The sequence below is a fragment of the Bradyrhizobium sp. CCGB12 genome, assembly GCF_024199845.1.
Taxonomy (GTDB): Bacteria; Pseudomonadota; Alphaproteobacteria; order Rhizobiales; family Xanthobacteraceae; genus Bradyrhizobium.
In genome coordinates this window covers 1,086,479-1,196,294 of record NZ_JANADO010000001.1, presented here as the reverse complement: position 1 = coordinate 1,196,294, position 109,816 = coordinate 1,086,479, and the positions used below count along the sequence as shown (strand labels likewise).

Genomic DNA, 109,816 nt, shown 5'->3' with positions numbered 1-109,816 from the left:
TCGATCGGCGGCGCGATCTGCGGCGAGGATTTTGCGCGAGGCGGCCGAACGCTCGAGACACTCGGGCTCGGCAATCTCGGGAAGGCCGAACTGCAGACGCTGCTTCGCAATGGATTCTGATCGATGACAAATCGCGTCAATATCGTGTGTCTCGGGGCTGGCCGCATGGGGCGCGGCATCGCCGTCGCGTTCGCTTACGCCGGGCACAGCGTCACGATGATCGACATCAAGACGCGTTCGGCTGAGGACTTCAGCAAGCTGGAAGCGGACGCGCTCGGCGAGGTCAGAAAGACCTTCGCCAGCCTGTCCAAGCTTGGTCTACTGACCGAAGCGGACGTTGCCCCGCTCATTGCGCGCGTCTCGGTGGCGGCAGCCGGCAAAAGCGCTGCAGCGCTCGCCGAGGCCGGTGTCGTCTTCGAGGGCGTTCCTGAGGTGGTCGAGCTCAAGCGCGAGGTGCTGGGGTCAGCGTCAAGGCAAGTCGGCCCGGACACGATCATTGCATCGACGACGTCGACGATCCTCGTCGATGATCTCTCAGGCGCAATCGTGAATCCTCGCCGCTTCCTCAACGTGCATTGGCTCAACCCGGCCTATCTGATCCCGCTCGTCGAAATATCGCCCGGCAAGGCCACTGACCCCACCATTGTCGACGAGGTCAAGACGCTGCTCGAGGGCATCGGCAAGGTGCCTGTGGTCTGCGCGGCGACGCCAGGCTTCATCGTCCCGCGCATCCAGGCGCTGGCGATGAACGAGGCCGCTCGCATGGTTGAGGAGGGTGTCGCCAGCGCGGAAGAGATCGACAAAGCGATCCGCTATGGTTTCGGCTTTCGCTACGCCGTGCTCGGCCTGCTGGAATTCATCGATTGGGGTGGCGGCGACATCCTGTACTACGCGAGCCGCTACCTCGAGGGCGCCCTCGGCAGCGATCGCTATCGGGCACCAGAGGTGATCTCGCGCAACATGAATGAGGGACGGATCGGCCTGCGGACGGGCGCTGGCTTCCTCGACTATTCCGGCCTCGATGTCGATGCCTATCGTGTCGAGCGCCTCAAGGCCATGGTCGACTTGCTCCGCCACTTTGGCCTGGCGCGCCCGCCTGTGCTCGATCGCGGTTAGCCGAAGACGTCCTGAAGTACACCTTCTCGAATGACGGCAACGCCGTCGAGTTCGATGGTGGTTCCCATCATTGGCAGGTCGAAATGACCGGCCGTGTAGCGGCCCGCGAACTCATTCGCACCGGTCGAGAACAGGAAGTTGCCGGATACAGCGCGAAGTTCCGTGCCGTTGGTGTCCCGCTGGTCGTACATCGAGAGTGCCTCGTACCGCGCGCCGGGATTCATGCCGAAACCGACATGCGAGACGGCATAGGCTTCGCGATCTCCCCAGGCGGCGAGATAGCTGCGCATCATCGCGGCATCGGTGCCTTCGCCTTCCAGCTCGACGACATAATCGTCCTTTAGCGTCATTTTCACCGGCGAGGCCAGGTAGCGCTTGAAGGTCAGGTTGATATCGCCAGGCGCCATCACCAGCGTGCCGTTGATGGTCCCGCTCTTGGGAAAGCTGACGACAATGCCGCCGGGCCAATGCGCCAGCGTGCCAGGTTTGTCGGTCCAACCCCACACGCCGACCGTGGAGGCCCCGACCATGTCGACATCGAGCGCCGTTCCCGCCTTTGAGGTGACCCGCATCCGCTTCGTTCCGCGCAACATTTTTGCCGCGGCGCGAACACGCTTCTCGAGCGCGAGATCTGGCACCATCCGCTCCAACGCCTCGGGATGCTCGTTGGAGATCACCAGGATCCGAGCGCCGGCCTTGAGGATCTCTGGCGTCTCCACCGCGTGCATCAGGCCTTCGATGGTGCAATCCACCACGAAGCCGGCCTGCTGAAGTGCGGTGATGACCGGACCAAGCCGTTGGATGGCCTCGCTCGCTCCGGTCGAGCGAACCGGAACGATATTCCGATTACGCGGTGTCGGCATCACCACGTGAAACGGCCGCGCCCCCATGCGCAACAGCGCCAGCTCCGCAAGATGCACGTTCAACGCACGCGACTGGGTTTCCGAGAGGATCGCCGCGGTATCGCCGGCCTTAACGGCACATCGCTCAAAGATCTCGCAAAATGCGTCAATCCATTTTGCTTCGATGCGATCAGCCAGCATGGTTCCCTCCCGGTCGTCAGGATTCTTCTTTGTCACGCTTCGGGAAAGCCCCGGAGCAGGTATGACCGCACGACCCCCAAGAGGCCGTTCAGGATCAGCCCCAGCAGCGATATCGTGATCAGGGGGACGAACATGTCCACGGCCTGAAAGGTTCGAGCCGCCGTCACGAGCGCATGACCCAGTCCATCCGTCGACGTGATCATCTCGGCCAGAAACACCACGATGCATGAAATGACAAGGCCGATCCGGCAACCGGTCAGGATCGATGGCATCGCCGCCGGCAGCACCACCTTGAAGAGGATTTCGTAGCGCGGCGTTCCCGCGGCCATGGCCGACCAGATCAGCTTCTGCTCCACGGTCGATGCGCCGTAATAGGTGGACAACAGAATGGGGAAGAGCGCATCGGCAGCCACTAGCGTGATCTTCGACCCGTGGCCGAAGCCGAGCAGCAGCAGCAATGCCGGATAGAGCGCAACCTTGGGCAAGGGCGCTAATACACGTACGATCGGTCGAACGACCGCGTTGATCGCGGGATTGGCAGCGGCGGCGATGCCAATACTGACACCCAGCACGACCGCAATCGCGAACCCGGCAAAGAGCCGGATCAGGGTTGCCGCGATCTCCTGCTGAAACGTCCACGTCACGAGCTGCTCGAGCAGCCGGCTGAAGACGAAGCCTGGCGGCGGCAGCAAAACCGCGGGCGCGAAGCCGAACGACACCAGGCCTTGCCACAACGCGATCACCAGCACGATCGGGGCGATGCCAAGAACGGCGTTTGGGGAGAGAAGACGCGACATCATGAGAAGCTCAGCGGCATGTCGAACTGCGGCTCGGACCAGCGCACGAGCCTGGCACGAACCCTTTCGAAGATCGCGTCGAGGCAGATTCCCATTGCCCCCACGATGATGATCATCGCAAAGACGGTGTCATATTGGCCCATGTCGAGCGCGTTGAACAGGATGTTCCCGGCACCGGACTGACGGGCGATCATCTCGCTGGTGATCATCGTGATCAGCGCCAGCACCAATCCCGTACGACACCCCGTCAGGATTTCCGGCAGTGCCGCCGGCAGCACGATGCGCACCAGACGTTGCGCCGGAGAAAGCCCCATCGCGGCGCCTGACCACAGCATCTTCTCTTCGACCGCCTTGGCGCCCTCGAAACTGTGATAGATCACGGGCAGGCTGACGCCGAGGAAGATCACCAACGTCTTCGTGACGTCGCCAACGCCCAGCCACAGCATGATGATCGGCATCAAGGCCGCCTTCGGCACCGGATAGATCACCATCAGGAGCGGATTGAAGAAGGCCGCGACCGCAGCGCTACGTCCCATCAGGAGACCAAGTGGAATCGAAACACCCACGGCCACGCCAAACCCGATCGCCATGCGGCGGAGCGAGGCCAGGATGTTGATCAGGGATTCCTTGTCGCCAAGGATGTCCGGAATCGCCCGGATCGCCTCGATGGCCGTCGGAAAGCTGTCATTCTTCAGCGCGAGCGACGCGACCTGCCACACCGCCAGCAATCCGATGCAGGCGAGCACCGGGGCGGCGCGCTTGACCATGACAGCCGACGACATCATGCGGGCGCGCCGGCTTCGTCGCTCTCATCGAACATGCGCTCGATGTCGACGACGTACTTCTGGTACCGTGGATCGAGCAACAGCTCGTTGCGGCGGCGCGGGCGAGGCAGATCGATGTCGATGATCTGCCGGATGCGGCCGGGAGATTTCGACATCATCACGACCTTGTCGGAGAGGAAGACGGCTTCGTCGACCGAGTGGGTGACGAATAGCACCGTCTTGCGATCACGCTCCCAGATGTTCAACAGATCGTTCTGCAAGCGCGTCCGGGTATGCGCGTCGAGCGCGCCGAACGGTTCGTCCATCAACAGGACTTCGGGATGGTAGGCGAGCGTTCGCGCCAGCGCGACGCGCTGCTTCATGCCCCCCGACAGCTCCTTGGGATAGAAGTTCTCGTAGCCCTTGAGGCCGACCATCTCGATCAAGGCTTGGCTCTGCGCTTCAGCCTCGGCGGCGCGCACCCCTTGCTGGCGCGGGCCGTACATCACATTGCCGAGCACGGTCTTCCAGGGAAACAGCGCAAATTCCTGGAACACCGGTCCACGATCCGGTCCCGGCCCCGTGATGGCCTGCCCCTTCATCTTCGCCGCGCCGCTGGTCGGACTGACGAAGCCTCCGACAATGTAGAGCAGGGTCGACTTGCCACAACCAGATGGACCGAGGATCGAGACAAAAGCTCTCTCCTCGATCGTCAGCGAGATGTCCGATAGCGCCACATGATCCCTGCGCGCCGAGGTCTGAAAAACCTGCGAGACGCGGTCGATCTCGATGATCGCAGAAGCCGGCTGTTGTCGCGTCACCGGTCTCACCCATTCGCTCGATCTCGAAGGCACTACCTTCATCGCGTCTCTCGCCTCACCCGCGCACGGACATCTCGCAACGTACCCACTGAGCGTCCGTCATCAGCGGCACGAGCTTAGCAAAAAACTTGCCAGATTGGCCGCCGCTTTCGCGCCAGTGCGGCGCGTCATTCGAACCAGGGCCATTCTGCCGGGCCTTCATGCGTCACGGCTCCGCCCGGCGCCTGCCCGACCAGTCGCGCATATTTTGCGAGCGCGCCGGCGCGATGCCGCGGTGATCGCGGTTTCCAATCGCGCCGGCGGGCCGTGAGTTCCTGCTCGTCGACCAGCATATCCATCCGTCGGTTTGCGGCATCAATCCGGATCTTGTCGCCGTCACGGACAAGCGCCAGTGGACCGCCGACGAAGGCCTCGGGCGACACGTAGCCGATGCACATCCCTCGGGTCGCGCCAGAAAACCGTCCGTCGGTGATCAGGGCCACTTTTTCGCCCATGCCTTGCCCGTAGATCAGCGCGGTGACCCCAAGCATCTCGCGCATGCCGGGGCCACCGACCGGCCCTTCATTGCGGATCACCAGCACCTCGCCCGCCTTGTAACTGCGGTCGCGCACTGCTGCGACACAGGCCTCCTCATCCTCAAAAACGCGTGCCACGCCCTCGAAGAACTGGCTCTTCAATCCCGCAACCTTGATCACCGCGCCGTCGGGGCAAAGATTGCCTTTCAGCACCGCCACGCCGCCATCGGGCATGATCGGCGCGCGGGACGCGTAAACGACCTCGCCATCGGGCGCGTTGGCCGCGTCATATTCTTCGGCAAGCGTGCGGCCCGTGATCGTGATGCAGCTGCCATCGATATGACCGCTCCGGATCAGCTCGCAGATGACGACGGCCGCGCCACCGATGTCGTAGACATCCTTCGCCGTGTATTTGCCCCCAGGCCGCAGATTGCCGATCAGCGGTGTTCTGGCAAAAACCTCGCCGACGTCATCGATGCTGAACGCGATGCCGGCCTCATTGGCGATCGCCGGCAGATGCAGTGCGGCATTGGTCGAGCCGCCCGTCGCAGCCACGATCGCGGCACCATTCTCCAGGGATTTCCGCGTCACGATGTCGCGCGGCAGCGGCCCGCCGCGTTCCAGCATCTCCATGATCAGCCGGCCGGCGCGACGCGAGATCTGCGCGCGCTCAGCGTAGACTCCGGGCACCATCGAGACGTTGGGAATGGTGAGGCCCATCGCCTCCGACACCATCCCCATCGTGTTCGCGGTGAACTGGCCGGCACAGGCACCGATGGTCGGCAGGCAGGCGCGCTCGATCCGCTCGAGGGTGGCACCGTCGATCTCGCCAGTCGTGAAGCTGCCGACGGCCTCATAGGAGTCGAGCACCGTCAGCGTCCGCCCGTCCACGCGCCCCGGAAGCGAGCTGCCGCCATAAATGAAAATGGATGGCACGTTGCAGCGAACCATGCCCATCATCACGCCGGGAAGCGTCTTGTCGCATCCGCCATATCCGATCAGCGCGTCGTAGGCGAGGCCATGGACGACCGCTTCGATCGAGTCCGCGATCAGCTCGCGCGAAAACAGGGAGAACTTCATCCCCTCGTGATTCATGCTGATGCCATCGGAAACCGACACGGTTGAGAATTCCCGCGGTGTGCCGCCGGCCTCCTCGATTCCGGTCTTGGCCGCGGCGACCTGAAAGTCGTGCGTCATGTTGCAGGGCGTTTGCTCACCCTTCATGCTGACGACGCCGACCATCGGCCTGGCGATCGCGGCATCGTCGAGACCCATGGCGCGCATGAACGCACGATGCGGGGCTCGGTCGAGACCGTCCGTGGTGACCCGTGATCGCAATTTCTTCATACGTGCATCTTCTTCATGTAGCGTCCCGGATGATCCGGGACGCCGCGATCTTCCGGTTTGGATGATGCGCCTGCTCGCTTATTGCAGCGGAGCAACGATCGTCGGATGCTTGAACTGTGCGACATCCAGCTTGGGCAGCATTCCCGTCTCTGCATAGATGTCCAGCATTTTCTGGATCGCAGGGAAGTTCGGAGCCGCACCCGGATCGCGACCGAAGTCGTTGTCCTTGAGCAAGTAGGTTTCAAGCACTGGAACGGGCGCCTTCAGCACCTCGGACACGACTTTCAAGGTCTCTTCGCGGTTCGCCAGCGCCTTCTTCATGCCCGACGTGATGTCACGGACATAGGCCTTCACCACCTCCGGATTCTTGTCGACGAAATCGGCACGGCAGGCTTCCAGGATGTGCACGATGTTCGGCATGGCCTGCGACAGCGAGAACAGCTTTCGGGTGCCGCCCTTTGCCTCGGCGCGCGCGGCAAACGGCTGGTTCATGTTGACCGCATCGACACGACCCTGGCGGAGCGCGTCTTCGGAGACGGCAAAGCCAACCTCGACCAGCTTGATGTCCTTGGCCGGATCGACGCCATTCTGCTTCAGGAGCAGGTTGAATGGCCCTTGCGTGCCGCCGCCGATCACGGAAATGCCGATCGTCTTACCCTTCAGATCAGCAATGGTCTTGATCGGCGAGTCATCCATCACCGCCCAATAGACCGAAAAGCCGCCGGGCTTCTCGAAGACGTGCTGTGCCACGATATAGGCCTTGAGATTGCCGCCGACCACGCCATTCGCAAGCGACAGCGGCGCCTGCGTTGCGCAATCCAGCGCGCCGGCTGCCAGTGCCTGCGTCATCGGCGCGGTACCTTGAAACTGGGTCCATTCGATGTTGTAGGCCTTTCCGATGTTGGGAAACTCAGCCGGGCGGCGCATCATCCAGTACTTGGATTCCTCGGCCGGAATCGTCCAGCCAACGCGGATCGTCTGTTGCGCCCGCGACGGGCCTGAACCCGCGATCACGGCCGCAACCGCACCCAATGCCATGATCCATCTCGAAACGGTCCGCATCGTGCCCTCTCCGCTGCTCCGGCGCCGACCGGCGCCACCCAACCCGACCGCCCCAAATGTTTCATGGTTCAAACAATCAGGCAAGCCATGCGGGCTCAGCGGTTTCGCCAGGCGACGCGCCATGTAAGGTAAGGCGGCGGTCGCGCGGCGTTGCGCTGCGGCAGAAGGAGGCAACCTATGGCTGATGCGAGCAACACAAACCCGCAAAATGTCGCGAGGCTCGGCTATCTCGGCCTTGGACTCATGGGGACACCCATGTCCCGCCGGCTGCTCAAGGCTGGCCATCAGGTCACCGTTTGGAATCGCTCGCAGGACAAGATGGCTCCCCTCGTCGAGGCCGGTGCAATTCGCGCCGCCACCCCCCGCGACGCGATGTCCAGCTCGGACATCATATTCATGTGCGTGACGGACGCCGCTGCCGTCGAAGAGGTGATCTTCGGGCGCGAGGGCCTTTCATCGGCTCCCGGGGCCGGCAAGCTTGTCGTCGACTTCTCGTCGATCCATCCTGACGCCGCACGCGATCTTGCAACGCGACTGAAACAAGCAAACGGTACGGGCTGGATCGATGCGCCCGTGTCCGGAGGCTCGAAAGGCGCCGAGGAAGGTACACTCGCGATCATGGCGGGCGGAGAAGCCGCTGACATCGAGAGGGTACGGCCCTATGTGCTGTCCATGGCACGCAGATTCACCCACATGGGCCCGATCGGCGCCGGCCAGACCACAAAACTATGCAATCAGGTGATCGTCGGATGCGCGATGGCCGTCCTCGCGGAAGCAACGCGCCTTGCCGTGAACGCCGGAATTGACGCCAACCGATTGCCCGAAGCGCTCGCCGGCGGCTTCGCGGATTCCATCCCACTCCAGCTCTTCGTGCCGCGAATGGTTCAGGGTATCCACGCCCCGCCGCTTGGTCACATCGCGACTATGCTCAAGGACCTCGATACAGTCGCCGACGTCGCGCAAGCGACGTCGACGCCAGTGCCGATGGCATCGCTTGCGGGGCAACTTTTCAGACTGGCGAAGGCAGCGCGAGGCGCGGAAGCCGACGCGCTGGAAATCTACAAGCTCTCAGCGGCAGAGCATCAAGCTGTCTAGGGCGACGTGAAGTGCGTTACGGTGCCTTCTTCCGCTCATCGTCGACCAGAAAGCGACCAAACGCCCCGCGCGCGAAGAGCAGCGGCTCCTTCGCATCGTAGGTATAAGCTTCGACCGCGCCGAGAAAGATCACGTGGTCGCCGCCGTAGTAGCGATTGACGGAGCGGCATTGGAAATTGGCGACGCTGTCTGCCAGCACCGGCGCGCCGCCAAGCCCCGGCGTCCAATCGACACCGGTGAATTTGTCGTCGGACGATTTTGCGAATTTGTTCGCAAGCGCCTGCTGGGAAGCGCCGAGAACGTTGACCGCGAAATGGCTGGCGTTCTGGAACACGGTCAGACTCGAGGAATAGACGACGAGGCTCCATAGAACCAGCGGAGGATTCAGCGAGACCGACGCGAACGAGTTGCAGGTCAGGCCGTAGGGCTTGCCGTCGGCAGCCGCGGCCGTGATGATCGTCACGCCCGTAGCGTAGGTGCCGAGCGCATTGCGAAAATCGCGGGGGTCGATCGGCGAGCTGTCGCTCGCGAGCTCGTTGGCTGGATCGGGAACGGCCGGCTGCTTCGGCAGATCATTCATCGGCCGGCCTCACAGCGTGAGATTCTCGGACGGCAGCCCCAGCGCCACGCGTCCATAATTGGTCCCGGCCGCATCGAAGTTGAATGCGAGATGCGAGTTTATCGCGTGCGCATCGCGGAATTGCCTCTGCAACACGCCAGTCGTGAACAGGCCGCGCGCTCCGCTCGCGGCAAATAGCATGGAGACCGCCTCGGTGCACAGATTCACCGAAAAGGCACCATCGCGCCGATATCTGGTCTTGGTTCCCATGTCAGGCACATGATCGCGCCGCGCATTCGCCATGGCATCCAGACAGGCCGAGCGCATGATCAGGCGCGCCGCGTCGATCTTCGCCGAGGCCTCCGCGATTTTGATCTGCGTGCTTTGAAAATCGCTCAGCTTGGCACGATTGTAGGTTGAAATGCGATGACGCGCGACCTCCGCATAGTCGTCGAGGCACGCCTGCGCATTCCCCAGCGCGACGCCGGAGAGGACGTAAGGAAACAGCGAGAAGACGGGGAGTGTATACAGCGGATTCGGATTGACCTTGCTTCCCGGCGTCGGGCCCCCGGCAAGATCGCCGACGGCAATCGTCATATGGTCGGCCACGAAGACGTCCCTGACCTCCACGTCGCAAGAGCCCGTCCCGCGCAATCCCGCGACATTCCAGGTGTCGAGGACTTTGTAGTCGCCTTTCGGCAGCAGAAAGATCCGATACTCGATGCCGTCTGCCTCATCGTCGGAATAAACAACGCTTGCAAGCATGTTCCATTCGCAGGAGGCGACGCCCGAGGAAAAGGGCCAGCTACCATGCAGCCGGTATCCCCCTTCTACTCTCGTGGCGCGTCCGGCAGGAAAAATGAACGAGGATGCGATCAACGCGTCCGGATCCTGGTCCCAGACCAGATCCTGCGTCTTCTGCTCGAACATGCCCAGCATCCAGTGGTGGCTTGCCAGGTTGGCGAAATTCCAGGCCACCGAGGCATCCGCCGATCCGAGCAGCTCGGCGCAGTCAATCAGGGCGACATAGTCAAGCTCTGCGCCGCCAACCCGTCTCGGCTGAAGCATCCGGAACAGGCCAGCGTCGTGAAGATCCCTTTCGGTTTCCGGCGGAAGGTGCCGCAACTCTTCGGTCCGCGCTGCCCGCTCGCGCAGCTGTGGTACGAGCGCCCGGGCCCCCGCGATCATGGCCGCATAGGCGCGTTCACCGGTTTCCAGTCCGGTGGGCCCACTGATGCTCGGCTCTCGACCAGGCGCCATTCGTATCCCTTGCTTGGGCACATTTATGCGGCCGGTCCCACGCCAAATCAAGCCGATGCAGGACGAGGTGGTACTATGACCATGAGCCTCGTTTCTTGAAGGATACGACGCTGCGAGGGCCGGCATCGCGGAGCCGCGGTCCGAAAGCCGTGCGAGGCCCCTGCCCCATTACGTTCGACGCTCAGGCTCAAGCCGACGTCGAGGCCTTGCCCGTCCCAAAGGCACCCTTTTTGGTGAACTCCGCAATCCGATGCTGATCATAACCGAGCACATCACGCAGCACGACCTCGGTATGCTCACCCAGGAGAGGAGCGGCAACAGGATCAATCGCGCCGGTCAGACTCATCGCAATTGCCGGCTCGATGTTGGGGACCCACTCCGCTTTACGATGCGGAATCCGGCTCAAGCGATGGCGCTCGCGGGCCTCGGGCGCATTGAACCCTTCCTCGACCGTTCGGAGATAGCCGACCGGGATGTTGGCCTGCTTCATCTTCGCCATCCAGTTCTCGAGCGTATCGCCGGCAAAGACTTCCGCGATGGCTGCCCGCAGGAGCTCCTTGTTCTCGGAGCGCGCCTTGCGCGTGGCGAACTGAGGATCCGTGATCAGGTCGGACCGGTTCAGGACCTCGACGACCAGCCGGCGATAGAGTCGGTCGTTGGCGCAGGCCATGTAGAGCGGCCCATCGGAGGCCTCATAGACCCCGACGGTAGGGGATCCGCTCGGTGAATTGCCAAACCGGCCGGGATTCTCGCCGTTGATCAGATAGGCCATGCCGTAGAAACCGGTCATCCCCATCGCAATGTCGAACAGGGCAACCTCGACATGTTGCCCGCGGCCGAGCCGGTCCCGCGCCAGTAATGCCAGCAGGATTGCGTTGCAGGCAGACATTCCCGTTGCCATGTCCACGATCGGCGGGCCGGTACGCACCGCTGGGCCGTCGGCAAACCCGTTAAGCGACATGAAGCCGCTTTCCGCCTGCGTGATGGGATCGAAACCCGGGCGCGAAGCGAACGGTCCGGTGCGTCCGTAGGCGGAGATCGAGCAATAGACCAGCCGCGGATTGAGCGGAGCGACGGCTTCATAGTCGAGGCCGAATTTTCTCATGACCCCGCTCGAAAAATTCTCCACGACGACATCCGCCTTGCGGATCAGGTCGAGCGCGATCTCGCGGGCCTCGGGTACGGTAAGGTCGAGCGCAACGCCACGCTTGTTGCGGTTCAGACTGAGATAAGCGGCACTCTCTCCGCCGATTTCAGCGTGTTCATAGGCGCGCGTGTCATCGCCGCCGTCTGGATTTTCAATCTTGATGACCTGCGCGCCGAAATCGGCCAGCGTCTGTGTGCATGCCGGACCAGCGACGACACGCGTAAAATCGACGACCACTAGACCGTCGAGCGCAGTTTGCCCTCCCGTCGCCCGCGACGAACGTTCCGGCAATTGAGGCTTTGTGGGCATTGGTAGCGCTCCCTTACATCGGCTTATGGCCGCCGAATTTCCTGCAAGAGCAAACTTAAAGCCCGGCTCCGCCGACTTCGCAAGTGCTTGACCCGCATTACTGAAAACGCAAAAAGGCCCGGCAGCCCGTCGGGCTGCCGGGCCGATAGATACTCTGAGCGTATGGGGCCTACGCGCATCTCGCGGCGCCGTTCGAGTTGGAGAAAGTCACGTTCCGCATCACGGGAAACCAGCTTCAAAGGCTCAACGCAGCCACTTTCGCCAGTAAAGCGTATGCGACCAGGCCCAGGGCGCCTCGGGCTCGTAGAGCCGATAACCTGCCTCGATGAAATTGTTGGCAGATGCCGGATTGTCCGTCGTATCGGAGACGATGCTATTCCATCCAAGACGCCGCCCTCGCGCCTCGATCGCCCGCATCAACCTGAGTTGAAGTCCTCGCCCCCGATGCCGCTGCAAAACCCCGACCCGGCAAAAATATCCGCTGTTTCGCACATGGGTCGACGGCACCACGCCGGCGAAGGCAACCGCGTCTTCCTCGTGATAGGCGAGCCACCACGCACCCGACCCGAATTGCGGCATGGCCGCCCCATCGAAGAATGTCAGCCGGTGCAAATCGCCGAGGATCTCGGCAGTCTCGTCATCGTCTGCATCGACGGTACGAATTTTGTACATAGGAATAGCCTAGTGAGGAGATCTTGAGTCCGCGACTGCGCCTCCAAGGCGGTCGAGGCTCACTTGCCCAGCACGACCTTGACACCGAGCCAGACCGCTCCCATCAGACCGGTCGCAATATCCGTTCAGAAAAGCCTGAACGGGAAGCTCAAGGGTCCTCCCTGGCGAGCGGCTTACTGCCCTCTGGAGACGCAGCGCGCCCTTGCCGAACCTGAGCTGAGCGCCAAAGCAGAAGCGTACGCCTACCCGAGAGATGGTGTTTACGCGGCGGGAACCGATTTCGACGAGCGCTGCGCAAAGTCAAGCGACACGGTCGTTGCATTCTCCGGAAAGTCGATCACGACAGCCTCGAACACGTGCAAGATCGAAAAGACGCGGGTCCAGCTTCCCGACACAGTCAGGATCGGCGCGACCTGCACACCGCAGGCAGCGCCGGGACCGGAGGCCGTCAGCGTACAACATATGGACCTCACGCCGGACCGCGAGAATCTGATGTTCAAGAAGATCGACGACAAGAGCGTCATCCTCTGGATCATCAAAGACGGACATTTCACTGGCGACGGCCGAAAGCTGTCCTATTGCAGCGACCAGGTGCAGCGTACCTACACTGCGCAACGCCGGACGAGCAAGCAGACCAAGAACTAGCGGAAGGGTCATCGAAACGAAAAACCCGCGGCCAATTGCACGGCGCGGGCTGAACCAACTAAATCTTGACGATGCCATTCTGCCAGTGTTTTGCCCGACGTGTCAACGATCCAATCGAAAATTCCGAATCGACATCCGTCAGCTCAAGCCCTCGTTCTCGGCTTCACTATCGCTCCCATCCTTCGGATGCACGATGACGCGCTCGACCCGGTGAACCAATTCCAGCGGCAGGTCTTCACCGTTCTCGACCGGCTGCGCGGCCTTGCCCCAGCCGCGGTCGAGGATGGCATTGGCCGCCGAGACGCGCGCTGCCGGCGTCGCATCATCGCTTCGCATGATGCCGACGAGGACACGGATGGCGGTCCTGGTGTGGCTGCGTGCCAGCGAGCGGATCTCGGTCAACGTCCGCGCCCGCGACGTCTTCCTGGTCGCGGGCAAGCGGACCGGCGCGCTCTCATGCTCGCTCTCCTCCTCGCTCAAGAGAACGTCTCCCACAGCGCGATTGCGACCAGGCCCGTGAGCGCGAGCGATATCAGGTAAAGCGTCATCGTCTCTCCTTGAGAAGAAAATGCGCGGCAGATCGCGCAATGAGGCGCGATCGTTTCGGGCGCGAACCCTATCTCCGTTCCCGGAGACCGCAGCGGCGCGGACAATGGCCCGGCGCCGCGGGCCGGCACGTTCGCGCGTGCACGGCCAGCAATGGTTCGGACGGCGGCACGCCGATCGGCGCTCCCTGAACGCGTATCAAGCAAGTGCGTGGCCGCTGTGCGTAGGCCACCGTCCGATTCTGGCATCGAGAACGAAAAAAACCCGCGGCGGATGTTTCCGCGCGGGTGAACCAAACTCGTCTCGATGATGTCATCATGCCGGTGTGTTGCCCGACGCGTCAAAACCTGTCTTGAAAATGAAGGAGCCCGCCGCAGAATTCTCCGCGCGGGCTGAACCAAACCTCTTTCGATGATGCCATTCTGCCAGTGTTTTGCCCGACGTGTCAAACGAACTTACGGGCTGCGTGCAAGTTAGCCCATCAGGAGGATCGGCCAATGACACTCAAGACGACGTCACAAGAGGCATCGCGAAACCTGCCGGGAGGCAAGCCGCGCAGTGATAACAAGCCGCGCATCGACAAGGCGCGCGACACGCAAGAGGCGATCATCCAAGACGCCGGCGAGACCGAGGACAGAGACCGCGACCTCGTGCACGGCGATGGCGGCACCCTCGACCTTCCCACGAAACCCGGCGATCTCTCAAAAGACGATTAGACGAACCGGCGGGCGGCGCGCGTTTCGATGATGCCGTTCCGGCGATGCTCGAGCCCGACCTGTCAAACATCCGTGCATGCGGCCGGCCCTGCCGGAACTTACCCGGCGAGCGGCGCGTTGATTCCTTCGTCAGAAGGAACGTTCGTGCGATGAGTCACACTGTCCTGGTTGTTGACGACGATCCCGCCGTCCTCGACGTGATCGTGGGCATGCTGGAAGATCTCGGCTACCAGGTGATCAGCGCCCAGAGCGGCGCGGACGCACTCGACCGGCTCGGGCAGAACCGAGACATTTCCATCCTCATCACGGATATCAACATGCCCGGCATGGATGGGCATGAGCTGGCGGAGCGCGCCAAGCGCATCCGTCCGGAGCTGAAGATGCTGCAATTGTCAGGTCGCGAGCCCCGGCGCGGCGGCCTGCCGATGATCCGGAAGCCGTTCTCGTTCGACGAGCTCGCCGACGTCATGCAGCGGACCACCGGCATTTGATGAACGTCGGGCCCAAAAGAAAATCCGCAGCGGATTGCTCCCGCGCGGGTTGAACCAAACTCTTTCGATGATGCCATTGTGCCAGTGTTTTGCCCGACGTGTCAAACAGGGCCGGACAAGAGAAGAGGTCTTCCTCCCAGCTAGATATGTGGTGCGCAAGGGGCTTGCTTCAAGTCCCCTTCCCTGCCGTAGAACCCGTGGCCCAGCCACACACCGAGGGGTCACGACATGCCTGTATTGCTTCCGAAGTCCCGTTTACGCCAGCAGGCACAGCCAGCCGGCGCAAGGACCGCAGCGATGGCCGATCATGCCGTCATCATTGCCGGCGGCGGCCCGACCGGGCTGATGCTGGCCGCTGAGCTCGCTCTCGCGAATGTCGACGTCGCGGTGGTCGAGCGCCGCAGCAACCAAGACCTGATCGGCACGCGCGCCGGTGGACTGCACGCGCGCACCATCGAGATCCTCGATCAGCGTGGCGTCGCAGACCGCTTTCTGCGCGAGGGCCAGATCACCCAGCTCGCCGGCTTCGCCTGGACGCGGCTCGACATCAGCGACCTCCCCACAAGGCACGCTTACGGCCTCGTGCTCCGGCAGAGCCACATCGAACGCATCCTCGCCGGCTGGGTCGAAGAGCTCGCAGTGCCGGTCTATCGAGGCTTCGAGGTGACGGGTTTTGCGCAGGATGAGACCGGCATCGATGTCGTGCTGTCCGGCGGCGAGACGCTGCGCGCAAACTATCTCGTCGGCTGCGACGGCGGTCGCAGCCTGGTGCGCAAGGCTGTTGGCATCGACTTCGCCGGTTTCGATCCGACGCTCAGCAACCTCATGGCCGAGGTCGAGATGCGCGATGCCCCCGCCTTTGGCCTACGTCACGACGCGCTCGGCTTTCACGGCCTCAGCAAGACCGAAAGCGGACGCGTGCTGGTCGTCGTGACGGAAGCGACGCTCGATCGCACCGGCGAGCCCACATTGCGCGATCTCAGCGAGGCCCTTGTCGCGGTCTACGGCACCGACTTCGGTCTCGAGAATCCCGCCTGGATCTCCCGCTTCACCGATGCGGCACGGCAGGCGGTGTCTTATCGCAAAGGACGCGTGCTGCTCGCGGGCGATGCCGCGCATATCCATCACTCCGTTGGCGGGCAAGGCCTCAACACCGGCGTGCAGGATGCCGTCAATCTCGGCTGGAAGCTCGCGCAGGTGGTCAATCGCATGTCGCCCGACAGCCTGCTCGACACCTACCACGCCGAGCGCCATCCCGTCGCGGCGCGCGTGCTGCAAAACGCCATGGCGCAGATCGCCCTGCTCCGCCGCGGCGACGACGGCCTCAAGGCCGCGCGTGATGCCGTCGCCGAACTGCTCGCCATGGACCAGCCGCGCCAGCGTTTTGGCGCGATGATGAGCGGTCTCGACATTCACTATGATCTTGGCGAGGGACACGCGCTGCTCGGCCGCCGCATGCCCGACCTCGATCTGACGGTCGAAGGACAGAAGCTGAGATTGTTCACGCTGCTGCACGGCGCGCGCGGCGTGCTGCTTGGTTTCGGCAAGCCCGGTGGCATTGACATCACGCCCTGGGCCGATCGCATCGGTGTCATCAATGCCGACTACGACGGCCCATGGGAGCTTCCAGCCCTTGGACCGGTCGCAGCGCCAGACGCAGTGCTCGTGCGGCCCGACGGCCATGTGGCCTGGGTGGGAGACGAAGGCCAGCGCGGACTTGCGGAAGCGTTGGCGAGATGGTTCGGAGCAGCGGCAGCGACGTAGCGCATGAAGGTCTCGCTGCCGTCTAAACACAAGGCCCGCGGTATCCCGCGGGCCTTGTCTGAACTATTTCGATGATGCCATTCTGCCAGTGTTTTTGCCCGACGTGTCAAACGATTGAGCTCGAAGACATTACGCGGCTGCGTAGTCAGTCTTCACTCCGGGCGAAGCAGTGGCCGTATCCAGCGCGAGAACCACTCCTCAGCGTCGTTGTGCGGATTGCCCGGACCATCCACTCCGAAGATCGGCGGTGGAATGAGGTAGCTTGGCTCATCCGCGAATATACCTATCGGCTTGCTCGTCTGCGGTTGCCGGCCGTCAGCGGTCGGCACGGTCCAACGGCCAAACCGCTCATTGAATTCGGTAGAGGGCAGATATGGGAGCGGCGCAGTGCCAGACGAGAACACGCTGCCCGCATTCGACGCGTTAACACGGGTGAGACGCCGCACATCTTCGGGCGCGACAGCTTCCGCGGTAGGAGTGTCGAGCACTTCCTGTACGTTCGAGGGCTGCGCGAGCGGAGTGCCTGCCGAGATGTCGGTCCAACGTCCGAAGCGATCAGCAAAGGGGCTGGCCTGAACCGCCTGCGCGTCGTGTGCCGGACGGCCGAAGTCGAACGGATTGTAAGGAGCCGCCCCTTTGGAGAAAACACTTCCATCTGCAACGTTGGCATCACCTGAGACACTCGCTGAAAAAGCAGGTCGGGTGAGAGCGGCCGCAGTCGCACCTGCGAGTAACCTAGCACCGAGCCCCTGCAATCCAGGTATCATCAGGGCGCCCGCACCAAGCACACCCGCTCCCATCAACAAGGCGGAGCCTCCATCAGGAGGTATCGGCGGCCCTAACACAGGTGAGCCATCAGTGAACATCAGCGGTTGGCTTGTCTCGGAATGGAATTGCAAGACTTGCGGCTCCGATGGAGCAGCCCTTGTTGGAGGTAATTGCCCAAAGCCTCGCGGATCGACCACCGGGAAGCCGGGCGGTCCATAGGTTTGAAGCGGACTTGGCGTGAATCCCTCCGGTCGATCCAAATCTCCAGGTAGAGACGGAGTAAAGCCGGGCAGACGCGTATCGATAACGGGGGCAACGAGGCCAGGCAGATCGGGAACAGGTCCAACAGGCGCGAAGTGCTGAGAAATATGCGAACTGGAGTGGTATCGCGCCAAGATCGCTATCCTGTCCGCGAGACTGAGAGTGTCGTCCGGAAGGAGGATAGGACCGCGCAGAGCGGCTTCCCATTGGTTAGCGCCATGGAGTTGGTCGACGGTATCCAGCATCTGCTGAATGTTGTCTCGATTCTCTTTGGCATACGTTCGCCAATTTGCGTACCAGTCTTCGATACGCCTGTTCGCGTCCTCCTGTGTCATTCCCGAGGGTGTATTGGTGAGCAAGTGTCCCTTCGCGAGAGCATACTTCGCAGCGGCGAGAAAGCTGCTCATCTCGGCATCAAGTTGATCAATGGCAGCGGTATCGCCTTCCTGAGCAGCGGCGAAGGACGGGTGCGACTGGAGTTGACCAAGAAACTTGCAAAAAATCTTGCTATAGTTCCCGAGATGACCTCCTGAATGAGGACTTGATCCTAGCTCGCGAGCTGCTTGTACATCTGATGGCAGAGCTATCAAATTCTTGATGCCATTGAGGCTGAAACGATTGCCCAAGACCTTGAGTGTGAAGTGGCGCGCAAGGCTCTGTGGCAAGATGTGATGGATCTGAAGCATGCTATCCTCTTGCCTTACGCAAGGCATCAGTGTGCGTGGCCCCAAGCCGTTTGGTGCCCGCATGCGAGTGGAGATTTTGATCGCTTATCTTTGCCGTAGGTGAAGCGGCAGCTAGTAACCCATAGCGGCGTCGAGACTCATGAACGCCGCTCCATGCAATTGCCTAAGGCAAGCATTCTCGCAGGAGGCCACCGCCAAGAAACGCCTGCCTGCTGCGAAGAAGAGCCAACAAAAAAGCCCGCGAAATCCTCGCGAGCGTCACCCAAGATCTTCTGGATTATCGCACTCCGCCGGTGTTTGTCCGACGTGTCAACGAGCAAACCTGGAGCCACAACGCCTTCCGTTCGTAACGCTCGATGAGCCACGCCTCAAGAGCAAGGCTTTTCCATTTCCATAGGCTGGATTCTCAGCCATGGAATCTCACCATCGGCGGCAGCTGCGCGTAAGCTCAATACTTGGTCGCATCGGTGAATCCGATGCCCCTCATGCCCGCTTCCTTGCAAGCATCCTTGACGACCTCGTCGCAGACTATCATTGGATAAAAGCGAAGCCTGAAGATATGGGCCGCTCCGACACTATCCTCTTTGAAGAGGAGACAGCTTCTTGCACTCAGATCGTAAACCTTACGATCGGGTGTGGGATAATCGATCTTGAGAACCGACCTCTCTTCGTCGACGACATCGAGAACCCGGATGACGTCGCAAAGCCAATACGTAGGCGCTGCGCGACCGTCTCGATATCGTGTCTCGCATCTGACAAAACGAACTCCCTCCAAATCTAACGTCTCAAGAAGGATCTTCATCCGGTCGGAAGCGAGCCAGTAGTCGTGAAAGAGCTCCCAGTCCCTGGGAGCGCGACCGAGAGACTTGTCGATCACGAGCCGCGGTGGTTCAGGAAAAGGCACGAAGCCCCGCCCCGGTGGTGCAATGAGTATTTTGCGCACGCCGGCGACAACCTCGAGATTTTCCATCTCCCATCCCGGCGCCGTTTGAAGCCTGAAGTCCAAACCTACGACATAGAATCTTCGAGCCTTTGCCTTGCCATGGCGCTTCTCTGGAAAGGAATGAACCATCCGTTTTCTCTCGTTTACACACGGGCCTATGATGTGCTGACGATACCCCCCTACGCGAAGTCATCAGTACTGAAAAGCACCGGGCCCTCCAAAAACATCAGACTTCTTGTAACGATCCGCGATGCGCTCGTCCTGCATTTGCCCCGATAATGTCGCCATCCTTCACCACGTTTCCGTGCTCTATCAGACAGACGGAGAGTCCAGCCACCTTGTCAATCAGTGCCAGAAGCGTGAGCTTAGCTGGCCACAGACGGCTTTGATGTTCGTCACTCATGACTGAGCCTTATTGAACATCGTGCCTGCAACGCCACCCGGCGGAGACGACGATACTGCCCAACAAAAAAGCCCGCGGCATCCCGCGGGCTTGATCCGGATTCTTTCGATGATGCCACTCTGCCAGTGTTTTGCCCGACGTGTCAAACGATCGGTCCAAGCACCGCACCTCACGATATCGACGAGTGGGACGCAGCTCATTGAGACGAGCGTGCGAAGTCATCAGTACAAGAGAACACAGGCAACTCGCCAAAAACCTCGGAATTCCTATATCGAACAGCGATACGCTCGTCCTCATTTGCGCCGATCGTATCGCCATCCTTCACCACGTTTCCATGCTCGATCAGATAGACGGAGAGTCCGGCCACCTTGTCGATCAGGGCCGGCAACGTCAGCTTTCCAGTCCTGAACTCGATCTCGCGTCCGACGAAGGAGGACAATCCCACCGTGATTGCGCCGATCTTCCCATCCGACTGGAAGGGAAGAATGTCGACCCACAGCGTGAAGGGATAGTCGGGGAACGGCGCAAACGATCGGCTGGACATGTCCCGCCAGAGATCAGAGGGCCGCGCGACCTGGCCAGCCCACACCACGCCGCAGCATTCCGGCATTGCGGCGATCAACGCGCCGATCACTGCGGTGGTGACGCGCGCGGCGACGAGCGGCCGCTCGTTCTTTCCCACCATCGAGACGATCAGGTGACCTCGATGCCGGGTGGCTGCCGCCTTGCTCTCCGGCCACGTCCTGGCAGCGCGCGCCCACAGGCCAGTATCCTCCGGAATGGGAGCCGGCATCGACATGACCGCAACAAGCTCATTGCCGCAGTGAATCAGCGGCGAGTTGGCCTTAGCCTGTCGCACGCCGCCATCTTCATTCGGCCCAGTTGCCAAATCCGGATGCCGCTCGCGAAGGATCCTGGCAACGGCGGACATATCGGGCGTGGCCGGACGGTCCAACAAGACCAAAGCGAGAAGCGCGTTACTCATGGACTGCCCCGCGGAAAGTTTGGCACGAGATCCGCGTCTCGCCCAAAGGTTGAACCCGTCCGGTCGCCTAGAACAAAAAGGGAACAATGTCAATCGACGTTTCGCACCCGCCCCACCGCCTCCGGCAGCGACGCCAGCAGCAACACGACGCACACCGCCAGCAGCACGATGTCCTTGAACAGGAATTCTCCGGCGAGATTCCAAGCCATCGGATCGGTCGAGAGCGACCACTTCACCACGCCGGGCGTGGTGAAGAAGAACGAGAACGTGACGGCGAAGGTGACGACGCCCATGAAGGCGCCGATTGCCGAGAGCAACGGGTTGAAGGCGCCGGCGATCAGCAGCGCGGCGATGGCGAATTCGGTGACGCCCAGGAAGTAGGCCTCGCCGCGCAGGCCGAACACCTGGAGCCAGGAGATGAACGGGCTGTTGGTGATGAACTGCGCGATGCCTTGCGCCGATTGCGGCGTGAATTTCTGCATGCCGAACGAGATGAAGATGATCACCATGACCCAGCGCAGGATGGCGAGCGGCCGGTAGGATCCGGTGCCGTGCTCGGCGACATTGAAGGTCGTTCTCATTGGACGTGTTTTCCCCTGGCTGCTCCGCGCGTCTCGCGGGTTGCCGGTGATACGCGGCAAGCTTCAGGTCCGTTACGTCCGCTTTCGTCACGATGCCTTCACGACCTCGTGGGCGCACCCCGGCAACAGCCGCGGCCGGGAACGAGCGGCAGGACGCGGCGTTGCATCACCATGCATGGATTCATGCCCGATCCCCTGTTGGCGCGCGCCGACGCCGTCCTCCTCGAGGCCGAACGGCTTAACCTCGCCTTGATGCGCAAGCGCGCGATCGCCGAGGCCATTTGCGCCCATGCCAGCCAAACCCGCACGCTGCAAACCGGCCTGCTGCCGGCAGTCGCGATCGCCCTGACCGTCAGCGCTCGTCGTCCTGCAGCGGAGCGCTAGGCTCGCTGGGGAACGGCTCATAGGTCTTGCGGCCCAGAAACGTATCCGGCAACGCCTGCTTCAGGATCTCGAGCGATCGCGCCAGGATCTCGAGTGTATACGCGTTCTGCTCCGCGATCGCGGCTACCTCGTCGTGAATGCGTCGACGCGCGCGGTCTTCCGGCATGGCCGTGCTCCCCTTGCGCTTTGCAGGCGGGAGCACGCTCGGTCTCTCAGCCACCGACGCCCACGGACAGAGCCTTGGCCGGTGATGGAGATCAACGATCTGAGCCTGCCTTTGTTCAAAAGTGACCTGTGCCTGTGTTCAAAAGTGAACTTTGCATCAAGGTGAGTAAGTCGCTCAAAGCGCTGAATTCACTTGGCAAATTTAATGCGGACAAACCATCAAATGATACTGACACATCGCTTTCCGATGCATTAGGCTTTGTCCCATCACCGCAAGGCTCGTGGCATTTACCGGTGATGAGATCGCCAGATTGCGCTCCCGCCCTGCTCGAACAAGGGAGACGCGCCATGAACACACGGCGTCGCATCAAACAAACCAAATCGCTTTCCGAACGTCTCGCGGACGAAGCCGCACGCTGTCGCGAGGAAGCCCGAGCGCTGGCGCCGGGGCGCCGCCGCGAGATGCTGCTGCGCCGGGCGCGGCAGGACGAGATGGCCGTGCAGATCGAGGACTGGTTGCGATCGCCCGGCCTGAGGGCGCCGACATGATGCAGCAATACCGCGCCTATCTCGTCGGCGACAACGGCGTTTTCCGCTCCGCCGAGGCTTTCGAGGCCATGTCCGACGCCTCCGCCCTCACCTTCGCGCGGCAGTTCACGCGCCACGGCAAGGTCGAGGTCTGGCAGCTCGGCCGCAAGATCGCGGTGCTGGAGCCCGAGCAGCAGCCGAAGCAGCTCTCGCGTCAATGATCGCGCGTGTGCGACCGCGACTTGAAATTCTCGATCTCGAACGAGAATGTCACCTGCATCAAGGGACCGCCGTCGTCGCGAACCTCGATCGCCATCGTCTGCCTGCCGCCGGCTGGCAGGGCGGAGAGCATGGCATCGCGCGCCATGTCGGCGAGCGACTTGGCGGCTTCGGCCTGGACGGCGCGTGGACTGGCCAATTCCAGCCCTTCCTCATCGAGCGCTAATCCGCTTTCGTCGCGAAGGTCGAAGTAGTATCTGGGCATCTTCGCAGTCCTTTTACCTATGTTAATTTTGGCGCAGGCAAAGGTTTCTTGCGGGATGCAAAAATTTGTCTTGGGATCAGCGAGTTCCGGGAACGGCGCCGATGCTGCGGGGGGAGCGCCCGCTCACTCCTCCGCCAGCTTGCGCGCAATGTAGGCGTCCACCGTCTCTGCGAACGAGCGCTGCACGCCGACCGCGGCCACGTGCTGGTCGCGTGCGTCGAGCTGGAGCACGCACAGCCCCCGCCCACGCGCGCCGGCCGGCGTGACGGCCAGATATTGATCGATGGCGGTCTCGGCGAGCGGGATCGCCTGCGGATCGCCCCTCGCGATCAGGAGCCGCAGGAAGCTCTGGCAATCGGCCAAACCCGGCATGGGAGCGTGCCTCATCCGCGTGGGGATTTCGGCTTCGGCGTCCTGACGGGCTGGGTGTGGGTGCCGAACAGCGCCAAGAGCAACGCGACTTCTTCCTTCGAACCGACCTGGATCATGATTGTTTCTCCTTTTCGCTCGATTGGTCGAGATCGCGAGCGAAGGAGTTCAGGACAATCGGGTTTCAGGATTGTTTCAGCCGTGTTTCGCCGCCGAGACGGTCACGCTTCGGTCCCCGGCGGAGCTGTCGGCCGAAGCGACACAATCTCCTCGCTCTCCGCCAACTGCTCGTACGCTTCGGCCACTTTCACGTAATGGTCGCGGGTGTCTGCGTCGGCCATGATATCGGCCTTCGCCCGCAGTTCTTCGGCCTGATACCGGTATCGTTTTGCGATGTCCGCGCGGTCCATGCCGACAATGTATTCCGGAACGAGGCCCCCTTCCAGCCGCGTTGTGTACATTTTTGCACTATTGGTGCCTTCCGACTCCACGCCTCCCGTCATGCCGCGACCGACTCACGGCAAGCCTCTGTTCACCCTTCAGACAGATAGGTGAACGGCGACCCGCGCCCACCTTCAGGTCACCTTCATGATCCCGGTTCTAAACCCCGCGCGGACGAAACGGCATGTAGGTAGGACCATGTCCTTTGACCCGATGGCCGCGGTGGTCGATTGGCTTGATGCCTACCGCGCCGGCGATATCGAGACCATTCTGGGAATGTATGCCGACGACGCGGTGATCCACTGCGGCTGCGGCCGCATGAAAGCCAGCTCAGGCAAAGACGGCCGGCGCGCCTACTGGGTCGATCGTCTCAAGGCTTATCCCGCCTCGCGCCTGGAGAACCTCCAGCCGTCAGGGAATGCGACGGTCATCTCATACATCGCGCGCGGCGCCGTCGTGAGCGCGAGCCTGACCTTCAACGCGAGGGGGCTAATCGCCTCGCACATGTGCGGTCCCTCGAACTAGCTGCGTCCCGATTCAACTCTGCGGCAATCCCGTCAGATCGCCGGCTCGACCCGGATGCGAGGCAAGGCGAAAGAAACGGGACATGATGGCAATCGTTCCCAACGCCTCGTAATTCACGCTCGATCGAAGCGAGAGCGCGTGCTGCGGCACTCCGCATCATCGAACCGAGCAACCAATTCGAATCTCACTCGTTGTCGCCCGCACAATCACTTACAGGAGACAACAACATGTCACGTCTAAGTTTGCTGGCCGCAGCCTTCTTGCTGCTCGCCTCTGCGCCCGCGGGCGCCCAGTCGCAGCCCGCGCAGAGCGGGCCGGGCAACAACGCCGTCAACAGCTCGGACCAGAACAACGCGAACAAGCCGGTCGCCGGCCGCAACAGCTTCACCGAGGGCCAGGCGAAATCGCGGATCGAGGATGCCGGCTATTCCAACGTCTCCGGCCTGCAGAAGGACGACCAGGGCGTCTGGCGCGGCAAAGCCGACAAGGCCGGCACCAAGTCCGACGTCAGCGTCGACTTCCAGGGCAACGTGAACCCCACCAAGTAACGAGGAGACCTTCCAGATGACGATCACCATCTCTCGCCTGTACGACAATTATTCCGATGCCGAGCAGGCCGTCAGCCGACTCGAAAGCGCCGGCGTGCCGCACTCCGACATCAGCATCGTCGCCAACAATTCGGACAATTGGTACGGCTCAAAGAGCGGCAAGGTCGACCGTGACCGCGACGGCGTCGACGATCGCGCCGAAGGCGCCGGTGCGGGTGCCGGCATCGGCGCCGGTGTCGGCGGCGCGGCAGGCCTTCTCGCCGGCCTCGGCCTGCTCGCCATTCCCGGCCTCGGGCCGGTGGTGGCGGCGGGATGGCTCGCCTCGACCGCCGTCGGCGCGGCTGCAGGCGCAGCCACCGGCGGCATCGTCGGCGCGCTGACCCAGGCCGGCGTCTCCAAGGAAGACGCATCGCGCTATGCCGAAGGCATCCGCCGTGGCGGCACGCTCGTCTCCGCGAAGGTGCCCGACAACGATCGCGCACGCCTGGATGCGCTGCTGCATGAGAGGTCCGTGAACCTTGGGGAGCGCAGCTCCGCCTGGCAGAAGGCGGGATGGACCGACTTCGATGCGGCAAGCCCGCCGCTGTCGCCGGAGGATGTCGGCCGTCAGCGCGAGCTTTACGGCGTGGGCACGCGGCGATAGGTGCCGTTGGACCCAACACCGACATCGTCAAGAAAAAAGGCCCCAGCTTCAGGGCGGTGAAGCTGGGGCCTGTTCAGGCTGCTAATGGGGGGAAGCAGCCGTCACCCCCTTTGGGGAAGGGCTCGGGAAAACTCGGCAATCGGTAAACCGTTCCACCGTCGACCGCAGAATTCACGCTTGCCCGGACACGCCATTCGGTCAGGGCTCCCATCCGAGAAGCAGAGCGATGAGGGCCGCAACGATGATCGCCAGCCAAACCATCGAAATGGTGAAGGAGGCAAAGTGCCAATCTACGTCGCGGCGCCTGGAGTGCATTCTTTCTCCGTTCGTGGGCCGTCGGTCGACGCCTCAGCAGTCGTCGTTGCCCCTGTTCCCGCCGCCATGATGACGATAAACCCCGCCTCCGCCGGAATGCGCAATCGCATCGGACGTGAGGGAGGTCGACAGCAGCAGGGCGAGGGTTGGAGGTGTCACCACAGCGAACTTTCCGCAGGTCTTCAGAAATTGGCGACGGTCGTCGTCGGATGTCGTTGACATGGCGATTCCCTCCTGGACGCGCCATGCATTAAATGCCTCAACTAAATTATATAAATTTAACCATGTTAATGGGGCGATCACGAAGTGCCGTGCGCCAGCGGACGAGGCCATGTCCTCGGAGGCTCCGAATCCCGCAAAAAGCTTTTCGGAATCTGCGAATTACTCGCGCGATCTGGCCAGCATGACCAGCGTATCTTCGCGGGCTTACCGTTCCTGAGCGGGAACAGGCAGGACCCAAAATAATGCGATGCACCTTGCTAAATGTAAGTGCGCAACTTGGCGGACCTTTGCCAGTATTTCCCGGTGGTCCACGGGGCGGCCTCAGGAAACGGCCAACAGGTAGGGACTGGCAATGCATCTTTTCAGCCGGACGTATGATGTAGCGGTTCTTCGCGAACAACTCGAGGCGCTCGTTTCCCAGCTTGAGGAGCTGGAAGAACTGCAAATGCGGGTTCGTATGGCCGAGCAGGCGATGATGGGGCGAACTGGAGCAGCAAGGCAAGGAAAGGTGCGCAGACTACCGAGTTTTCCCGCCGCCCATCCCCCGGGGTGACGCGGTCAAGTCAAACTTTATCTAAAAACACCGCATCGAATTCGGCGGAATGAAATCTCTTCGCGCCATGCTGGGACATGTCGCTTTGCTCCCGCTAGCGCAAGACGCGATCGGGACCGCTTCGGAGAGACCACCGATGTACTACGTCGCCGCTGCATTGCTGGTGCTGTCGGGACTGTTCTATTCCGCCGGCCATCACGAGCTCGGCCAGCTCGGCGCGGACGTGTGCCGCTACGGCGGCCCGTTCTGCGACAATCCGGTGCTCGTTTTCACAGGCGCGGCACTGGCCGCGGCCTGGGGCATGTTCGTCAGCGTCAAGTAGCGCCGGCTCGCACCCATCGCGTGAGGAGCCTCCGCGGGGCGGTCGAGTGCATCGACGCGTCTTGCGATGATCTACTTATACAGGTGTTTTGCCCGACGGGTCAACTTTATTTCACATAATCCGAAATAAGCGTCGGTTATCCGCGGTGCGCGCGATCAAGAGCTCCGATGAAGCTCAGGCGACCGTCTCCGCCCCCTCGTCGCTTTTGGCGAGGGAAGCCGATATCCAGCAGCGAACGCCGGCCGGATCGAATTCCAGGCGGAAGCGCCCGGCGAGGTCGCGGCTTGCATGCTCGATGAGGCGGCTGCCGAAGCCACGGCGGCTCGGCGGAGCAACGAGCGGGCCGCCGCTTTCGCGCCAGCTGAGATCGACCTCGTCATCGCGCGCGTCCCAGCAGATCTCGACCCGGCCCTCCGGGCTGGACAATGCGCCGTACTTCGCCGCATTGGTGGCAAGCTCGTGCAGGGCCAGCGAGAGCGCCAGCGCCTGTGTCGGCAGCACGACCAGCGAAGGACCGCGGAGCACGATCTGGCTCACCGGGAATGGCGCGATGGCGCGTGCCACGAGATCCGACAGATCGGCGCCCACCCAGGCCCGCGCGGTCAGGAGATCATGCGCTCCGGCCAGGGCAAGCAAGCGCGCATTGACCGTCTTGCGCGCCATCTCGACATCGGCCGCGCCGCGAAGCGTCTGATTGACGATCGACTGCACCGTGGCAAGCGTATTCTTCACCCGATGGTTGAGCTCATTGGTGAGCAGGCGCTGCAGCTCCTCCGCCTGCTTCAGTTCGGAGAGATCCCGGCTCGCGCCGGCGATCGCGACCGGCTTGCGCTCGACACCCTCACCTTCGAACTCCACGAGGCCCCAGGCGCTCAGCCACCGCCAACTGCCATCGAGCTGCTTGACGCGATACTCGACATCGTAGCGGCCATCACTCGCGGGATCGAGCGCCTTGGCAACGCGCGCCCACATCAGGTCCATGTCGTCAGGGTGAAACTTGGCCTCGACGCCGTCCTTGTCGTGGAGAAAGCGTGCCTCGGTCAGGCCATAGAGCCGCTGGGCGTTGTGATCATAGATGCAGATGTTGTCGGCCATGGTGTAACGCCACGTCCCCATCTTGGAGGCGATCATGGCGAGGTCGAAGGTGCGCTGCTGCCGCTCGAGCGCAACCCGCATCTCGTGTTCCTGGGTGACGTCCTGGAAACAATTGATGCCGCCCACCACCGCGCCGTCGTCGTCGCGCAGAGGGCCGACATTGATGCGCGCCACCCATCGTCGTCCGTCGGGATTGTGGACGACCGCCTCCACGCCCTCAAAGCTTTGGCCGGTCTGCACGGCATGCGCCATCGGCGTGGCGTCGGGCGGGATGAAATCGCCTTCCAGGCTTTCGAACCGAAATGAACCGCAGAATCTCTGCGCGGGATCGAGCAGCTTCGGCGCCCTGCCCCAGAGCTGGACCGCCCGATGATTGACACGAACGATCCGCCCCTCGACGTCGCACGCGTAGACGCCGATCGGAAGCGCATCGAGTATGGCCTGGTCGAGCGCCAAAAACGAAGCGAACAGCGCCGGCGTCGGGACCGGGAGGTCGAATTTCAGGAGGGACATACGGCACGGTAGCCATTAACCGCACGCACGGCAACGCAGCCGGCGGCTACTTTATTTTTGAATTTGCCTCGGGAACCTTTTCCATTCGGCTTGCCCGGAGAGCATGAACGGCTCGAACGCTCGCCACGTTCGACAGGCCGGGTCGTGGTCGGCGAAGGCTTGGGCGCTCGCCAACAACACGCTCGCGTGCCGGGACTCGCGCGTGCTCGCGACGAGCCCATTTCCTTCTCGACCAAAGCCCCAAGCAGCGAAACGTGGGTTGCAACGCGGCCGCTGTAGGAACTTCCGGCAATGATCGCGCTTAATCGTTGAATTCGAAATTACGGAAGGCCTGCCCTGTCGAGCCGATCAAAACACCGCCCCGCCAAGCACGACAGCGGCGACGCACCAACGACGTCCCGGCTGGGGCTGTTGAAGCGGCTGGGGCCGGGCCTGATCACCGGGGCGGCCGACGACGATCCATCAGGCATCGCCACCTATTCGCAAGCCGGCGCGCAATTCGGCTTCGGGCTGCTCTGGACGGTGTTTCTGACCACGCCGTTCATGATCGCGATCCAACTCGTGAGCGCGCGGATCGGCCGGGTCACCGGCAAGGGGCTCGCCGCCAACATCATGCAGCTTGCGCCGCGCTGGGCCGTGCTCGCGCTCGTGTCCATGCTCGTCGCGGCGAACACGTTCAACATCGCGGCCGACATCGCCGCAATGGCGGAGGCGCTCGGGCTCGTGATCGGCGGGCTCCATCACGAACACGCGCTGATCTTCGCGGCCGGCTCGACCCTGCTCCAGGTCTTCCTGCCCTATCGCCGCTATTCGCCGGTGCTGAAATTTCTCACGCTGGCGCTGTTCGCCTATGTCGCGACCGCCTTCACCGTCGAGATCCCGTGGAGCACGGCGCTGCTGGCCGCGGTGTGGCCCAAGGCGAATGTCAGCGCCGACTATTTCATGATGGTTGTCGCCATGCTCGGCACCACAATCAGCCCTTACCTGTTCTTCTGGCAGGCCTCGCAGGAAGTCGAGGAGATGAACCAGGGCAAGCGCGACAAGCCGCTGCGCGATCTGCCGAGCGGCGGCGATCCGGAACTGGCGCGCATCAGGATCGAGACCATCTCCGGCATGTTGCTATCCAACGGCATCGCCTTCTTCATCATCCTGACCACCGCTTCGGTGCTGAATGCCAACGGGGTGACCAAGATCAATTCGGCGACGGAAGCCGCCGAAGCGCTGCGGCCGCTCGCCGGCGACTTCACCTTCGCGCTGTTCGCGCTCGGCATCATCGGCACGGGCCTCTTGGCGATCCCGGTGCTGGCGGGCTCGGCGGCTTACGGCGTCGCCGAGATCTTCGGCTGGCGTGCCACGCTCGAGGCGAAGCCCGAGAAGGCGGTCGGCTTCTATACCATCATCGCCGCCGCAACCATCATCGGCTTTGGCCTCGGCTTCACCGGGATCGATTCGATTCACATGCTGGTGTGGAGCGCCGTGCTCAACGGAATCGTCGCCGTCCCCATCATGGCGATGATGATGCTGATCGTCTCGAGCTGGGCGATCATGGGTCGCTTCAGGGCCCGTTCATGGCTGATCGCGCTGGGCTGGCTCGGCACCGCGCTGATGGCGCTGGCCGTCCTCGCCCTGCTCGGCTCGTCCGTGATCGGCTGACGAGAACGACGGCGACATCACCTTCACCCGCCGCGCTACTCCACCCCTCGCGCGGCGTGCTGATCAGCCGTCAGGATCTGATCGGAAATCGCGGCCCCACTCATGGTAAGCAGCGCCAGTATCGAGATCATGGCGAGAAATTTCATGGCTGGATCGTCGATTCCGATTGTGGCCAAAAGACGTGGGAACCGTCATGCTGTCCCCACCGAAAACTACGGGGTTTTCGCAGCAACGGTGCTTTCCGGGCCCCCCTCGCCGGGCTTCCCGGCGGCGTGTCACTGGCCCGACATTGCGGCTGGAGCGGGCTTGCGGCCGGACCACAAGAAAAACAGTGCCCCGCCGGGGTCAAGGGAGCGACATGACCAAATCATCAAAAACAACAAGTCTCGAAATCCTCGCCTGCGATGCGGGCTGGCGAAACTATCATTTCGTCAAGCTGACGACGGAGGACGGCATCGTCGGCTGGAGCGAGTTCGACGAGGGGTTCGGCTCGCCCGGCGTCGGCGCCGCGATCCAGCGTCTATCCGCCCGCGTCATCGGCCAGAACGTTTTCCAGCACGAACGCATCTACGCCGAGCTGTTCGCAGCGACGCGGCCCGCTGCCGGCGGCGTTGTGGCGCAGGCGCTCGGCGCGATCGAGAATGCACTGCTCGACGCCAAGGCAAAGTGTCTCGGTGTGCCCTGCTATGAACTGCTCGGCGGCAAGATTCGCGATCGCGTCAGGGTCTACTGGTCGCATTGCGCGACGTGGCGGATCAATCATCCCTCCTGGTACAAGCCGCCGATCGACAGCCTCGACGGCGTCAAGGCGATGGGCCGCGAGGTACGCGAGAAGAAGTTCACCGCGCTCAAGACCAACATCTTCTCCTACGACGACGGCAAGCCGACCGGCTGGCGACCGGGCTTCGGCTCGCCTTTCGCGCCCGAGATCAACGTCGATCGCAAGATCCTCCGTGACTTGCGCACGCATCTGGAAGCGATCCGTGACGGCGCCGGCCCCGACGTCGACATCCTCCTTGACTGCAATTTCAACGCCAAGACCGAAGGCTATCTGAAGATCCTGCGCACCATCGCTGACCTCGACATGTTCTGGATCGAGATCGACAGCTTCAATCCGGAAGCGCTGGGCTATCTCCGCCGGCAGAGCCCGCATCCGATCTCGTCCTGCGAGACGCTATTGGGCCTGCGCGAATTCCTGCCCTACTTCCACCAGCAAGCAATGGACGTGGCGATCATCGACACGCCCTGGAACGGCGTCTGGCAGTCGATGAAGATCGCCACCGCCGCCGAGGCGTTCGAGGTCAACGTCGCGCCGCATAATTTTTACGGCCATCTCTGCTCGATGATGAACGCTCATTTCTGCGCCGCTGTGCCGAACCTGCGCATCATGGAGATCGATATCGACCGTCTCGCTTGGGACCACGAGCTCTTCACGCACGCGCCGGAGATCCAGAATGGTCATCTGGTCGTCCCTGATCGCCCGGGCTGGGGCACCGAACCAAATGAGGAGGCATTGCGCGCGTATCCACCGAAGGCCAGCGGCGGATTGCTCAGCTACGGTCGCAAGAGCTGACGAGAGCTACGGCGTCACGGGATTGACGGTCGGGGAGGTCTTCGGCCCCGGCCGCTCGGGCTCGACGGGCGATTTCGGCTCGGTCGGAAGTACCTTGGCGCCCGCGGCGTGCGCAGCCTCGCCAGTGGTTGCGTACATCGCGACATGGGCCGGCTGAGTCTTGGCGCGATTCCACGGTCCGTGGTCGACGATCAGCATCGCCGCAATCGTCAACCCGGCAACGATAAGCGCGATCACGCCGGGGTGACGAAGCGCCGTAGAGATGGAGTTCGCGAAACGATCAGTCGTCATCAGAAGGGTCCGCTATTGTCCTGTCCCAGGTTAATTCAATAGCGCCGTCCTGGTTCCCGCTGGGTTCCAGTGGTTCCTGGCCCAGGCGAGGGACATGTCTTTCATCGTTCAACCGAATTCACTCGCCCGGTGCGATAGCATTGCTCGGCGTAGGCCGGTCGGTGATCTGCTGACCGAACAGGCTGCCGATCAGCTCGACAGCCGTACGCGCGGTGCGGCCGCGCTCGTCCAGGAACGGATTGAGCTCGACGACATCGACCGACCCGACCACGCCGGAATCGTGCAACAGCTCCATGATCAGATGCGCCTCGCGATAGGTCGCCCCACCCGGCACCGTGGTGCCCACGCCCGGCGCCACGCACGGGTCGAGAAAATCGACATCGAAGCTGACATGCAACACGCCATTGCTTGCCTTGACCCGCTCGATGACGCGCCGGATCAAGACAGCGACGCCGAATTCGTCGATCTGGCGCATGTCGACAACCCTGATCCGACGCGCCCGCATCAATTCCTTTTCGAGCTTGTCGATCGACCGCGCGCCGAACAGATCGAGCCTATCAGGAGCGATCGAGGCGCGCGGATCATCACCCAACAGACCGTCGAGGCCGGGCTCGCCGCACAGGAACGCGGCCGACATGCCATGCATATTGGCCGTGATCGTCGTTTCCGGCGTGTTGTAGTCGGCATGCGCATCAAGCCAAAGCACGAACAGCTCGCGGCCGCGCTCCTGCCAATGGCGTGCCATTGCGTTGACCGAGCCCATCGACAGCGTGTGATCGCCGCCGAGGAAGATCGGCAGCGCGCCGGTTTCCGCGATCTCATGGCCTCTGCGGCTCAACAAACGCGTCCAGCGCTGGATTTCGCGGTAGTGATTGGCCTTCTCGGGCGCGCTGTCAGCGAGGTCCCGGACCTCGGCCACGGAAAGATCGCCATAGTCGACGACCTCGAAATCGAGGCTCTCCAGCACGGTCGCGAGGCCTGCCGTGCGCAGCGCCGCCGGGCCCATCAAGGTGCCGCGCTGCGAAGCGCCCATGTCGATGGGAGCGCCGAGCAAGGCGATGCGCCGGGTTCGATCCGTCACGATTCGATCGGTCACGGCTGTCTCCTGACGTCAGCAAAGCTCCCGCCAGCCTAACAGAGATTCGTATCCGTCGTTTCCCGGAGAAGTCGAGCGCGGGGGCGTGTCATTCCGGAACAAAACCCCGGGCGCCGAATTGCCCATCCAAGGCCGGCACCCGCCGTAAAAACCACGGCGCCTGTCGCGGATAGCCAAAGGTCGCAAGACCCGCTGTTCAGAACGAGCGCTCGCGAGGATAGCCAAAGGTGCCGGCCTCCAACATCGGACTTGGAGGTCGCGCAGTTGAGCACGGAGATACCGCAGTCCAATCCCCCACCCGGCATGGCCGAACGTGCCATCGATGCAGCGACGGACGTATCCCGCACCATCGGTGAAGTCGCCGGAGGTCTGCATGCAGCGGTCGACCGTCTTACCTCTTCGATCGAGGAAGCGCGAAAGCCGGGCCGCCCGCTCGCGACGGTTGCCGCGATCACGCGCGAAGCGCCGCTGACCAGCTTGTTCGTTGCTTTCCTGTTCGGCGTTGCGATTGCGCGTCGGCGCTAAAATCGAGGCCGCCCCGTTCAGGCAGCAGTGACGGCGGGGCACTCGACCGTCAGGGATTGCCGATCGAATACTTCCACCGGCATCGGACTGCCGAAGAAATATCCTTGCCCTTCCTCGCATCCCATCCTCACCAGCAAGTCGGCCCGTGGCGCGGTTCTCTATCCCTTCAGCCACGTCCGTGAGACCGAACTGCGCCTCGACCAAAAGCTGAATTTCCGCGACTGGACCGGTTATCAGCTCTACGTTTTTGGCGACGCCGGCGCAGTCTGGAACGACGGTCACCGCTTGAGTGACGGCCTGGCGCCGACATCGGCCGGAGCTGGCGTGCGATTCTTCCTGTCGGACGATCTCCAGGCCGACCTCGCGGTGGCCGTCCCCTTGAGCTACCGGGCGCCGGACAACGAGCGCCGGAGCCCGCGCTTCCTGCTCACACCGTCCAGCGCGCTGCGGCTCTGCCCCGAGGGCGGCAAGGCCGGTTGTCTCTAGTCGTTCAAAGTGGCAGGACACGCGGCGCTATTGCGGCTTGCTCCACAGAGTTGCCTAAATTTAATCCCGTAACGTGCTCACGATCGCTCGATCCGGGAGCTCCCAATGATCATATTCAGTCAAAAGTGATTTGAGACGGAAACCATGAAGAGGGTGTTTGCAATCCTGGCGTTTCTCTGTGTCCTCGGCGTCGGCGAATACTTCGTTGTCAGCCGGTTCGCGATCCGCCATGAGACTTTGACTCTGTTCGACGCTTCGCGCCAACGGCCGATCTCGGTCGAGGTCGCGGTGCGCCGCGACTACGAGACCAAGGCCAATCTTGGCCTCTGGAAGCTGCCGCTCGCCATCATCAGCAACGGCAACACGGTCAAGGCTACGGAATATTCCTTCCTCGCCAACGTGCTCGCTGCACGCGGCTATCTGGTTGCCAGCATCCAACAGGACCTGCCGAGCGATCCGCCACTGATGACCCATGTCGGCGAGCAATATGTCGGCCGCCATCAAGTCTATATCCGATGCGAGGCCAACATTCTCTTTGCGCTGGGCGAACTGAAGAGGCGGCAGGAGAACGTCGATTACGACCACATCACCCTCGTTGGCCATTCCAACGGCGGCGATGTCTCGATGTATGTGGCCCATCAGCACCCGGAGCTGGTGTCGAAGGTGATCACGCTCGACAATCTGCGGGTGCCGTTCGTGCTCAGCGATAACTTGAAGATCCTGTCGTTCCGCTCGAAGGACCCACATTTCCAGACCGACCCGGGCGTGCTGCCGACGCCGGAGGAGGCGAAGGCACGCGGTATCGACATCATCAATACCGGCGCGCAGCACACCGAGATGAGCGATCGCGGCCCCGACGCGGTCAAGGAGAAGATCCAGGCGACGCTCGACCGCTTCCTGCGTGACAGCGCCAGCAGCGCGCTCGCGCCGGCCGATACGAAAAGCCCGATGATCATGAACCCCGGTGACTATTAGCCGGAAACCCGTTTGCGGCAGACCAAGGCAATTCCGGGCCGGTCACGATAGGAAGGGCCTTCGCCACCCCGGAGAGGCACGGGTCGCACTATGCGCCGGTAGCGCGCCAGCCAATCGCGAGCCTGCCCAAAACTGCAAATCCCTGCCGGACGGCCGACAGGGATCAGCAGAAAGGATGGTGGACGGCAAATGAGTATCATTCGGCGCCCATCATGGACCTGCACCGGGACCAGAATGCGCATCACGCCGCCCCGCAGGATCAATTTGTGGGCATGCAGCGCGGCACCAACGGAATCAGGATTTGCCCTTGCCCGGTTGCATGAAACTGCCGCTCATCTGGCGCATGTGGTCCCCGGCGCTGGTAAACTGACTGCGCAGGAAGTCGGACTGAATTCGCATCGCTTCCTGAAGATCTGTGGCGTGAACGAGCTTGCGAGCGTGCTCGAACGCCGATTTCATGTTCTGCTCGGTGAAAGCGAGCGCCTGCTTCGACACGTCCGTCCCGGCGCCCGGAACGGACGACATCGATTTGGTGGCGGCTTCGAAAAACATGCCGAAGGCCTTTTCCGCCTGGTCAATCGTCTTCTCGGCCAAGTCGCGCAGTTCGGCCGGAACTTCAAGTTTCGGTTCGATCATGGTCGTACTCCTCCCTTTTTCTTACTGAATACCACACTTGCCCGATCGCCTTCCAGCGGCCAGCCCCAGAGCAAAAGTCGCCCGGCGGGCCGAATCTGACAGGAAAACGAAGGACAAGGCGGCGGCCGGCGCGGCCTGGCTCAGGACAGGGGGAGTTCGGGAAGGGTTTCCTCGGTGGCGAGGTCTTCGACGAGCTTGATGACCTCGAAACGCTGCCGTGGCTCGAGCTTCAGGAACGCGCGAAGCAGGCGCAGGCTTTCGACGGTGCCGCTCGCAGGCGCGCCGAGCTTGAGGTGCAGCTCAGCCGCGAAATTGAGGTTCTTCATCTCGCACCTATGAAAAGCATCGGCCTTCAAGTTCCGGCGTCGAAGTCGCACCCAAGAACCGGATGCCCCAACCGAATACAATGGCGGCAACCAACTCTCGGCCCGGCGGGCGGCAGGCCGAGCTTCATATCCGAACGGATGGGCTCAACCGAGGAGGTTGCAACTATGCCAAAGAACAACCCATCCGGCAAGCCCAACCGCGATGCTTGGTCCGCATCGCGCCACGACAATTCCGGATAACAGGATTATCGACCGCCGTCACCCACCTGCGTCAAGAAGCGGCACACAGCCTTGATCGCCGTCAATCGGCACTGCGTTTCGCCTTTGTTTCCGACGTGAACAGGCATCTGCAGACACGCACCGGCAATCGGCGGCGCCTACACGTAATTGTTGAGTCGCGTCTCAGCGGTTGTATCACCCACGACATGAACGCCTGTCTCCGGGGCGCCGATCGGGACGCCGGCGCACCGACCGAGCCGCAAGCGCCTTGGGATCGGCCGGCTTCCTCATGTCGTCGGAATGCGTCCAGCGGACGGCTTCCAGCGAGGTTCGTCGGTCCCGATTGGTTCTCCGCTCGTGAACCGTTGGTCAGGAGCGAACGACAAAGCGGTTGCGGAACGGCCACGCAGATCACCGCGCCATGGCTGATAGACTCACGATCTGGGCGCGTGTCACCACCAAAGGACGACGACATGCTTTCTCGCTGCGATCTCATCAAGGGCGCCGCGGTCGCGCTTCTCACCCTCTCGACACAAGGCGCATGGGCGCAGGAGACCAAGATGAACTTGTTCAAGATCGTCACCATCAAGGATGAAATCGTCGTCGGATTGTCGGCAGACGAGCTTCAGGCACTCGGCGGCAACGATGCGAGCGCGATTGCGCATGCGCTGGCGCAGAAAGGCGATCTCACCGTGTGGCAGTACAACGTGCATCGCGGGCCGAACGGCGAATTGCAGCAGGCGCCGACCGCCAAGATCGGGCTCTTGGCCAACGCCTCCCTCCGCGTCGAGCCCTATTCGACGCCCTACCAGATCGTACCGCATCCGTGAGCAGCGCGCGGCAGGCCCGTGGCCGAAGCCGCGGGCTTGCCATCGTCATTTGCGCTGCTCTGCTCGACGTATCCCCGCTTCCGTGGCGAAGCCGTAGATCAGCGCCAGCCGGTCCAGGCATTCACGAAAACGCCGCGCAAAATAGTCGTTCCAGCGCTGCGTACGAACGGCACGACGCTGCCCGATCTGATCCATCGTCAAGCCCAGCACGAGCACGTCGTACACCAGTGCGACGCCGTCGGTGCCGAGTTCGCGTTCGACCCGGTTCAGCCGCAGCACCGCCTGGCGCTGGCTCTCCGTGACCGGCTCGCGCGTGCGCGCGCCGTCGACATATTCGCGGGTCGGGTCCATCGCCTGAGGCCCTCGTTCCGCGCTCTCCCAGTCGCTCTGAAAGGCGCGCCCGCCGCGATATTGCGCCTCGTCGATCTGATGGTGCGCGTGCAGCCGGCCGAGCGGATCGCTGCGGACCGACCGGACGGCCACAATCTTCTCGCCCGGATCGAGCGCCAGCGGGTTGTCGACCTCGACGTCCGCCACCTCGGCATTGAACGGCACGTCACGGGATCGCCGGTCGGAGATTCCAGTCAGCTTGTAAGATTTGTTGCGTCGAGCACGTGCCACTCGGATCCTCCCTGCAAAGTTGGCGATTGCAAAATCGACGATCGAACGGGTGGCTTCCTCAGCCGGCCGAGACCAGCCGCAGGACGACGGGACCGACGTTACGGGCAGACGCAAGCCCGCATGGCCGCGTCAAGCGCGCATGCGGCGCGCAATAGCTGGAGCCTTGCTGACGCGGATGACCGCAGAACGCGATCGCCTCCCCGTCCTTGTCGCCGCCATAGGGATAGCGACAGTCGCTGCGCGCGAGTTCGAGCAGCGGGATCAGGCGCGGCCGGACGCCGACGCAGCGCAACTTGACCGGTGCCGCCCGCCTCATCGCGGACTTTGGCGGCAGGTTCAGGTTCGGTAACGTCGGACGGTACGGCGAAAGCAGACAGGCCTCCCCCGGCATGGACGGCGCGATCGGCGGGCTCGTCATCCGCGTCAATGCGGCAAGCCCCAGCCGCTTGGCGCGGCCAGCCACCGCGTTGCGCGTGTAAGCCGTTCCAAACCTTGCGTTAATCTCCCTTCCGATCGCTGCATAAGTCATTCCTCTGAGAAAATAGTCGCGAAGCGCGTCGGAGTGCTCCGACGGCCAATGGCCCGGTTCCATGCTGCTGTCCTGTGATGCGCCTCCTCCGATCGCACGATCAGGAAGGCGAAAGGCACATTCCGGTATTCCGAATCGAAAGTCAAGCGATAATTCTGATATTCATAATTGCATCAATTCCGAATTTCGGATTACAAGAGCAGACGGTGCGCAATCGAGGGAATCACCATGTTGGACGTTGCAATGATCGAGCGGGGCCTGGAAAAGACGGGCAAGAGCAAGGGCGGCCTGGCGGCGGCCATGGGCGTGCGGCCCGGTGCGGTCTCGGAGATTCTGGGCGGCGAGCGCCTCGTGAAGGCCTCGGAGATCATTCCGATCATGGAATATCTCGAGCTCAATCTCGCGCCGATCATGGGCCGCGTCGGCGCCGGTGCGGTGATCGAACCGGACTATGAGCAGGTTCCGCCGGAGGGGCTCGGCGACATCGCGCTGCCCTTCCCCATCATGGAAGAGACGATTGCATTCGAGATCGTGGGAGATTCGATGCTGCCCAAATACGAGAGCGGCGACGTGATCGTGGTCTACAAGGACCAGCGTCATCCGCTGTCGAGCTTCTACGGCGAAGAGGCCGTGGTCCGGCTCAAGACCGGCGAGCGCTATTTGAAGACCATCGAACGCGGGAAAAGCCCGTCCGTCGTTAATCTCAACAGCTTCAACGCCAAGCCAATCGTCGGCGTGAAGCTCGACTGGGTCGGAGAGATCTGTCTCTCCATGCCCAAGGGACAGCTCGAGCGGCTGCGCGCCAAGTCGGCCCGCCCCCGCAAGAAGAGCAAGTAGGTATCGATTTCCGATTTTTGGAAATCGCGCTTGACTTAGTTCCGTTTTTCAGAAATAATCTGCCGCACTCCCGACCAGGCGTGCGGCAGGTTCGTTCCATGCAATATTTCGTCGTGATGATCGACTATGGGCGGCGCGGCCGCGAGGCGGTCGTCGATCCCGAGATCACAAGACGCGAGGTCATCTCCCGCATCGCTTCCGGCGAATACCAGAATGTCTCGTTCATCCACGAAATCGCCGAGAACTCGGTCGAGGACGTGACCGAGGCCATCCTGACCGAGGCCGCCCTGCCCCAGATTCCGCCCGAGGACATCGACCTCCAGGCAGCCAACCGCGATCACGCCCGCGATCTGCGCAAGCACGAGCGGACATGACGGAAGCCGGCAGCCTGCGCCACGCCCGCCCGGGCGGACATCACACCATAAGCACGGTCGACCCCGTGGTCTTGCGCGCGGCGAGATCGGCATGCGCCTTGGCGGCATCCTTCAGTGGATAGGTTTGGTGCACCTCGATCTTGACTGCGCCGGACTTGACGACGTCGAACAGCTCGCCTGCCATCGCGACCAAACTTTCACGCTTGGCAGCGTAGGTGAATAGCGTCGGCCGGGTGACGTAGAGCGAGCCTTTTTGCGCCAGCAGGCCGAGATTGAACGGCTCCACCGCACCCGAGGACTGGCCGAACAGCGCGACAACGCCGAGCGGCGCGAGGCAATCCAGCGATTTCAGGAACGTGTCCTTGCCGACGGAATCATAAACGACCGGCACCTTCTTGCCGCCGGTGATCTCGTCGACGCGCTTCACGAAATCCTCGCGCGTGTAGATGATGACGTGGTCGCAGCCATGCGCTTTGGCGAGCTTGGCCTTCTCGTCGTTGCTGACGGTGCCGATCACGGTTGCGCCGAGATGCTTGGCCCATTGGCTCAGGATCAGACCGACGCCGCCGGCCGCGGCATGCAGCAGGATGGTGTCCCCGGCTTTTACCCGATAAGTCTGCCGGATCAGGTACTGCGTCGTCAGCCCCTTGAGCATCATCGCCGCTGCGGTCTTGTCGTCGACGCCGTCAGGCAGTTTCAACAAGCGATCGGCGGGGATCAGCCGGGCTTCGGAATAAGCGCCGAGCGGCGAAGCGCCGTAGGCGACGCGATCGCCCGGCTTCAGATCGGTGACACCTGGGCCGACCTCCTCGATCACGCCGGCCGCCTCGCTGCCGAGCCCGCTCGGCAGTTGCGCCGGATACAGACCCGAGCGGTTGTAGATGTCGACGAAATTGAGGCCGACGGCAGTGTGGCGGATGCGTGCCTCGCCCGGGCCGGGCTTGCCGACGTTGACCTCCTCCCAAACCAGAACTTCCGGGCCGCCGGGCTTGTGAAAACGAATGGCGTGCGTCATGGGCGTTACTCCCTTGTCGTTGCAGTGAGGCTCAGAGAACCTGATCGGGCCTGTGAAATAGGCATTTAGTCCGCCGGTTACAGTACAGAGGCGTAACAAGAATGTCACAGCGAACCACAAACGCCCTCCGTTCCGCCTCTGTTCGAAAGAGTTGATGACGAGCCTGCAGCCGGTGGCAGTAGCCTTCACGCGGGGTTTGTAGTCGCCTGCGAAGGAGAGCCGAGATGCCAGCTTATGTTCAGCATCATCAGGAGGTCGAGATCGCGCCAGTGAACTGCCCCACCTGTATGGGGTTCCTGCCGATGTATGTGCGCGAGGTAGAACCGCATTGGAGCCTTGCCAAGATAGACTTTGTCTATGAATGCGCCGATTGCGGCGCCGAGCTCAGACAGACCATCCGCAAGCCGGAGTTGCTGCGGCACTGATCGGGCGCCAGCGCGCAACTATTTGCGTTGAGCGGAAAAAAAACGCCGGTCACGCGGGTCTGATGCCTCCCAAACGAGACTTGTTCTTTGCCGGGAACGCAGGCAGAACAAGCCTCAAGCAAGACCTTTGGGAGCGCCCTTCGTGGCTGATCAGAAGGCCTCGACGTCGATCGAGGCAGTGGAGAGCGGCCTCGCCGCACAAGGCTATATCGCGAGCCGGCAGATCGCGACCGCCGTCTATTTGTCGCAGCAGATCGAGAAGCCGATCCTGGTCGAGGGTCCCGCGGGCGTCGGCAAGACCGAGCTTGCCAAGGCCATTGCCGCTTGGCGCGGCATGAAGATGATCCGCCTGCAATGCTACGAAGGCCTCGACGAGGCCAAGGCACTCTATGAGTGGAAATACGCCAAGCAGCTTCTCTACACCCAGATCCTGAAGGACAAGCTCGGCGAAGTGCTCGGCGGCGCGCAGACGCTGCATGCCGCGCTCGACCAGCTCCACGATTTCGGTGACGTGTTCTTCTCCAAGGAATTCGTCGAGCCGCGTCCCCTGCTCCAGGCGCTGGAGCAGCCCGGCGGCTGCGTGCTCCTGATCGACGAGATCGATAAGTCGGATGCGGAATTCGAGTCGCTTCTGTTGGAAATCCTGTCCGACTTCCAGGTCACGATCCCCGAGCTCGGCACCGTCTCCGCGATCACGCCGCCGACGGTGATCCTCACCTCCAACAGCGAGCGCGATCTTGGCGACGCCCTGAAGCGGCGCTGCCTGCATCTGCACATCGGCTTTCCCGAGCAGAGGCTGGAGGAACGCATCGTCGAGAGCCGCGTGCCCGGCATCTCGCAGACGCTGCGCCGGCAGATGGTCGGTTTCATCCACGAGATCCGCTCGCTCGATCTGAAGAAGCTGCCCTCGGTCAGCGAGACCATCGATTGGGCGCGCGTACTGGTGCTGCTTCAGGCTGCGGAGCTCGATACCGAGATCGTCAAAGACACGCTCAACGTGCTCCTGAAATACGAAGCCGACATCGAGGCAGCATCGCCGCAGGTTACGACCTTCATTGCCAAGGCGGCACGGTCCAACGTCTTCGGTTGACTCCGATGCGCGAGAATCTCCATCGTTTCTTTCGGGCAGCCCGGGGCGTCGGCGTCCACGTCTCGCCTGCCGAAAGCATCGATGCGATGCGCGCGGTCAAGCAGGTCGGCTTCTCCGACCGGGCCATCCTGCGCGATGCGCTGCTGCTGACGCTCGCCAAGTCGCAGGACGAGAAGCTCGCACTCGCCGACTGTTTCGATCTCTTCTTCAGTCAGCCGGAACCGCGGCAGGATCAGCCTGAGACCAGCAGCGAGGACGCTCAGCAGGGCCCAGATCAGTCGCCCTCGTCCGGCGCGGCCAGCGAAACGGGTGAAGGTCAGCCTCGCCAGGAGTTGGGCCCGCTTGCGCAGATGCTGCTGTCGCAGGATCGCAATGCGATTGCGGCCGCGATCGCCACTGCCTCCGGTGCCGCCTCACTCTCCGATATCCGTTACTCCACCCAGCGCGGCATCTTCTCCAGCCGCATCCTCGACGCCATGGGTCTGCAGCGCCTGCGGGACGATCTGGACGAATTGACCGCGACCAACCCGTCGCTGGCCGAACGTCTTCGCGCCGCGCTCGATGCCCTGCGCGAAGCGGTGCGTGACACGGTCTCCCAGGGGCTTGCTCTCTACGCCCGCGAGGAAGCCGAAAACCTCCGCAACGAAATCCTGCGCAACGCACCGCTCGCGCGCATCGAGCGCCGACAGGTCGCCGAGATGCGCGCCCTCATCCGCCAGATCGCACGCCGGCTGCGCGAGCGCTATTCGAAGCCGCGCAAACGCCAGCGCCGCGGCCATCTCGACGTTCGCCGTACGCTTCGCCGTAACGCGGCCTGGGGCGGCGTGCCTTTCCTCACCGCATGGAAGCGCAAGCATCGCGACCGGCCCAAGATCGTGGCGCTCTGCGACGTCTCCGGCTCGGTCGCTCAGGTCTCCGACTTCTTCCTGCTCCTGATCCACTCGCTGCACGAGGTGGTCGACGACGTCCACTCGTTTGCCTTCTCATCGCATCTGATCGAGGTCAGCGAGATCTTGGAGAAGAACGCGCCGGAAGAGGCGATGGCCGAGATCATGTCCAAGGTCGGCTTCGGCTCCTCCGACTACGGCTCCTCGTTGGTCGATTTCGAGAAAGAGTTCATGAGCACGCTGACGCCGCAGACCACGGTGATCGTGCTCGGCGACGCCCGCAGCAACAATCTGGATCCCCGCGCCGACATCCTGCGCCGCATCTCCGAACGTTCGAAGCGACTGGTTTGGCTCAATCCCGAAGGACGGCTCGCCTGGGGCTTTGGCGATTCCGAGATGCCGCGCTACGCGACCTTTTGCAGCGTCGTGCGCCAATGCGCCACCGCGCAACAGCTTGAGCGCGCAGTGTCCGATATCGTCGCTACCTATCAGTGATCGGCGATCAGGCCCGCCCTTGAGGTCAGGCGGCCTCGGCCTGGGCAAGATTGCATTCCCGAAAGTGATACGCAATTTCGTCGAGCGCGCGCTGCTCCCATTCCTCGGCTTGCGCGAGCCAGAAAACCCGTCGCTCAAAATCGAGCGCAGCGCGCTCCCGGCACAGCGACTCCTGACTGCGAATTTCGACCAGCCTGTTCATGCACTCCACTCCTGCCTGTGAAGCCATTCGCCGTGAATCAACCTAACAGAGTCCTGAATACTCAGTCTCATCATTTCTGTGCATATTGCGACTCTCTGCATATTGCGACGCGAAATGGGACAGTAGCGCTTCCCGTGCAGCGCAGTAGTTCTGCGTCGCAGCATCCAAGCCTAAATCATCAATATGTGATCGGAGTCCGGGACGATTTTCGTGGTCGGACGATCTTAACTCTTGTGGCGCAACGAAGTGCGGCAATTTGTGAAGAGGCATTCTAAACAACTCACCGAATTCCCGACTCATTGTCGTCGCATGGTGTTCATGCAGCGTCGCTAACAGAGGCGCGCGAACGGCACTATCGCTTGAGGCAACATGAGCAACGACGTCGACTTCGATCTTTCTCCGGATCAATGGGAAGCGTTACGCACACTTCGCAATCCGGCGTCGAACGGCCGCCTATCGAGGGTCTATCTCGTGGAAAGCCTCGTCAAGCTCGGCCTCGTTGTTGTCAATGACGGCGTGCCTGAAATGACACCTGGCGGACGCAAGGTACTCGTGCGGGGGTCGTGCAGGTTGCTGGACCTTGCGGCCTGACACGTGCGTCAAAAGATCTGTGCGATCACGATCGCGTAAGCGATGAACACGCACCCGAGTCCCCACACCATCGCCGGAATCTGCGACCGCCGGCCGACCGTCACTTCCAGGGCGATGTAGCTCAGCGTGCCCAGGGCCATTCCGTTGATGAGGTTATTGGTCAACACGGTGACCAGCAACGTCAGCACGATCGGAACCGCATTGACGAGATCGGTCATGTCAATGCGGGCGAGGCCCTGCATCATCAGCACGCCGACGAGCACCAGTGCGGGCGCGGTCGCTTGCGGCGGGATGATGACGAAGATCGGCCAGAAGAACAGCGCGAGGAAGAAGAAGCCTGCAACCGTCAGCGAGGTCAGACCGGTGCGACCGCCGGCCTGCACGCCGGTGATGGATTCGATGTAGGCGGTGACGACGGAGGTACCGAGCAACGGCCCCACGATCGAAGCGGTCGCGTCGGTCGCAAATGCGGCGGTGGCATTCGGGATCGAGCCGTCGGGCTTGCGCAAATTGGCAGCGCCGGTCACGCCGATCAGCGTGCCCAGCGTCGAAAAGAATTCGGCACACAGGAAATAGAACAGCAGCGGCAGCGCCACGACGAAGTGGCTGAAGAGATAGCCAATATCGAGTGCCAAGAAGGTGCCGGTCGGCCAGCGCGGCCAAGCCATGATGGCTGATGGCACCGACGTCACCATCTTTCCGTTGGCGCCTGGGACGAAGAATCCGATCAGGGTGAGCACCGCGATCGACAGGATCAGCGCGGCCGGCACCCGGCGCGCCACCAGCACCGGCGTGAGCAGGAGGCCGAACAGCGTCAGCAGAACCGGCGGGCTGCGCAAGGATCCCATGGCGATGTAGGTCGACGAGTTCTGGACCACGAAGCCGGCGCCCCGTAACGCAATGAAGACGATCAGGGTACCGACCGCCGCCTGGATGCCGATTTTCAGCGCCTCCGGCACGTCCTTCGCGACTTTCTCGCGCAGCTTCGACAAGCTGAGGATCAGGAACAGCACGCCGGTGAGAGCGACCATGGCGAGGGCGCCTTGCCAGGGCATGCCCATCTGCTTGACGATAACATAGGTGAAGATGACATTAGAGCCCATCGCGGGCGCAACTGCGAGCGGCAGGTTGGCCCACAGCCCCATCATCACCGAGCCGAAGATCGCAGCAAGCGCCGTCGCGCTGACGAGATCGGCACGATCCATCCCGGCGTTGGACATGATCGCGGGATTCACGGCGATGATGTAAGCCATAGCCGCGAAGGTGGTCGCGCCGGCCGTCACCTCCCGACCAACGCTCGTGCCACGTTCGGTGAGGCCAAAGGTGCGATCCAGCAATCCCGAAGCTGCGTGCGGTGCCGGCTTGGGAGCGAGTTGCGGCTTCGTCATCTCGTTCATGCCAGTCTTCCCCCTACCAGACCACCGGGTGCGCTTCACCGGTCTGCACGTTGATGAAGCCGAGCGGCGCCTGCTCGCACGGCGCCACCAGGACCCAGCTCCAGGGCGCACAGGTCAGCGTTGCGAACATGAGCCGCTCCGGAAATCCCGGATACCAGCGCGGCCGGAACGTCGGCTCGTACATCCAGTCGACCTTGCGGCCCTCTGCGTAAAGCGCCTGCATCTCGGCATCGAGCGCCTGCGCCGAGCGACAGCTCATCAGCCCGCCGACCTCGAAGCGTACGGTGGCGACGAGCTTACCCTCGCGCACCAGCGCCCAGCCGCCCTGAAGTTCGACCAGCGCGTTCACCGCCTTCGCCATCGCCGCGTCGGACGAACCGACCACCCAGATATTGTGCTTGTCGTGCGCGACCGAACAGGCCACGGCCGTATCCGGCGTGCGCGGCCCACAGCCGCGCCAGAACATCTTGGCAACCCGCCCGTCGCCGGAAAAACGGTCGACGATGGCGAATTTGGTGATGGCCTCGCTCTCGTCGCGCTGCACGGCACCGTCACGCACGGGCAATTCGAGCGTGTAGAATTCGGGATGCCAATGGAAGGGGCGGATCACAGCCGCCTTCATCGTGGTACGGCCGGGTGCGGCCGGAAGCTCGAAATCCTGAGGCTTGATCGTGCGCTTGATGTTGACTGTCTTCGTTGCCCAATCCGGCCACTGGATCTCAGGCACCTTGCCGAGATGGCGCTTTCCCTCGGATACCTGGGCGCCATCGGCCCACACTTCGGCGATCGTGAGCTTGGCGACATCCGAGAGCAGCACGACGTCGCCAAAACGCCCGGGAGCCAGGCTGCCGACGAACGGCGTGAGGCGCATGTGCCGCGCCGGATTGATGGTGAGACACTGGATCGCGATCTCAGGCGCAAGACCGGCCTCGATCGCGACCCGCGCATTGTGATCGCTGGCGCCGAGCTCGAGCGTGTGGCTGGCGCTGCGATCATCCGTGGTGAACGCGATCTGCGACCAGTCCTGCAAGCCCTTCGCGAGCAGCCATTTGACGATCTCGTCCATTGCATACACGCGCAGCTCGACGAACAAGCCGCGGGTGAGCTTGTCCCAGGTTTCCTCTGGCGTCTGCACTTCGTGGTCGGAAGCGAGCCCGGCCGCGGCAAAGGCATTGATGGAAGGCAGATCGCGCAAACCCGACGCGTGGCCTTCGACGACGCCGCGCGCGGCAAACGTCGCCTCGATCATGCCCCAGAGCCGCTTGTAGGAGGGATTGTCGGGATTCCAAACGGCCGGCCAGTCCATCACTTCGTCGAGCCCGGTGACCATCAGGCTCTCGGTCATGAAGCGCGCTTGCTCGTCGTGGCCATACCAGCCGCCGCCCCATTCGTAAGCCGTCGGCGGCACGGCTGAACCGGGTTGCGGAAAGATCTTGAGCGGCGAACCGCGGCGGCGCGCCTCGAACCAGAATTCGAGATTGCGCGCGCCGTTGACGTTGGAAAATTCATGGCTCGCCTCGCAGGTCCAGGTATTGCCGTGCGGCAGCACCAGCGCCGCCTCCCATTCCGGCGTCAGATGCGAGCTTTCGATATGTTTGTGTACCTCGCCGAAGCCGGGCACCGCGGCAAGATCCGGCCGATGCACGCGCTCCCGGACCTCGCCGGCATAGGCGCCGGCCGGCCCGACCCACGCAATACGCCGGCCCTTGAAAACGATCTCCTGATCCTGGCTCCAGGTGCGGCTGTGCACATCGAGCAACCTGCCGACCCGCAAGGAGCGATCGGCCGGACGTCGGCCGAGCGCCGTCAGCACCAGGTCCTGGCGGATGCGAACCTCGTCGCGCGCGTTGATCAGGAGGTCGTCGGGGATCGCATTCATGGCCTGCCTCACTCCACGCCGGTACTTTCGCGCGCTGTGGTTCGCTTTCGCGGCGATTTGCTGGCCTTGCCGCCGCGCGCTGCAGCTGCATCGCGCTGACGGACATCTTTCAAAAGCGTCGTGAGCGCCCACTCGATCGCGTCGGCGATCTCGGCGCTGGACATGCCGAAGTCCTCGCGCATCGCATTCCATGCCAGCACGTTGTTGAGATAGGATGCGAGCGCCTCCGCCTGACGAATCTCCTTCGCGGGGAGATGCCGCACCAGCGGTGCCATTGCCTTGTGATGCTGGTCGATCAGGTGTCGCCGGAACCCGGCGCGTACCCGACGGCCGGCCCGCGTCATCGCAATGGCGCGCGCCAGATGCGGATGGCGGTCGAACCGCTTGCACAGCTTGCGGAAGATATCCGGCAGCTCGTCGGGCGAGGTGAAGGGAATGTAGCTGAAGACGTTGTCCTCGATCCACTCGCCGGCCGCCGCGAACAGTTCCGCGCGGGTCTTGAAATGCCGATAGATGGTTCGCTCGGCGACCTTCGCGCGCTTGGCCACCGCGGCCATGGAAATATCGTCAGCCGCCTCATCTTCCAGCGTCTCGACAAACGCCGCAACGATGCGCTGCCGTGTCATCTCGGCATATTCGTCGCGAAGGCTGGCGATATGTCGCTTTGCTGCACTCATGTCATAAGCCTGACACCAGCGGGTTGGGGGGTCAAGCCGAGACTTAAGGCACGCCACGCCGCAACAATGGGCGTCGGCATGCTCCGGGGCGGCTGGCCGCCCTGACGGGCACGACTTCGCCCGCCGCCTGAAAAATGGACTTTTGCCGGTCGCCAAAATCGGATTTGCTCTGCCGAGAACTGATCGCGCGCAATGGCGCGGCCAAGGTGCTCGAAGGCGGCGAATTGATCGACGTGACCGCGGAAGCGCGGATCAGTCGCCCCACCGGAGGAGCGGCGTCCCAAATGCCCTCCTCCAGACGGACAGGAAGCGGGGAAACCAGGAGTGCGCCACCGCTCCCTTGTAGGCCCAGGTGCGATATTTGAGGCCTTGCTCCGAGATCAGCTCCTGATACCCGCCATGGACTTCGGTCGCGGTGCGGATGTCTTTCAATATCCCCTGCGCATAAGCGCGGTAGGTATCGCTGCCGGAGGCCTCATCAAAGTCCAGCATGCGGTCCGCGAACTCGACGTTGAACGTGGGCCAGGACGAGCGCCCCTGATAAGCGGGCGCCGCGATCTTGTGGATCATCTTGTTGCGTGGATTATCCGTCGAGACGAAGAAGTGGAACGTGCTGGGTATGCGAAACCGTGGTTCGGCGATGACCAGATCCGTCGTGGCCGCAAACAGCGCACGCTCGCTGGCGTCGTTCATATCCCAGAAGCCGCGATGCACGCTGACGAAATCCAGCGCGACCATGGACACCGGCAAGCCCGACGGGCCATCCAGCGAGTGCCTGATATAGCCGTCCTTGCCGAACAGACGCAGCAGATCCTGCTTGTATTGCGCGAGGTCGCGCCCGAGCAGCCGCTTCAGCTCGTTCTCGTCGACCACGGAAAGCTGCACACCCCACACGAAGGTCGTGTACACGCAGGCATTGGTGACGAAACGCCGACGCTCGGCACGCGTATCCGTCGCTGCGGAACGAGGCCCGCCGGCATCGCACAGCAAATACCTGACGCCGTCGGCTTCGAACGGCTCGAGCTCGCCTGCGAGCTTCAGAATCGCGCGCTTGAGGTCAACGCCGTATTCGGCCAGCAACAGGCGGCCGGCATGCGCGCATTGCGACATCGCCAGATAGGACGACGCCCGCTCCTCGGCCGAGAGCATCTGCTGGAGGCCGGCGATAATGCCAAGCAGCGTATCGGACGGGCGCGAGAAATAGTTCACGCCGAGATAGCGGCCGCGTCCCGCCGGCACGATGGTGGTCGTGACGACGTCGGCGCGAACCGCCTCCAGCAGCAGGCGAACGCTCTTTTCCAGCAGTCGCGCCCGCCGCACCGCATCCTGCGAATCCATGATGGTCTCGGGGTCGAGAACGTCAGGATAGAACCAGGCGAAGTCGCGCGGGTAGTAAGCGGAGGCGTGCGGCGCGCCCGTGACGAGGAAAGCCTCGGTTACCGAAAAGGCGCTGTCCATCGAGTGCCGGTAAAGGTCCTCGATCGCCGAGAGCGAATGAAGCGATTTTCTCAGAAATCTATCGCCCAGGAAATTGACCGCCTGCAGAGCGTTGGCGACGAAGGTCGCCGCGAAGCCCTGGTAGAACCGATTTCCACGATGTGATGGCAAGGAGATATCGCTATTCATTCGCGCCTGGTGTCTCGTGGCTCCGGCGATGGCCGGTCACCACTCTCAGGATGACTGATTCGTATCTCGCCCCGATGACAGGCGAGCTCCAGACCGTCAGTTCACCCCGGCGCGGTCCTCCCGCGGCCTGAAATTCTCGATTACCCGCAGCAGCACCCGCGCGCCGGCGTCGGCGTCCGCAAGCTCTACATGCTCATCCGGATGATGGCTGATGCCGCCGCGGCAGCGGACGAAGATCATGCCGACATCGGCAACGTCGATCATCGCCATGCCGTCATGCCCTGCCCCGCTCGGCAGCTCGAAGACGGAAAAACCCTCCGCTCCGATTGCCTGCGCGATCTGCTCTTTCAGCCAGCGCGCGCAAGGCGCGGTGCGGTTCTCGTGGGTGACGTCGAGTTGGAGCGCCAGTTGCCGGCGCTTGGCGATCGCCTCGATCTGGCGGACCATTTCGGCGACGGCGCGCTTGCGGTGCATGTCGGTCGGCGCGCGCATGTCGATGGTGAAGGATACCTCGCCCGGAATGACGTTGGTCGCGCCGGGCTTGGCGTGGATGTATCCGACGGTGCCGACCAGCCCGTTGGCGTCGGTCCGGCAAAATTGTTCGATCGCGACGATGCATTCGGCCGCGCCGGTGAGCGCGTCGCGGCGAAGTGCCATCGGCACCGTGCCGGCGTGACCGGCCATGCCGGTCAGCCGCGCGGCAAGCCGTGTCGCACCAGCGATCGCGGTAACCACCCCGACGGGCAGGTTCTGCGCCTCCAGCACCGGCCCCTGCTCGATGTGCAGCTCGAGATAGGCAAGCAGCTCCCGCCGCGCCCGCGCAGCCGCCCCGATATGATCGGGGTCGAGGCCGAACGTGACGAGCGCATCGCGCATCGATATGCCGTCGCGGTCGCGCGTCGTCAGAACGCTCTCGTCAAATGTGCCCGCCACCGCACGGCTGCCGAGGAGCGTCGAGGCGAAGCGTACCCCCTCTTCATCGGCAAAGCCGACAACCTCGATCGCGAACGGCAGGCGCTTGCCGCGGCGGTTGAGGTCTGCGACGCAGGCGATCGCCGTGATCACGCCGAGCGGCCCGTCCCATTTGCCGGCATCGCGCACGGTGTCGTAGTGCGAGCCGAGCATCAGGCAGGGCGCACCCGGCCGCTCACCCTCATAGCGACCACAGACATTGCCGATCGCGTCCACATGCGCGTTCATGCCTGCCTCTCGCATCCAGCTCAGGATGAGGTCCGCAGCCTCGCGCAGCTCCTTGCTGAGATAGACGCGGGTGAGCTTGCCGGCCTCTTCCGAGATTGTACTGAGCTCGTTGATGCGGCCCACGATCTCTGCACCGAGCGACGTCGTCTGAGCGGCATTACCGGCAACCATCTCGGCGGGCTTTCCATCTCGCGGGACCGGAGCAGCTGGTCCTGATGACAATCGATACAAGGTCGGTGCCAGCGGAAATCACCGCATCCAGCGCCGTGCCTATCTGCGTGGTTACCATGAATACGAGCAGCCGGCCGACGTCCCCGCCCGCCGTGCACACGCGCGCAAGCTTAGAACTGCTTAACTCCATTGCATACAACGGGGAATAATTGCCCATAAATTAATCTGCCGATTTCCTGACCAGGATTCGAGCAGAGTAAAAATTGATTTTTTATCAATGGCTTAATCTGGAATGCGTGCTCCGCGGCCTGTGGCACGAAGCTTGCGAACACTTCATCCCGGGCTCCGCCAGACCGGCGGTCGCCGCGAGATCAAGGCGGGGCATCCGCCAAGGGGAGCAAGCAATGGATTTTGGCAGGATTTCACGACGTCATTTGTTGCAAGGCGGTGCGGCCCTGACCCTCGGCGCCGCATCTGGCATCCGCCCGGCCTTCGCCGCCGAGACGACCATCGGCTTCATCTATGTCGGCTCGCGTGACGACTATGGCTATAACCAGGCCCATGCGCAGGGCGCAGCGGCGCTGAAGAAGATTCCGGGCCTCAAGGTTGTCGAGGAAGAGAAGGTGCCGGAGACCGACGCGGTCGAGAAGACAATCGAATCTATGATCAACCTCGACGGCGCCAGCCTGCTCTTCCCGACCTCGTTCGGCTACTACAATCCGCACGTGGTCAAGATGGCCAACAAGTACCCGAAGCTGCGCTTCGAGCACTGCGGCGGCCTGTGGAGCGACAAGGATCCAAAGAACGCCGGCAGCTATTTCGGCTACATCGACGAGGCTCAATACATCTCGGGCATCGTCGCCGGCTACACCTCCAAGAGCGGCAAGCTCGGCTTCGTTGCGGCAAAGCCGATCCCACAGGTGCTGCGCAACATCAACGCCTTCACCCTCGGCGCCAGGCTCGCCAACCCCAAGGCCACCACGCAAGTCATCTTCACCGGCGATTGGTCGATGCCGGTCAAGGAGGCCGAGGCTACCAACAGCCTGATCGACCAGGGCGTGGACGTGCTCACCTGCCATGTCGACGGCCCGAAGACCATGGTCGAGAACGCAGCGCGCCGTGGCGCCTTCGTCTGCGGCTACCACACCAACCAGTCGCCGCTCGCGCCGAAGGCCTATCTCACCGGCGCGGAGTGGAATTGGGAAGCGCTGTATCCGAAGTTCGTGAAGATGATCGCTGGCGGCGAGAGCATCCCGAACTTTTATCGCGGCGGCATCAAGGAGGAGATCGTCAAGACCTCGCCTTTTGGCGAAGCGGTTTCCGCCGAAGCACGCAAACACGCCGACGACGTCAAGGCCAAATTCCTTTCGGCCGAAGGTTACGCCATCTTCAAGGGAGGGCTGGTCGACAACAAGGGCAAGACGGTGATTGCGGCCGGCACTGATCGGGGCCAGAAGGATCCCGAGCTGGAAAAGATGGACTACCTCGTCGAAGGCGTGCTCGGAGCGACTTCGTGACGACGGAAGCTGCGGATCCCGCTGATGCGGCCGGGACGATTGCCCCGGCCGCGGATTTCGGCTTTCCCCAGCGTCACGGCGCGACAATCGAGTACATCCTGATCCCGGGCGCCGCGCTCGTCGGCGCGCTCGTGGTCTTCGGCATCTTCGTCGCGATATCAGGCAAGAATCCGCTCGATCTCTATTTCTATATGTACTACGGCGCGTTCGGCACCTGGTTCTCCTGGCAGAACACACTCACGCGCGCTGCTCCTTTGATCCTGACTGCACTCTGCACCGCGTTGCCCGCACAGCTTGGCATGGTCATCATCGGCGGCGAAGGCGCGCTCTTGATCGGCGCGCTGTCGGCAACCAGCGCCGCGCTGGCGCTTCAAGGCATGCCCCCGTTCATCGTGCAGATCGCCATGGTCATTGCCGGCGTGGTCGGTGGCGGCTTGTGGATCATGCTGTCGGGCGGCTTGCGGCAGTATCGCGGTGTCAACGAGACGATCGCGAGCCTGCTGCTCGTCTACATCGCGCTCGCGATCCTCAACCATCTCGTCGAAGGCGTGATGCGCGATCCCGCCAGCCTCAACAAGCCCTCGACCCGCGAGATCGGCGCCGCCAACATGATCGGCACCATTCCCGGCACCGACGTGCATTGGGGCCTCGTCTTCGGCCTGATCGCCGCGATCGCCGCCTACATCCTGATCTATCACACCGTGTTCGGCTTCGCCGCGCGGGTCGCCGGCGGCAACATCCGCGCCGCGAAGATCGTCGGCCTCGGCGTCAACAAGCTGATCCTGACCATTTGCTTCCTTGCCGGCGGCGCTGCAGGCCTTGCCGGCATGATCGAGGTCGCCGCCGTGCAGGGACGCACCAATGCCAATCTCGCGGCGGGCTACGGCTTCACCGGCATTCTCGTTGCCTTTCTGGCGCGGCAAAATCCGCTTGCGATCATTCCGGTCGCGATCCTGCTCGGCGGCATCAGCGCCAGCGGCGGCCTGCTGCAACGTCGCCTTGGGTTGCCCGATGCCTCCGTGCTGGTGCTTCAAGGCATCATCTTCGTCTTCGTGCTCGCCAGCGACGCGCTCTACGGGCGCATCGGTTTCCTGAAGGGAAGATCCTGATGGCAGACGGATCAATCGGCCTCTGGACCGTTCCGCTCGCCGTGCTCGGCGGCGCCATTCGCGTCTCGACGCCATTCCTGTTCGTGAGCCTGGGGGAATGCATCACCGAGCGCTCCGGCCGCATCAATCTCGGCCTCGAAGGTACGCTGGTGATGGGCGCGATGAGCGCCTATGGCATCTCGTACCTTTCGGGCTCTCCGTGGCTGGGCGTGCTCGCCGCCGGCATCACCGGCGCGCTCCTGGGCGCGCTGCACGCCGGCATCTGCTCGCTGCCGCGCGTCAACGACATCGCCGTCGGCATCGCCTTGATGCTGCTCGGCACCGGCCTTGCCTTCTATCTCGGCAAGCCGCTGATCGAACCCACCGCACCACGCCTGCCTGCGATCGATTTCGGCTGGTGGAGCGACGTTCCGCAGGTGCGCGCGGCGCTGCGCATCAACGTGCTCTTCCTGATCGGCATCACGCTCGCGCCGATCCTGTACTGGGCGTTCCGGACCACGCGCTGGGGCCTGCTTATTCGCACGGCCGGCGAGAGCTCGGATGCCGCGCGTGCGATGGGCCATTCCGTGTTGCTGATCCGCCTGCGCGCCACCATGGTCGGCGGCTTCCTCGCCGGGATCGGCGGCTCATTCCTGTCGCTGTTCTATCCCGGGAGCTGGAACGAGGGTCTTTCCTCGGGCCAGGGCATCACGGCGGTCGCGCTCGTGATCTTCGCGCGCTGGGATCCCCTGCTCTGCCTGTGGGCCTCGCTCGCCTTTGGCGGCGCCGCGGCGCTGGGGCCTGCGCTGCAGTCGGTCGGCGTCACCGCCGGCTATCACCTCTTCAACGCGGCGCCCTACATCCTGACGCTGGCGATCATGATCATCACCTGCTCGCCCAAACGCACGCTGACCGGAGCCCCGGCCGAATTGTCGATCACCCGCTAGAGAGCAAAGTCATGCCTGTGCGCTACATCAAGTCCGAGCCCTACGCCTGGCCCTATAACGGCGACCTCCGTCCCGAAAACACCGCGCTCATCATCATCGACATGCAGACCGATTTCTGCGGCGTCGGCGGCTATGTCGACAAGATGGGCTACGACCTCTCGCTGACGCGGGCACCGATCGAACCGATCAGGAAGCTGCTCGCAGTGATGCGCAGCCAAAACTTCCACATCATCCATACCCGTGAAGGCCACCGCCCGGATCTCTCCGACCTTCCCGCCAACAAGCGCTGGCGCTCGCGCCAGATCGGCGCCGGCATCGGCGATCCCGGACCCTGCGGCCGCATCCTGGTGCGCGGCGAGCCCGGCTGGGACATTATCCCGGAGCTGGCGCCGCTGCCGGACGAGCCCATCATCGACAAGCCCGGGAAGGGTTCGTTCTGCGCCACCGACCTGGAGCTGATCCTGCGCGTGCGCGGCATCGAGAATATCTTGTTGACCGGCATCACGACCGACGTCTGCGTTCACACCACCATGCGCGAGGCCAATGACCGCGGTTTCGAATGCGTGCTGCTGCACAATTGCTGCGGCGCGACCGACAAGAGCAACCACGACCACGCGCTGAAGATGATCAAGATGCAGGGTGGCGTGTTCGGCGCGGTCTCGACTTCCGACGCCGTCATCGGAGCGATTTCGTGATCATCGGCGAAACGCCGCCGCCTGCCGGCGCCTTCGGCATCGACGCCATCGCCATGACGATGCGCTTCGGCGATTTCCTGGCGCTCGACAATGTCGAGCTGAAGGTGCGGCCGGGCTCGTTCCACGCGCTGCTCGGCGAGAACGGGGCCGGCAAGTCGACCCTCGTCAAATGCATCATGGGTTATTACCACGCGACCGAGGGCGACATCCTCGTCGGCGGCCGCGAGCAGACCATCGCCAATCCGAAGGATGCCCATGCGCTCGGCCTCGGCATGGTCTATCAGCACTTTACCCTGGTGCCCGCGATGACTGTCGCGGAGAATCTTGTGCTGGCGCGCGACGACGTGCCGGCCGTCGTGAACTGGCCGAAGGAATTGAAGGAGCTTGAGTCCTTCCTGGCGCGGATGCCCTTCAAGGTGCCGCTCGGCGCCAAGGTCTCCGACATCTCCGCCGGCGAGCGGCAGAAATGCGAGATCCTCAAGCAGCTCTATCTGAAGCGCCGCTTCCTGATCCTGGACGAGCCGACCTCGGTGCTGACACCGGCGGAAGCGGACGAAGTTCTCGGCATGCTCCGAGACATGGTCGTCAGGGGCGAACTGACGATCCTGATGATCACGCACAAGTTCCGCGAGGTCATGGCCTTCGCGGACGAGGTCACCATCCTGCGCCGCGGCAAGCTTGCCGGTCACGGCAAGGTCGCCGACCTCACGCCTGACGCGATGGCACGCACCATGATCGGTGCCGAGGAATTGACGGTGCAGCCGCCGCGCACCGGCAAGGCTGGTCAGGCGCGGCTGGAGCTGAAACAGGTCCGCGCGCTCGACGATGCCGGCGCCATTGCCGTCCATGACGTCTCGCTCACCGTGCGCGCCGGCGAGATCGTCGGCATCGCCGGTGTCTCCGGCAACGGCCAGCGCCAGCTGGTCGAGGTGCTGGCCGGCCAACGCGAGGCCGAAAGCGGCGAGATCCATGTTGCCGGTGATCGCTACCGCGCCAGCCGCGAGGAAATGCGGCGCCACAAGATGTCTCTCCTGCCCGAGGAGCCGCTGAAGAACGCCTGCGTCGGCAGCATGAGCGTTGCCGACAACATCGCCTTCCGCGAGTTCGATCGCGCCCCCTTTGCCAGCGGCGGCTGGTGGCTCAACCGCAGCGCCTTTCGTGACGATGCAAGGAAAAAGATTGCGCAGTACCAGGTCAAGACCCGCACGCCTGATACCCCGATCTCGGCACTGTCGGGCGGCAACGTTCAACGCGCCGTGCTCGCCCGCGAACTCGGCGGCGACGTCGAGGTGTTGATCGCGGCCAATCCCTGCTTCGGTCTCGACTTCGCCGCGGTGGCGCAGATTCACGCCGAGATCATGGCGGCGCGCAATCGCGGTGCGGCGGTGCTGCTGGTCAGCGAGGATCTCGACGAATTGCTCGAACTCTCCGATCGGCTGGTGGTGATGTTCCACGGCGAATTGGTGTATGAAGCACGGACCAGCGAGGCCGACCTCACCGTGGTCGGCCGTCACATGGCAGGGCACTGACCTCGGAGGAGCGATGCACGGCGCAGCCGAACGTGACGAGCACTTTCTGCGTCTGTCCTTCGCGGTCGCCCGCCGCTCCCTCACCCATGGCAATCATCCCTTCGGCTGCATCGTCGTCGATACGGAAGGCAAGGTACTGATCGAGTCGGAGAACGGCTACATGCCGGACCATGACGGCACCGCGCATGCCGAGCGCCTCGCGGCCACGCAGGCCTCTCGCACGCTCAGCCGCGAGGTGCTGGCGAAGGCAACGCTCTACTCCTCCGCCGAACCCTGCGCGATGTGCGCCGGCGCGATCTACTGGGCCGGCATCGGCCGCGTGGTCTACGGCCTCAGCGAGCACCGCCTGCGGGGTGTCACCGGCAACCATCCGGAGAACCCGACGCTCGACCTGCCCTGTCGCAAGGTCTTTGCCAGCGGGCAGCGGCCGACCGAAGTCATCGGCCCACTGCTCGAAGAGGAGGCCGAAGCGCTGCACGACGGCGTGTGGACGAAGTAGGAATTCCGATAACTGGAACTTCAGGATGGGCAAAGAGCGCGGGTGCCATCCACAGGTTCCGATTTGGCCTAAACCGTCACAAATTTGCAACAGGCGCCGCCCGCAGACACGATTGCTGCTGCTACTCTCGGTTGGTGGCAATCGTCGTTCGAAACCGATCGCACGACTCGTCGGCACCACCGCGCTGCCGCCGCATTGAGCACGGGACGACGCTTTTTCCCACCTTACGCGACGGCTCAAACTAGCCCACAATTGAGGCACTTCATCCATCCAAGCGCATCAGCGAATGTTAGATCAGACGCCTGACGGCCTGCATTTCGGCGAGCTCCCTCTTCTTCAGACGATCGGGCTCACCAAGCGCTATGGTGATTTCCTCGCCAACGATTCCATCGACATCGAGATCCGGCCGAAGCAGATCCACGCCTTGCTGGGCGAGAACGGCGCCGGCAAGTCGACGCTCGTCAAGGCGATCTACGGATTGATCCAGCCCAGCGCCGGCGAGATTCGCTGGCAGGGCGAACGAATGCTGCTGTCCGGCCCCTCGGACGCGCGCAGCCGCGGCATCGGCATGGTGTTCCAGCATTTCTCGCTGTTCGACAATCTCACCGTCGCCGAGAACGTCGCGCTCGGCCTCGACGGCAAAGAGTCCTTCAAGGACATGTCGGCGCGGCTGCAGCAGGTCTCGAAGACCTATGGCTTGCCACTCGATCCCAAGCGCGAAGTCTGGCAATTGTCGGTCGGCGAGCGTCAGCGCATCGAGATCGTCCGCGCGCTGATGCAAAATCCGAGATTCCTGATCCTGGACGAGCCCACGGCGGTGCTGACGCCGCAGGAGGCCGACCAGCTCTTCATCGTGCTGGAACGGCTCAAGACCGAAGGCCGCGCCATCCTCTACATCAGCCACAAGCTGGAGGAGGTGAAGCGGCTTTGCGACACCGCAACGATCCTACGCGGCGGCAGGAAGGTCGAGACCTGCAATCCCCGACGCGAAACCGCCGCCTCGCTCGCGCGCATGATGGTCGGGAGCGAGATCAAGCAAGTGAAGGCCGCATCCGGCCGCAAGACCACCGTGCCGCGGCTTGTTGTCAACGATCTTTCACTTCCACCTGGCGAAGCGCATGGCGTTCGGCTCGAGCACATTTCGTTCGCACTGAAGGGCGGCGAGATCCTTGGAATCGCCGGGGTCGCCGGCAACGGCCAGGACGAGCTGTTCGCCGCGCTCTCCGGTGAGCGACTCTCGAAGGATCCTGGCACCATCGTGATCGAGGGCATCGCCGCAGGCCACCTCTCGATCACGCATCGACGCAAGCTGGGCGCCGCCTTTGTGCCCGAGGAGCGGCTCGGCCACGGCACCGCACCGCGCATGAAGTTGTCGGAAAACGCGCTGCTCACCGGACATGCGGCCAGCGGCATGGTCCATCGCGGCTTCATCAACACCGCAGCCACGCTGAACACGGTCGACCGCGCAACCCAGACATTTGACGTCCGCAAGACCAAGCGCGATCCGGAAGCTGCCAGCCTTTCCGGCGGCAATCTGCAAAAGTTCATCGTGGGACGGGAGATCCTGCGCAACCCCGCGGTGCTGGTGGTGAGCCAGCCCACCTGGGGAGTCGACGCCGGCGCTGCCGCCGTGATCCGCCAGGCGCTGCTTGATCTTGCAGCCGCAGGCGCCGCCGTGCTCGTCACCAGCCAGGATCTCGACGAGCTCGCCGAGATCGCCGACCGCATCGCAGTAATGTTCCACGGCCGGCTCTCCGCACCGCTCGCAGCGAGCGAAGCAGGCCGCGAAAAGCTCGGCCTTCTCATGGGCGGCGGCAGCCTGGAGCCGAAGGAGGCCGCGCATGCGATTGGTGCTTGAGAGGCGCGCCGAGCGCTCCACTACGATCGCGCTGGTCTCGCCGCTGATCGCGATCGGCCTCACGATCGCGACCATGGTCATCCTGTTCGCGATCCTCGGCAAGAATCCGCTGCTCGCCTTGCATGCCTATTTCATCGCGCCCTTGACCGACGGCTATTCGCTCCAGGAAATCGCGGTGAAAGCGACGCCGCTGGTGATGATCGCGATCGGGCTCTCCCTCTGCTATCTCGCCAACGCCTGGAATATCGGCGCCGAGGGCCAGTTCCTGATAGGTGCCGTCGCCGGGAGCTGGATCGCGGTGAAGACACAGGGCACCGATGCCGGGGCCTGGGTGCTGCCCGTCATGCTCGTGCTCGCCGCGACCGCAGGCGCGCTCTATGCGCTGATCCCCGCAATCTGCAGGGTGAAGTTCGGCGCCAGCGAGATTCTGACCAGCCTGATGCTGGTCTATGTCGCCGACCTTCTCCTGGACTATCTCGTGCGCGGCCCCTGGCGCGATCCGCACGGTTTCAACTTCCCGACCACGGCCGAGTTCGATCCGGTGGCGACGGTGCCGCTGTTGATCGAGGGCGGCCGGCTGCATCTCGGCGCGATCATCTCCCTGCTCGTCGTCGCAGCAGCGGCGATCCTGCTCGGGCGCACCATCAAGGGCTTTGAAATCCGCGTCGTCGGTGCTGCACCCCGCGCCGCGCGCTTCGGCGGCTTCAATGCCAATCAGCTCATCGTCCTGACTTTCGCCGTCTCGGGCGCGCTCGCGGGCCTCGCCGGAATCATCGAGGTCGCGGGCCCCGTCGGGCATCTCCAGCCCGGCATCTCGCCTGGTTATGGTTTTACCGCGATCATCGTTGCCTTCCTCGGCCGGCTGAACCCGGTTGGAATACTCGTTGCAGGCCTCTTCCTCGCATTGACCTTTATCGGCGGTGAGCAGGCGCAGATCGCGATGAAGATCCCGTTGGACGTCACCAAGGTCTTTCAGGGCGTTCTGTTATTCTACGTGCTAGCCTGCGATTCCCTGATCCTGTACCGCTTCAAGCTGGTTTTCCCGAACCGACAGGTGGCCCGTGGAACTGGTTGAGGCCATCATCCTCGCGGTGCTTGCCGCGTCGACGCCGCTCTTGATTGCGGCGACCGGCGAGCTCGTGACCGAACGCTCCGGCGTTCTCAATCTCGGGGTCGAGGGCATGATGATCGTCGGCGCCGCCTGCGGCTTTGCCGGCGCCTGGCTGACCGGATCCATCTTCATTGGCGCGCTGTTCGGCATTGTCGCGGGCACGCTGATGTCACTGGTCTTTGCGCTGATGACGCTCGCGCTCGCCGTCAACCAGGTCGCCACGGGTCTCGCGCTGACCATCCTCGGCATCGGACTCTCCGGCCTGATCGGCGCCGGCTTCGTCGGTGAGCGCATCACGCCGGCCGTGCACCTCGCCATTCCTGGCCTCACTGACATCCCCCTGATCGGCCGCGTGCTGTTCGGCGAGGACGGCTTCGTCTATTTCTCCATTGCACTCATCGTCGGCGTCTGGTGGTTCCTGTACCGCACGCGCGCGGGGTTGATCCTGCGCGCCTGCGGCGACAATCATGTCTCTGCCCATGCGCTCGGCTATCCCGTGCTGCGCATCCGCACCTTCGCCGTGATGTTCGGCGGCGCCTGCGCCGGACTCGCCGGCGCTTATCTGCCGCTTGCCTATACCCCGTTCTTCATTCCCGGCATGACCGCAGGTCGCGGCTGGATCGCGCTGGCGTTGGTGGTGTTCTCGTCCTGGCGGCCCGGCCGGCTCGTCGTTGGCGCCTATCTCTTCGGCGCAGTGACGATCCTGCAATTGCACGCCCAAGGCTGGGGCGTCGGTATCCCCTCGCAGTTCATGTCGGCGCTGCCTTACCTCGCGACCGTCATCGTGCTGGTCCTGCTCTCCCGCGCGCGCACCGGCGGCTCGACAGCGCCGGCGGCGCTCGGCACCGTGTTCGTGCCTGACCGCTGAGTTTCATTCCAAGGCGTGCGCGATGGGGCGCGCTCGCTGCGAATCTTGGCTTTCCCCTGATGTTTGGAGATCGATGATGAGGAAATCACTTCTTGCGCTGGCTGCCGGGCTCTTGCTTGCCGGGAGCGTCAGCGCAGCCACCGCCGCCGACAAGCTGAAGGTCGGCTTCATCTATCTGGGTCCGATCGGAGACCTCGGCTGGACCTATCAGCACGACCTCGCGCGCCAGGCGCTGGTCAAGGAATTGGGCGACAAGATCGAAACCACCTATCTGGAGAACGTACCCGAAGGTCCCGACGCCGAGCGCTCCATCGAGCAGCTCGTCCGCGCCGGCAACAAGCTCATCTTCACGACATCATTCGGCTACATGGATCCGACGCTGAAGGTCGCCAAGAAATATCCGAACGTGCATTTCGAGCACGCCACCGGCTACAAGCGCAACCCGAACATGTCGACCTATTCGGCCAAATGGTACCAGGGCCGCTACATCCAGGGCCTGATCGCGGCCAAGATGTCGAAATCAGGCGTGCTCGGCTATATCGGTTCGTTCCCGATTCCGGAGGTCGTGTCCGGCATCAACGCGACGATCCTGGCGGCGCAGACCATCAACCCGAACATCAAGGTCAAGATCATCTGGGCCAACACCTGGTTCGATCCGGGCAAGGAGGCCGACGCCGCCAAGGCGCTGATTGACCAGGGCGCCGACGTCATCATGCAGCACACGGATTCGCCAGCGGCAATGCAGATCGCCAGCGAACGCGGCAAGCTGGCCTTCGGCCAGGATTCCGAGATGATCAAGTTCGGGCCCAAGACCCAGCTCACCTCGATCCTCGACACCTGGGGCCCCTATTACATCGAGCGCGTCAAGGCCGAGCTCGCCGGCACCTGGAAGTCCGGGGACACCTGGGGCGGCCTCGACAGCCACATGTTCGCGATGGCGCCCTACACCAACATGCCTGACGACGTGAAAAAGATGGCCGAGGATGCCCAGGCTGCGATCACCGCGGGCAAGCTGCATCCGTTCAAATGCCCGATCGTTGGGCAGGACGGCAAGCCGGTCGAGTGCAAGGGCGGCGATCACCTCGATGACGGCCAGATCCTCGGCATGAATTTCTACGTCAAAGGCATCGACGACAAGCTTCCGGGCAAGTAGCACGTTTCTTGCATCGACTAAATCACCTGCTCCTCCCGGAGGAGGTTCGGAGGGGGTGGCCAGAAGCACCCGGCACTTGTGGTCGCCCCCTCTTTCTATTTTGCCTAGGAACTAGCCCACCTGCATCGCCCGCGCCGCCGTGCTGTGACGGCGGATGAGGTCGGCGACATCCAGTCCCGGGATCGCGCCGTCGATCACGGCCCATTTGCCCGCCACCATCACCCGATCGGCGCGATGCGCGCCACACAGCACCAGCGCGGCCAGGGGATCGCCATGGCCGGAGAAGCGCAGTTCGTCGAGCCTGAACAGCGCGAGATCGGCCGCCTTGCCGACGGCGATCTCACCGAGTTCCGGTCGGCCGACACACGCCGCTGAGCCCTTGGTGGCCCAGCGCAGGGCATCCTTGTGGCTGACCTTCGTCACGCCATAGCGCGCGCGTTGCAGCAGGAACGCGGCACGAACCTCCTGCATGAGATTTGAGCCATCATTCGAGGCCGAGCCGTCGACGCCGATACCGATGCCGACACCGGCCTCTTCCATCTCGCAGACGGGGCAGCAGCCAGACGCCAGAATCTGGTTGCTGCACGCGCAATGGCTGATGGTCGTCTTGGCCTTGCCGAGCCGCTTGATCTCGTCGTCGTTGAAAAAGATTCCGTGGGCGAGCCAGGTCCGCGCATTGAGCCAGCCGCATTGCTCGAGATAGTCGAGCGGGCGGCAGCCGTACATCTGCTCGCAGAACCTGTTCTCGTCCTCGGTCTCGGCGAGATGAGTGTGCAGGCGTACGTCGAGCTTGCCGGCGAGATCGGCCGTGGCGCGCATCAGAGACGTCGTCACCGAGAAGGGCGAACACGGCGCGAGTGCGATCTGCACCATCGCATCCGCACCGCGCTCGTGATGCTTTGCCACCGCGAGCGCGCTGTCGGCAAGGATGGTGTCCTCGTCCTGGACGACGCTGTCGGGCGGCAAGCCGCCGTCGCGCTGCGACAGGTTCATCGATCCGCGCGTCAGCAGCACGCGCACGCCGAGCCGCTTTGCCACCGCGACTTCGATATCCACGGCGTCCTCGAGTCCTGCCGGGAATACGTAATGGTGATCGGTCGTCGTGGTGCAACCCGACAACAGCAGCTCGGACATCGCCACGGTGACGCCGAGCTCCAGCGCTTCGGGCTTCAGCTTCGCCCACACCGGATAGAGTGCCTGAAGCCAGGGAAACAGCTCCCGGTCCATCGCCGCCGGCAACGCCCGCGTCAGGGTCTGGTAGAAATGATGGTGGGTGTTGATCAGGCCCGGCAGCACGACGTGTTGGCCCGCATCGAACACCGCGACATCCGCCGTCGCAGGCGTCCCGCCGGCCGGCACGAGTTCGACGATCCGGCCGCCCTTCACCACGATTCCACGCTCGGCGCCGTCTGCGAGGATGGCGAGGGGATCCCTGATCCAGATCGGCTGTATGTCGCTCATGATCCCACTTCCCCTCACATTCGCGCGACGAGCATTCAATGCGGCCAAGTGCCCGAACGCCGTCATGCTACGACTTGTTTCTTGCGACTTGGCTCCGGTCTTGCAAGACTCGTCCGTACGATTCACCGGGCGGAAGCTTTGGCACAGCCATGGATTTGAATACCATCACAGCAGTCGCCCATCCGCAAACGCGCGCGCAACTACCCGTCTGGACGGCAGGTGATGCTTGGCTTGCAGGCGGCACCTGGCTGTTCTCGGAGCCGCAGGTCCATTTGAGGCGGCTGATCGATCTGACCGACCTGAAATGGCCGGCGCTGACGATCACCGAAAGCCATCTCAGCATCGCCGCCACCTGCACCATCGCAGAGCTCGATGGTCTCGCCTGCCCGTCTGACTGGCTCGCGGCGCCGCTGATCGGCCAGTGCTGCCGGGCTTTTCTTGCTTCGTTCAAGATCTGGAAGACCGCGACCGTCGGCGGCAATGTCTGCATGTCCCTGCCGGCAGGACCGATGATCTCGCTCACATCAGCGCTCGACGGCGTCTGCACCATCTGGAAGGTGCGCGGTGGAGAGCAGAAGATTCCGGTCGTCGACTTCGTCACCGGCAACCAGCGCAACCGCCTGACGCCGGGCGACCTGATCCGACAGATCGATATCCCGATTGCTGCATTAAGGCGCCGCACGGCCTTTCGCCAGATCTCGCTGGCGCCAGTCGGCCGCTCGGCGGCGCTGCTGATCGGCAGTCTCGATGCTGATGGTACGCTGACGCTGACAGTTACAGCGTCGACGGTGCGGCCGATCCAGCTGACCCTTCGCAAGGCCCCGGACGCCGGCGCGCTTCTAGAGGCGATCACGCAGCGCATCACGGATGACCTGTACCACACCGACATCCACGGTAAGCCGCTCTGGCGCAAGCACATGACGCTGCGGCTCGCCGAGCAGATCCGCGGCGAACTCTCTGCCGGAGCGCCGTCATGAGCTTCGAGATCAACGGCAAGCCATTTTCGCAAGCGTCGCGCGCCGGCCAGTGTCTGCGCACGTTCTTGCGCGAACTGGGCCAATTCGGCGTGAAGAAAGGCTGCGATGCCGGCGATTGTGGCGCCTGCACCGTGCTGCTGGATGGCGAGCCGGTCCATAGCTGCCTGATCCCTGCTTTCCGCGCCGAGGGACGCGCCGTGACCACGATTGAAGGTCTTGGCGGGGACCACGGCGTCCATCCGATGCAGCAGGCTTTCCTCGATGCTCAAGGCTTTCAATGCGGCTTCTGCACCGCCGGCATGATCCTGACCTGCGCCTCGCTGAACCAGGCCCAGCGCACCGATCTCGGCACCGCGTTGAAGGGCAATATCTGCCGCTGCACCGGCTATCGTTCGATCGAGGATGCGATCCTCGGCAAGACAAATGTCGAGGCGAGCGTCGAGGCCGGCGCCGCATTCGGCCGTAGCCTGCCGGCCCCCGCAGGTCCCGACATCGTCCACGGCAAGGCACGCTACACGTTCGATACCGTCATGGACGGACTGCTGCACATCAAGCTGCTCCGCTCGCCTCATGCTCACGCCAGGATCATCGCGATCGACAAGTCGGAGGCCCTTCGCGTTCCCGGCGTGCACGCGGTGCTGACGCATGAGGATGCGCCGTCGGTCCTGATTTCCACCGCGCGCCATGAGAAGGACTGGATGGATCCCGAGGACACCCGCATCCTCGATGACGTCGTCCGCTTCATCGGTCAGAAGGTCGCGGCCGTCGTCGCCGAGAGCGAAGCCGCTGCCGAGGAGGCGTGCCGGCGGCTCAGGGTCGAATACGAGATCCTGCCTGCGCTGATCGATCCGGAAGAGGCGATGACGCCGGGCGCGCCCGTCATTCATCCTGACCGCACCACGGCGAACCGCGTCGCCGATGCCCAGCGCAACCTCGTTGCGGAGACACACGGCGAATTCGGCGACGTTACGGCCGCACTCGCGACCTCCGCCATCACCTTCGAAGGCACCTTCCACAGTCATCGTGTGCAGCATGCGGCGCTGGAGACCCACGGCGGCCTCGCCTGGCTCGACGATGCAGGCGTGCTCAACGTCCGCACCTCGACCCAGGTGCCGTTCCTGACCCGGCGCGCGCTGTCTGACATCTTCGAGCTCCCCCTGGACAAGGTTCGCGTGTTCTGCGAACGCGTCGGTGGCGGCTTTGGCGGCAAGCAGGAGATGTTCGTCGAGGACGTCCTTGCACTCGCCACGCTCAAGACCGGACGTCCGGTGAAGCTCGAGCTGACGCGCGAGGAGCAATTCATCGCGACGTCGACGCGGCACCCGATGCGGGTTCACATCAAGGCCGGTGCCGATGCCGACGGCAAGCTGACCGCGCTGCAGCTCGAGGTGCTCTCGAACACCGGCGCCTACGGCAATCACGCCGGCCCTGTGATGTTCCACTCGCTGTCGGAGTCCATCGCCGTCTACAATTGCGCGAACAAGCGGATTGACGGCTTCGCCGTCTACACCAACACGGTGCCATCGGGCGCGTTTCGCGGTTATGGCCTGCCCCAGACGCAGATTGCGATCGAAGCCGCGATCGACGAGCTGGCCAGACAGCTCGGTATCAGCCCCTTCGAGATGCGCCGGCGCAACATCGTCAGGGACGGCGACCCCATGCTGTCCCCGCCGCCGTCCGAATTTCACGACGTCGTCTATGGCTCCTACGGGCTCGACCAGTGCCTCGACCTCGTCGAGCGCGCCATGCAGGCCGATGGCCCGCAGCCGGACCTGCCGCCGGAATGGCTCATCGGCGACGGCATCGCCCTGACCATGATCGACACGGTGCCACCGGCCGGCCATCTCGCCGACGCCATGATCGCGCTCAACGACGACGGCAGCTTCGACCTCACCGTCGGCACCGCCGAGTTCGGCAACGGCACCAGCACTGTGCATCGGCAGATCGCTGCGACAACGCTCGCGACCACCGTAGACAGGATTCGCCTGCGCCAGTCCGACACCGCCCATGGCGGCCACGACACCGGCGCCTATGGCAGCGCGGGCATGTTCGTCGCGGGCAAGGCGACACATGCGGCGGCCATGCACCTCGCGACGGAGCTGAAGACGGCCGCCGCAAGCGTCTGGCTCTGCGATGCCGCGAGCTGCACGCTCGAGGCCGAAGCCGTCGTCAGCGGCGTCCGGCGCATGTCGTTTGCGGAATTGGCAAGGCTTGCGCGCGAACGGGGACAGCCGTTCGCGGCCAGCGGAAATTCCACCGGCACGCCGCGCTCGGTTGGCTTCAACGTGCAGGGCTTTCGGATCGCCGTGAACAAGGGCACCGGCGAGCTCAAGATTCTCAGGAGCGTACATGCGGCAGACGCCGGCGTCGTCGCCAATCCGATGCAATGCCACGGGCAGGTCGAAGGCGGCGTCGCGCAGGCGCTCGGCGCCGCGCTCTACGAGGAGATGGTGATCGATACGGACGGCCGCGTCACCAATGCCAAGTTCCGCGACTATCACCTGCCCTCCTTCGCCGACGTGCCTCGTACCGAAGTGTTCTTCGCCGACACCAGCGACACGGTCGGACCGCTTGGAGCAAAGTCGATGAGCGAGAGCCCGTACAATCCGGTCGCCGCCGCGCTGGGCAACGCGATCGCCAACGCCACCGGCATCCGCTTCACAGCGCCGCCCTTCAAGCCGGACCGGCTATTTCCGGCCTTGCACGACAAGTTCGGTAGCTAGCTGCCGCGGTAGGTCGAATAGCTCCATGGCGTGACCAATAGCGGCACGTGATAGTGTCCCTCCGGCTCGCTGAACGCGAAGCGCAGCGGGATCTCGTCGAGGAACGGCGGGTCGGATAACGGTACGTTGCGCTCGGCGTAATATTTGGCGACGCTGAAACGAAGCTCGTAGCGGCCGATCGGCAGCGGGCGACCGCCGATTAGCGGCTGGTCGGTGCGGCCGTCGGCGTTGATCACGGCGCGCGCAATGACGCGGCTCTCGCCGAGGCTCGCGAGCTCCACCAGCTCAACTGGGATGCCTGATCCAGGCTTGCCCGTGTGATTGTCGAGCACATGCGTCGACAGCCGGCCGTGCACCCTCAGCCTGTCGTCGGCAATGACGAGCTGATCGAGCCGCAGCGCGGAAATGCGGCCGATCTCCTCGATCGCGCGCCTTATCTCGGTCTTGACGATGTTGAGCAGCCGCACCTCGAAGTCACGCAGGATGGAATCTCTGGTGTGACGGCGCACGCAGACGATATAGGGGAAGCCGAACTTGTCGCGGTAGGCGTTGTTGGCGCGCTCGAACGCGGCGTATTCGGCGTCCGACAATCTGTCGAGTCCGGCGCTGTTCTGCTCGTCGGTCGATTCCGTCGTGAGGCCGGCGGCGCGCTGCGTTTTGTTGGCGAGATCAGGATGCGCCCGGATCAGCGCCATCTGAACGTCAGGCTCGGCGCTCTGGATCGCCGCCATCAGCGCGGCATGCAATTGGTTGATGCCGCCGAATGGCCGCTTGCCGGCGAGCTGCTCGGCGATCCACGGCGAGTATTCGACGACGTTGGCGAGCGCCGCAACGAAATCGGCTTTACTTGCGGCGTTGAGATCGGAAAGAGAGATCTGCGACATCGCCCCCTCACCCGATCTCGAAGGCGTCGGCGGCAAGATGCGCGTGCTTGTCGTGCCAGTGCTGTGCGATCTGCAATCGCGTCGGCACCCAGACGCGCTCGTGCCCGCCGATATAATCCAGGAAGCGGATCAACCCCGCAGCACGGCCGGGCCGGCCGGCGAGGCGGCAGTGCAGGCCCACCGACATCATCTTCGGCGCGCTCTCGCCCTCGGCATAAAGCACGTCGAAGGCGTCCTTCAGATAGGTGAAGAACTGCTCGCCTTCGGCAAACCCTTGCGGGTTGATGAAGCGCATGTCGTTGGCGTCCAACGTATAGGGAATGACGAGCTGCTTGCCGCCTGCGCCCTTCACCCAGTAGGGCAGATCGTCGGCGTAGGAATCGCAGAGATAGAGGAAGCCACCCTCCTCCATCAGGAGACGGTTGGTGTTGATCGAGGAGCGCCCGGTGTACCACCCGAGCGGCCGCGATCCCGTCGCCTCGGTGTGGACGCGGATTGCTTCGGCGATCTCGGCGCGCTCCTGCGCCTCGGTCATGTCCCTGTGCTCGATCCACTTCAGACTGTGGCTGGCGATGTCCCAGCCCGCTTCCTTCATGGCAGCGACGATTTCCGGGTTGCGCTTTAGCGCCGTAGCGACGCCGAACACGGTGGTCGGCCAGTTGCGCGCGGTGAACATCCGGCACAGCCGCCAGAACCCGGCGCGCGAGCCATATTCGAACATGGATTCGATGTTGGCATGGCGTTGGCCCGGCCAGGGCTGCGCGCCGAGCACGTCGGACAGGAAGGCTTCCGAGGCGCGGTCGCCGTGCAGGATGTTGTTCTCGCCGCCCTCCTCGAAATTGACGACGAACTGAACCGCGATCCGCGCATCGCCGGGCCATTGCGGATGCGGCGGATTGCGGCCGTAGCCGCGGAGATCGCGCGGGTAGCTTGTGTCAGTCACTCAGACTTCCTCGAAGCGAATCGGCAGAGCGCCCTTCCACAGCACGCTCTTACCAAGCGTCGCCAGATTCTCCAGGCCCGAGATCAGCGTGATGAAATGGTTGCCGGCGAGTTGGCCCATCTTGCTCGCGAAGTGCACGCCGCCATAGGCGAGCAGGATCTCGGTCTCGCTGATGCCACCGGGATAGAGGATGATCTGGCCGGGCGCGGGATAGCTCGTGTGGTTCTCGTAGCCGACGCCGAAATCGAGATCGCCGAGCGGCATCCACACCCCTTCGCCACTCCAGCGCACATGGATGATGTGGCTTTCGAACGGCAGCGCCTTGCGGAACGCGGCGACTGTCTTGGGCGCCAGCTGCTCCTCGAAACGGGCATCGAAGGTGAAATCGCCGGCGCGGATAACGAGTTTGCTCATCTCATCTCTCTGGGTCGGGGGCGATGGCCCCACAGGGAACAGTCAAAGAGCACTCCCGACAGCTTCGCGCAAGGGGCGCGGCCCGTCACCGGCGGGGTCAGGATGCCCGGCCGTGGTCATCTTGATTTGCGCGGCCGCCTGCGAGGCGATCAGCAGCAGGGCCAGCGGATATCTCGACATCGTTGTCGCCTGGAAACTCAATTGGCCCATTGAACCGGATTGCGGCGGGCAAGTCCATCGGCCCCACGGGCGGGGTTGCCGATTATTTGGCCGGGCGCCGCCGGGTTGTCATTGCTGTGCAAGTTCACTAATTCGCTGATCGAATGGTTTAGGTCTGGGCCTCGGCAAATTCCTTCGGTGTCTTGCCGCCGAGGGCCTGATGGGGCCTGAAGTTATTGTAGTAGATCACGTACTCGAACAGCTCGTTGGCGAAGTGGTCTAGGTTATCGAAGGTTGCGCCTTCGATGACGTCGTCGTCCAGGGTTCGCCAGAAGCGTTCGACCTTGCCGTTGGTCTGCGGCCGGTAGGGTCTGGTGTAGCGATGCTTGATGCCGAGCTCGATCAGCATGGCCTCGAAGGGATGCTCTTCAGGCGTGTTGCGGGATGCGAACTCCGCGCCGTTGTCGGACAGGATCTCGGCAAACTGGATCCCATAGGTGACGTTGAGCGTGTTGATCATCTTCAAGGTCTTAAACATGACCGGCAGGGCCTTTTTTGAAGTCAGCACCTCGGCCCAGGCCAGGCGCGAGCAACTGTCGACCAGGCTGACGATAAAGGCGGGGCTTGAGGGGGGCGCCAGGAACATGTCGCGGGACAGCTGGTGCAGGTCGACATGGCCGAGCTCGCCGATCTTGTCCTTGATAATACGACGTTTCTCCTCGCGCATCGTCGGGGTGCGGCGGTTGAGCTGATTGCGTTTGAAGACCCGGTAGATGGTCGAGAGCGACGGTACCGTATCTCGCCGTTCGCGCAAGGCAGCGTGGACCTCGTACCGGTTCATGCCGCGCGTTCGGCAAGCAACGATCTCCGCCTCGATGCCTTGCGGCTCGCGGCGCTCGCGCCACTTCGGTCCGCGGCGTTGCGGCAACAGGTCAGCCTCCGCGCCGCTCCGCAGGTAGCGGTTGTAGTACTTCCGGAAGGTCTGCGAGCAGGTGCCGTGGTGCTTGTAGAAGTCTCCCACCCGGCGGAACGTCGCCGACCGCCCGGCCTTCACCTCCTCATACTCGGCGATCAGGAACCGCCACTTCTGAAGATAATTCCGCTCAATCGTCCGGTCGAAGCTGTTGTCGCGCATCGGATCCTCCACGCTGGGAACGGATTCGATCAGCGAATTAGTGAACTTGCACAATTGCGAGCGCAGCGAAAGCTCGCGCCCTCGTGTCCCGGACAAGCTGCGACGCGCCAGCGTTGCGGCGCAGAGCCGGACCCAGGGCGGCACGATACATGCGGAGAGATGGGCCCCGGCACTGCAGCGCATCGTCGAAGGGACGCTGCGCTGCGTCCGGGGCACGAGGGCGGAGTGTGGCGCACGCTCTCTCTTCCTCGTCATTGCGAGCGCAGCGAAGCAATCCAGAGTCTTTCCGTGGAAGGATTCTGGATTGCTTCGTCGCTTCGCTCCTCGCAATGACGGAGTGTGAGGTGGCAGCGTTGGTTCTCCAAATGATGCTGTCATTCCCGCCTTGTGCGCAATTGCGCACTGGAGCGGGGAATCCAGTACGCTGCGGCGTCTCGATGCAATCACTGCCGTCTCGGAGTACTGGATCGCCCGCCTTCTGTTTCGCGGGCGATGACAGCGAGTGTGGTCGCAGACACGGCTCCACATCCTCGCGACTGATTTCGCCCGAGCTTTGCTTCGTCGCTCTCCCTCTAAAAGCCAAGAGGGCGCAGGGAAGGCCGGGTGCCAGCTCGCACCCGCGGTCCGCTGCGCGAAAAGCACACGCAGAGAAACCGCACAGCAGCATACAGGTGTAGCCAATCACTCGGCCTTCCCTGCGCGATGGTCGGACGGCTTATGCCGTGCTCTCCCGGGAGCCGAGTTCCTTCTGGCCTCCCTCACCCTCACGGAATTCACCGGAACCGCGCCGGTTGACGCGACTGCCGCATCCGCAAGAGCTTGACCGTAGCAACGACGGCCAGGACCACACGGTTTTGCCGTACGCACGGCTCGCCATTTCGCCGCAGTTTTCCCAGCCCCGTCGACGGAGCCGGAAACTTACGGGCGAGACGAACCTGACAGCGTCGTCCGTCCGCGCGAAGCCATGGGGCTCACGGAGAGCAATCCGCCCTGCCCTTGGCTTTCCGCGCCCGACGCTGCCGCGTCCACCGCAAGCCCGGCTCGCGAACATGACGACCACAAGATCGCCCCTCAAGAGTGAGCCGGGATGGGAAACACATACGCCATTTCCGAATTTCGGTAAAGTGGAATGTTTTTGCGTAATGAGATTGACAGAGGGCGACACAGGGCGAAAACCTGTAGCCCGGATGGAGCGCAGCACAATCCGGGAAAGGTGGCGCTCCGAAGGAGAGGCCCCGGACTACGCTTCGCTCCATCCGGGCTACGGGCGTTCAGGAGCAACAAAAAGGGCGGTGCAGAGCACCGCCCTTCCTGGTGAAAACGGCCCGTTTAATAGGGCTGGTAATATTGGCGCGGGCCGTAATAGGGATCGCCACCATAATAGCCCGGGCCGCCGTAGTAAGGACGCGGGCCGTAATAATAGCGGTTCTCGTAGTACTCCTGGCGCCGCTGCTCGGCGATCACCCCTCCAATGATGCCCGCCGCAGCGCCCATGAAGGCGAGGCCTGCGGCATTCGACCCTCGTCGAGAGTAGTGGCGACGTCGGGCTGCGCTGAAATCGGTGACATTGGATTGGCCAGCTGCAACAGCCTTTCCGGATACCGCCTCAGCCAGCACCGAGGACGCCGCGGCCGACGGCGAAGCGGAGGCCGCAATCAGGGCGAGGCTTGCGAACGCGGCCAGTACAGCGTTGCGGCCGGCTGCGGAAATCATCGGTCCATCACTCATCTTGATCTTGACCTTCCTCTGTTCTCGCCCAAAGCGACATAAGCAAACCACCTACAATGCCAAAACGCCGAAATGGTTTCTGCTCGCGGCAATCTGCCACGCCTTGAACGATTGTAAACCGAACGACCAGATCCAGCTTGAACCATCCAACCTGAGCGGTTAATGAACAGCCGCGCCGTTTTTCGGTCGCCGTAAGCGTTTCACGTGAACCAACGCATCAACCGACGCCGTCGGGATCGATGCCATTTTCCAGGGTTCACCGTGATCGACGCGTCCTTTTCGTCAAGAGAAATCAAATGATTGCGGTTCGCAAACTGCCGGCGCGCTACGCGCCGATCGTGATGCCGTACGTGCTGTCCATCCTCATGATGGCCGTAGTGTCGGTCATTTCGACGCTGCGGAGCCTCGGCGCCACGCCGGCGTTCCTGGCGACATGGCCGGGCGCCTGGGCGCTGTCATGGCTCGTCGCCTTCCCCACACTGCTGTTGGTGCTGCCACTGGTCCGACGGATCGTGGCCTGCCTCGTCGCGTCTCCTCCTCAACCAGGCCGCTAGCCGGCGCGGACGGCGGCGCATGACGCGCGCCGTCCCGCTTCCATGATTGCTCACCACCTTGGACCAGGCTTCCACACTTCTCACCTCTCCCGTCTCGCTGTCGCGACATCCTCCGCTGCTGCTCTACATCGCCTCGCGAACCCTGTCGGAATTCTCCTATCAGGTCGCTACCGTCGCTGTGGGCTGGCAGATCTACGCGCTGACCGGCAGCGCCCTCTATCTCGGCCTTGCCGGTCTCGTGCAGTTCATTCCGAGCGCGCTGCTCGTCTTTGTCGCCGGACATGCGGCCGACCGCCACGACCGCAGGCGCATCGTCCAGCTCTGCGAGCTGACGCAAGGCCTCGCCGCCGGTTATCTCGCGGTGCGACTGCTGATGGGGACACTCACCGCGCCCGAGATATTCATCGTGCTCAGCGTGTTCGGTCTCTGCGGCGCCTTCGAGAGTCCCGCCTCGTCGGCGCTGCTGCCGGCCGTCGCACCGGAAGGCATGCTGCAACGAGCGACCGCGCTATCGACCGGCACCTGGCAGGTCGCGGCCATTGGCGGTCCGGCCGTTGGCGGGCTCGCTTACGCCATCTCACCAGGCGCGCCGTTCGTTTTGATGGCCGTGCTGTCGCTGATCGCGTGCGGCCTCAGCGGCCTGATCCGGGTCGAACGCGCCGCGCCTTCCGAACACGAAGGTGTCGACGGCCTGTTCGCCGGCCTGCATTTCGTCCGCAGCAATCCCGCGATCCTCGGCACGATCTCACTCGATCTGTTCGCGGTCCTGCTCGGCGGTGCCACCGCGCTGCTGCCGATCTATGCTAAGGATATCTTGCAGGCCGGGCCGTGGGCGCTCGGCGTGATGCGTGCCGCGCCTGCGGTCGGCGCGCTCTTGATGACCGCTGTGATCGCGCGCCATCCGATCACACGGCGCGCGGGCCTGCGAATGTTCCAGGCGGTGATCGCCTTCGGGCTCGCGACCATCGTGTTCGCGCAGTCGAAAAACATCTGGATCTCGATCGTCGCGCTTGCCGCGATGGGCGCAGCCGACACGATCAGCGTCGTGGTCCGCGTCGCGCTGGTACAGCTTTCGACACCGGATGCGATGCGCGGCCGCGTCGGCGCCGTCAACTTCCTCTTCATCAACGCCTCGAATCAGCTTGGCGAATTCGAGAGCGGCATGGCGGCGGCCCTGCTCGGCGCGATGCCGGCGGCGGCACTCGGCGGGATCGGCACCATCGCGATCGCGCTGCTCTGGATGAAGCTGTTCCCGGCGCTGCGCGAGGTCGATCAGCTGGAGTGATTAAGACAGCGCGCCCAACACGCCGCGCGTCGCCTTGTCGATTTCCTCGACATAGCGGCGGCGGACGAAGTTCTCGGTGAGGAAGCCGACCACCTTGCGGCTGTCGGTGGAATCGACCACCGCCAGCATCTCGGCTTCGGCCTCGTCGAACACCGCCATCGCCGACTTCACGTTCATTTCCGGGATCAGCACGATGTCGATCAGGCGGGCAAGCTCGATCACCTGGATATCGTCGGCGATGGTGTCGAGGTCGCTGGAGAACAAATCGGGCAGCAGGACGAGACCGACATATTCGTCGGCATTGTTGACGATGACGACGCCCGGCCGCGAGCCCAGCGCGAATTCGCGGCGGACCGCGGCGATCGTCGTGGTCGACGGCACCTTACCGACGTCGGAGCGCATCAAGCGTTCGACGGTGAGATTGCGCAGCCAGCCGACGTCGTTGGCGCTGCGAATGGTCTCGCCGCGCAGATGCAGGCGCCAGGTCGAGAAGGAGTGGCCGAACATGAAGCGGACGCAGATCGAGGTGACGATGCAGCCAGCCAGCACCACGGCGGTAACGTCGACATTGCGGGTCATCTCGAGCACGAGGAACGACATGGTGAGGGGACCGCCGACGACGGCGACACCGAGCGTCGCCATGCCCGTCAGCATCGCCACCAGCGGATCGATCACGAAATTCGGACTGATCAGAAGCAGCACCGCGGCGAAGAACTTTCCGATCAGGCTGCCGACGAACAGCGAGGCGAAGAACAGGCCGCCGCGAAAGCCCGAGGCCAGCGAGATCAGGCAGGCCGTCACCTTCAGGGCGATGATCAGCGCGATCAGGCCGATCGTCATCTCGTGGAAGAGATCGAGCACCATGGCGCCGTGGCCGGCTGCCAGTACCTGCGGCGTGACGATGGCGAAACTGCCGACGATGAGGCCGCCGATCACCGGACGCAGCCAGACCGGCATCCATGCGAACAGGCGCTCGAACATCGACGAGGAGCGCATCACGGCGATGCCGACGCCGCTGGTGACGAGGGCGAGCCCGATCAGGGCCAGGTATTGCTCGACGCCGACGGCGCTGACCTTCGGTATCTCCAGCGAGTACGGCGCGCCGCCGAGCCATTGCGCGGTCAGGGCGCCCGCGAGCGAGGCCGCCAGGATCGGCGCGGCGCTGCCGACCGAATAGACGCCGACGATGAGCTCGCAGGCGTAGAAGGCGCCCGTGATCGGCGCGCCGAACGCCGCCGCGATCGCGGCGGCAGCGCCGCAGCCGACCATCAGGCGCAGATCGTTGCGGCGCAGATTGAAGAACTTGCCGAGCAGCGAGGCGATACCCGAGCCGATCTGGGTATAGCCGGCCTCGAGGCCGACCGAGGCGCCGCAGCCGTTGGAGATCAGGGTCTGGCTCGACACCACCACGCTGTCCCGCATCGACAGATTGCCGCCGCGCAACGCGTTCGCCTCGATCGGGTCGACGGCGTTCGAGATCTTCATGCGCCGCCGCGACCATTCCATGATGCCGAGCGCGAGCCCGCCAAGCGCAGGCGCGATCAGCGCCGCCCAGGGGCTGACATACGCGTGAGCCGACAAGTGGACATCAACGGGAATTCCGTAAATCACCACATGCGCGATTTGGGCGATGTGGGCCATCAGCGTCACCACCGCGCCCGCGAGCGTGCCGATCACGAGCGCGAGAGGGATCAGGTAGAACTCGTTGCTGCGCAGCAGGGCGCGCAGCCGAACCATGGTGCGGTTCGTCCCCTTGCGATCGACGAGACGTCTGATCCGTACGAACACCTTCTGCCCGCCCTACCCTTCCGCCAGGCCGTAGCCGGCCATGCGCCGGGAGACCCGCTCGATCTCGGCGCCGGAGAGCAGCGGCGGGACACTGATCTTGCCGGAGGTGCCCTGGTTGACGCCGAGCGCGTTCGTGCGGCGGCAGGCGTCGATGATCGCCTGTCTCTTGTCGAGCTCGTCCGCTGTCATCGACATCTTGATTTTTTCTCGGCTTCTTGGCGATGGACGTTTGTCAGGGGGGAGTACGTCAAAGCAATGCCGCAGTGCAAGCGAAAGCGACCCGATCATGTGCCGTCTTGCTGACAGATCCGCGATTCCTCGAAATAGACCGTAGAATCAATAAATTACCAGATTGTCGCACTCTTACGACAGGCTCGCCCGGACGGCCGCAAATCCGTTGATCACGAACTGCACCGAATAGGCGGCGAGTAGCATGCCGAGCACGCGCGAGAGTACGGCATTTCCGGTGCGTCCGAGGGTGCGGGCGATCAGGTGAGCTGAGACGAAGCACAGCATGCAGAGCAGGCACACCGAGATCACCACCGCGATGATGATCGCGAGCCTCGCCCCATAGCCGGCATCGCCCGCCAGCAGCAGCGTGGTCGCGATCGCGCCGGGGCCAGCCATCATGGGAATGGCCAGTGGAAACACCGCGACATCGGAGGCGTGCTCCGATGTGGCCTTGTCGGCCTCCCGAGCCTCGCGATGCGGACGGTCGCCGAAGATCATCTGGTACGAGACGCCGAACAGCAGCAGCCCGCCGGCGATCTGGAAGGCGGGGATGCCGATCCCGAGCTGGCGGAGCAGCCAGTTTCCGACCAGCGCGATCACGACCAGGATCGAGGCGGCGATCAGCGGCGCCCGCAACGCGATCGTCCGCTTGACCTTGTCGGGCATGCCGCCGGTGGCGGCCAGGAAGGCCGGCGCGAGGCCGACGGGATCGACCACCAGCAGCAGCGTCACGAAGGCCGACAGTGTGAAGTCGATCATGTCTCGGTGGGCTCCTTGGACGCAGGAACGATGGCTGGCGGACTGACTTAGCCCGGCAGAGCCGTTTTGCAAATCATCGGAGACGATCAATGAGCGACAGTGGAATCGGAATGCTGCTCGGCCAGCTCTCGGCCAACCTGCTCTGGCTCTGGTTCATCGGCGCTTTCCTGCTCGGCGCGGCCCTCGCCTATGGCGTGATGAAGGCCGGGCACCTGCGGCGCGCCGAACGTGCGCAGCTCGACCGCAACACCGAGGCGCGGCAACGCCAGGAAGATCCCTACAAGCGTCCGACCTGAGCGTCGCTGCGAGCGCCAATGGTAGTTTGGAACTTTCGTTCTCCAAGCCGCTTTGATCGCCTGAGGATCGAGGAAGGAGACGCCTTCCCGTGTCGCCTCAAGAGGAGGATGTATGGCTAAACGAGCGAAGAAACGCACAACCAAGAAGACCGCGGCGCGCCGCCCGCGTCAGGCGCCGAAGATGCTCAGCGACCTGTTTCTGGAAACGCTGAAGGACATCTATTTCGCCGAGAACAAGATCATCAAGACGCTGCCCAAGATGGCCAAGGCCGCACACTCGAAGGATCTAGCAGCGGCCTTCAACAAGCATCTGCGCGAGACGCAGGGCCAGGTCAAACGGCTTGACCAGATCTTCAGGATGCTGGGCAAGCCCGCGCGCGGCAAGCCCTGTGAGGCGATCAACGGTATCACCGACGAGGGCGCCGAGATCATGAAGGAGTTCAAGAACGCGCCTGCCCTCGACGCCGGCCTGCTCGCCGCGGCGCAGGCGGTCGAGCACTACGAGATATCCCGCTACGGCACGCTGCGCACCTGGGCCGAGGAGCTCGGCATGGAGGACGCCGCAAGGCTGCTTCAGGAGACGCTGGACGAGGAAGAGGCGACCGATCACGCGCTGACTGAGCTCGCGACCTCCGTGATCAACCTCGAAGCGGAAGACGAGTACCGCGCCGCGGCCTGATGCCGTGCGTGAGGTGAATTGTTGCTGGCGGCGCCGCGGAACATGTCCGCGGCGCCGATGCGTTGGGCTGCAAGGCCTGCTCCGGTTGAGGCAGGCATGTCCTGGATGTACGCTGGATTTCCGGGGAACCGCCCCCATATCCTCGCTTTCCAACCGCAGCGCCTTGCCCGAGTCTTGCCATGCAACCCAAAAATCCCCTCGACTGGATGCTGTCCGAAGCCCTGGACCAGCTGACCCGCGCCGAACGGCTGCGCCAGCAGTTCGGCCGCCAGGAAGCCTGCTGGGAGCCGCCGATCGACGTGCTCGAGACCGAGCATGAGCTCCTGATCCTGGTCGCGCTCCCCGGCGTCAATCCTGACAATGTCGAGACGGTGATCCATGACGGCGTGCTCGTCATCTCCGGCCAGCGCACCCTTCCGCCGGAGCTTCGCAACGCCCGCATCCACCGGCTCGAGCTGCCGCAGGGGCGTTTTGAGCGCCGCATTGCATTGCCCATTGGCCGCTACGCCATCAGCCGCTTCGTGATGGACGGCTGCGTCGCACTGCGCCTCGCCAAATCCTGAGGTCGATCATGGCCACCGAACAGAACGCACAGACCAATTCTACAGAGTCCGACGTGAAGATCCCCGAAGACGCACTGATCATCATCCCCGTGCGCGAGATGGTGCTGTTTCCCGGCGCCATCGCGCCGATCGCGATCGGCCGGGCGAAGTCCATCGCCGCGGCACAGCAGGCGCTGCGCGAGCAGCGGCCGGTCGGCATCGTCCTGCAGCGCAGCCCCGAGATCGAGGAGCCCGGGCCGGACGACCTCTATCGTGTTGCGACCATCGCCAATATCGTGCGCTACATCACGGCACCCGACGGCACCCATCACATCGTCTGCCAGGGCGTGCAGCGTGCGCGCATCCTCGACTTCCTGCCGGGGACGCCGTTCCTGGCCGCGCGCTTCCAGCAGATTCCTGAGCCGACCACGACCTCGCCCGAAATCGAGGCCCGCGCGCTGAACCTGCAGCGCCAGGCCATCGAGGCGATCGAGCTGCTGCCGCAGGCACCGCCCGAGCTGGTGGCGATGTTCCAGAGCACCAGCGCGCCCGGCGCGCTGGCTGACCTCGCGACCTCGTTCATGGACATCAAGCCGCAGGACAAGCAGGAGGTGCTGGAGACCATCGACCTCGCCTTGCGCGTCGAGAAGGTGTCGAAGCACCTGGCCGAACGGCTGGAGGTGCTGCGCATCTCCAACGAAATCGGCCAGAAGACCAAGGCCTCTTTCGACGAGCGGCAGCGCGAGGCGATCCTGCGCGAGCAGATGGCGACCATTCAGCGCCAGCTCGGCGAAGGCGACGGCAAGGCGGCCGAGGTCGCCGAGCTGACGGCTGCGATCGCCAAGGCCAACATGCCGCCCGAGGCGGACGCGCACGCCAAGAAGGAGCTGCGCCGCTACGAACGCATGCCCGAGGCCGCCGGAGAAGCCGGCATGGTCCGCACCTATCTCGACTGGCTGATCGAGCTGCCCTGGGCGCTGCCCGCGGAGAAGCCGATCGACATCAAGGAGGCGCGCCGTATCCTCGATGCCGATCATTTCGGCCTGGAGAAGATCAAGGGCCGGATCATCGAATATCTGGCGGTGCGCAAGCTCGCCCCGCAGGGCAAGGCCCCGATCCTGTGCTTCGTCGGCCCGCCCGGCGTCGGCAAAACCTCGCTCGGCCAGTCCATCGCACGCGCGATGGATCGCCCCTTCGTGCGCGTGAGCCTGGGCGGGGTGCATGACGAGGCCGAGATCCGCGGTCACCGGCGTACCTATATCGGCGCCCTGCCCGGCAACATCATCCAGGGCATCAAGAAGGCTGGCGCGAGGAACTGCGTCATGATGCTGGACGAGATCGACAAGATGGGCCGCGGCGTGCAGGGCGACCCCTCCGCCGCGATGCTGGAGGTGCTCGACCCCGAGCAGAACGGGACGTTCCGGGACAACTACCTGGGCGTGCCCTTCGACCTGTCGCGCGTGGTGTTCATTGCGACCGCCAACATGCTGGACCAGATCCCGGGCCCGCTGTTGGACCGCATGGAGCTGATCAGCCTCGCCGGCTATACCGAGGACGAAAAGCTGGAGATCGCGCGGCGCTATCTGGTGCGGCGACAGCTCGAGGCCAACGGCCTCTCGGCCGAGCAGGCCGAGATCGATCCGGAAGCGCTGAAGCTGATCGTCAAGGGCTACACCCGCGAGGCCGGCGTCCGTAACCTCGAGCGTGAGATCGGCAAGGTGTTCCGCCATGCCGCGGTGCAGGTCGCCGAAGGCACGGTCGCCAAGGTCGTGGTGAGCCCAAATGACATCGCCACCGTGCTCGGCCAGCCGCGTTTCGAAGGCGAGATCGCGCAGCGCACCAGCATTCCGGGCGTGGCTACCGGCCTTGCCTGGACGCCTGTTGGCGGCGACATCCTCTTCATCGAGGCCTCACGCGTACCTGGCAGGGGCAGCATGATCCTGACCGGCCAGCTCGGCGATGTTATGCGCGAGAGCGTGCAGGCTGCGCTGACGCTGGTGAAGAGCAAAGCCACGCAGCTCGGCATCGATCCCCAGCTGTTCGAGAAGAGCGACATCCACGTTCACGTGCCGGCGGGTGCGACCCCGAAGGACGGACCGAGCGCGGGCGTTGCCATGTTCACGGCGCTGACGTCACTGCTCACCAATCGCACGGTGCGCAGCGACACCGCGATGACCGGCGAGATCTCGCTGCGCGGCCTGGTGCTGCCGGTCGGCGGCATCAAGGAAAAGGTGGTGGCCGCGGCCGCTGCCGGCTTGAAACGGGTGATGCTGCCGGCGCGCAACAAGCGGGACTACGACGACATCCCGCAGAGCGCGCGGGACAGCCTCGAATTCATCTGGCTGGAGCGCGTCGACGAGGCCATCGCCGCCGCGCTCGAGCCGGCTGACGCCAAGGTCGAAGCGGCGGAGTGAGGCGATGAAGAAACTGCTGGAAAGAGCGAAGCGATCACGGAAAACGCAGCGGCTGCGCCAGCTGCTCGATCGCGCCATCGACCGGATGCGCGATGCGCTCGCAGGACCCGGGCCGCGGCTTCAGCCGGTCCCGGTCCGGGTGAAGCGCCGCAAGGGTTGAGCCCTCCGTCTCAGGCCCTCGCGGCAACTCCAAACAAAAGGCCCCCTCCGACCGAGGGGGCCTTTGCGTTGTTAGCCCACGGCGTCCTTGGCCGCCTTGACCGGGCGAGCGCGGACGATCTTCCGGGCCGGCTTGGCCTTGAACATCATCTCTTCACCCGTGAACGGGTTGGTGCCCTTGCGCGCCTTGGTGGCGGGCTTCTTGATGACCACGAACTTGGCGAAGCCCGGCACCAGGAACAGGCCGTTCTTCTTGAGCTCCTTGTGGCCGACGTCCGTCAGCGTCTCCATGACGTTCTTGACGTCGCGCTTGGAAAGCTCGGTGGCGGTCGCAATCTTTTCGATCAACTGCGATTTGGAAAGTTGGGTCGGCATCGTGTCTCCTCTGATTCGTTGCCGGTTGCATATTAGACCAACCGGCGAAGGCCTATAGCCTTCTGCACAGTTTTGTCGCGGTTTTACGGGCTTTTTTGGCCCTCTGAGGCAAAAAACCCTGCTTTTTAGCTACTTCCGGAGCGGAAGGAGCCTCAGGCAGCGGTTTTTGCCTTGTTTCAAAGGCCCGCAAGCCACCTTGCTAAAGCTGATTCGATGCTTTCGACAAGCGACCACCGGCCTCTTTGCCGGAGGAGGAGTGCGATTCACCCTGAAAAATAAGGGTTAGATCGCCGTGTTGCGGCGTCTCCGCTGCTCTCTCACCCTGTTCTTACGCGGGGCGCGACGAGCTTCGGTCGCGCTAGATACGCTCGATGATGATTGCCGGCGCCATGCCGCCGGCCGCGCACATGGTGACGAGACCGCGCTTGAGGTCGCGCCGTTCGAGCTCGTCGAGCACGGTGCCGATCAGGATCGAGCCGGTCGCACCGATGGGATGGCCGAGCGCGATCGAGCCGCCATTGACGTTGACCTTGGCGCGGTCGAGCCTGAGGTCGCGGATGTATTTCTCCGCAACCACCGCAAAGGCTTCGTTGATCTCGAACAGGTCGATGTCGTCGATACTCAAGGCCGCCTTCGCCAGCACCTTGCGCGTCGCCGGCACCGGCGCGTTCAGCATCAGGGTCGGCGAGTCCCCCATGTTCGCCATCGCCACCACGCGGGCGCGCGGCTTGAGGCCATGCGCCCTGGCGTAGGCCGGCGAGGCCAGCAGGATCGCGGCGGCACCATCGACGACGCCGGATGAATTGCCGGCGTGGTGTACGAAGTCGATCTTCAGGTCCGGGTACTTCTGCAGGATCAGGCCGCGATAGGTCGTCCCCTTGTCGTCGAGCGCATAGTCGGCGATGGCGGGGAACGCCGGCTTCAGGCTGCTGAGACCTTCGATCGTGGTCTGCGGGCGCGGATATTCTTCATGGTCGAGCGCGAGGCTGCCGTCCTCGCGGTGGACGGGGACAAGGCTCTTCTTGAAGTGACCGTTCGCCATCGCATGCGCCGCGCGCTTCTGGCTCTCCAGACCGAGCGCGTCGACGTCCTGACGCGTGATGCCTTCCAGCGTCGCGATCGCGTCCGCACAGACGCCCTGATGCGACTGCGGATGCCTGGCGCGCAGACGCAGGTTTCCGCTGTCCATCATCATCGGACCGCCGCCGCGGCGTCCCTCCATCGACATCATCTCGCAGCCGCCGGCAATGACGAGGTCTTCGGCGCCTGCCATGATCGAGCTTGCGGCCATGTTGAGGCTGGTGATGCCCGAGCCGCAGAAGCGGTCGAGCGTCACCGCGCTGGCGCGCACGTCGTAACCGGCATCGAGCGCCGACATGCGCCCGAGATCGCCGCCTTGCGTTGCCACCTGCGCGCTGCAGCCCCAGACGATGTCGTCGACGTCGGCGGTATTGATGCCGGTGCGGTCGGCGAGCGCGCGCAGCACGGTTGCACCGAGCTGCTGCGGATGAATGCCCGAGAGTGCTCCCTTACCGGCCTTGCCGACGCCGCGCGGGGTCCGGCAAGCATCGATGATCAGCGCGTCAGCCATGAGCGTTATCCTCTTGTTCATGGGTGTTGAGGGCGTTGTGAATCAGGGAGAGAGGGGAGTCAATGCGCGGTGCTGCACTCCCTCTCCCCGTTCTTACGGGGAGAGGGTTGGGGTGAGGGGCTGCCTCGGCAAGAACGGTGACAGACGGGCTCGCGGAGACTCCCCCTCACCCGGATTTTCCGCTGCGCGTAAAATCCGGCCTCTCCCCGCAGGCGGGGAGAGGCGAAGACATCACACCCCCGCCGCGTTGTTCGCGATCACGTTGCGGTAGAAGCTGGCGCTGAGCTTGGGCGTGCGGACCTGGGTGTCGAAATTGACGTGGTAGAGCCCGAAGCGCTTGCTCAGCCCGTAGATCCATTCGAAATTGTCCATCAGGCTCCAGAGGAAATAGCCGCGCACCGGCACGCCTTCGGCGGTGGCGCGCTGGAGCTGGGCGAGATAGTTGCGCAGATACATGATGCGGTCGGTGTCGTAGATCTTGCCGTCGGGCGTGACGACGTCGTCGCCGGAGGTGCCGTTCTCGCTGATATAGATCGCGTCGGTCTTCCAGATCTTTGCCGCAAGCTTCGGCACCCAGTAGATCGTTTCGGGGCCGACGCGCAGCCAGTCCGAATTCATGTGCGGGAACGATTTCGGAATCGGCAGCGGCATGAAGCCCGCGCCCTGGTCGGAGGCCACCACGTAATTCTGCGGCGCGTAGATGTTGAGGCCGAGGAAATCGACCGGCGAGGAGATGATCTTCAGCTCCGCATCGGTGTATTTCGGCGCATTGGGCCCGGCGAATTTCAGGAAGGCGTCGGTGTACTGACCCGTCATGATGACGTTGAGATAGCCGGCATTCATCTCGCGCAGCGCGATCTCCGCGGCGCGGACGTTCTCCGGCGTGTCGATCGCGGGCGCGCAGGCATCGATGTTCTCGGCCGGGCCCACCCTGGTGCCGTGGCGGCCATGGGCGCGCACCGCCTGCACGGCAAGCCCGTGCGCGAGCGCGCTGTTGTGCCTGATCTGGTTGACCTCGGCCTGCGGCAGTGTGACGCCCGGGGCGTCGATGCCGATGCCGTAACCGAAATAGACGAAGCGGCCGCTCTCATTCAGAGTGAACACGTTCTTGACCCGATCGGTCAGGTGCTCGGCGACATAGGCCGCGTAGTCACCGAAGATCTTGCAGGTCTCGGTCGAGCGCCAGCCGCCAAATCGGTCCTGGAGCGATTGCGGCAGATCCCAATGATAGAGCGTCAGCCACGGCGCGATGCCGTTCTTGAGGAGTTCGTCGACCAGGCGGTTGTAGAAGTCGAGCCCTTTCGGATTGGGCTTGCCGTCGCCATCCGGAAACACCCGCGGCCAGGCCACCGAGAAGCGGTAGGCCTTGCAACCGAGCTCCCTGATGAGCGCGATGTCCTCCCTGTAGCGGTGATAATGCTCATTGGCGCGGTCGCCTGTGGTGCCATCCTCGATCTTGCCGAGGATGCGCACGAACTTGTCCCAGATCGAGGCCCCTCGCCCGTCCTCGGTGACGGCACCCTCGACCTGATAGGACGAGGTCGCGGTGCCCCAGACGAAGCCCGCCGGAAAGCCGCTTCCGCCGCGCGGCGGTGCCGGCTTGACCTCGACGGCCTCAAGGGGACTCGCAATTCCGGCTGCGGACAATCCCGCCAGCTTGGCAAACTGGCGACGCGAGACCTTGTCCGACATTGATGCTGCTCCACTTCTCTTTGTTTCGGGATGGCACAATGAACAGTTCCAACAGGTTTGAGAAGCGGGTGCGGGAGGACCCAGCTCCGGCAAACCTGAACGGCGTGGCAGGCGCAATGCCGCCCCTCTTCCTGCGCAGGATGAACTCTTTTCGGGTTCAGAGAGTGCGTGTTAGGGCCGACCTGCTCCGACTGAACCGACCACAATCTGCATCAACCACGCGATGCCGGCGTCTCTCATCGCCGCCTTGGTAGCGATGACTTGGATCGTATCCGGCTTGCGTGCGAAGGGCAGCTCGACAAACACCAACCCGAAACGACCTGCTTGGTGCTCCACCAATCGGCGCGGCAATGCTGCGATCAGTTCAGACCCTGAAAGCTGGACAAGCGCCATCATGAAATTCGGGACAGTCAAGGCGATGCGGCGCTCGAGGCCGCGCTTGGCCAACATCTCATCGACGAAACCGCGCGCCTCACCGCTGAGCGACACCAGCAGGTGTTGTGATTGCGAGAACACGGCGCGGGTCGGCGCTTTTGCCAAGGGATGTCCCTTGCGCATGGCCAGCACGAAGTCCTCGTCGTAGAGCCTGCGCGCCTCGAATCGCGCTGACACCGTCGGCAGCGGCAGCATTGCGACGTCGAGCTCGCGTCTTTCGAGCATGTCGAGGCTTTGCTGCCAGGGCTCTCCGATCGCGCCACCGGGCGGCGCAGGCATCAGGTGTATCAGCCCGATGTCAATGTGCGGTGCCGAGGACGCGATCGATCGCAAGAGTTGAACGGTTGTCGAGACCAGTACGGCGTCGGGGGCGCCAATCGTGAACCGACGGCTGCTTTTCTTGGGATCGAATGGTGCAGCCGAGCCGATCAACTGTTCCACGCGCGCGATGATCTCGGCCACCGGTTCTCCCAGCGCCAAGGCCCGCTCCGTTGGAACGACGCCCTTCGGTGTCCGCAGAAACAGCGGGTCGTTCAGCAGAAGACGAAGCCGGCCAAGCGCATGGCTGACAGCCGACGGCGTCAGGCTCAGCCGAGCGGCCGCGCGCGCGACGTGACGTTCTTCCAGAACCACACGGAAGAGCACCAGGAGATTCAGATCGATCCTGGATAGATCAATTTGGTTCAGCATGTTGCTGAAATCATATCGCTGGATTCATCAAGATCAAGGTCTCATGGATTGGGCTCGTCGTTCGATCAGGAGCTGTGAAATGACCAAGAGACCGCCCGGAGTGAACAAGTGGCCAGGCACGCAGGACAAGATGTCGCGGCGCTCGATGATGGCCGCGACGGCTGCAATTTCACTGTCCGTCCAGGTTTCGGCCGATGCGGCGGCTGGCAACGACGAGATTGCCAGCCTCATTGAACGCGCTCGCGAGAAAAATGCCGCCTTCATGCGTGGTGACATGGCTCGCTGGTTCCAGCTCGTCCGCATTGCGCCGGATTTCACGCTGATGCAGCCCTTCGGCGGGCCCGCAAGTCGCGGCTTCGACGCTAGCCCAAAGCGCTTGGCTGACCTATCGCGATACTTCAGGGAAGGCGAAACCGAGCTTGAGGTTTTGCAAACCTATGCATCCAACGCGCTCGTCGTTCTCGTCATGGTCGAGCGCCAGCGGGCCGAGGTGGGTGGATTGGCGGCTCAAGACTGGTCGCTGCGCGTTACTGAAGTCTACCGCAAGGACGACACGGATTGGCAGCTCGTGCACCGTCACGCCGATCCACTGGTCCGAAGCATTACCTTGCAACAAGCGGCGATACTCGCCCGGGGCTGGCTGGAAGGAAAATAACGCCCCTCGCCCCGCCGGAGCAGCCGGCCAGTTGCCTCAGAACGTCATCCGCGGCGCGCTCAGCGCGAGCGCTTCGGCAACTTGGGCAGCTTGTCGGGATCGAACACTGGAACCTGCTCGGCTCGTTCGCGCGCCGGCTGCTGCTGCTCGGTCAGAATGAGCGTACCATGGAGGATCATGCCCGGCACCTGTACTGCCGTCGCGGTGTAAGTCGCGATCTTGCCGGGGCAGTTTCCCTCGATGTCCAGCGTGAGCTCATCATCGACGCCGAACACAGTCGCGCGTCCGTCGGTATGACGCTTCGTCGACACGGTCGCGGTGAAGCGATCTCCATCGATCTTGCAGGAGCCGTGATACGTCATCAGGCTGTCGCAGCCCCAGATTTGTCCGTCTGCGACATGGACGATGCCGGTACCCTGGTCGAGCGGCGTGTTGTACCAGGCCGCGTAGGTGCCGTCCTTCAGCATGGGAGCAGTCTCCCCTAGCTTCCCTCGCAGATAATCCGCATGATCAGCGCTAAGAAACTGTTAATCACGGGGCCCGTGCCAATCCGGACTATTCCTCCGCAGCTCGGCTTCGAGCTCCTCGATGATGCTGTGAAGCAGACACGCGGCAAGCGGATCTGTCACTTCCCGCTCCAAATGCCTGTAACGCGCGATCTGGAATTCCTGCTCTCTCAACTGGTGCTCTGTCATCGGACGGGCCCTCCGACAAATCGACGCAGCAACAGCCGGGCAGTTTCGTTAGAATTTTCGGATCATTTGCTATGGTTTCCGACCGGTTAAAGGCAACGCCGCACCAAGCTTCGCGCGCGGATTGTCGGCTTTCAGCGGTGCTCGTTCCGCAAGATGGATCTTGACCATTCGATTGCAGGCCGCACCAGCAGCCATCCTCGCAACCCAAGAACCTTCTTGCCGGTGAGAAACCACCAACGACGCGTTCTTTGAACGCTCGGATCAAAGCTCACCGCAAGTTTGGAAAGGCGTGCCGAGCTTTCCATTGCTCCTTCGTTGAAGGCAACGCTAGCGCAGCCGATCGCCTCGAGTGCCAACTTGTGGTTCAACCGGGCACGAAGATCATCAACGTTGGTCAGCCCAGTGCCGCTACCATTCAGGAAATGCTCAATCGCCGCCTTGCGCTGGAGCAGGTCCTGCTCCCGCGAAATCCCAGCCGACATGTTGGCCGCGTGCCATCGATACACGGCCTGATCAGCGGCAATGACGCCGACGTCGCCATTTGCAGCGAGCCGCAACCACATTTCCATGTCGGAGGCGTAGGGTAAGTCAGCCAAATAGCCGCCCAGTTCTTTCTGCAGGCTCGCGCGGACCACTACTGTTGGCGACAGCACGATGTTTTTTGCGCCGTTGAGCGCAATGAACTCGAGTCCGGACAAAACGTGGGTTCGGAACCCCACACCTATTCTTTGGCGCGAAAACTTCCCCAGTCGATCAAGGACAACTCCGCCTCCGTAGGTGAAGGCGACAGAAGGATGATCGTCCATCAGATCGGCCGATCTCTTGAGGGCACCGGGCAGGAGGTAATCGTCGGCAGAGAGCAGAAGCATATAGTCGGCACTCGCCCAGGCGATGCCTTCATTGGCGGTAGCGATGAGACCCTGATTCGAGGCGTGCCTGCGGCAATCGACGCGGGGATCGGACCGCACCAACTCCCGCGCAACTTCCGCTGTATTGTCCGGCGAGGCATCATCGATGATAAGCACGCGCAATTCGGGGCCGGATTGCGTCAAAACGCTTTCGACACACCCTCGCAGGAAGTGCCCGTACCGGAAGCAGGGAACTACAATGTCTACGGAGCTCATCTCTTGTCTCCACAGACCACCGCAAACAGCGCTGAGCCCACCCTAGCACGTCAGAGCCCGTGAGCCGGTGATATTTGGGTGAGAACCGCTTGGGGTGTTGTCGTCTTGAAAATGACCAGTCCCATTGACCAAGGAAGTCGTCTTGACCGATGTCCCAAGCACCATTGAGAACGCCTCGAAGCACGTTGCGCGCCACAAGGAAAAGATCGTCGGCCCGAAGCGACCACCTCGCGCGGCGTGTTGTACCAAGCCGCGTACGTGTCGTCCGCGTTTCGAACGCTGGCTCTCCCCCGCTTGGCTTCTGCTCCTCGCTACTTCTTTTTCACCGACCCGAAATCCGGCTGCCAAGCGGCTTCCTTCCGGCTCGGCGCCGCTGCGATCACCTTGGCCTTTTCCTTCTTCGGCTTCTTGGCTTCGCGATTGCCACGTTGCTGGCCCTTCGCCATGTCGCTCTCCTTTGGTGGTTTGAGTTCGTCGAGTTCGTTCGACTGCAGAATCCGTCCACGCGGGGTGCAGACCCTCACGTCCATGTAGCCTTCGCGCAGCAGCTTCCGTGCGAGCCGCAGCGCGACTGTCGCACTGCCGCGGCCGAGATTCGAGCTCCCGTATTCGTTGGTCCCACTGACCAGATACGGCACCCGGGTTGCCCTAGCCATTGAGGATGGCGGCTCCGCACACGAGAAGCAGTAGAAACAATGGAACGATCACCGGCGGCACGATCCATTCCGAGATGCGAACACGCGACATCGAATGCTCCTGCGAGGCCTTCGGCGGGAGCACACGTGACCCTCAGCCACCGGTCGAAGCCGTTGAGATGTGCGGTGATGGCAGCGAGCCTAAGCCTGTGCCGAGCCAATAGCGAGCGTTAAATGCCGCGCGGGCGATGGCTCCGCTGTGACATCTTCGTTTGCCGGCCGGGCCCGATAGTACTGGCTATTGCGGCGCGAAGGGCGCATGGTCGCGACAGCCAGCATCGGTTGGGGCTTCACTTGCGAAAGGCGTGCATGACCATCCGCTCGCGGCGAGAAACCGTCCACTTCAAGCGTCCGTTCCGCATCCGCCGCATCGAGCGCCTGTTGCCGGCCGGCGCCTACGAGGTCGTTACAGACGAGGAGACGATCGAGGGCCTGACCTTCTCGGCCTATCGCCGCGTTGCCACGATGATCACCGTGCCCGCCGAAGGTGCGTGCGGCGTGCTGTCGATCGGCTCGGTCGATCTTGCGAACGCGCAAGCCGCGGACGCGAGCGCCACCAATGACTGACCACCCGGTCGATCTCGACAAGCATCGCGGCATGGCCGCGCAGAAGGCCACCGACCTGCGCCGCGCCTTGGCTGACGTCGAGGCCAATCTCCGCGAGTTGCGCGAGCGCGAAGCCAATCTCGAAAACCGCATGATGACGGTGCCCGCCGCGTCCTGGCCGGAGGCGGCAGTGAAGGCACGCTATCTGCTCAACCTCTATGCTGCGACCCTGCCCGGCGAGGATACGCGCCATCGCGCTCTGGTGGCAGCACTGTTCGACGATTTCGCCCGGCTGTCGGGGGAGGGCTGAGGCGAACGACGGCCGCCTGCATTCTCGACACGTGCCATGCTCGGCGCGACCGGAAAGCGGGCGGCCCCTCGCGGCGATGATTGGAGGCGCGATCGTGCCGGATCGCAACCACGCAACGGAGCAAGCCATGACCTTGACCAGCGGCCGCTTTATCAGCCACGAATACGACCGGATGATCGTCCGGTTCTCAATGCATGACGGTGCCAGGGAGATTTCTTGCGCGATCTCTACGTCCGCGATGGACTATCTCGAGCGCGGACCACAAGTCAGGCCCGAGCAGCGGGAAGCCCAGTTCACCCGCCTGCGGGATCGCATCGAAGCTCGAGCGGCCAGCAAGTATCGCGCGACAGAGTTCGAGGGCACGCCGCCGGGCATCGTGCTGCGAGGCATCGATTTCAGACAATAGCTCGACGGCATGCACCTCAATGACGGCGCTCTCTATTCCGCCCGTGCCTTGATCTCCGGCAACGGAGGCTTGCGCTCAAACGGTTTCTTTTTCGGCGGCGCAGGCAGCAGTCCTTCCCGGATCGCCTGCTTCCGGGCGAGCTTGCGAGCCCGGCGAATAGCCTCGGATTTCTCGCGGGTCTTTCTCTCGGACGGCTTTTCGTAGGAACGCCGCTGCTTCATTTCCCGGAAGACGCCCTCGCGCTGCATCTTCTTCTTGAGCACACGGAGTGCCTGCTCAACATTGTTGTCTCTGACAAGTACGTGCAATTGATCCACCTCGCTGGGGGCTGCGAATGCGACACGTCCTGCTGGCAGCCAATTGCGCAGGAGCTTCATTGCGATTTTTGAAGACAGTGGCGGCGACATTCGCCGCAGCTGCGGACGAGCCGATCTGCTTTGTCACGGCGATGCAGCTTGGTGGTATCAACGTGACCACTCTCGTGCAGCGCTGTCAATCGATAACGTCTTGCTTCAGGCCGACAGAGGGCGCGCGAAGCGCCTCGATCGGAACACGAGAACTGCCGCGCAGAAGCAAATTGGCCTCTCTCCTTGCAAAATCGTGAAAGTGATGTATATTGAGCTCGTTCGATTAGCCGCTGTGCCTTGTTGAATGCGCCCGCGGGCTCCTTTTCCAGAGACATCGACGAAGTTGAAGACGACCGCGTGATTGTTGCGCGGTATGCGCTCGCGCGCTTTGGAGAAGAAGATGACGACAGGTACTGTGAAGTGGTTCAACGGCCAAAAGGGCTTCGGTTTCATTCAGCCGAGCGACGGCGGCAACGATGTGTTCGTTCACATCAGCGCTGTCGAACGTGCTGGTCTGGCGGGTCTCGCAGAGGGCCAAAAGGTCAATTTCGAGATCAAGACCGACAAGATGCGAGGCAAAGTCAGCGCCGAGAACCTCTCGCTGGCTTGATATCGTGGCACCGTTTCACGGATGTACTGAAACGGTCCCCCTGCCCGCTCGATCTTCGGATTGAGCGGGTTTTGTCCGTCGTGGAGGCGGTGAGCTGTGAACGCCAAGAAATCGGCAGAGCCATCACTCGAAGCCATCGCACGTTCTGATCGCAAGCGCCTGGCCGCTGAAGAGGGAGCGCAAGCATTGGCAGACGTCGAAAGGCAGGCCATCGAGGTTCGCAAGAACATGGCGCGGCTCCGCGAGGCGCGCGAGGCCAAGGAAGCGGCCGATGAAGCTGATCGAATAGCGTTGCCGGCGCCGACGCCCAGGAAGCGCTCCAAGAAACCGGCGCGGTAGTCTTCTTCAACGCTGCCCGAATTCAAAAAGGACCGATCACATGCCAAAGAGTGCAGGTCGTGCCTAGACTCAAGCCAGACCACGGAACCATCACCTTCTTTCTCGCGTCCGGCGCAAATCGGCAGATGTGCCGGCTTGCCACGACATTCAACACACAGAAGCAGGCCTTCAGCTATCTCCAGAAGCATCGAACGGAGTTCGAGCGCATTGCGCGGGCGCGCCTCGCTTCGGGGGAGCTCGAGGACGGAATTGTCGTGCTTTCGATGCTCTAGTCACACCGACTGAGCAATTTTGGCGATTTCAGTTGGCCGGTCAAACAGGCTCGCGAACGAATGTCGCTCTCAAGACCGGGCCGCGTTCATTCCGAACTTCGATGGCCAAGCCGTCGCTGCTCGCGAGCGGCTCGAGCTGCCTGGCGATGTCGGCAAGCGACAGCGCGGCCTCGATCTCCGCGGCCCGTTGACTGGTCAAATCCAGTCTTCGTCGACGACGAGCGCCTCGCCGTCCCAGATGTCAAAATAGAAATGCGGCACCTAAGGTGTCCTGTCGGGACGGTCGCGGCGCTCGGCCTCCCTCGCCAACCTTTCGGCTTTCAGACGTTCCCGATTTGCGTGGAAGGTCTGCTGCGCTTGCTCGTAGTCGCTCGGTGGTTTTTTCGCGATCGGCTTGAACAGATCGTGGGCCTCCTTGGCGGCCCGCGAGTTGGATTGCTGTTTCATGGTTCGTCCTCCTTCGTCTCGGGTGACGTGTCTGGCCTCAGCAGCCTCTCGCTGCTGACGTCATGACTTGGGCCTAGTCGTTGCGCTGGGCCGATCGATACGCAACCGGTTGAACTCCTCGGGTCCGTTGAGCAGATCCTGCTTGCGAGTACCCCGGACGTCTTCGGTCGTGGCCGGGTTGCCCATGCAATCGATCGTGTCGCCAGCCATCTCGCGCGCGCAGCTTCTGCCGACTACGACGGTCGCACGACGCAAGACCCAGCTCGACGAGGCGGCTTATCGCCTCGGACAAGGAAGGTCTGTCGTTCTGATGAGCTATCCACGCCTTGATCGCCTTCAGCACTGACGGTGAAGGCCGAAAGCTCACAGCTGGAGCAAGGGTAGAGCGTTTTCTCATTGGGCTCACCCGGTTTGCGCCACCGTATCAGCTCGCCCATCGGCAGAAGACCAACAGGCGATCTTCCGAACCGTTCCTACCGATAGCCATGGCCATTTTGGAATTGGCGCACGCTCAGAGCCGCATCATCGGAATCGGCCCTCAAAAGCACGCGAAAAGCCCTGTCTATGCCTGTGTCTTGGGATGAACAGGCGGCATTGGAGGCTTGTTCTCCGGGTTAGGGCTTCGAGGGCTTTTGATCCCAGGGGCGTTTTCCGTCCGCGTCGCGATCCCAAGGTCGCGTTGCCGGTGCGCTCTTATCGGCCTCGGCCGCTTTCGCGCGGTCAGCCTTGACCTGTTCGCGATCGGTCAGGGGCGGCTTTTGAGGGGAACCGACTTGAGCGAGGGCCGGACCTATGGTGACCAGCGCGACAATGAGGAATTTCATCATTACCGTGTCTAGCACTGATATCCGAACGCGTCCGATTTAGTTTGTCCCCTCTCCGTTATCAGGCTGGGGAGCTTGGCACTTCCTCCTGGCGGCTGATGCAACGGCGATATTCCTCCGCCTGTACCCGGATGCCGGCCGAAGGCCGCCTGTGCCACTCCCTGCCACAAGGAAGAAGGGGCGCGCCCGGCGAAATATCCGTAGCGCAATCGCACCATTCTCAGAACGTCATCCGCATCCCCGCATAAAACGCCCTTGGCCGCGCCGGGCTGAGCGAGCGCGGGTCGTTGAATTCTGCGCCGCCATTGGTGAAGTTGGGCAAGGCTTCGCGATCGAAGAACTGGCCGTAGGTCACGTAGCGCTTGTCCAAGACGTTGTCGACGCGGCCGTAGAGCTGGAAGTTCTTCGTCACCTGATAGGAGGTGTGGAGATTGAAGACCGTATAGGACGGCAGCTTCGAAAACTGATTGGACTCGTCGCCGACGAGATACTGGCTAGAGACGAACAGCGCGTTGCCGCCGACTTTCCAGACATCGGTCACAGCGTAGTCGATGCCGACCTTGACGCGATGACGTGGGATCGCAGGGATCTGGTTGCCGGGCAAGACCTGGATGGTCTCGGTGGCGGGATCGGCGAACGGGCTTTCCGAGCCGAGTTGCAGCGGATCGAGGAAGCGCGCGTCGACGAAGGCGTAGCTCGCCTGGAACTGAAGTGTGGGCGACTTGATGTTGACCTCGGCCTCAAGGCCTTGCCGGCGCGTCCGGCCGACGTTGGAGAAATAGCCGAAGCCGGTCCGTCCGACGACGGGTATCGCAAGGATGTCGTCATAATTGGTGGCGCGAAAGCCGCCGAGCTTCCATCCGAGCGTGCCGATGTTCAGCTCCTTGGTTCCGCGGAAGCCAGCCTCCACGGTCTTGGAGACGACCTGCTTCAGCGGCGGGTCGGAGACGAGAAACGCCGCGATGAGACAGGGACGGGCCGGATCGGAGCAGCCGAGCTCGAGCGGCGTCGGCACGCGGTTGGCCTCGGAGTAGCCGGCATAGGCAGTCAACTCCGGTGTGATCTTGTAAGTGCCGCCGATGATCGGATTGAAACGCATGAAGGTGTGATCGCCGTTGAGATCGGACCCGAGCTGATCTTCCAGCGAGATCCGCGCCGCGTTGAAGCGGCCGCCGCCCGTGATGGCGAAGGCGTCCGTGACGTTGAACGTATCCGTCGCGTAGAGGCCGTTATATTGATTGACGGTCCGCAGCGAGACGGGGCCGATGAAGCCGGTGTCGACCGAACCGCTTGGCCCCAGGAAGATGCCGCTGCCGTTGACGACGTAGTTCTCTCCCATCGAGCCGATCTCGGCGGTGGCGTTGTAGCGCGTGACGCTGGCGTCATAGGTTGCGCCCATCACGAAGCGGTTGTCATGGCCGAACAGTTGGTCGGTGTTGGTCGCCTGGCCCGACACGCCGAACGTGGTCGAACGTATGAAGCTTCGGTCGATTTCGCCCAGGATGGTCCCCGTCGGGAACGGATTGGCAAGCTGGGCACCATTGGTGCCATTGGCCGGCGTCGTATCGTCGCCGAAGCACAAGAGCCCGGCTATGGCGCATTCCTGCACGTCGGTCGGATTGCCATCGACGATCTTCTGCTCGAACCTGCGCACATGGGCGTTGCCTTCGAACGTCCAGGTCGGCGTCGCATCGACCTTGCCGGTCAGGTTGAGATAGGCGACGCGGTTGGAAGTGGTCTGCGGTGTGGTGTAGGTCGCACCCCAGTATTTATCGAGCAGTTCGGCAGGAACGGTGGCACTGGCCCCGAAATCGTTCTTGGCGACGCCCATATTGGCGTGGAATTCGCTGTCTCCGCCCTTGTAGCCGACATCGCCGTAGAAGCGCCGCACGTCGGATTGCGCGAAGTTACGGAAGCCGTTGTCGTGCAGGCCTTCGAGCGCGCCATAGACGGCGTAGTTCTTGTCGACCTGCTTGCCCCATTGCGCCGAGCCCTGGATGCGGCCGAACGAGCCGCCCATGACATCGATCTCCGCCCCCTGATAGTTGAAGCCGTCCTTCATTTGCAGGTTGAGGGCGCCGCCCAGCGCGTTGAGGCCGAAGGCTGGATTGTTGGTCACCAGCGTCACCGACCTGATCGCAGCGGTCGGGATCAGGTCCCAGTTGACCGCGTCCGAGAAGGCCTCGTTGATGCGGACGCCGTTCTGGTACACGGCGAGGCCTTGCGGCGTACCCACCACTGGCGAGGCGACGAAGCCGCGGAATTCGACATCCGGCAAGAACGGATTGCCCGTGACTTCACTGATGCTGACGCCGGGGATGTTGTCGCGCAGCGCATCGGTGATGTTCAGCGAGTTGGTGCGCTTGATCTGGGTGGCATCGACCGCGTTGATCGCCGAAGGGACCTTGTCGACATCGAGACCCCTGCCAGTGCCCGGCGAGGTCGGGTAGACGTAAAGGCGTGTCTTCGGAGCGGCGGATCCCGGCGCGCCTATGCGCGCGACCGGTCGCGATGGCGCCGCGCGCCGGGTCGCCGGCGGTGGCGCGGCGACCTCGACCGGCGGCAGGTTCTGGACGTTGGTCTCCTCGTCCGGCGCGGCTACCGCCGGGCTCGCAAAGACCAAGCCCGACACCAGCCCCGTCGACACCGAGGCCATCAACAAACGACGCTTGAACCGAAAAGCCTTGCCCATCCCCGCCCTCCCCATCCGCAACCACCGGCTGTTGTGATTTTCGCCGTTCGGTCGAGACGAGTGTATTCGGCCGCAATGCATGCGCCAGCCACAAAAGATCGGGCGATATCCGCACCCGTTTTCCCGACAAAATCGGGAATTTTTCCCGATGATCTCAGGTACGGTCAGGCCGCCGCCGTCGGAACCAGCGCCTCGACGGTCAAGCCGCCCTCGCCGGAGACGACATTGAGGGTGCCGCCCAGCGCCAGAATCCGCTCACGCATGCCGACGAGGCCGAAGCCGAGCTTCTGGCCCGGCTCCATGCCGCGGCCATTGTCGCTGACCCGCACCCGGGCGCAGAAGCGGCCGTCGCGCCCCTGCTGCCCCGCCGGCTCGATGACGACGTTGACCGAGGTCGCACCGGCGTGGCGGAATACGTTGGTGAGCGCCTCTTGGACGATGCGGTAGATGGTGAGGTCGGCGGTCTCGCCGGTCGCGCCCAGCGCGGGCGAGATCGAGGTCTCGATCGCGACCTCGGGATGCGACTCCCGCCACAGCCGCGACAGCGATTCCAGCGCCTGGCGCAGGCCAAGCTCGGCAAGACCGACAGGCCGCAGCCGCTCCAGCACGCGGCGGGTGAACTGCTGCAGCGCGTTGATCTGCTCCAGCAGGGCGCTGCCGTGCTTTCGGACGGCCTCCGCACTCGGCGCGCGTCCGTCTGCCAGCTTCGCCAGCGCGCTGGCGTGGGCGCGCAGCGAGAACAGATACGGCCCGAACTCGTCATGCAGCTCGCGCGCGATCTCCTTGCGCTCGACATCCTGGAGCGACACCGCGCGCTCGGCAAGACGCCGCTTGTCCTCGACCGCCTCGCCGAGCACTGCCGCGAGATGATTGAGCTTGCCGCAGATCGCGGCGAGCTCGGGCGCACCGCCCGGCGTGACCCGCGCGTCATAATGCCCGCCCTCGATCTTGGCCATCGTCTCGGACAGGGACTGGAGTGGCGCCAGCGCCCGGCCGACCACATTCATCATCACCAGGAACAGCACGACCGCGATGACCGAGCCGACCTCGAGCTGGGTCACGATGGCGTCCCAGATCTCGGCAATCTCGTCATCGGGATGCGCAGTGATCACGAGCGAGCCGGGCTTGCCATGGATCGAGACGGGCACGCTGACGGCGGTCTGCTCCGGATGAACCAGGCCGACGAACCAGGCCGGCGGCCGCGTGCCGTCATCGGCACCGGTTCGGGGCGGCGTCAGCGAACGGCCGCCGGCGTCACGCAGCGTGATGCTGACATGCCGCAGGCGGCTGAGATCGCGCGCGATCTGGTTCAGCTTTGCATCCGGGTCGGGCGCCTCGTTCAGGTCCGCCACAATCATCTCGATGAACTCGCGCGCAAGCCGGATTACGCTCTGGTCCTCGGCCTGCACGCGCGGCCCCGCCTCCGCGACCTGGCGGCCGATATTGACGGCGAGCCCCAGTGCCAGCAGCAGCGCCAGCAGAAGGTTGATGCGCCCGCGCAAGGATAGATTTTGCCACATTGGTATCGCTCGTGCCCCCGCGAAGGTTTTGCCCGCGCCTGCCCGATGACGTTGACAGAGGCGAAGCGGCGGATATCTAATCGGAAGCGTACAGCAATCCCGGCCGGGTTGCATGAGGCGGCACGAGACGCGCGCGTCTTGCCAGGTCGGCCTCATTCGGCACCAAACAGGCCGGCTCTGTCGCGAGGAACGCCTATGCGCATTCTGATCGTCGACGATCATCCCATCGTGGCTTCCGGCTGCCGTGCCGTGCTGGCCGACGAGGGCGAGATCGAGATTTTGGAGGCCGCCGACGCCGAGGACGGCGAGTGCGTCTTCATCGTCGAACGCCCCGACCTCTGCATCATCGACATCAACCTGCCGACCGTCTCCGGCTTCGAGCTCGCCCGCCGCATCCTCGAGCGCGCGCCCGAGGCCCGCATCATCATGTTCAGCATGAACGACGACCCCGCCTTCGCTGCGCGCGCCATCGAATGCGGCGCCAAGGGCTACGTCTCCAAGACCGGCGACCCCGACGACCTCGTCGAGGCGATCCGCGCCGTCGGCGGCGGGGGCACCTACCTGCCGAGCGCGATCGCGCGCAGCATCGCCTTTGCCGGACCTGCGCTGGCGCAAAGTCCGCTGTCGAAGCTGAACGCGCGCGAGATGGAGATCCTGCGGCTGCTCAGCGCCGGAAAGAGCCTGTCCGAGATCGCCTGGCTGGTCCAATCGTCCTACAAGACGGTGGCCAACACCTCCTCGATCATGCGCCAGAAGCTCGGGGTGAAGACCTCGGTCGAGCTGGTGCGGCTGGCGATCGACAGCGGCGTCGCCTGACGACGCCACAAATTTCGGTCACACAAGCGTTGCATGTTGGTGCGGTGAGATGCCACGGAGCTCTAAGGCATGACGATCCAGACTGTCTCGACGAATAAATCCCATGGCGGCGTGCAGGGCGTCTATCGCCATGCCAGCCATGCGACCGGAACCGATATGGTGTTCTCGGTCTATGTTCCGCCGCATGCGGACGGCGCCAAGCTGCCCGTGGTCTGGTACCTCTCCGGACTCACCTGCACGCATGCCAACGTCACCGAGAAGGGCGAATTCCGCAAGGCTTGCGCCGAGCTCGGCCTGATCTTCGTCGCGCCCGACACCTCGCCGCGCGGGCCCGACGTGCCGGGCGACGCCAACAACGCCTACGATTTCGGCCTGGGAGCCGGCTTCTATGTCGACGCCACGCAAGAGCCGTTTGCGCGCAACTATCGCATGTGGAGCTATGTCACCGACGAGCTGCCGAAGCTGGTCGCGGAGAACTTCCCGGTCGATGCCAAGCGGCAATCGGTGATGGGCCATTCCATGGGCGGCCACGGCGCGCTGACGGTCGCGCTGCGCAATCCGCACCGTTTTCGCGCGGCAAGCGCGTTCGCGCCGATCGTGGCACCCTCGCTCGTGCCCTGGGGCATCAAGGCGCTGACCGGCTATCTCGGACCGAACAAGGACGCCTGGCGCAGCCACGACACGGTGGCGCTGATCGAGGACGGCGCGAAATTCTCCGGCTTCCTGGTCGACGTCGGCGAGGCCGACAACTTCCTGAAGGAGCAGCTCAAGCCGGAGTTGCTTGAATCCGCCTGCACCAAGGCGAGCATCCCGCTGACGCTGCGGCGGCAGGCGGGCTATGACCACAGCTATTATTTCATCTCGACCTTCATGGGCGATCATCTGCATTGGCATGCAGAGAGACTGAAGGGGTGAGCTTTCTTCTCCCTCGCCCCGCTTGCGGGGAGAGGGTCGGGGTGAGGGGGACTCTCGACGCGGTCGGTCGCAGTCGGACTCGCGGAGACTCCCCCTCACCCGGAATTTGCTCCCGCAAATTCCGGCCTCTCCGCGCAAGCGGGGAGAGGCGAAGCCCTCATGGCCGCCCGTAATTCGGCGCGAGCAGGCGGTTGCGGATGAGGTAGCTCATCGTTCGCATCCAGGCTTCATCGGTGTTGCCGCGCATGTCGGCGCTGGCGACCGTGATCATGTTGCCGGTCTTCACGTCGCGCAAATAGATGTTCAGGTTGATGATCAGGTTCGAGACCTTCTGCACGAGGCCGGTGATCTCCAAATCGGCACCGAGCTGCCCGGCGAGCTTGAGGTCGCAGCCGCCGCAGGCCTGCAAGTTCGCGTGACGGGCGGCATCCCTGACCGGCGCGATATCGAGCACCTGGAACCGGCCTGAATCAGTCAGCTCCTTGCGGAGCTGCTCGCTGATGCGCGCCAGCCGCGCCTCCTCCGGCTTGGAGCCGTAGAACTCGCCCGGCAGGCTGGTGTCGATCAGCTCGAAATCGAACACCGCGAGTTTCGGCGGATCGGCGAACGCGACCGATCCAGTCAACAGCAAAGCGGCGAGACATATCAGCGCTCGCACGATCGTGATTCCCGTCCGCGTGCGCGCGAGGACGAAATGCGGGGTTGCATGCCCTGACAAATTGGTCATGCTTGAAACAGAGACAATTCTCCACCGGCGGTCAAGCCGGAGAGATCGTCCGGAGGAAACATGATCCGATGGTTGGTCGGCCTGATCGGCCTGGGTGTCGCGGCGACGAGTGCGCTTGCGGCCGACCCGGTCACGATCGGCGTCGGCTATCTCGGCGTCGCCGGCACCAGATCGACGCTGTCGCTGGTCGAGCAGCCCGCGGAGAATGACGGCATCGCCGGCGCCCGCCTCGCCATCGAGGACAACAACACCACCGGGAAATTTCTGGGCCAGCGTTTTGCGCTGGAGGAGCGCCGCATCAAGGAAGGTGAGGATCCGGTCCAGGCCGCAACCGCCCTCGCCGACAAGAACGGCTTCATCATCGCCGACCTGCCGGCCGATGCGCTGCTGAAAGTCTCGGACGCCCTGCGCGATCGCGGCACATTGCTGTTCAACGTCGGCGCAATCGACGAGCGCCTGCGCGAAGCCGACTGCCGCGCCAACGTCATCCATACCGCGCCGACGCGCGCGATGCTGGCGGACGCGCTCGGCCAGTATCTGGTATGGAAGAAGTGGTCGCGCTGGCTGCTCGTGGTCGGTTCGCATGACGAAGACAAGCTGTTCGCCGATGCGCTACGGCGTGCCGCGACGCGGTTCGGCGCAAAAATCGTGCAGGAGCGCACGTTCGAAGACAAAGGCGGCGCCCGCCGCACTGACTCGGGCGTGACGCTGATCCAGCGCCAGATGCCTGTCTTCACTCAACAGGCGCCGGCCTACGACGTGCTGGTCGCGGCCGACGAGAGCGAGGTGTTCGGCGCGTACCTGCCCTATCGCACCTGGGATCCGCGGCCCGTCGCGGGCTCGGCCGGCCTCGTGCCGCGCAGCTGGGACGCGGCACAGGACCAGTGGGGCGCAATCCAGATGCAGAACCGCTTCGTCAAGCTGAATTCGCGGCGGATGACGCCGCTCGACATGCAGGCCTGGACCGCGGTGCGCATGATCGGCGAGGCCACCTCGCGCACCAATTCGGGCGAGGTCAAGAAGGTCACCGATTTCATCAAGGCGCCCGATTTCTCGGTCGCCGCCTTCAAGGGGACGCGTCTCACCTTACGCGACTGGAATCTCCAGCTTCGCCAGCCGATCCTGCTGGTGGACGGCCGCATGGTGGTGTCGGTGTCGCCGCAGGAGGGATTCCTGCACCAGGTCTCCGAGCTCGATACGCTCGGCTACGATCGCCCGGAGAGCAAATGCAAATTGAAGTGAGCATTGTGAGATGAGTTCGAGCTGCCACCGCGACGACGCTGCGCCCCCTCCCCCGCTAGCGGGGGAGGGTTGGGGAGAGGGTTTCTCCACAAGCGAGAGCCCCCAAGATGAGAGAGCCCTCTCCCGCATCGCATCTATCGATGCGATGCGACCTCCCCCGCAAGCGGGGGAGGTAGAGACCGCCCGCGGACAGATGTCGTACATGCTAGGAGCAGCATTGCTGACGGCTCTGGCGCTCGTAGCCGCGCCCGCGCATGCGTTCATCGCCTATGTCTCGAACGAGAAGAGCAACACGGTTTCGGTGATCGACACTGACAGCTGGACCGTGACCAAGACCATCAAGGTCGGCCAGCGCCCGCGTGGCATCGATTTCACCCGCGACGGCAAGTTCGTGATGGTCGCGGTCGGCGACGACGACACCATCCAGGTGATCGACGCCAAGACGCAAGCCGTGGTGGACAGCCTGCCGTCCGGCCCCGACCCGGAATTGTTCGCCCAGGATGCCGCTGGCAAGATTCTCTATGTCGCCAACGAGAACGACAACACTGTGACCGTGATCGATCTGGAGAAACGCGCGCGGCTCGGCGACATCCAGGTCGGCGTCGAGCCCGAGGGCATGACCATCAGCCCCGACGGCAAGACGCTGATCAACACGTCCGAGACGACCAACATGGCGCATTTCATCGACACCGCCTCGCGCCAGATCGTCGCCAATGTGCTGGTAGATGCGCGCCCGCGCTTTGCCGAGTTCAAGCACGACTCTTCGGAAGTGTGGGTGTCCTCGGAGATCGGCGGGACCGTCTCGATCATCGATCCCAAAAAGCACGAGGTGATCGGCAAGGTCACGTTCGAGATCCCGGGCCTGCGGAAGGAGGCGATCCAGCCGGTCGGCATCGGCATGACCAAGGACGACAAGACCGCCTTCATCGCGCTCGGCCCCGCCAACCGCATCGCCGTGGTCGACGTCGCCACGCGCAAGGTGACGAAATATCTTCTGGTGGGACAGCGGGTCTGGCACGTGGCGTTCACGCCCGACGAAAAATACCTGCTCACCACCAACGGCGTGTCGAACGATGTCTCCGTTATCGACGTCGCCGCGCAAAAGGTGATCAAGACCATTCAGGTGGGCGAACTGCCCTGGGGCGTCGCGATCGCGCCATGACCAGCCCTGCGCCCATCGCCGAGCCACGCGAAACGCCGGTGCTGGAAGCGGCCGCGGTGCCGGCGCTGTCGATCGACGGTATCAGCCATTCGTACGGTCCGCGGCGGGCGCTGACCGACGTCTCCTTCAACGTGCGGCCTGCGAGCTTCATGGCGCTGCTCGGCCTCAATGGCGCCGGCAAAAGCACGCTGTTCTCACTCATCACGCGCCTGTTCGGCATCCAGACGGGACGCATCGGCATTTTCGGCCACGACATCGGCAAGAGCCCCGGCGAGGCGTTGCGGCTGCTCGGTGTCGTGTTCCAGCCGCGCACGCTCGATCTTGACCTCTCGCTGACGCAGAATTTGCTCTATCACGCTGCCCTGCACGGCATCAGCCGGCGCGAGGCCGCCACGCGCAGCGCCGAGCTGCTCGGCCGCATCGGGCTCGACGAGCGCGCTGGCAGCAAGGTGCGCGACCTCTCCGGCGGACAGATGCGGCGACTGGAGATCGCCCGCGCGCTGTTGCATCGACCGCAGCTGCTGTTGCTGGACGAGCCAACCGTCGGCCTGGACGTCAAGGCGCGCGCCGACATCATCAGCCATGTCCGCCAGCTCGTGACCGAGCAAGGCATCGGCGTGCTCTGGGCCACGCATCTGTTCGACGAGATCATGCCCGGTGACGACCTCGTGGTGCTGCATCAGGGCAAGGTGCTGGCGCATGGGCCGGTGAGCCGCGTCGTCGCGGAGGCCGGCGCGCAGGACGTCAACGCCGCCTTCATGCGCCTGACCGGCGCGCAAACCATGCCGGGAGGCGGCGCATGAGCAGCATTACCACGCGCGACGCCCCACGCGGCTTCTCGTTTGCCGAGTACATGACCTGCCTCACCGGCATAGTCTGGCGCGAAGGCCTGCGCTTCCTCCATCAGCGCGAGCGGTTCGTCTCGGCGCTGGTGCGGCCGCTGGTGTGGCTGTTCATCTTCGCCGCCGGCTTCCGCCAGGTGCTCGGCATCTCCATCATCCCGCCCTATGAGACCTATATCCTCTACGAGGTCTATATCGCGCCCGGTCTGATGGCGATGATCCAGCTCTTCAACGGTATGCAATCCTCGCTCTCGATGGTCTATGACCGCGAGATGGGCAATATGCGCACGCTGCTGGTGAGCCCGCTGCCACGCGGGTTCCTGCTGTTCTGCAAGCTGCTCGCGGGCACGGCGGTGTCGTTGCTCCAGGTCTATGCGTTCCTCTTGATCGCCTGGTTCTGGGACATCACCCCGCCGCCATCAGGCTATCTCACCGTGCTGCCGGCGCTGATCCTGTCCGGACTGATGCTGGGCTCGCTCGGCATGCTGATCTCCTCCGGCATCAAGCAGCTGGAAAACTTCGCCGGCGTGATGAATTTTGTCATTTTCCCGATGTTCTTCGCCTCCTCCGCGCTCTACCCGCTCTGGCGAGTGCAGGAGGGCAGCCCCTATCTATATTATCTGTGCGAGGCCAATCCGTTCACCCATGCGGTCGAGCTGATCCGCTTCGCGCTATATGGACAGATCAACTGGGTCTCGCTGGCGGTGGTCGCGATCTGCACAATCGTCTTCATGGTCGGTGCGATTTTCGCCTATGATCCGTCGCGCGGGCTGGCGCGACGCGGGCCCGCGGGAGGCGAAGGATGAAGGTTCTGGTCCTGGCTGCCATGGCAATCGCGCTGTCCGGCACGGCCGCACGCGCGGCCGATCCGCGCTATCCGGACTGGCCCTGCACCCAGGCCAAGGTGCCCGAGATTTCGCTCGCGGCCGTCTGGGCCGGACCGCCGCTCGACGACATCCAGAACAAGTGGAAGGACGACGCCAAGGTCAGCGCCCTGGTCGCCAAGCTGTCGGCACGCAAGACGTCGGTCGACGAGGCCGAGAAGTCGGTGAAGGAGTTTCTGGCCGCCTCCGCTTCCGACAAGACGGCGAATGCCAAATTGCTGTTTGCCGGCCTGTTCGACACCCTCAACGCCCAGCGCTCCCAAGTCATGAGCGGGCTCGAACGCGTCAGCCGCAAGCAGCGCGAGGCCGCCGACAAGATCCGCGAGGAGACGCTGGCGCTTCAGGCGCTCCAGGGAGCGACGCCACGCGATGAGGCCAAGGTCGAGGCGATCAGCAACGAGCTGATCTGGAAGACCCGCATTTTCGAGGATCGTCACAAAGTGGTGCGATTCGTCTGCGAGGTTCCGACCACGATCGACCAGCGCCTGTTCGCGCTCGGACGCGTGATCCAGCAGGAAATGGAATAGCGTCAGCCTCGCTGACGGCTCACGAAAGTTCCCGCAATATCAGCACGATCGTTAACCTTCGCCGCTCTATCCGGCGGAACCAAATCGCTCCGGGATGTCTTGTCGAAGTCAATCCAGGACATCCAGCACACATCGGGAGGCCTCGATGGGAACAACGAAATTCACCTTCGCGGGCGCTGCGGTCATCACCATGCTCGCATCCAGCGCCTTTGCCGACGACATGACCGGTATGATCACGCGGATCGACCGGCTCAACGGCACGATCTCGATTCAGCAGACGCAGAAGGGCACGGTCGGCGCCAGCGCAGGCGGCGCCGGCGCGCTCCAGGAGTACAAGGCCAAGGACGCCGCGATGCTGGACGCCGTGCATGCCGGCGACAGGGTGAGCTATTCTGCCACCGAGACGAACGGCACGGGGACGCTGACGAAGTTGCAGAAGCAGAAACCGTAGCACAGGTCTTTGCCTCCGCTTGCGGGGAAAGGTCGGATTGCATCTTCGATGCAATCCGACCGAGGAAGGAGTCGCTGCGCGTCCGTCCGCCAACGCAATGCACAGCTCCGACCGAATCGTCATTGCAAGCGAAGCCCTGTCCCCGCTCGTTATTGCTCCGGGCGCGGCTCCGGCTGCGCCTCCTCGGTCGGAAGCTTCGCGCGCTCCCAGCCGTCGGTTCCGTCTGGATACCAGGCAATGTTGGAATAGCCGTACGCCAGCGCACGCTTGGCGGCGTTCCACGACATCCAGCAATCAGCCAGGCAATAGATCACAAGCAGTGCGGCCTTGTCGTCGCCCGACGCGCGCGCGAGACCGCGTTGGAGATAATCGTCCATGACGGGCGGCAGCGCACCGTAGCCGGTGTCGGGCAGCCAGATGCTGCCTGGAATGTTCCTGCGCGGCGCATCGCGCCAGACGGTGCCTTCCGGGAGGTTCTTCGGCTTCGGCGGCCGCGGCATCACGTCGACGAAAGCGCCGCTCTTCGCACGCCAGATCGCCTCGGCCTCCGCCGTCGTCAGCACGCGCGCGCCGGCGAGCGTTGCCGGCACCGGCGCGCGGTAATTGTCAGTGCGATATCCCTCGGGCTCGAACGGCTCTTGCTGCTGCGCCGATGCCTGCACTGCCAGAACAGCGGCAAGCAGCGCAACGGCGAGATGCCGCCTCATGGCGTCTTCTTGACCGTCTCCGCAACGAGCGGCCGGTCGCTCTCGTCGAGCAGCGGGACGCCGAAGTCGAGCAGGATCTTGTTGATCTCGCCCTGGTTCTCCTGGATCAGCTTGTTGAGCTGCCGCTTCCAGTTCTGATCGGCGGGACGTACGCCCATGCCGATGCGATACACCAGCTTCGGCCCGGTGGTTTCCTTCACCAGAGGTGTGACGTGGAGCGAGGAGCCGGCCTTCTTCGCAAAATAGCCGGCCATCGGGCCCCACAGCACGCCGGCATCGATCTTGCCGGCGGTGAGATCATCGATCATGGCCTGCGCCGAACTGTCGAAGCGCGTGTCGATCATCAGCGGATAGGGTTTTGCGTCACCCATCAGGCCCGCAAGCGCCATATTGGTCGCCGGCGGCGTGCCGGCGACGATGCCGACATGCTTGCCCTTCAACTTCGGATCCTCGAGCGTATCGACATTCTCAAGTCCGCTGCCGGCCTTGGCGACCAGCGCATAGGTCGTGCGGTAGTAGGGATTGGTACCCTGCACGAGGTCGTCGCCTTGCGGGAAGCCCATGATGACGTCGCAGCGATGCGCGCCCAGCGTCATGCGCACGAAGCCGGTGGCCTGCGGGAAGAAGACGTAGTCGAGCTTCTTCTGGAGCTTGTCGGCAAGAAACTCGGCGAGCTTGTTCTCGAACCCCTCGCCCTTCTCGTTGGAGAACGGCAGATTGCGGGGATCCGCGCAGACGCGCAGCACCTTCGGGTCGACAAGTTCGAAGGAGAGGTCGCCGGTCTCGTTCGTCTGCGCGATGGCAGCATCGCCGAATGCGCAGGACGCAACCAGGACCCACAGTGAAAACAACCAGCGACGATGTCGTCCGGCCTCCATCATCGCGCTTCCTCCTCGATTTGTTTGAATGTTATCCATGCAACGCATGACGCGCCATGTTTGCCAACTTTGCGTCGGCTTTTCTTGTTGCAGTGCAATGCGGCAAACCCTTTAAACTGAGGCAGAAAAGTGTCTCGCATCGCTACAGTAATCTCAGCCTTGTTCCTGTTGGGGATAGCGACGCTAGCACGCGCCGGAGCGGCCGAATTGCCTGTGAGCGAAGTCGCGCCGGGAATCTTCGTACACTCCGGGACCATTGCCCTGATGACCCACGACAACGGGGGCGACATCGCCAATGTCGGCTTTATCGTGGGCGATGACGCGGTGGCTGTCATTGATACCGGCGGGAGCCTGCGCGAAGGGGAGGCGCTGCTGGCCGCCGTGCGGGCGAAGACGCCCAAGCCGATCCGCTACGTCATCAACACTCACGGCCATCCCGATCATGTTTTCGGCAATGCTGCCTTCGCCGCCGGAAACACCACCTTCGTCGGCCATAGCAAGCTGCCGCAGGCGCTCGCGACGCGCGGGCCTTTCTATCTCGACAATTTTCGGCGCATCATGGGCAGCGAGCTGATCGATCCCGTGAAGATTATTGCTCCCACCCTGCTCGTTTCGGACACGATGATCCTGGATCTCGGGGCACGCCGACTGGCTCTGCGCGCTTGGCCGGCCGGGCACAGCGACAATGATCTGACCGTGTTCGATGAGACGACGAAAACACTGTTCGCGGGCGATCTCGTCTTTCTCCGCCACATTCCGGTCGTCGACGGCAGCATCCGTGGCTGGCTGGACACCCTGAAGCGGTTGGAGACCATCCCGGCGCTGCGCGTCGTTCCCGGTCACGGCCCCGTGAGCGACTGGCCTGCCGCACTGGCCGATGAACGGCGCTACCTGTCGACGCTGCTGTCCGACGTCCGCGACCTCAACAAAAAAGGCGAGCCGATCCGAACCGCCGCCGACAAGGCGGCCGCGTCGGAACGGCCGCGCTGGGAGCTGTTCGAGGACTACAACGCCCGCAACGCAACCGCAGCATTTTCGGAAATTGAATGGGAGTAGCGGTCGCGCTAGGCTGCACCGAACGACTGTATCGTCCGCAGGACCATAATCATGACGGGATGCACACGGCGCCTGACCCTTGCCCTCCTGCTCGGCATCGCCTTCGCGATGCCGGCGCAGGCTGAAGAGCCCTACGATCCCTGGCCGGGCCTGGTGCAGGACATCTTCAGCAACCGTCCGATGAACGACGGCAGCGCCGTGATCGGCATCGAGATGCCGTATCGCGCCGAGGACGCCGCCATCGTGCCGGTGACCTTGCGCAGCAAGCTGTCGCCCGGCGACAGCAGGCGCATCCGTTCGATCACGCTGGTGATCGACCGCAACCCGGCGCCGATGGCGGCGAAGTTCGAGCTTGGACCGGATGCCAATGTCACGGAGATCTCGACGCGCGTCCGCGTCAACAACTACACCGACGTGCACGCGGTGGCCGAGCTCAGCGACGGCCAGCTTTATGTCTCGAAAGTCTATGTGAAGGCCTCCGGCGGCTGCTCCGCACCGGCGGGCAAGAACATCGAGGAAGCCAAGGCCCGGCTCGGCAAGATGCGCTACCGGCAATTCGCACGCGAGGAGGCGCCGGCGAGCCGCGTGCGCGAGGCGCAGATCATGATCGGCCATCCCAACAATTCCGGCCTGCAGATGGACCAGGTCACGCAGCTCTACATCCCTGCCTTCTTCATCAACCAGCTCAAGCTGACGCAGGACGACAGCCCTGTGCTGTCGATGGAAGGCGGCATCTCGATCTCGGAAGATCCCAATTTGCGCTTCACCTATGTCTCCAACGGCGCCAAGCGCTTCCGCGCGGAGGCAAAGGACACGGATGGGCACGTGTTCCGCAATGAGTGGGATGTGGAGAAGCCGGGGACGTGAGTCTCTCGGTCGTCATGGCCGGGCTTGTCCCGGCCATCCACGAACTTCGCATCTGCCTAAGAACGTGGATGCCCGGGACAAGCCCGGGCATGACGAATGCGGTTGGCATTGAGCAGGCCGTCAGAAACACCTCACCTCTGCCTCTGCCTGCGCGCGGCGCAAATCATTCACCGCCGAGTTCGCCTGCTGGGAGGTGCGGAACGGGACGCCGAGATCGCCGCGCACCTGGGACATGCTCAGCGCCGTCTCCGCCGTGACGTAGCGCTCATAGGGCACGATCGAGGCCACCACGTCGACCGAGCAGGAACATTGCTCGATCGCAGACCGCGTCTCGCCATTGGCCTTCATGCAGCCATAGACGTATTCCGCGCGCGCTGACGTCGGATAGTCATTGGCCTCCTCGGCCCGCGCCACGCATGCGGTCGCCGCCAGCACCGCCAATGCGGCGACAATCGGTCGTAGCTGTCCCGCCAGTTTCATGCGCATCCTCCCGCTGGTTGCGACCAAAGCTATGCTATGCGTATTGTCCTGAAAAGCACTCTGTCAGAGGAAACGGCTCACAAGGTGATGAGAGCACTTGGTGTAAGGTCACTTGGTCGTACATTCGCGCTCGCGGCGACGCTGGCGCTGGCACAGATCGCATCCGGCCGCGCCGCGGATACCATCCGCCTTGCAGTGCAGAAAACCGGAACATTCTCCTGGGAGCTTGCTGCAATCCGCGCCAGCGGCCTTGACAAGGAGGCCGATCTGTCGCTCGACGTCACCGAGCTTGCGAGCCCCGAGGCCGGCAAGATCGCGCTGCGCGCAGGCAGCGCCGACATCATCCTGTCGGACTGGCTGTGGGTGTCGCGCGAGCGCGCGCTCGGCGCCAAGCTCACGTTCTATCCTTACTCCAGTGCGCTCGGCGCGGTGATGGTGCCGGCGGCATCTCCAATCAAGACGCTCGCCGACCTCAGGGGACGCAAACTTGCCGTCGGCGGCGGAGCGATCGACAAGAGCTGGCTGCTGCTGCAGGCAAGCATGAAGCAGGACGGCATCGATCTGAAGTCTGC

At 63.4% G+C, this 109,816-nt stretch carries 121 protein-coding genes and 3 pseudogenes (2 of these 124 cut by a window edge); 63 read left to right on the top strand and 61 right to left on the bottom strand.

The window, feature by feature from the left end:
* Both NLM27_RS05625 and NLM27_RS05620 read left to right on the top strand, forming a co-directional pair.
* A protein-coding gene (locus NLM27_RS05625; RefSeq protein ID WP_254142400.1) for an NAD/NADP-dependent octopine/nopaline dehydrogenase family protein crosses the window boundary here: on the top strand, window positions 1–120 show its 3' end. Its footprint begins 969 nt before the window's first position; 120 of the gene's 1,089 nt are visible here — the last part of the coding sequence; the start codon falls outside the window, past its left edge; its stop codon occupies window positions 118–120.
* 3 nt (window positions 121–123) lie between these two features.
* The gene (locus tag NLM27_RS05620) at window positions 124–1,116 is read left to right on the top strand and encodes a 3-hydroxybutyryl-CoA dehydrogenase (protein WP_254142399.1); all 993 of its coding nucleotides are present in this window, start codon (window positions 124–126) and stop codon (window positions 1,114–1,116) included.
* Here the strand turns inward: NLM27_RS05620 and NLM27_RS05615 are convergent.
* From NLM27_RS05615 to NLM27_RS05590, 6 genes are all read right to left on the bottom strand, one after another.
* The gene (locus tag NLM27_RS05615) at window positions 1,113–2,159 is read right to left on the bottom strand and encodes a peptidase M29 (protein ID WP_254142398.1); all 1,047 of its coding nucleotides are present in this window, start codon (window positions 2,157–2,159) and stop codon (window positions 1,113–1,115) included. The genes NLM27_RS05620 and NLM27_RS05615 overlap by 4 nt on opposite strands.
* A 32-nt stretch (window positions 2,160–2,191) precedes the next feature.
* The gene (locus NLM27_RS05610) at window positions 2,192–2,959 is read right to left on the bottom strand and encodes an ABC transporter permease (RefSeq protein ID WP_254142397.1); all 768 of its coding nucleotides are present in this window, start codon (window positions 2,957–2,959) and stop codon (window positions 2,192–2,194) included.
* Entirely contained in the window at window positions 2,956–3,741 is a 786-nt protein-coding gene (locus NLM27_RS05605) for an ABC transporter permease (protein WP_254142396.1), read from the bottom strand. Before NLM27_RS05605 ends, NLM27_RS05610 begins: the two co-directional genes overlap by 4 nt.
* A complete protein-coding gene (locus NLM27_RS05600) occupies window positions 3,738–4,583 on the bottom strand; it encodes an ABC transporter ATP-binding protein (protein WP_254142395.1) in 846 nt (281 codons plus the stop codon). The genes NLM27_RS05605 and NLM27_RS05600 overlap by 4 nt, the downstream gene beginning before the upstream one ends.
* 125 nt (window positions 4,584–4,708) lie before the next feature.
* Window positions 4,709–6,403, bottom strand: coding sequence for a dihydroxy-acid dehydratase (gene ilvD / locus NLM27_RS05595; protein ID WP_254142394.1), 1,695 nt, complete (start codon window positions 6,401–6,403; stop codon window positions 4,709–4,711).
* Window positions 6,404–6,481: 78 nt separating this feature from the next.
* Window positions 6,482–7,465 (bottom strand): ABC transporter substrate-binding protein, encoded by a 984-nt coding sequence (locus NLM27_RS05590; protein WP_254142393.1) that lies wholly within the window; start codon window positions 7,463–7,465, stop codon window positions 6,482–6,484.
* Between the two features lie 177 nt (window positions 7,466–7,642).
* Here NLM27_RS05590 and NLM27_RS05585 point away from each other — a divergent pair, with 177 nt between their 5' ends.
* Window positions 7,643–8,560 (top strand): NAD(P)-dependent oxidoreductase, encoded by a 918-nt coding sequence (locus NLM27_RS05585; protein WP_254142392.1) that lies wholly within the window; start codon window positions 7,643–7,645, stop codon window positions 8,558–8,560.
* Window positions 8,561–8,576: 16 nt separating this feature from the next.
* Here the strand turns inward: NLM27_RS05585 and NLM27_RS05580 are convergent, their stop codons facing one another.
* From NLM27_RS05580 to NLM27_RS05565, 4 genes are all read right to left on the bottom strand, one after another.
* Entirely contained in the window at window positions 8,577–9,140 is a 564-nt protein-coding gene (locus tag NLM27_RS05580; RefSeq protein ID WP_254142391.1) for a flavin reductase family protein, read from the bottom strand.
* A gap of 9 nt (window positions 9,141–9,149) precedes the next feature.
* Entirely contained in the window at window positions 9,150–10,379 is a 1,230-nt protein-coding gene (locus tag NLM27_RS05575) for an acyl-CoA dehydrogenase family protein (protein ID WP_254148762.1), read from the bottom strand.
* A 187-nt stretch (window positions 10,380–10,566) separates the two neighbouring features.
* Window positions 10,567–11,835 (bottom strand): CaiB/BaiF CoA-transferase family protein, encoded by a 1,269-nt coding sequence (locus NLM27_RS05570; protein ID WP_254142390.1) that lies wholly within the window; start codon window positions 11,833–11,835, stop codon window positions 10,567–10,569.
* Between the two features lie 243 nt (window positions 11,836–12,078).
* The gene (locus NLM27_RS05565; protein ID WP_254142389.1) at window positions 12,079–12,507 is read right to left on the bottom strand and encodes a GNAT family N-acetyltransferase; all 429 of its coding nucleotides are present in this window, start codon (window positions 12,505–12,507) and stop codon (window positions 12,079–12,081) included.
* A gap of 63 nt (window positions 12,508–12,570) precedes the next feature.
* On the opposite strand from NLM27_RS05565, the gene NLM27_RS05560 reads away from it, so the two are divergent.
* Window positions 12,571–13,152, top strand: coding sequence for a hypothetical protein (locus NLM27_RS05560; protein ID WP_254142388.1), 582 nt, complete (start codon window positions 12,571–12,573; stop codon window positions 13,150–13,152).
* A 138-nt stretch (window positions 13,153–13,290) separates the two neighbouring features.
* On the opposite strand, the gene NLM27_RS05555 is transcribed toward NLM27_RS05560, so the two are convergent.
* Complete coding sequence (locus NLM27_RS05555; RefSeq protein ID WP_254148761.1) at window positions 13,291–13,590, bottom strand: hypothetical protein; 300 nt, start codon at window positions 13,588–13,590, stop codon at window positions 13,291–13,293.
* A gap of 605 nt (window positions 13,591–14,195) precedes the next feature.
* Here NLM27_RS05555 and NLM27_RS05550 point away from each other — a divergent pair.
* The 3 genes from NLM27_RS05550 (at window position 14,196) to NLM27_RS05540 (ending at window position 16,669) form a co-directional block, all read left to right on the top strand.
* Window positions 14,196–14,414, top strand: coding sequence for a hypothetical protein (locus NLM27_RS05550; RefSeq protein ID WP_254142387.1), 219 nt, complete (start codon window positions 14,196–14,198; stop codon window positions 14,412–14,414).
* A gap of 149 nt (window positions 14,415–14,563) precedes the next feature.
* Window positions 14,564–14,905 (top strand): response regulator, encoded by a 342-nt coding sequence (locus NLM27_RS05545; protein ID WP_254142386.1) that lies wholly within the window; start codon window positions 14,564–14,566, stop codon window positions 14,903–14,905.
* A 228-nt stretch (window positions 14,906–15,133) separates the two neighbouring features.
* Window positions 15,134–16,669 (top strand): FAD-dependent monooxygenase, encoded by a 1,536-nt coding sequence (locus NLM27_RS05540; protein ID WP_254142385.1) that lies wholly within the window; start codon window positions 15,134–15,136, stop codon window positions 16,667–16,669.
* 152 nt (window positions 16,670–16,821) lie between these two features.
* Here the strand turns inward: NLM27_RS05540 and NLM27_RS05535 are convergent, their stop codons facing one another.
* The 4 genes from NLM27_RS05535 to NLM27_RS05520 all read right to left on the bottom strand — a co-directional run bounded on the left by NLM27_RS05535 (window position 16,822) and on the right by NLM27_RS05520 (window position 21,296).
* Window positions 16,822–18,384 (bottom strand): AHH domain-containing protein, encoded by a 1,563-nt coding sequence (locus tag NLM27_RS05535; RefSeq protein ID WP_254142384.1) that lies wholly within the window; start codon window positions 18,382–18,384, stop codon window positions 16,822–16,824.
* Window positions 18,385–18,832: 448 nt separating this feature from the next.
* Entirely contained in the window at window positions 18,833–19,456 is a 624-nt protein-coding gene (locus NLM27_RS05530; protein WP_254142383.1) for an imm11 family protein, read from the bottom strand.
* Window positions 19,457–19,926: 470 nt separating this feature from the next.
* The gene (locus NLM27_RS05525; protein ID WP_254142382.1) at window positions 19,927–20,808 is read right to left on the bottom strand and encodes a DUF4261 domain-containing protein; all 882 of its coding nucleotides are present in this window, start codon (window positions 20,806–20,808) and stop codon (window positions 19,927–19,929) included.
* Window positions 20,805–21,296, bottom strand: coding sequence for a DUF417 family protein (locus NLM27_RS05520; RefSeq protein ID WP_254142381.1), 492 nt, complete (start codon window positions 21,294–21,296; stop codon window positions 20,805–20,807). The genes NLM27_RS05525 and NLM27_RS05520 overlap by 4 nt, the downstream gene beginning before the upstream one ends.
* 183 nt (window positions 21,297–21,479) lie before the next feature.
* Between NLM27_RS05520 and NLM27_RS05515 the strand changes: the two genes are divergently transcribed.
* Window positions 21,480–21,680, top strand: coding sequence for a hypothetical protein (locus NLM27_RS05515; protein ID WP_254142380.1), 201 nt, complete (start codon window positions 21,480–21,482; stop codon window positions 21,678–21,680).
* Here NLM27_RS05515 and NLM27_RS05510 read toward each other — a convergent pair.
* Complete coding sequence (locus NLM27_RS05510; RefSeq protein WP_254142379.1) at window positions 21,649–21,846, bottom strand: hypothetical protein; 198 nt, start codon at window positions 21,844–21,846, stop codon at window positions 21,649–21,651. The two genes, NLM27_RS05515 and NLM27_RS05510, sit on opposite strands and share 32 nt — an antisense overlap.
* 347 nt (window positions 21,847–22,193) lie before the next feature.
* On the opposite strand from NLM27_RS05510, the gene NLM27_RS05505 reads away from it, so the two are divergent.
* Together NLM27_RS05505 and NLM27_RS05500 are read left to right on the top strand one after the other, a co-directional pair.
* Window positions 22,194–22,394: a hypothetical protein gene (locus NLM27_RS05505; protein ID WP_254148760.1), complete on the top strand. Its 201-nt coding sequence runs from the start codon at window positions 22,194–22,196 to the stop codon at window positions 22,392–22,394.
* Window positions 22,391–22,594 carry a hypothetical protein gene (locus NLM27_RS05500; RefSeq protein ID WP_254142378.1) on the top strand — a complete coding sequence of 68 codons (204 nt, stop codon included), beginning with the start codon at window positions 22,391–22,393 and terminating at the stop codon, window positions 22,592–22,594. The genes NLM27_RS05505 and NLM27_RS05500 overlap by 4 nt, the downstream gene beginning before the upstream one ends.
* On the opposite strand, the gene NLM27_RS05495 is transcribed toward NLM27_RS05500, so the two are convergent.
* The 3 genes from NLM27_RS05495 to NLM27_RS05485 form a co-directional block, all read right to left on the bottom strand.
* A complete protein-coding gene (locus NLM27_RS05495; RefSeq protein WP_254142377.1) occupies window positions 22,588–22,857 on the bottom strand; it encodes a DUF6894 family protein in 270 nt (89 codons plus the stop codon). The two genes, NLM27_RS05500 and NLM27_RS05495, sit on opposite strands and share 7 nt — an antisense overlap.
* A gap of 123 nt (window positions 22,858–22,980) precedes the next feature.
* A complete protein-coding gene (locus NLM27_RS05490) occupies window positions 22,981–23,229 on the bottom strand; it encodes a hypothetical protein (protein WP_254142376.1) in 249 nt (82 codons plus the stop codon).
* 218 nt (window positions 23,230–23,447) lie between these two features.
* On the bottom strand, window positions 23,448–23,729 hold the full coding sequence (locus tag NLM27_RS05485) for a hypothetical protein (RefSeq protein WP_254142375.1): 282 nt from the start codon (window positions 23,727–23,729) through the stop codon (window positions 23,448–23,450).
* A 136-nt stretch (window positions 23,730–23,865) separates the two neighbouring features.
* Between NLM27_RS05485 and NLM27_RS05480 the strand changes: the two genes are divergently transcribed.
* The 3 genes from NLM27_RS05480 to NLM27_RS05470 all read left to right on the top strand — a co-directional run bounded on the left by NLM27_RS05480 (window position 23,866) and on the right by NLM27_RS05470 (window position 25,383).
* The gene (locus NLM27_RS05480) at window positions 23,866–24,192 is read left to right on the top strand and encodes a nuclear transport factor 2 family protein (RefSeq protein ID WP_254142374.1); all 327 of its coding nucleotides are present in this window, start codon (window positions 23,866–23,868) and stop codon (window positions 24,190–24,192) included.
* 227 nt (window positions 24,193–24,419) lie between these two features.
* Window positions 24,420–24,740, top strand: a complete 321-nt coding sequence (locus tag NLM27_RS05475) for a hypothetical protein (protein ID WP_254142373.1) — start codon at window positions 24,420–24,422, stop codon at window positions 24,738–24,740.
* A gap of 16 nt (window positions 24,741–24,756) precedes the next feature.
* The gene (locus tag NLM27_RS05470; protein WP_254142372.1) at window positions 24,757–25,383 is read left to right on the top strand and encodes a general stress protein; all 627 of its coding nucleotides are present in this window, start codon (window positions 24,757–24,759) and stop codon (window positions 25,381–25,383) included.
* Window positions 25,384–25,740: 357 nt separating this feature from the next.
* On the opposite strand, the pseudogene NLM27_RS05465 reads toward NLM27_RS05470, so the two are convergent.
* Window positions 25,741–25,920: pseudogene (locus NLM27_RS05465) on the bottom strand (hypothetical protein); the annotation flags it as partial.
* A 689-nt stretch (window positions 25,921–26,609) separates the two neighbouring features.
* On the opposite strand from NLM27_RS05465, the gene NLM27_RS05460 reads away from it, so the two are divergent.
* Entirely contained in the window at window positions 26,610–26,795 is a 186-nt protein-coding gene (locus NLM27_RS05460) for a hypothetical protein (RefSeq protein WP_254142370.1), read from the top strand.
* Window positions 26,796–26,969: 174 nt separating this feature from the next.
* Here NLM27_RS05460 and NLM27_RS05455 read toward each other — a convergent pair whose 3' ends face one another.
* Window positions 26,970–28,403, bottom strand: a complete 1,434-nt coding sequence (locus tag NLM27_RS05455) for a sensor histidine kinase (protein ID WP_254142369.1) — start codon at window positions 28,401–28,403, stop codon at window positions 26,970–26,972.
* 408 nt (window positions 28,404–28,811) lie between these two features.
* Between NLM27_RS05455 and NLM27_RS05450 the strand changes: the two genes are divergently transcribed.
* A complete protein-coding gene (locus NLM27_RS05450; protein WP_254148759.1) occupies window positions 28,812–30,056 on the top strand; it encodes an NRAMP family divalent metal transporter in 1,245 nt (414 codons plus the stop codon).
* A 358-nt stretch (window positions 30,057–30,414) separates the two neighbouring features.
* Window positions 30,415–31,629, top strand: coding sequence for a mandelate racemase/muconate lactonizing enzyme family protein (locus NLM27_RS05445; protein WP_254142368.1), 1,215 nt, complete (start codon window positions 30,415–30,417; stop codon window positions 31,627–31,629).
* Between the two features lie 6 nt (window positions 31,630–31,635).
* On the opposite strand, the gene NLM27_RS05440 is transcribed toward NLM27_RS05445, so the two are convergent.
* Together NLM27_RS05440 and rocF are read right to left on the bottom strand one after the other, a co-directional pair.
* Window positions 31,636–31,920: a hypothetical protein gene (locus NLM27_RS05440; RefSeq protein WP_254142367.1), complete on the bottom strand. Its 285-nt coding sequence runs from the start codon at window positions 31,918–31,920 to the stop codon at window positions 31,636–31,638.
* A gap of 118 nt (window positions 31,921–32,038) precedes the next feature.
* Window positions 32,039–33,016, bottom strand: a complete 978-nt coding sequence (gene rocF, locus NLM27_RS05435) for an arginase (protein WP_254142366.1) — start codon at window positions 33,014–33,016, stop codon at window positions 32,039–32,041.
* A gap of 264 nt (window positions 33,017–33,280) precedes the next feature.
* Between rocF and NLM27_RS05430 the strand changes: the two genes are divergently transcribed.
* The 3 genes and pseudogenes from NLM27_RS05430 (at window position 33,281) to NLM27_RS05420 (ending at window position 35,002) form a co-directional block, all read left to right on the top strand.
* Window positions 33,281–33,541: a hypothetical protein gene (locus NLM27_RS05430; protein ID WP_254142365.1), complete on the top strand. Its 261-nt coding sequence runs from the start codon at window positions 33,281–33,283 to the stop codon at window positions 33,539–33,541.
* Between the two features lie 186 nt (window positions 33,542–33,727).
* Window positions 33,728–34,027 (top strand): annotated as a pseudogene (locus NLM27_RS05425) (ShlB/FhaC/HecB family hemolysin secretion/activation protein); the annotation flags it as partial.
* Window positions 34,028–34,171: 144 nt separating this feature from the next.
* Window positions 34,172–35,002, top strand: a complete 831-nt coding sequence (locus NLM27_RS05420) for an alpha/beta fold hydrolase (protein WP_254142364.1) — start codon at window positions 34,172–34,174, stop codon at window positions 35,000–35,002.
* 294 nt (window positions 35,003–35,296) lie between these two features.
* Here NLM27_RS05420 and NLM27_RS05415 read toward each other — a convergent pair whose 3' ends face one another.
* A complete protein-coding gene (locus NLM27_RS05415) occupies window positions 35,297–35,638 on the bottom strand; it encodes a phasin (RefSeq protein WP_254142363.1) in 342 nt (113 codons plus the stop codon).
* A gap of 140 nt (window positions 35,639–35,778) precedes the next feature.
* On the bottom strand, window positions 35,779–35,964 hold the full coding sequence (locus tag NLM27_RS05410) for a hypothetical protein (RefSeq protein ID WP_254142362.1): 186 nt from the start codon (window positions 35,962–35,964) through the stop codon (window positions 35,779–35,781).
* Window positions 35,965–36,656: 692 nt separating this feature from the next.
* Here NLM27_RS05410 and NLM27_RS05405 point away from each other — a divergent pair.
* Window positions 36,657–37,013 carry a hypothetical protein gene (locus tag NLM27_RS05405; RefSeq protein ID WP_254142361.1) on the top strand — a complete coding sequence of 119 codons (357 nt, stop codon included), beginning with the start codon at window positions 36,657–36,659 and terminating at the stop codon, window positions 37,011–37,013.
* 45 nt (window positions 37,014–37,058) lie between these two features.
* Here NLM27_RS05405 and NLM27_RS05400 read toward each other — a convergent pair whose 3' ends face one another.
* Both NLM27_RS05400 and NLM27_RS05395 read right to left on the bottom strand, forming a co-directional pair.
* Window positions 37,059–37,634: a hypothetical protein gene (locus NLM27_RS05400; RefSeq protein WP_254142360.1), complete on the bottom strand. Its 576-nt coding sequence runs from the start codon at window positions 37,632–37,634 to the stop codon at window positions 37,059–37,061.
* A 58-nt stretch (window positions 37,635–37,692) separates the two neighbouring features.
* On the bottom strand, window positions 37,693–38,226 hold the full coding sequence (locus NLM27_RS05395; RefSeq protein ID WP_254142359.1) for a GcrA family cell cycle regulator: 534 nt from the start codon (window positions 38,224–38,226) through the stop codon (window positions 37,693–37,695).
* A 165-nt stretch (window positions 38,227–38,391) separates the two neighbouring features.
* Here NLM27_RS05395 and NLM27_RS05390 point away from each other — a divergent pair, with 165 nt between their 5' ends.
* On the top strand, window positions 38,392–39,000 hold the full coding sequence (locus NLM27_RS05390; RefSeq protein ID WP_254142358.1) for a S24 family peptidase: 609 nt from the start codon (window positions 38,392–38,394) through the stop codon (window positions 38,998–39,000).
* A gap of 98 nt (window positions 39,001–39,098) precedes the next feature.
* Window positions 39,099–39,374, top strand: coding sequence for a hypothetical protein (locus NLM27_RS05385; protein WP_254142357.1), 276 nt, complete (start codon window positions 39,099–39,101; stop codon window positions 39,372–39,374).
* Window positions 39,375–39,414: 40 nt separating this feature from the next.
* Here the strand turns inward: NLM27_RS05385 and NLM27_RS05380 are convergent, their stop codons facing one another.
* Window positions 39,415–40,389 (bottom strand): quinone oxidoreductase, encoded by a 975-nt coding sequence (locus tag NLM27_RS05380; protein WP_254142356.1) that lies wholly within the window; start codon window positions 40,387–40,389, stop codon window positions 39,415–39,417.
* 224 nt (window positions 40,390–40,613) lie between these two features.
* On the opposite strand from NLM27_RS05380, the gene NLM27_RS05375 reads away from it, so the two are divergent.
* The 3 genes from NLM27_RS05375 (at window position 40,614) to NLM27_RS05365 (ending at window position 43,286) form a co-directional block, all read left to right on the top strand.
* Window positions 40,614–40,814, top strand: coding sequence for a hypothetical protein (locus NLM27_RS05375; RefSeq protein WP_254142355.1), 201 nt, complete (start codon window positions 40,614–40,616; stop codon window positions 40,812–40,814).
* Between the two features lie 142 nt (window positions 40,815–40,956).
* The gene (locus tag NLM27_RS05370; RefSeq protein ID WP_254142354.1) at window positions 40,957–41,904 is read left to right on the top strand and encodes an AAA family ATPase; all 948 of its coding nucleotides are present in this window, start codon (window positions 40,957–40,959) and stop codon (window positions 41,902–41,904) included.
* 5 nt (window positions 41,905–41,909) lie between these two features.
* Complete coding sequence (locus NLM27_RS05365; protein WP_254142353.1) at window positions 41,910–43,286, top strand: VWA domain-containing protein; 1,377 nt, start codon at window positions 41,910–41,912, stop codon at window positions 43,284–43,286.
* A gap of 25 nt (window positions 43,287–43,311) precedes the next feature.
* Here the strand turns inward: NLM27_RS05365 and NLM27_RS05360 are convergent, their stop codons facing one another.
* Window positions 43,312–43,488, bottom strand: a complete 177-nt coding sequence (locus NLM27_RS05360) for a hypothetical protein (protein ID WP_254142352.1) — start codon at window positions 43,486–43,488, stop codon at window positions 43,312–43,314.
* Window positions 43,489–43,857: 369 nt separating this feature from the next.
* Between NLM27_RS05360 and NLM27_RS05355 the strand changes: the two genes are divergently transcribed.
* Window positions 43,858–44,079: a hypothetical protein gene (locus NLM27_RS05355; RefSeq protein ID WP_254142351.1), complete on the top strand. Its 222-nt coding sequence runs from the start codon at window positions 43,858–43,860 to the stop codon at window positions 44,077–44,079.
* An 8-nt stretch (window positions 44,080–44,087) separates the two neighbouring features.
* Here the strand turns inward: NLM27_RS05355 and NLM27_RS05350 are convergent, their stop codons facing one another.
* The 5 genes from NLM27_RS05350 to NLM27_RS05330 all read right to left on the bottom strand — a co-directional run bounded on the left by NLM27_RS05350 (window position 44,088) and on the right by NLM27_RS05330 (window position 51,029).
* Window positions 44,088–45,476, bottom strand: a complete 1,389-nt coding sequence (locus NLM27_RS05350; protein ID WP_254142350.1) for an NCS2 family permease — start codon at window positions 45,474–45,476, stop codon at window positions 44,088–44,090.
* 13 nt (window positions 45,477–45,489) lie between these two features.
* On the bottom strand, window positions 45,490–47,355 hold the full coding sequence (locus NLM27_RS05345; RefSeq protein ID WP_254142349.1) for an adenine deaminase: 1,866 nt from the start codon (window positions 47,353–47,355) through the stop codon (window positions 45,490–45,492).
* Between the two features lie 8 nt (window positions 47,356–47,363).
* Complete coding sequence (locus NLM27_RS05340) at window positions 47,364–48,032, bottom strand: TetR/AcrR family transcriptional regulator (protein WP_254142348.1); 669 nt, start codon at window positions 48,030–48,032, stop codon at window positions 47,364–47,366.
* Between the two features lie 252 nt (window positions 48,033–48,284).
* Window positions 48,285–49,658 carry a hypothetical protein gene (locus tag NLM27_RS05335; RefSeq protein ID WP_254142347.1) on the bottom strand — a complete coding sequence of 458 codons (1,374 nt, stop codon included), beginning with the start codon at window positions 49,656–49,658 and terminating at the stop codon, window positions 48,285–48,287.
* Between the two features lie 96 nt (window positions 49,659–49,754).
* Complete coding sequence (locus NLM27_RS05330) at window positions 49,755–51,029, bottom strand: allantoate amidohydrolase (RefSeq protein ID WP_254142346.1); 1,275 nt, start codon at window positions 51,027–51,029, stop codon at window positions 49,755–49,757.
* Between the two features lie 404 nt (window positions 51,030–51,433).
* Here NLM27_RS05330 and NLM27_RS05325 point away from each other — a divergent pair, with 404 nt between their 5' ends.
* The 10 genes from NLM27_RS05325 (at window position 51,434) to NLM27_RS05280 (ending at window position 62,294) form a co-directional block, all read left to right on the top strand.
* Entirely contained in the window at window positions 51,434–52,546 is a 1,113-nt protein-coding gene (locus tag NLM27_RS05325; RefSeq protein ID WP_254142345.1) for a BMP family ABC transporter substrate-binding protein, read from the top strand.
* On the top strand, window positions 52,543–53,655 hold the full coding sequence (locus NLM27_RS05320; RefSeq protein ID WP_254142344.1) for an ABC transporter permease: 1,113 nt from the start codon (window positions 52,543–52,545) through the stop codon (window positions 53,653–53,655). The genes NLM27_RS05325 and NLM27_RS05320 overlap by 4 nt, the downstream gene beginning before the upstream one ends.
* A complete protein-coding gene (locus NLM27_RS05315) occupies window positions 53,655–54,581 on the top strand; it encodes an ABC transporter permease (protein ID WP_254142343.1) in 927 nt (308 codons plus the stop codon). Before NLM27_RS05320 ends, NLM27_RS05315 begins: the two co-directional genes overlap by 1 nt.
* Before the next feature lie 11 nt (window positions 54,582–54,592).
* A complete protein-coding gene (locus NLM27_RS05310; protein WP_254142342.1) occupies window positions 54,593–55,276 on the top strand; it encodes a cysteine hydrolase family protein in 684 nt (227 codons plus the stop codon).
* Window positions 55,273–56,805, top strand: coding sequence for an ABC transporter ATP-binding protein (locus tag NLM27_RS05305; protein WP_254142341.1), 1,533 nt, complete (start codon window positions 55,273–55,275; stop codon window positions 56,803–56,805). Before NLM27_RS05310 ends, NLM27_RS05305 begins: the two co-directional genes overlap by 4 nt.
* A 13-nt stretch (window positions 56,806–56,818) precedes the next feature.
* Entirely contained in the window at window positions 56,819–57,304 is a 486-nt protein-coding gene (locus NLM27_RS05300) for a nucleoside deaminase (RefSeq protein ID WP_254142340.1), read from the top strand.
* A 286-nt stretch (window positions 57,305–57,590) separates the two neighbouring features.
* Window positions 57,591–59,162: an ABC transporter ATP-binding protein gene (locus tag NLM27_RS05295; protein ID WP_254142339.1), complete on the top strand. Its 1,572-nt coding sequence runs from the start codon at window positions 57,591–57,593 to the stop codon at window positions 59,160–59,162.
* The gene (locus NLM27_RS05290) at window positions 59,146–60,237 is read left to right on the top strand and encodes an ABC transporter permease (protein ID WP_254142338.1); all 1,092 of its coding nucleotides are present in this window, start codon (window positions 59,146–59,148) and stop codon (window positions 60,235–60,237) included. The genes NLM27_RS05295 and NLM27_RS05290 overlap by 17 nt, the downstream gene beginning before the upstream one ends.
* Window positions 60,224–61,141, top strand: a complete 918-nt coding sequence (locus NLM27_RS05285) for an ABC transporter permease (RefSeq protein WP_254142337.1) — start codon at window positions 60,224–60,226, stop codon at window positions 61,139–61,141. Before NLM27_RS05290 ends, NLM27_RS05285 begins: the two co-directional genes overlap by 14 nt.
* A 76-nt stretch (window positions 61,142–61,217) precedes the next feature.
* The gene (locus NLM27_RS05280; RefSeq protein WP_254142336.1) at window positions 61,218–62,294 is read left to right on the top strand and encodes a BMP family ABC transporter substrate-binding protein; all 1,077 of its coding nucleotides are present in this window, start codon (window positions 61,218–61,220) and stop codon (window positions 62,292–62,294) included.
* Between the two features lie 111 nt (window positions 62,295–62,405).
* On the opposite strand, the gene NLM27_RS05275 is transcribed toward NLM27_RS05280, so the two are convergent.
* Window positions 62,406–63,755 (bottom strand): 8-oxoguanine deaminase, encoded by a 1,350-nt coding sequence (locus NLM27_RS05275; protein WP_254142335.1) that lies wholly within the window; start codon window positions 63,753–63,755, stop codon window positions 62,406–62,408.
* Between the two features lie 149 nt (window positions 63,756–63,904).
* Here NLM27_RS05275 and NLM27_RS05270 point away from each other — a divergent pair, with 149 nt between their 5' ends.
* Both NLM27_RS05270 and NLM27_RS05265 read left to right on the top strand, forming a co-directional pair.
* Window positions 63,905–64,732, top strand: coding sequence for an FAD binding domain-containing protein (locus NLM27_RS05270; protein WP_254142334.1), 828 nt, complete (start codon window positions 63,905–63,907; stop codon window positions 64,730–64,732).
* Window positions 64,729–67,455 (top strand): molybdopterin cofactor-binding domain-containing protein, encoded by a 2,727-nt coding sequence (locus NLM27_RS05265; RefSeq protein ID WP_254142333.1) that lies wholly within the window; start codon window positions 64,729–64,731, stop codon window positions 67,453–67,455. Before NLM27_RS05270 ends, NLM27_RS05265 begins: the two co-directional genes overlap by 4 nt.
* On the opposite strand, the gene uraD is transcribed toward NLM27_RS05265, so the two are convergent.
* The 6 genes from uraD to NLM27_RS05235 form a co-directional block, all read right to left on the bottom strand.
* Entirely contained in the window at window positions 67,452–68,339 is an 888-nt protein-coding gene (uraD, locus tag NLM27_RS05260) for a 2-oxo-4-hydroxy-4-carboxy-5-ureidoimidazoline decarboxylase (RefSeq protein ID WP_254142332.1), read from the bottom strand. The genes NLM27_RS05265 and uraD overlap by 4 nt on opposite strands.
* A 7-nt stretch (window positions 68,340–68,346) precedes the next feature.
* A complete protein-coding gene (gene puuE / locus NLM27_RS05255; RefSeq protein ID WP_254142331.1) occupies window positions 68,347–69,282 on the bottom strand; it encodes an allantoinase PuuE in 936 nt (311 codons plus the stop codon).
* The gene (locus tag NLM27_RS05250; RefSeq protein ID WP_038957608.1) at window positions 69,283–69,696 is read right to left on the bottom strand and encodes a DUF3830 family protein; all 414 of its coding nucleotides are present in this window, start codon (window positions 69,694–69,696) and stop codon (window positions 69,283–69,285) included.
* Window positions 69,697–69,738: 42 nt separating this feature from the next.
* Window positions 69,739–69,876, bottom strand: coding sequence for a hypothetical protein (locus NLM27_RS05245; RefSeq protein ID WP_254142330.1), 138 nt, complete (start codon window positions 69,874–69,876; stop codon window positions 69,739–69,741).
* Between the two features lie 148 nt (window positions 69,877–70,024).
* Window positions 70,025–70,990 (bottom strand): integrase core domain-containing protein, encoded by a 966-nt coding sequence (locus tag NLM27_RS05240; RefSeq protein WP_254142329.1) that lies wholly within the window; start codon window positions 70,988–70,990, stop codon window positions 70,025–70,027.
* Window positions 70,991–72,319: 1,329 nt separating this feature from the next.
* Window positions 72,320–72,718 (bottom strand): hypothetical protein, encoded by a 399-nt coding sequence (locus tag NLM27_RS05235; RefSeq protein ID WP_254142328.1) that lies wholly within the window; start codon window positions 72,716–72,718, stop codon window positions 72,320–72,322.
* 296 nt (window positions 72,719–73,014) lie between these two features.
* Between NLM27_RS05235 and NLM27_RS05230 the strand changes: the two genes are divergently transcribed.
* Both NLM27_RS05230 and NLM27_RS05225 read left to right on the top strand, forming a co-directional pair.
* A complete protein-coding gene (locus tag NLM27_RS05230) occupies window positions 73,015–73,272 on the top strand; it encodes a DUF2798 domain-containing protein (protein WP_254142327.1) in 258 nt (85 codons plus the stop codon).
* Between the two features lie 58 nt (window positions 73,273–73,330).
* A complete protein-coding gene (locus NLM27_RS05225; RefSeq protein WP_375142230.1) occupies window positions 73,331–74,557 on the top strand; it encodes an MFS transporter in 1,227 nt (408 codons plus the stop codon).
* On the opposite strand, the gene NLM27_RS05220 is transcribed toward NLM27_RS05225, so the two are convergent.
* The 3 genes and pseudogenes from NLM27_RS05220 to NLM27_RS05210 form a co-directional block, all read right to left on the bottom strand.
* Window positions 74,558–76,345, bottom strand: coding sequence for a chloride channel protein (locus NLM27_RS05220; RefSeq protein ID WP_254142326.1), 1,788 nt, complete (start codon window positions 76,343–76,345; stop codon window positions 74,558–74,560).
* 87 nt (window positions 76,346–76,432) lie between these two features.
* Window positions 76,433–76,540, bottom strand: a pseudogene (locus NLM27_RS05215) (class II aldolase); the annotation flags it as partial.
* Between the two features lie 168 nt (window positions 76,541–76,708).
* A complete protein-coding gene (locus tag NLM27_RS05210; protein WP_254142325.1) occupies window positions 76,709–77,335 on the bottom strand; it encodes a MarC family protein in 627 nt (208 codons plus the stop codon).
* 89 nt (window positions 77,336–77,424) lie between these two features.
* On the opposite strand from NLM27_RS05210, the gene NLM27_RS05205 reads away from it, so the two are divergent.
* From NLM27_RS05205 to NLM27_RS05185, 5 genes are all read left to right on the top strand, one after another.
* Complete coding sequence (locus NLM27_RS05205) at window positions 77,425–77,631, top strand: hypothetical protein (RefSeq protein WP_254142324.1); 207 nt, start codon at window positions 77,425–77,427, stop codon at window positions 77,629–77,631.
* A 112-nt stretch (window positions 77,632–77,743) separates the two neighbouring features.
* Complete coding sequence (locus NLM27_RS05200) at window positions 77,744–78,310, top strand: ferritin-like domain-containing protein (RefSeq protein ID WP_254142323.1); 567 nt, start codon at window positions 77,744–77,746, stop codon at window positions 78,308–78,310.
* Between the two features lie 179 nt (window positions 78,311–78,489).
* A complete protein-coding gene (locus tag NLM27_RS05195; protein ID WP_254142322.1) occupies window positions 78,490–78,873 on the top strand; it encodes an Hsp20/alpha crystallin family protein in 384 nt (127 codons plus the stop codon).
* 8 nt (window positions 78,874–78,881) lie between these two features.
* Entirely contained in the window at window positions 78,882–81,266 is a 2,385-nt protein-coding gene (gene lon / locus NLM27_RS05190) for an endopeptidase La (protein WP_254142321.1), read from the top strand.
* Window positions 81,267–81,270: 4 nt separating this feature from the next.
* Window positions 81,271–81,426, top strand: coding sequence for a hypothetical protein (locus NLM27_RS05185; protein ID WP_254142320.1), 156 nt, complete (start codon window positions 81,271–81,273; stop codon window positions 81,424–81,426).
* Between the two features lie 71 nt (window positions 81,427–81,497).
* Here the strand turns inward: NLM27_RS05185 and NLM27_RS05180 are convergent, their stop codons facing one another.
* From NLM27_RS05180 to NLM27_RS05165, 4 genes are all read right to left on the bottom strand, one after another.
* On the bottom strand, window positions 81,498–81,800 hold the full coding sequence (locus NLM27_RS05180) for an HU family DNA-binding protein (protein WP_166814805.1): 303 nt from the start codon (window positions 81,798–81,800) through the stop codon (window positions 81,498–81,500).
* Between the two features lie 358 nt (window positions 81,801–82,158).
* Window positions 82,159–83,391 (bottom strand): acetyl-CoA C-acetyltransferase, encoded by a 1,233-nt coding sequence (locus NLM27_RS05175; RefSeq protein WP_254142319.1) that lies wholly within the window; start codon window positions 83,389–83,391, stop codon window positions 82,159–82,161.
* Between the two features lie 231 nt (window positions 83,392–83,622).
* Window positions 83,623–85,083, bottom strand: coding sequence for a GH1 family beta-glucosidase (locus tag NLM27_RS05170; protein WP_254142318.1), 1,461 nt, complete (start codon window positions 85,081–85,083; stop codon window positions 83,623–83,625).
* 171 nt (window positions 85,084–85,254) lie between these two features.
* The gene (locus NLM27_RS05165; RefSeq protein ID WP_254142317.1) at window positions 85,255–86,208 is read right to left on the bottom strand and encodes a LysR family transcriptional regulator; all 954 of its coding nucleotides are present in this window, start codon (window positions 86,206–86,208) and stop codon (window positions 85,255–85,257) included.
* A gap of 79 nt (window positions 86,209–86,287) precedes the next feature.
* Here NLM27_RS05165 and NLM27_RS05160 point away from each other — a divergent pair, with 79 nt between their 5' ends.
* On the top strand, window positions 86,288–86,863 hold the full coding sequence (locus NLM27_RS05160; RefSeq protein ID WP_254142316.1) for a nuclear transport factor 2 family protein: 576 nt from the start codon (window positions 86,288–86,290) through the stop codon (window positions 86,861–86,863).
* Between the two features lie 59 nt (window positions 86,864–86,922).
* On the opposite strand, the gene NLM27_RS05155 is transcribed toward NLM27_RS05160, so the two are convergent.
* From NLM27_RS05155 to NLM27_RS05145, 3 genes are all read right to left on the bottom strand, one after another.
* Entirely contained in the window at window positions 86,923–87,330 is a 408-nt protein-coding gene (locus tag NLM27_RS05155) for a hypothetical protein (protein WP_254142315.1), read from the bottom strand.
* Between the two features lie 359 nt (window positions 87,331–87,689).
* Complete coding sequence (locus tag NLM27_RS05150; RefSeq protein ID WP_254142314.1) at window positions 87,690–88,682, bottom strand: glycosyltransferase; 993 nt, start codon at window positions 88,680–88,682, stop codon at window positions 87,690–87,692.
* Between the two features lie 311 nt (window positions 88,683–88,993).
* Window positions 88,994–89,338 carry a hypothetical protein gene (locus NLM27_RS05145; protein ID WP_254142313.1) on the bottom strand — a complete coding sequence of 115 codons (345 nt, stop codon included), beginning with the start codon at window positions 89,336–89,338 and terminating at the stop codon, window positions 88,994–88,996.
* Window positions 89,339–89,686: 348 nt separating this feature from the next.
* On the opposite strand from NLM27_RS05145, the gene NLM27_RS05140 reads away from it, so the two are divergent.
* The 3 genes from NLM27_RS05140 (at window position 89,687) to NLM27_RS05130 (ending at window position 90,639) form a co-directional block, all read left to right on the top strand.
* A complete protein-coding gene (locus NLM27_RS05140) occupies window positions 89,687–89,944 on the top strand; it encodes a hypothetical protein (protein ID WP_254142312.1) in 258 nt (85 codons plus the stop codon).
* Window positions 89,937–90,233, top strand: coding sequence for a hypothetical protein (locus tag NLM27_RS05135; protein WP_254142311.1), 297 nt, complete (start codon window positions 89,937–89,939; stop codon window positions 90,231–90,233). The genes NLM27_RS05140 and NLM27_RS05135 overlap by 8 nt, the downstream gene beginning before the upstream one ends.
* Window positions 90,234–90,360: 127 nt before the next feature.
* Window positions 90,361–90,639 (top strand): DUF1488 domain-containing protein, encoded by a 279-nt coding sequence (locus NLM27_RS05130; protein ID WP_254142310.1) that lies wholly within the window; start codon window positions 90,361–90,363, stop codon window positions 90,637–90,639.
* Between the two features lie 32 nt (window positions 90,640–90,671).
* On the opposite strand, the gene rpsU is transcribed toward NLM27_RS05130, so the two are convergent.
* A complete protein-coding gene (rpsU, locus tag NLM27_RS05125) occupies window positions 90,672–90,947 on the bottom strand; it encodes a 30S ribosomal protein S21 (protein WP_027572522.1) in 276 nt (91 codons plus the stop codon).
* Window positions 90,948–91,386: 439 nt separating this feature from the next.
* On the opposite strand from rpsU, the gene NLM27_RS05120 reads away from it, so the two are divergent.
* The 3 genes from NLM27_RS05120 (at window position 91,387) to NLM27_RS05110 (ending at window position 92,207) form a co-directional block, all read left to right on the top strand.
* Window positions 91,387–91,596 carry a cold-shock protein gene (locus NLM27_RS05120; RefSeq protein WP_100234873.1) on the top strand — a complete coding sequence of 70 codons (210 nt, stop codon included), beginning with the start codon at window positions 91,387–91,389 and terminating at the stop codon, window positions 91,594–91,596.
* Window positions 91,597–91,692: 96 nt separating this feature from the next.
* Window positions 91,693–91,935, top strand: coding sequence for a transcriptional regulator (locus NLM27_RS05115; protein WP_254142309.1), 243 nt, complete (start codon window positions 91,693–91,695; stop codon window positions 91,933–91,935).
* Window positions 91,936–91,985: 50 nt separating this feature from the next.
* Window positions 91,986–92,207: a hypothetical protein gene (locus NLM27_RS05110; RefSeq protein ID WP_254142308.1), complete on the top strand. Its 222-nt coding sequence runs from the start codon at window positions 91,986–91,988 to the stop codon at window positions 92,205–92,207.
* Between the two features lie 40 nt (window positions 92,208–92,247).
* Here the strand turns inward: NLM27_RS05110 and NLM27_RS05105 are convergent, their stop codons facing one another.
* The 5 genes from NLM27_RS05105 to NLM27_RS05085 form a co-directional block, all read right to left on the bottom strand.
* Window positions 92,248–92,406: a DUF6894 family protein gene (locus NLM27_RS05105; protein WP_254142307.1), complete on the bottom strand. Its 159-nt coding sequence runs from the start codon at window positions 92,404–92,406 to the stop codon at window positions 92,248–92,250.
* Between the two features lie 62 nt (window positions 92,407–92,468).
* Complete coding sequence (locus NLM27_RS05100; RefSeq protein WP_254142306.1) at window positions 92,469–92,654, bottom strand: hypothetical protein; 186 nt, start codon at window positions 92,652–92,654, stop codon at window positions 92,469–92,471.
* Between the two features lie 614 nt (window positions 92,655–93,268).
* Complete coding sequence (locus NLM27_RS05095) at window positions 93,269–93,481, bottom strand: hypothetical protein (protein WP_254142305.1); 213 nt, start codon at window positions 93,479–93,481, stop codon at window positions 93,269–93,271.
* A 217-nt stretch (window positions 93,482–93,698) separates the two neighbouring features.
* Entirely contained in the window at window positions 93,699–96,170 is a 2,472-nt protein-coding gene (locus NLM27_RS05090; protein ID WP_254142304.1) for a TonB-dependent receptor, read from the bottom strand.
* Between the two features lie 164 nt (window positions 96,171–96,334).
* Window positions 96,335–97,690, bottom strand: coding sequence for a histidine kinase (locus NLM27_RS05085; protein WP_254142303.1), 1,356 nt, complete (start codon window positions 97,688–97,690; stop codon window positions 96,335–96,337).
* A gap of 195 nt (window positions 97,691–97,885) precedes the next feature.
* Here NLM27_RS05085 and NLM27_RS05080 point away from each other — a divergent pair, with 195 nt between their 5' ends.
* The gene (locus NLM27_RS05080; protein WP_157326983.1) at window positions 97,886–98,506 is read left to right on the top strand and encodes a response regulator transcription factor; all 621 of its coding nucleotides are present in this window, start codon (window positions 97,886–97,888) and stop codon (window positions 98,504–98,506) included.
* A gap of 69 nt (window positions 98,507–98,575) precedes the next feature.
* Entirely contained in the window at window positions 98,576–99,421 is an 846-nt protein-coding gene (fghA, locus tag NLM27_RS05075) for an S-formylglutathione hydrolase (RefSeq protein ID WP_254142302.1), read from the top strand.
* A 157-nt stretch (window positions 99,422–99,578) separates the two neighbouring features.
* Here fghA and NLM27_RS05070 read toward each other — a convergent pair whose 3' ends face one another.
* The gene (locus NLM27_RS05070; RefSeq protein WP_254142301.1) at window positions 99,579–100,148 is read right to left on the bottom strand and encodes a DUF3280 domain-containing protein; all 570 of its coding nucleotides are present in this window, start codon (window positions 100,146–100,148) and stop codon (window positions 99,579–99,581) included.
* 60 nt (window positions 100,149–100,208) lie between these two features.
* On the opposite strand from NLM27_RS05070, the gene NLM27_RS05065 reads away from it, so the two are divergent.
* The 6 genes from NLM27_RS05065 to NLM27_RS05040 all read left to right on the top strand — a co-directional run bounded on the left by NLM27_RS05065 (window position 100,209) and on the right by NLM27_RS05040 (window position 105,256).
* Window positions 100,209–101,390, top strand: coding sequence for an ABC transporter substrate-binding protein (locus NLM27_RS05065; protein ID WP_254142300.1), 1,182 nt, complete (start codon window positions 100,209–100,211; stop codon window positions 101,388–101,390).
* 193 nt (window positions 101,391–101,583) lie between these two features.
* A complete protein-coding gene (locus NLM27_RS05060) occupies window positions 101,584–102,552 on the top strand; it encodes a YVTN family beta-propeller repeat protein (RefSeq protein WP_254142299.1) in 969 nt (322 codons plus the stop codon).
* A complete protein-coding gene (locus tag NLM27_RS05055; RefSeq protein WP_254142298.1) occupies window positions 102,549–103,355 on the top strand; it encodes an ABC transporter ATP-binding protein in 807 nt (268 codons plus the stop codon). The genes NLM27_RS05060 and NLM27_RS05055 overlap by 4 nt, the downstream gene beginning before the upstream one ends.
* Window positions 103,352–104,200, top strand: a complete 849-nt coding sequence (locus NLM27_RS05050; RefSeq protein ID WP_254142297.1) for an ABC transporter permease — start codon at window positions 103,352–103,354, stop codon at window positions 104,198–104,200. Before NLM27_RS05055 ends, NLM27_RS05050 begins: the two co-directional genes overlap by 4 nt.
* A complete protein-coding gene (locus NLM27_RS05045; RefSeq protein WP_254142296.1) occupies window positions 104,197–104,805 on the top strand; it encodes a hypothetical protein in 609 nt (202 codons plus the stop codon). The genes NLM27_RS05050 and NLM27_RS05045 overlap by 4 nt, the downstream gene beginning before the upstream one ends.
* 145 nt (window positions 104,806–104,950) lie before the next feature.
* A complete protein-coding gene (locus tag NLM27_RS05040; protein WP_254142295.1) occupies window positions 104,951–105,256 on the top strand; it encodes a copper-binding protein in 306 nt (101 codons plus the stop codon).
* A gap of 149 nt (window positions 105,257–105,405) precedes the next feature.
* On the opposite strand, the gene NLM27_RS05035 is transcribed toward NLM27_RS05040, so the two are convergent.
* Window positions 105,406–105,963 carry a PQQ-dependent catabolism-associated CXXCW motif protein gene (locus NLM27_RS05035; protein ID WP_254142294.1) on the bottom strand — a complete coding sequence of 186 codons (558 nt, stop codon included), beginning with the start codon at window positions 105,961–105,963 and terminating at the stop codon, window positions 105,406–105,408.
* Entirely contained in the window at window positions 105,960–106,844 is an 885-nt protein-coding gene (locus NLM27_RS05030; protein ID WP_254142293.1) for a substrate-binding domain-containing protein, read from the bottom strand. Before NLM27_RS05030 ends, NLM27_RS05035 begins: the two co-directional genes overlap by 4 nt.
* Window positions 106,845–106,970: 126 nt before the next feature.
* On the opposite strand from NLM27_RS05030, the gene NLM27_RS05025 reads away from it, so the two are divergent.
* On the top strand, window positions 106,971–107,897 hold the full coding sequence (locus NLM27_RS05025) for a quinoprotein relay system zinc metallohydrolase 2 (protein WP_254142292.1): 927 nt from the start codon (window positions 106,971–106,973) through the stop codon (window positions 107,895–107,897).
* 51 nt (window positions 107,898–107,948) lie between these two features.
* Complete coding sequence (locus tag NLM27_RS05020; RefSeq protein ID WP_254142291.1) at window positions 107,949–108,764, top strand: quinoprotein dehydrogenase-associated SoxYZ-like carrier; 816 nt, start codon at window positions 107,949–107,951, stop codon at window positions 108,762–108,764.
* Between the two features lie 120 nt (window positions 108,765–108,884).
* Here NLM27_RS05020 and NLM27_RS05015 read toward each other — a convergent pair whose 3' ends face one another.
* A complete protein-coding gene (locus tag NLM27_RS05015) occupies window positions 108,885–109,244 on the bottom strand; it encodes a hypothetical protein (RefSeq protein ID WP_254142290.1) in 360 nt (119 codons plus the stop codon).
* A gap of 87 nt (window positions 109,245–109,331) precedes the next feature.
* On the opposite strand from NLM27_RS05015, the gene NLM27_RS05010 reads away from it, so the two are divergent.
* Window positions 109,332–109,816, top strand: partial view of an ABC transporter substrate-binding protein gene (locus NLM27_RS05010; RefSeq protein WP_254142289.1) — the 5' portion only. 511 nt of this gene lie beyond the right edge of the window; the window shows 485 of its 996 coding nt (coding positions 1–485); its start codon is at window positions 109,332–109,334; its stop codon lies off the right edge, out of view.

Excerpts from the sequence above, each read along its gene's own strand:
- NLM27_RS05620 (WP_254142399.1), top strand. The coding sequence starts at position 124 with ATGACAAATCGCGTCAATATCGTGTGTCTCGGGGCTGGCCGCATGGGG.
- NLM27_RS05615 (WP_254142398.1), bottom strand. The coding sequence starts at position 2,159 with ATGCTGGCTGATCGCATCGAAGCAAAATGGATTGACGCATTTTGCGAG.
- NLM27_RS05610 (WP_254142397.1), bottom strand. The coding sequence starts at position 2,959 with ATGATGTCGCGTCTTCTCTCCCCAAACGCCGTTCTTGGCATCGCCCCG.
- NLM27_RS05605 (WP_254142396.1), bottom strand. The coding sequence starts at position 3,741 with ATGATGTCGTCGGCTGTCATGGTCAAGCGCGCCGCCCCGGTGCTCGCC.
- NLM27_RS05600 (WP_254142395.1), bottom strand. The coding sequence starts at position 4,583 with ATGAAGGTAGTGCCTTCGAGATCGAGCGAATGGGTGAGACCGGTGACG.
- ilvD (WP_254142394.1), bottom strand. The coding sequence starts at position 6,403 with ATGAAGAAATTGCGATCACGGGTCACCACGGACGGTCTCGACCGAGCC.
- NLM27_RS05590 (WP_254142393.1), bottom strand. The coding sequence starts at position 7,465 with ATGCGGACCGTTTCGAGATGGATCATGGCATTGGGTGCGGTTGCGGCC.
- NLM27_RS05585 (WP_254142392.1), top strand. The coding sequence starts at position 7,643 with ATGGCTGATGCGAGCAACACAAACCCGCAAAATGTCGCGAGGCTCGGC.
- NLM27_RS05580 (WP_254142391.1), bottom strand. The coding sequence starts at position 9,140 with ATGAATGATCTGCCGAAGCAGCCGGCCGTTCCCGATCCAGCCAACGAG.
- NLM27_RS05575 (WP_254148762.1), bottom strand. The coding sequence starts at position 10,379 with ATGGCGCCTGGTCGAGAGCCGAGCATCAGTGGGCCCACCGGACTGGAA.
- NLM27_RS05570 (WP_254142390.1), bottom strand. The coding sequence starts at position 11,835 with ATGCCCACAAAGCCTCAATTGCCGGAACGTTCGTCGCGGGCGACGGGA.
- NLM27_RS05565 (WP_254142389.1), bottom strand. The coding sequence starts at position 12,507 with ATGTACAAAATTCGTACCGTCGATGCAGACGATGACGAGACTGCCGAG.
- NLM27_RS05550 (WP_254142387.1), top strand. The coding sequence starts at position 14,196 with ATGACACTCAAGACGACGTCACAAGAGGCATCGCGAAACCTGCCGGGA.
- NLM27_RS05545 (WP_254142386.1), top strand. The coding sequence starts at position 14,564 with ATGAGTCACACTGTCCTGGTTGTTGACGACGATCCCGCCGTCCTCGAC.
- NLM27_RS05540 (WP_254142385.1), top strand. The coding sequence starts at position 15,134 with ATGCCTGTATTGCTTCCGAAGTCCCGTTTACGCCAGCAGGCACAGCCA.
- NLM27_RS05535 (WP_254142384.1), bottom strand. The coding sequence starts at position 18,384 with ATGCTTCAGATCCATCACATCTTGCCACAGAGCCTTGCGCGCCACTTC.
- NLM27_RS05530 (WP_254142383.1), bottom strand. The coding sequence starts at position 19,456 with ATGGTTCATTCCTTTCCAGAGAAGCGCCATGGCAAGGCAAAGGCTCGA.
- NLM27_RS05520 (WP_254142381.1), bottom strand. The coding sequence starts at position 21,296 with ATGAGAACGACCTTCAATGTCGCCGAGCACGGCACCGGATCCTACCGG.
- NLM27_RS05515 (WP_254142380.1), top strand. The coding sequence starts at position 21,480 with ATGCCCGATCCCCTGTTGGCGCGCGCCGACGCCGTCCTCCTCGAGGCC.
- NLM27_RS05510 (WP_254142379.1), bottom strand. The coding sequence starts at position 21,846 with ATGCCGGAAGACCGCGCGCGTCGACGCATTCACGACGAGGTAGCCGCG.
- NLM27_RS05505 (WP_254148760.1), top strand. The coding sequence starts at position 22,194 with ATGAACACACGGCGTCGCATCAAACAAACCAAATCGCTTTCCGAACGT.
- NLM27_RS05500 (WP_254142378.1), top strand. The coding sequence starts at position 22,391 with ATGATGCAGCAATACCGCGCCTATCTCGTCGGCGACAACGGCGTTTTC.
- NLM27_RS05495 (WP_254142377.1), bottom strand. The coding sequence starts at position 22,857 with ATGCCCAGATACTACTTCGACCTTCGCGACGAAAGCGGATTAGCGCTC.
- NLM27_RS05490 (WP_254142376.1), bottom strand. The coding sequence starts at position 23,229 with ATGCCGGGTTTGGCCGATTGCCAGAGCTTCCTGCGGCTCCTGATCGCG.
- NLM27_RS05485 (WP_254142375.1), bottom strand. The coding sequence starts at position 23,729 with ATGACGGGAGGCGTGGAGTCGGAAGGCACCAATAGTGCAAAAATGTAC.
- NLM27_RS05480 (WP_254142374.1), top strand. The coding sequence starts at position 23,866 with ATGTCCTTTGACCCGATGGCCGCGGTGGTCGATTGGCTTGATGCCTAC.
- NLM27_RS05475 (WP_254142373.1), top strand. The coding sequence starts at position 24,420 with ATGTCACGTCTAAGTTTGCTGGCCGCAGCCTTCTTGCTGCTCGCCTCT.
- NLM27_RS05470 (WP_254142372.1), top strand. The coding sequence starts at position 24,757 with ATGACGATCACCATCTCTCGCCTGTACGACAATTATTCCGATGCCGAG.
- NLM27_RS05460 (WP_254142370.1), top strand. The coding sequence starts at position 26,610 with ATGTACTACGTCGCCGCTGCATTGCTGGTGCTGTCGGGACTGTTCTAT.
- NLM27_RS05455 (WP_254142369.1), bottom strand. The coding sequence starts at position 28,403 with ATGTCCCTCCTGAAATTCGACCTCCCGGTCCCGACGCCGGCGCTGTTC.
- NLM27_RS05445 (WP_254142368.1), top strand. The coding sequence starts at position 30,415 with ATGACCAAATCATCAAAAACAACAAGTCTCGAAATCCTCGCCTGCGAT.
- NLM27_RS05440 (WP_254142367.1), bottom strand. The coding sequence starts at position 31,920 with ATGACGACTGATCGTTTCGCGAACTCCATCTCTACGGCGCTTCGTCAC.
- NLM27_RS05420 (WP_254142364.1), top strand. The coding sequence starts at position 34,172 with ATGAAGAGGGTGTTTGCAATCCTGGCGTTTCTCTGTGTCCTCGGCGTC.
- NLM27_RS05415 (WP_254142363.1), bottom strand. The coding sequence starts at position 35,638 with ATGATCGAACCGAAACTTGAAGTTCCGGCCGAACTGCGCGACTTGGCC.
- NLM27_RS05410 (WP_254142362.1), bottom strand. The coding sequence starts at position 35,964 with ATGAAGAACCTCAATTTCGCGGCTGAGCTGCACCTCAAGCTCGGCGCG.
- NLM27_RS05405 (WP_254142361.1), top strand. The coding sequence starts at position 36,657 with ATGCTTTCTCGCTGCGATCTCATCAAGGGCGCCGCGGTCGCGCTTCTC.
- NLM27_RS05395 (WP_254142359.1), bottom strand. The coding sequence starts at position 38,226 with ATGGAACCGGGCCATTGGCCGTCGGAGCACTCCGACGCGCTTCGCGAC.
- NLM27_RS05390 (WP_254142358.1), top strand. The coding sequence starts at position 38,392 with ATGTTGGACGTTGCAATGATCGAGCGGGGCCTGGAAAAGACGGGCAAG.
- NLM27_RS05385 (WP_254142357.1), top strand. The coding sequence starts at position 39,099 with ATGCAATATTTCGTCGTGATGATCGACTATGGGCGGCGCGGCCGCGAG.
- NLM27_RS05380 (WP_254142356.1), bottom strand. The coding sequence starts at position 40,389 with ATGACGCACGCCATTCGTTTTCACAAGCCCGGCGGCCCGGAAGTTCTG.
- NLM27_RS05375 (WP_254142355.1), top strand. The coding sequence starts at position 40,614 with ATGCCAGCTTATGTTCAGCATCATCAGGAGGTCGAGATCGCGCCAGTG.
- NLM27_RS05365 (WP_254142353.1), top strand. The coding sequence starts at position 41,910 with ATGCGCGAGAATCTCCATCGTTTCTTTCGGGCAGCCCGGGGCGTCGGC.
- NLM27_RS05360 (WP_254142352.1), bottom strand. The coding sequence starts at position 43,488 with ATGAACAGGCTGGTCGAAATTCGCAGTCAGGAGTCGCTGTGCCGGGAG.
- NLM27_RS05355 (WP_254142351.1), top strand. The coding sequence starts at position 43,858 with ATGAGCAACGACGTCGACTTCGATCTTTCTCCGGATCAATGGGAAGCG.
- NLM27_RS05350 (WP_254142350.1), bottom strand. The coding sequence starts at position 45,476 with ATGAACGAGATGACGAAGCCGCAACTCGCTCCCAAGCCGGCACCGCAC.
- NLM27_RS05345 (WP_254142349.1), bottom strand. The coding sequence starts at position 47,355 with ATGAATGCGATCCCCGACGACCTCCTGATCAACGCGCGCGACGAGGTT.
- NLM27_RS05340 (WP_254142348.1), bottom strand. The coding sequence starts at position 48,032 with ATGAGTGCAGCAAAGCGACATATCGCCAGCCTTCGCGACGAATATGCC.
- NLM27_RS05335 (WP_254142347.1), bottom strand. The coding sequence starts at position 49,658 with ATGAATAGCGATATCTCCTTGCCATCACATCGTGGAAATCGGTTCTAC.
- NLM27_RS05330 (WP_254142346.1), bottom strand. The coding sequence starts at position 51,029 with ATGGTTGCCGGTAATGCCGCTCAGACGACGTCGCTCGGTGCAGAGATC.
- NLM27_RS05325 (WP_254142345.1), top strand. The coding sequence starts at position 51,434 with ATGGATTTTGGCAGGATTTCACGACGTCATTTGTTGCAAGGCGGTGCG.
- NLM27_RS05315 (WP_254142343.1), top strand. The coding sequence starts at position 53,655 with ATGGCAGACGGATCAATCGGCCTCTGGACCGTTCCGCTCGCCGTGCTC.
- NLM27_RS05310 (WP_254142342.1), top strand. The coding sequence starts at position 54,593 with ATGCCTGTGCGCTACATCAAGTCCGAGCCCTACGCCTGGCCCTATAAC.
- NLM27_RS05300 (WP_254142340.1), top strand. The coding sequence starts at position 56,819 with ATGCACGGCGCAGCCGAACGTGACGAGCACTTTCTGCGTCTGTCCTTC.
- NLM27_RS05295 (WP_254142339.1), top strand. The coding sequence starts at position 57,591 with ATGTTAGATCAGACGCCTGACGGCCTGCATTTCGGCGAGCTCCCTCTT.
- NLM27_RS05290 (WP_254142338.1), top strand. The coding sequence starts at position 59,146 with ATGCGATTGGTGCTTGAGAGGCGCGCCGAGCGCTCCACTACGATCGCG.
- NLM27_RS05280 (WP_254142336.1), top strand. The coding sequence starts at position 61,218 with ATGAGGAAATCACTTCTTGCGCTGGCTGCCGGGCTCTTGCTTGCCGGG.
- NLM27_RS05275 (WP_254142335.1), bottom strand. The coding sequence starts at position 63,755 with ATGAGCGACATACAGCCGATCTGGATCAGGGATCCCCTCGCCATCCTC.
- NLM27_RS05270 (WP_254142334.1), top strand. The coding sequence starts at position 63,905 with ATGGATTTGAATACCATCACAGCAGTCGCCCATCCGCAAACGCGCGCG.
- NLM27_RS05265 (WP_254142333.1), top strand. The coding sequence starts at position 64,729 with ATGAGCTTCGAGATCAACGGCAAGCCATTTTCGCAAGCGTCGCGCGCC.
- uraD (WP_254142332.1), bottom strand. The coding sequence starts at position 68,339 with ATGTCGCAGATCTCTCTTTCCGATCTCAACGCCGCAAGTAAAGCCGAT.
- NLM27_RS05250 (WP_038957608.1), bottom strand. The coding sequence starts at position 69,696 with ATGAGCAAACTCGTTATCCGCGCCGGCGATTTCACCTTCGATGCCCGT.
- NLM27_RS05245 (WP_254142330.1), bottom strand. The coding sequence starts at position 69,876 with ATGTCGAGATATCCGCTGGCCCTGCTGCTGATCGCCTCGCAGGCGGCC.
- NLM27_RS05240 (WP_254142329.1), bottom strand. The coding sequence starts at position 70,990 with ATGCGCGACAACAGCTTCGACCGGACGATTGAGCGGAATTATCTTCAG.
- NLM27_RS05235 (WP_254142328.1), bottom strand. The coding sequence starts at position 72,718 with ATGAGTGATGGACCGATGATTTCCGCAGCCGGCCGCAACGCTGTACTG.
- NLM27_RS05230 (WP_254142327.1), top strand. The coding sequence starts at position 73,015 with ATGATTGCGGTTCGCAAACTGCCGGCGCGCTACGCGCCGATCGTGATG.
- NLM27_RS05210 (WP_254142325.1), bottom strand. The coding sequence starts at position 77,335 with ATGATCGACTTCACACTGTCGGCCTTCGTGACGCTGCTGCTGGTGGTC.
- NLM27_RS05205 (WP_254142324.1), top strand. The coding sequence starts at position 77,425 with ATGAGCGACAGTGGAATCGGAATGCTGCTCGGCCAGCTCTCGGCCAAC.
- NLM27_RS05200 (WP_254142323.1), top strand. The coding sequence starts at position 77,744 with ATGGCTAAACGAGCGAAGAAACGCACAACCAAGAAGACCGCGGCGCGC.
- NLM27_RS05195 (WP_254142322.1), top strand. The coding sequence starts at position 78,490 with ATGCAACCCAAAAATCCCCTCGACTGGATGCTGTCCGAAGCCCTGGAC.
- lon (WP_254142321.1), top strand. The coding sequence starts at position 78,882 with ATGGCCACCGAACAGAACGCACAGACCAATTCTACAGAGTCCGACGTG.
- NLM27_RS05185 (WP_254142320.1), top strand. The coding sequence starts at position 81,271 with ATGAAGAAACTGCTGGAAAGAGCGAAGCGATCACGGAAAACGCAGCGG.
- NLM27_RS05180 (WP_166814805.1), bottom strand. The coding sequence starts at position 81,800 with ATGCCGACCCAACTTTCCAAATCGCAGTTGATCGAAAAGATTGCGACC.
- NLM27_RS05175 (WP_254142319.1), bottom strand. The coding sequence starts at position 83,391 with ATGGCTGACGCGCTGATCATCGATGCTTGCCGGACCCCGCGCGGCGTC.
- NLM27_RS05170 (WP_254142318.1), bottom strand. The coding sequence starts at position 85,083 with ATGTCGGACAAGGTCTCGCGTCGCCAGTTTGCCAAGCTGGCGGGATTG.
- NLM27_RS05165 (WP_254142317.1), bottom strand. The coding sequence starts at position 86,208 with ATGCTGAACCAAATTGATCTATCCAGGATCGATCTGAATCTCCTGGTG.
- NLM27_RS05160 (WP_254142316.1), top strand. The coding sequence starts at position 86,288 with ATGACCAAGAGACCGCCCGGAGTGAACAAGTGGCCAGGCACGCAGGAC.
- NLM27_RS05155 (WP_254142315.1), bottom strand. The coding sequence starts at position 87,330 with ATGCTGAAGGACGGCACCTACGCGGCCTGGTACAACACGCCGCTCGAC.
- NLM27_RS05150 (WP_254142314.1), bottom strand. The coding sequence starts at position 88,682 with ATGAGCTCCGTAGACATTGTAGTTCCCTGCTTCCGGTACGGGCACTTC.
- NLM27_RS05145 (WP_254142313.1), bottom strand. The coding sequence starts at position 89,338 with ATGGCTAGGGCAACCCGGGTGCCGTATCTGGTCAGTGGGACCAACGAA.
- NLM27_RS05140 (WP_254142312.1), top strand. The coding sequence starts at position 89,687 with ATGACCATCCGCTCGCGGCGAGAAACCGTCCACTTCAAGCGTCCGTTC.
- NLM27_RS05135 (WP_254142311.1), top strand. The coding sequence starts at position 89,937 with ATGACTGACCACCCGGTCGATCTCGACAAGCATCGCGGCATGGCCGCG.
- NLM27_RS05130 (WP_254142310.1), top strand. The coding sequence starts at position 90,361 with ATGACCTTGACCAGCGGCCGCTTTATCAGCCACGAATACGACCGGATG.
- NLM27_RS05120 (WP_100234873.1), top strand. The coding sequence starts at position 91,387 with ATGACGACAGGTACTGTGAAGTGGTTCAACGGCCAAAAGGGCTTCGGT.
- NLM27_RS05100 (WP_254142306.1), bottom strand. The coding sequence starts at position 92,654 with ATGAAACAGCAATCCAACTCGCGGGCCGCCAAGGAGGCCCACGATCTG.
- NLM27_RS05095 (WP_254142305.1), bottom strand. The coding sequence starts at position 93,481 with ATGATGAAATTCCTCATTGTCGCGCTGGTCACCATAGGTCCGGCCCTC.
- NLM27_RS05090 (WP_254142304.1), bottom strand. The coding sequence starts at position 96,170 with ATGGGCAAGGCTTTTCGGTTCAAGCGTCGTTTGTTGATGGCCTCGGTG.
- NLM27_RS05085 (WP_254142303.1), bottom strand. The coding sequence starts at position 97,690 with ATGTGGCAAAATCTATCCTTGCGCGGGCGCATCAACCTTCTGCTGGCG.
- NLM27_RS05080 (WP_157326983.1), top strand. The coding sequence starts at position 97,886 with ATGCGCATTCTGATCGTCGACGATCATCCCATCGTGGCTTCCGGCTGC.
- fghA (WP_254142302.1), top strand. The coding sequence starts at position 98,576 with ATGACGATCCAGACTGTCTCGACGAATAAATCCCATGGCGGCGTGCAG.
- NLM27_RS05070 (WP_254142301.1), bottom strand. The coding sequence starts at position 100,148 with ATGACCAATTTGTCAGGGCATGCAACCCCGCATTTCGTCCTCGCGCGC.
- NLM27_RS05065 (WP_254142300.1), top strand. The coding sequence starts at position 100,209 with ATGATCCGATGGTTGGTCGGCCTGATCGGCCTGGGTGTCGCGGCGACG.
- NLM27_RS05060 (WP_254142299.1), top strand. The coding sequence starts at position 101,584 with ATGTCGTACATGCTAGGAGCAGCATTGCTGACGGCTCTGGCGCTCGTA.
- NLM27_RS05055 (WP_254142298.1), top strand. The coding sequence starts at position 102,549 with ATGACCAGCCCTGCGCCCATCGCCGAGCCACGCGAAACGCCGGTGCTG.
- NLM27_RS05050 (WP_254142297.1), top strand. The coding sequence starts at position 103,352 with ATGAGCAGCATTACCACGCGCGACGCCCCACGCGGCTTCTCGTTTGCC.
- NLM27_RS05045 (WP_254142296.1), top strand. The coding sequence starts at position 104,197 with ATGAAGGTTCTGGTCCTGGCTGCCATGGCAATCGCGCTGTCCGGCACG.
- NLM27_RS05040 (WP_254142295.1), top strand. The coding sequence starts at position 104,951 with ATGGGAACAACGAAATTCACCTTCGCGGGCGCTGCGGTCATCACCATG.
- NLM27_RS05035 (WP_254142294.1), bottom strand. The coding sequence starts at position 105,963 with ATGAGGCGGCATCTCGCCGTTGCGCTGCTTGCCGCTGTTCTGGCAGTG.
- NLM27_RS05030 (WP_254142293.1), bottom strand. The coding sequence starts at position 106,844 with ATGATGGAGGCCGGACGACATCGTCGCTGGTTGTTTTCACTGTGGGTC.
- NLM27_RS05020 (WP_254142291.1), top strand. The coding sequence starts at position 107,949 with ATGACGGGATGCACACGGCGCCTGACCCTTGCCCTCCTGCTCGGCATC.
- NLM27_RS05015 (WP_254142290.1), bottom strand. The coding sequence starts at position 109,244 with ATGAAACTGGCGGGACAGCTACGACCGATTGTCGCCGCATTGGCGGTG.